We start from the raw sequence: 115,343 nt of genomic DNA on the forward strand, positions 1-115,343 counted from the left end.
TGGCGTTTGACGTCGTTGGGCACGATGCGCATGACGTGGTTCATGCCCTCGATCAGCGCCAGTTCGGCATCCGGTTTGGCCGCCTTGAGCAGCCTTGCGTCATTGACGCCGACCTGGATGTCGTTGCTGCCCTGGATGATCAGCGCCGGCATCTTCAGCCTGGCAAACGCTGCGGCCGGGTCCTGGCGGAACAGGGAAATCAGGTAAGGCTGCACGCTCGGGCGGAAAATCACCTGCAAGGGGGGCGGCACATTGTCGTCGGTTTTCCCGGCCTTGAGGCTGTCGAGCAGTTCATTGCTGCGCAGCATCAGCGGTGGCGGCAGGCGATTGCCCAGTTGCTCGCGAATGACTTGATCCACCGGCCTTGCGCTACCCGAGACAGAAATCACCGCGTCGGCATCGATGTCCGGCGCAGCGAGGCTGGCGATCAAGGCGCCTTCGCTGTGACCCAGTACGATCAACTGGCCGAAACGCGGATCGGTCTTGAGCTTGCGGCCCCAGGCTTGGGCGTCGGCCACGTAGGCTTCCACCGTCAGATTGCGTTCATCCGGGGTCGCCGCCAGGCTTGCGGCCACGCCGCGCTTGTCGTAACGCACGCTGGCGATGTTGTGTTTGGCCAGCACCCAGGCCAGGCGCTTGAGGCTGTCATTGCGCCCGCCATCGGTGTTGTTTCCGTCACGATCCGTAGGACCGGAGCCGGAAATGAACAGCACAACCGGCACTCGATTGTCGGATTTTGGCAGCAACAGCGAGCCGAAAAGCTCGCCGGTGCCGGTATCCAATGTGATCGGTCGTTGCAGGACAGTCGCCTGGGCGAAGCCGGAAATCAGGGTAAGGCTCAAGGCTAGAACTCGCAGCATCATCGCGCCATCATCAAGAAGATGCCGGTTGGACTCACGGGCACCCATAAGGTTCGAGGATGAACTACTTGGGTAGCCTGCGTATACTGGCGCGCATTACGTATTCAGGTTCATTTCACGGAGCGTCCTGCATGTCCGGCAATACCTACGGCAAGCTGTTCACTGTCACCACCGCGGGCGAAAGCCATGGCCCGGCGTTGGTCGCCATTGTCGATGGCTGCCCGCCGGGGCTGGAGATATCCCTGGAGGATCTGCAGCGTGACCTGGACCGCCGCAAGCCCGGCACCAGCCGCCACACCACCCAACGCCAGGAAGCCGACGAAGTCGAAATCCTCTCCGGCGTGTTCGAAGGCCGCACCACCGGTTGCGCCATCGGCCTGCTGATCCGCAACACCGACCAGAAGTCCAAGGACTACTCGGCGATCAAGGATCTGTTCCGCCCGGCCCACGCCGACTACACCTACCACCACAAGTACGGTGAGCGCGATTATCGCGGCGGCGGTCGCAGCTCGGCCCGGGAAACCGCGATGCGCGTCGCGGCCGGTGCGATTGCAAAAAAATACCTGGCCAGCCAGGGCATCGTCATTCGCGGCTACATGAGCCAGCTGGGGCCGATTGAAATCCCGTTCAAGACCTGGGAATCGGTCGAGCAGAATGCCTTCTTCAGCCCGGACCCGGACAAGGTGCCGGAACTGGAAGCCTACATGGACCAGCTGCGCCGCGACCAGGATTCGGTTGGCGCGAAAATCACCGTGGTCGCCGAAGGCGTGATGCCGGGCCTGGGCGAGCCGATCTTCGACCGCCTCGACGCCGAACTGGCCCATGCGCTGATGAGCATCAACGCGGTCAAGGGTGTGGAAATCGGCGCCGGTTTCGCCAGCGTTGCCCAGCGTGGCACCGAACACCGCGATGAAATGACTCCGGAAGGTTTCCTCAGCAACAACGCAGGCGGCATTCTCGGCGGCATTTCGTCCGGTCAGCCCATCGTTGCGCACCTGGCGCTGAAGCCGACGTCGAGCATCACCACGCCGGGCCGTTCCATCGACATCCATGGCAACCCGGTGGAAGTGATCACCAAGGGCCGTCACGATCCGTGCGTGGGCATCCGCGCCACGCCGATTGCCGAGGCGATGATGGCCATCGTGCTGATGGATCACCTGCTGCGCCACCGTGGGCAGAACGCCGATGTGCGTGTGAGCACGCCGGTGCTGGGTCAGCTGTAAATGGCTGACTTCATGGTCGCTGCCGTCTGATGGCGGCAGCGGCGCTCCCGTACTGGCGGCTCTCCAGTTTCTATCTGTTCTATTTCGCCTTGCTCGGTTCGACAGCGCCGTTTCTGGCGCTGTACTTCGATCACCTGGGTTTCAGTGCCGCGCGCATCGGCGAGTTGGTGGCGATCCCGATGCTGATGCGCTGCGTAGCGCCGAACATCTGGGGCTGGCTGGGCGACTACACCGGTCGGCGGCTGGCCATCGTGCGCTTTGGTGCGGTGTGCACACTGCTGACCTTTTCGCTGATTTTCGTCAGCAAGACTTACGCCTGGCTGGCGATGGTCATGGCCTTGCATGCGTTCTTCTGGCATGCGGTGTTGCCGCAGTTCGAAGTCATCACCCTGGCGCACTTGCAGGGCCAGACCTCACGCTACAGCCAGATTCGCCTGTGGGGCTCGATCGGTTTCATCATCACCGTGGTTGCGCTGGGCCGTTTGTTCGAATGGCTGAGCCTGGACATCTACCCGGCGGCGCTGGTGCTGATCCTGGCCGGCATCGTGGTCAGCAGTTTGTGGGTGCCTAACGCGCAACCGATTCAGGGTGAACGGTTGACCGGGGAGGGATTTCTCCAGCAACTGCGCAACCCCGGTGTGTTGGTGTTTTACGGCTGCGTGGCGCTGATGCAGATGAGCCACGGGCCGTATTACACGTTCCTGACCTTGCACCTTGAGCACCTGGGTTACAGCCGGGGCGTGATCGGCATGCTTTGGGCGGTCGGCGTGGTCGCTGAAGTTTTGATGTTCTTGGCCATGAGCAAGATCCTCGCGCGGTTTTCCCTGCGCCGGGTGCTGATGGCGAGTTTTCTGCTGGCGGCGCTGCGCTGGTTACTGCTCGGGTCGTTGGCCGAATTCCTTTGGGTATTGCTGTTTGCCCAGGTGTTGCACGCGGCGACGTTCGGCAGCTTTCACGCCGCTGCCATTTCATTCGTGCAACGTAGCTTCGGTGCGCGCCAGCAAGGCCAGGGCCAGGCGCTGTATGCCGCGTTGGCCGGCACCGGCGGTGCGTTGGGCGCGTTGTATTCCGGCTACAGCTGGAATGCCCTAGGCGCGGCATGGACATTTAGCATTGCCAGTCTCGCAGCCGTCGCGGCTGCCGTTATCATTGCCACACGTATGCAAGAGGACAGGCCATGAGCCTTACCCGTGAACAACTCGCCCAGGAAATCATCGACGCCGGGCGCTTTCTGTATGGCCGCGGCTGGTCGCCGGCCACCAGCAGCAATTACTCGACCCGCCTGTCGCCGACCGAAGCCTTGCTGACCGTGTCCGGCAAGCACAAGGGGCAACTGGGCATGGACGACGTGTTGGCCACCGACCTGTCGGGCAACAGCCTGGAACCGGGCAAAAAGCCGTCCGCCGAAACCCTGCTGCACACCCAGCTCTACAGCTGGCGCCCGGAGATCGGTGCGGTGCTGCACACCCACTCGGTGAACGCCACCGTGCTGTCGCGCCTGACGTCGCAGGACTTCATCGAGTTCGAAGACTACGAACTGCAAAAGGCCTTCAGCGGTGTGACGACCCACGAATCCCGGGTGCGCGTGCCGATTTTCGACAACGACCAGGACATTGCGCGCCTGGCCGCCAAGGTGCAGCCTTGGCTGGACGCCCATCCCGATTGCGTCGGCTACCTGATCCGTGGTCATGGCCTGTACACCTGGGGCGCGCGCATGAGCGATGCCCTGCGGCAGATCGAGGCCTTTGAATTTTTGTTCGAGTGCGAGTTGAAGATGCGCTCGCTCTTTAAAGCATGAACCGTTAAGGAGTTGCCCTGATGAGCAGCCTGTCCGTCTATCACGTCTCCAGCCCTGAAATCCCCAACAAGGTGCTGACCCATTTCGAAGACATCGCCTCGACCCTGGCCGAGCAGGGTGTGCGTTTCGACCGTTGGCAAGCGGCGGCGAAGATCCAGCCGGGCGCCAGTCAGGATGAAGTGATTGCCGCCTACCAGGAGCAGATCGACCAGCTGATGACCGAGCGCGGTTACGTCACTGTCGACGTGATCAGCCTCAACAGCGATCACCCGCAAAAAGCCGAACTGCGTGCCAAGTTCCTCGACGAACATTGCCACGGCGAAGATGAAGTACGATTTTTCGTCGCCGGCCGTGGCCTGTTTACCCTGCACATTGACGATTACGTCTACGCGGTCCTGTGCGAGAAGAACGACCTGATCTCGGTGCCGGCCGGCACCAAGCACTGGTTCGACATGGGCGAACATCCGCATTTCGTCGCGATCCGCCTGTTCAACAACCCGGAAGGCTGGGTCGCCAACTTCACCGGCGAAGACATCGCCAACCAATTCCCGCGCCTGGAGGACTGAGTCGATGCCGATCAAAGCGATTCTCACCGACATCGAAGGCACCACCAGCGCGGTGAGTTTTGTGTTCGACGTGCTGTTCCCCTATGCCGCCAAACACTTGCCGGCGTTTGTCCGTCAGCACGCCGAACGCGCCGATGTGGCGGAGCAACTGGCTGCCGTGCGCCGCGACAGCAACGAACCGAACGCCGACGTCGAACGGGTCATCGAGATCCTGTTGGGCTGGATCGCTGAAGACCGCAAGGCCACGCCGTTGAAAGCGTTGCAGGGCATGGTCTGGGAGCAGGGTTATCAGGCCGGGCAGTTGAAGGGGCACGTGTACCCGGACGCCGTTGAAGCGCTCAAGCGCTGGCATCAGGACGGCTTTCAGCTGTTTGTTTACTCGTCCGGTTCGATCCAGGCCCAGCGGTTGATCTTCGGCTGCTCGGAGGCGGGGGATTTGACGCCACTGTTCAAGGGTTATTTCGATACCACTTCGGGCCCCAAGCGCGAGGCGCAGTCCTACGCCAACATCAGCCAGGCGATCAACCTTGAGGCGGGGCAGATTCTGTTTCTGTCGGACATCGTCGAAGAACTCGACGCGGCGCGCATGGCGGGGATGGCTACGTGCGGGCTCGCTCGCGAGGGTGGGGAACTGGCAGGGCATGTCACCGTGGACAGCTTTGCGCGGATCGATCCTTCAGCGTTCTAAACACCGGACAACCTGTGGGAGCGGCGGTGCGGCGATCCGACTTGCTCGCGAAGAGGGAGTGTCAGTCAACATCAACGTTGAATGACACACCGCCTTCGCGAGCAAGTCGGATCGCCGCACCGCCGCTCCCACATTTTTTACAGCGAGTAATAGGTCGGCAGCGCAAACCGTTGCTGGCTCTGCAGCATGGAAATCTGCGGCAATTCACTGGCTTGTTCGGCGAGGTCGCGGCGAATCGCACTGATCACCCACGTCAGTTGGTCGCCATTGTGCAATTGCTGGTAGGAAATCGAGCGCTTGAACACTTTGCCTTCGCCACCGTTCAGGGTCAGCAGGATCCCACCGTCAGGACGGGCCTGGGTGGTGACTTCGAAGTTGGAGAACAGGGACGAAAATTTTTCCTGAATCAGGTTCATGTCTTTCAGCTCCGTTGGCTCTTGAATGGCAAGCATACGGAGAGGGTTGCAGTGATTGTGCCAGCCTCGGTTACTTATAAATAACCTTATAAAACAACAAGTTGGTATCTGTGATGATTTTTGCTTTCGTGCATTCTGCATGAATGCTCATCGTGCATCCTGCATTTTGCGAGGTCGCTCGGCGATTCGATGGAACCATTGCGTGTGCGAGGGTTCACGATTGGCCTTGTATCAATCGCGAATCAGATCGCGGATCAAGATCGTAGATCAAGATCGCGGATACAAAACATTTCAAAAACCGCGTGTACAGCTCAAGAACCGTTGACGTATTTTCGGGCTCAGTCATCGCAGCCCGACAATAAAAAGATCGAACGGGAGCATCATGAGTCGCACGTCGAACGACACGATTACCTGGGGCATGATGCTCCGCAAGCTGCCTTCCATCGCCAAGGCCATCCCCCGGGTGGTGAAAGGCATGAAGGCCGCCAACGTCAAGGACCCGACCCAAGCGTGTGGTTTGGGCTGGAGTTTCGAGCAAGCCTCGTTGCGCAACCCGGATGGCCCGGCGCTGTTGCAAGGCGACGTAACGCTCAGTTACTCCGAGGTCAACCAATGGGCCAATCGCATCGCCCATCACCTGATCGGCCAAGGCATCGGCAAGGGTGATGTGGTGGCGGTCTTCATCGAGAACCGCCCGGAACTGCTGGTGACGATTCTGGCGGTGGCCAAGGTCGGCGCGATCAGTGCGCTGCTCAATACCTCGCAGACCCGCGACACCCTGGTGCACAGTGTGAATCTGGTGGCGCCGGTGGCGATCATTGTCGGCGAGGAGTTGGTCCCGGCATACCTGGCGGTGCGTGATCGGGTGTCGATCAAGGCTCACCGAACCTGGTTCGTCGCCGATCAGGACACCTCTCGCCAACCGGGTATCGCGCCTGAAGGTTTCATCAACCTGATGACCGCCAGTCTCGACGACGCCAGCGACAACCCGGCCAGCAGCCAGCAGGTTTTCTTCGACGATCCCTGTTTTTATATCTACACCTCGGGCACCACGGGGCTGCCCAAGGCTGGCGTGTTCAAGCACGGACGCTGGATGCGCAGCTCGGCGAGCTTCGGCATGATCGCCCTGGACATGCGCCCCGACGATGTCGTCTATTGCACCCTGCCGCTGTACCACGCCACGGGCCTTTGCGTGTGCTGGGGGTCGGCCGTCAGTGGTGCCAGCGGGTTCGCCATCCGACGCAAATTCAGCGCCAGTCAGTTCTGGAACGACGCGCGCAAGTACCGGGCGACCACCATCGGTTATGTCGGCGAACTGTGCCGCTACCTGGTCGATCAACCGCCCAGCGCCGACGACAGCCGGCACGATGTGAAGAAAATGATCGGCAACGGCTTGCGTCCCGGCGCCTGGAACGAGTTCAAGACGCGCTTTGTGGTGAATCACATCTGCGAGCTGTACGCCGCCAGCGACGGCAATATCGGTTTCACCAACATTCTCAATTTCGACAACACCATCGGTTTTTCCCTGATGTCCTGGGAGCTGGTCGCGTACGACCATGACAGCGGCGCGCCGATTCGTCAGGCCAATGGCCTGATGCGCAAGGTAGCCAAGGGCGAGCAGGGCTTGTTGCTGGCAAAAATCGACGACAAGGCACCACTGGACGGCTACACCGATCCGCAGAAAACCGCCAAGGTCGTGCTTGAGGATGTGTTCGAAAAGGGCGACCGCTACTTCAACACCGGCGACCTGTTGCGCAACATCGGCTTTGGGCATGCGCAGTTTGTCGACCGCCTGGGCGATACCTATCGCTGGAAGGGCGAAAACGTCTCGACCACGGAGGTTGAAAACATCCTCCTGCAACACCCGCTTATTTCCGAAGCCGTGGCCTATGGCGTGGAAATCCGCAACACCAATGGCCGGGCCGGGATGGCAGCGATCACTCCCGCCGAATCCCTGGCAACCCTGGACTTCAGTGAGCTGCTGGCCTTCGCCCGCGAGCAAATGCCGGCCTATGCGGTGCCGCTGTTCCTGCGGGTGAAAGTGAAAATGGAAACCACCGGGACGTTCAAATATCAGAAGACCCGACTCAAGGACGAGGCCTTCGACCCGGGTAAAACCGGAGATGATCCGATCTATGCCTGGCTGCCGGGGACACAGACTTACGTGCAGGTCACGGAACAGTTGTTGTCCGACATTCACGGCGGCAAGTACCGCTATTGAATCTGGCTATGGCGGCCCATGAGAAAAAACAAGTGACAGTGTCGGGGGCGCTCGGGAAACTGTCGGCTTTTACGAATGACAGAAAAGAGAGTGCCGAATGTCAGACAAAAGCCGCCAGATGACCCCCGAAGAAGCCGCCGAATTCACCGAACAGGTATTCAACAAGGCACGGGAGGGCGATGCGGCGATGATGGCCGCGCTGCTGACCAAGGGTTTGCCGCCGAACCTGCGTAACCACAAGGGCGATACCTTGCTGATGCTGGCCGCGTATCACGGTCATGTGGACACGGTAAAAGTCCTGCTGGAGCACAAGGCCGACCCGGAGATCCGCAACGACAACGGCCAGAGCCCGATTGCCGGCGCCGCCTTCAAGGGCGACCTGGCAGTGATCATGGCCTTGGTCGACGGCGGCGCCCAGGTTGAAGGCTCGTCCTTCGATGGCCGCACGGCGCTGATGATGGCAGCGATGTTCAACCGCGTCGAAGTGGTCGATTACCTGATCAGCAAGGGCGCCGACCCGAAAGCCAAGGACGCCAATGGCATCACCGCGCTGGAGGCGGCGAAGACCATGGGCGCTTCCGATACCGTTGCTCAGCTGGAAAAACTGCTGGGCTGACGTTGAACCCTGTGGTGAGGGATTGCATCGCCACAGGTCCGCATTTCCCTCATTAATGCGCTATCCTTCGCGCCCTCAAAATTCACCTCGCTACAGGATCCTCCCCCATGAAAGCCGCACTCGTCGAACTCATCAGCAAAATCAGCTCCGGGTGCATGGGCGAAGACGAAATCCTCAAGGTCGCGGGCGAAGCGGCCCAGGCCTACGCCGATCCCGAGGCTTTCCTGACCGCCAATCCGGACATCAACTACGACGAAACCTTCCCGATCCCGCTGGGTGAGTGGGTGGTGGTCGGCAGCCTGCCGGAAACGGTGCTGTTCCAGGCTGACACCTACATGGACCTGTTCGCGCAGATCGTCGCCTCGTTCGGCCCGGGGGTGGAGTTCAATCTCAAGCCCAAGCAACTGACCAAGACCGAAGCCCTGACCGCGCTCAACCGCATCCAGGTGCAGATGAGCAGCATGAACAAGGAAAACGGTGGCTACACGCTGATGAATTTCAGCCAGTTGCTCGATGACGAGCTGCAGGTGGTCCTGGTCTACGGCAATGACGTGCCACGGGTGCTGGAATTGTGCGCAGAAGTCGGCATCGCAGCCGCGCCATCCCTGGAAGCCCTGAAAGTGGCGATCCACGTCTGATAGCAAAATACTGTCAATAAAAGGGAACCCTCGCGACGACCGTCTATCCTGAGGGGGCATATCACTCTTTGGGAGCGTCACCATGGGTTCCACGTTCAACAGCCTGGTTGCCTTGATCATTTTTGTCCTGGACATCTGGGCCATCATCAACGTGTTCAAAAGTAGCGCCGAGACCGGGATGAAAATCCTCTGGGTGTTGTTGATCGCGCTGTTGCCGGTGCTGGGACTGATCATCTGGGCCATCGCCGGGCCGCGGGGCAATGTGCGGATCTGACCGATTTCCTACAAACAACACCGAAACTGTGGGAGCGAGCTTGCTCGCGATAGCGGTCTGTCAGGCACATTGATGGTGAATCTGCCGCCGCCATCGCGAGCAAGCTCGCTCCCACATTCGACCTGTCATGTTCCGCGACGTAGAATGCGCGCCTTTCCCGGTCAATCGAGACGCTCGATTGGCCATCATGGGCGGGTAACCGTCCGTTGCCACCCGCATTCATCGGAGCACTTCCCATGAGCAACACCCCGACCAGCGACTACCTGGAAACCCTCTACGAAGGCTACGGCCAGCGTTTTCGCATGGAAAAACTGCTGCACGAAGTGCGCACCGAACACCAGCACCTGGTGATCTTCGAAAACCCGCGCATGGGCCGCGTGATGGCGCTGGACGGCGTGATCCAGACCACCGAAGCCGACGAATTCATTTACCACGAAATGCTCACCCACGTGCCGATCCTGGCGCACGGTGCTGCCAAACGCGTGCTGATCATCGGCGGCGGTGACGGCGGCATGTTGCGTGAAGTGGCCAAGCACCGCAGTGTCGAGCACATCACCATGGTCGAGATCGACGGCACCGTGGTCGACATGTGCAAGGAATTCCTGCCGAACCACTCCAAGGGCGCGTTCGATGATCCACGCCTGAACCTGGTGATCGACGACGGCATGCGTTTCGTCGCCACCACCACTGAAAAATTCGACGTGATCATTTCCGATTCCACCGACCCGATCGGGCCGGGCGAAGTGCTGTTCTCGGAAAACTTCTACCAGGCCTGCCACCGCTGCCTGAACGAAGGCGGCATCCTGGTGACCCAGAACGGCACGCCGTTCATGCAGATCGAAGAAGTGAAGACCACCGCCGGTCGCCTGCGCAGCCTGTTCCCGGACTGGCACTTCTACCAGGCCGCCGTGCCGACCTACATCGGCGGTTCGATGACCTTCGCCTGGGGCGCCACCAATACCGCTTATCGCAAGTTGTCCCGCGAAACCCTGCAACAGCGCTTCACGGGCAGCGGCATCATCACCCGCTACTACAATCCTGAAATCCACATCGGCGCCTTCGCATTGCCGCAATACGTATTGCAGGCAGTGAACAAGCCAAGTAACGACTGATGGGTTGAAACACAAAACCTGTGGGAGCGGGCTTGCTCGCGAAAGCGGTGTATCAGTCAGCAATTCTGTCAACTGACACACCCTCTTCGCGAGCAAGTCGGACCGCCGCACCGCCGCCCCCACAGTGAATTGCGGCGGAGCAAGGCGGAACAATTAGCCAGCTAACAAGGTCGAGATAGAGGTAAGCCCATTCATGGGTTTTATCGAGGAGGCACCAATGCAAAAGTGGAAAGTCACTTTCGTGGATGATCATGGCGAAACCATCGACGAAGTCTTTGAGTGCACCGAGCGCCCGGACTACGAGCGTGCCGCCAAACTCATCAAGGCCCGGCTTCTTCCTGTTGCCGCCGAACTGGATCTGAACGATCTGGAAGGGCGGACCGCCGATGCGTGCGTCAAAGAGCTCAAGTCCCAGAACAGCATTCAAATCCTCGGCATTACTCCAGTCTGAGCAACACCTCTCGCATTCACATCCAGGCCTTGGCAGAGGCTCTATCTTGAGGCTACTCTGCAAGCGAGATCAGCGAACGGATCGCTAAGGTCTGGTCTTGTCAGCTCCATGCTTGTTTCCCGCCGGCACATCGGTTGCCGTCGCTCGCGCTGTTCGGTTGCGGGTGAGGGAGTACGGAAAGTCTATCCATCGTTTTGAGGAGGACGTTTCATGAGCACAGCCTATCAAGAAGACATCAGCAGCAGCGTTCTGCGCCGCATGAAAGAAGGCGGTTTTGACTTTTCACGGTTTCATCCTATCGAGTTCTACGCCATTTTCCCGGACGAGGAGCGGGCACGCAGGGCGGCAGGTCATTTCCACCGTGGTGAATCCCTGAATGCGCAAGTCAGTGTGCGTGACGATGGCGCCTGGGCGCTGGAGTTGTGCAAGGTCATGTATGCCACCTACGACGATATCGGCGACTTCGAACAAGGTTTCGAAGCAGTGGTCGAGCCGTTGGGCGGCATCATCGAAGGCTGGGGTGTGAAACAGGAGGTACGAGGGCGACTCGCATAACCTTATGAACAGTGACAACCAGCAATGACGGCTGACCTTCGGGTTGGCCGTTTTCATTTTCGGTCATTGAACTTCGGCAAAAAAAAGCCGCCTGGGCAGACGGCTAAAAGGGAAGTTCGGTGAGCTTTTCAGCGAATGCATGGATTATCCGCAGCCATTGCCAGGCAGTGAAATCAACTCTGACTATGCTGGTGATAGGCGATCACAGCGCCTTGCAATGAAGCGGGGGCAATCAGGTTGGGGCATTTGTCGCACAGGATTGGTGCGGTGTGTGCGTCTTGATTATCCAACCGATTGAAATCTAAGCGTTTATGCCGATGGCACGGGCCTTGCGAAGGTCTGGACGTCCGAGTGACAAGGAGTACGGCATGATCCGCACCTATTTTGATGAGATGTACGATGCCGGCGGCCAGGTCCGCCCGCATTATCGGGAGTTTGCCCGTTGGCTGGCCGAGACGCCTGACGAGCTTCTGGCACAACGGCGACGCGAGGCCGATCTGTTGTTTCATCGCGCCGGGATTACTTTCACGCTCTACGGTGATGAGCAAGGGACAGAGCGCCTGATTCCCTTCGACACCATCCCCCGCAGTATCCCCGCCAGCGAATGGCGGATAGTCGAGCGCGGCTGCATCCAGCGGGTCAAGGCGTTGAACATGTTCCTCGCCGACCTTTACCACGAGCAGCGCATCATCAGGGCCGGCATCATTCCGGCCGAGCAGGTGTTGGCCAACGAGCAGTACCAGTTGGCGATGCAGGGCCTGGATCTGCACCGCGATATCTATTCGCACATCTCCGGCGTCGACCTGGTGCGAGACGGCGACGGCACCTACTACGTGCTCGAAGACAATCTTCGAACACCGAGCGGCGTCAGCTACATGCTCGAAGACCGCAAGATGATGATGCGCTTGTTCCCCGAGCTGTTCGCGGCGCAACGCATTGCCCCCATCGACCATTACCCGAACCTGTTGCTCGATACCCTGAAAAGCTCCAGCCCGATCGACAACCCGAGCGTGGTGGTGCTGACGCCGGGGCGCTTCAACAGCGCGTTCTTCGAGCATGCATTCCTGGCGCGGGAAATGGGTGTGGAGCTAGTGGAAGGCGCGGACCTGTTCGTGCGTGACGACAAGGTCTACATGCGCACCACCGACGGGCCGAAAGCGGTCGACGTGATTTATCGTCGCCTCGACGACGCCTTCCTCGATCCCCTGGCCTTCAACCCGGAATCGATGCTCGGTGTGCCGGGGCTGCTGTCGTCCTACCGTTCCGGCAACGTGGTGCTGGCCAATGCCATCGGCACGGGGGTGGCGGACGACAAATCGGTGTATCCGTTCGTTACCGACATGATCCGTTTCTATCTCGATGAAGAGCCGATCCTGAAGAACGTGCCGACCTGGCAATGCCGTAATCCGTCTGAGCTTTCCCACGTGCTGGCCAATCTTCCAGAACTGGTGGTCAAGGAAACCCAAGGCTCCGGCGGGTACGGAATGCTGGTGGGGCCGGCGGCGACGGCGGCGGAAATCGAAGCCTTCCGCGCGCGGATCATCGCCAAGCCCCATGCGTATATCGCGCAACCGACGTTGTCGCTGTCGACCTGTCCGACCTTTGTCGAAAACGGCATTGCGCCACGCCACATCGACTTGCGGCCGTTTGTTCTGTCGGGTCGTGAAACCCGGGTCGTGCCCGGCGGCTTGACCCGCGTCGCCCTGCGCGAAGGCTCCCTGGTGGTCAATTCCTCCCAGGGCGGCGGAACCAAGGACACCTGGGTGGTCGAGGATTAAAGGAAGCCTGTCATGTTAAGTAGAACTGCCTCGGATTTGTATTGGATGTCGCGTTACCTGGAGCGGGCGGAAAACCTCGCACGGATGCTCGACATCAGCTATTCGCTGTCGCTGATGCCGCAAGACGGTCGCGGCGACGGTTTGCACGAACTGGCCATGCCGCTGTTGATCACCGGCACCCTGGACGATTACCTGGAGCGCCATGGCGAACTGCATGCCGAACGGCTGCTGCATTTCTTCGCCCTGGATGCGGCCAACCCGGCGAGCATCTACAGCTGCCTCGGTGCCGCACGGGCCAGCGCCCATGCGGTGCGTGGGCGCATCACCGCCGACATGTGGGAAAACATCAACGCCACCTGGCTGGAAATTCGCGGCATCGCCGAACAGGGCCTCAGTCGCTACGGCATGAGCCGTTTCTGCGAGTGGATCAAGGAACGTTCCCATCTGTTCCGGGGCGCGTCCTACGGCACCATCATGCGTAACGATGCGTTTCGCTTCATTCGTCTGGGGACCTTTATCGAACGGGCGGACAACACCTTGCGCCTGCTCGATGCCCGCTACGAAATGGCCGGCGATCAGGCCGAAGCGGTCAGCGATGGCACCGCTCACGCGTATTACCAATGGAGCGCATTGTTGCGGGCGTTGTCGTCGTTCGAGGCCTACACGGAAATCTACCGCGACGCCCCCGGCGCCCGGCATGTCGCCGAATTGCTGTTGCTGCGGGCCGATGTACCGCGATCCCTGCGCGCCTGCACCGAAGAAATCGACCTGATCCTCGCGCAATTGCCGGGGGCCAATGGTCGTCCCGCACAACGCCTGGCGGCAGAAATGGACGCACGCCTGCGCTACACCGGCATCCATGAAATTCTCGAAGAAGGCCTGCACGCCTGGCTCACCGAGTTCATCCCGCTGGTGCGCCAGTTGGGTAACGCGATTCACAGTTCTTATCTGGAGGCCGCATGAGACTTTCCATTAGCCACGAGACCACCTATCACTACGAAGACAAGGTGCGGGCGAGCATCCAGTATCTGCGCCTGACTCCCCACGACAGCGAGCGCCAGCACGTGCTCAGTTGGCAGCTCGACTTGCCGCGTCCGGTGCGGGCGCAGCTCGATCCGTTCGGCAACATCCTGCATGTGCTGACCATGGACGAGCCCCACGAGGCGATCATCATCGGCGCCCGCGGCCAGGTCGATATCGACGAATGGCGTGAGGCCGAACACGAGAGCCAGTCGGCATTGCCGTTTCTGCGCTTCACCCGTTTGACCGAAGCCGACGCCGCCCTGCGGGCGTTCGCCGAGAAGGAATGCAAGCAACGCCGCGATCGCACGGCGCTGATCGATCTGATGCATGGCCTCAACCAGCATATGACCTACACGCCGGGATCCACGGAAGTGGACACCAGCGCGGCCCAGGCCTTTGCCGGACGCTCTGGCGTGTGTCAGGACCACACCCACGCGTTTCTCGCCTGCACCCGCAGCCTGGGCATTCCAGCGCGTTATGTGTCGGGCTATCTGTACAGCGAAAACAGCGAACACCTGGCCAGTCACGCTTGGGCGGAAGCCTGGCTTGATGACGCCTGGTACAGCTTCGACGTGACCAATGAACTGGCCCGGCCGGAACGCCATCTGAAACTGGCGGTGGGCCTGGATTACCTGGATGCCTGCCCGGTGCGCGGGATGCGCCGGGGCGGCGGGTGTGAGCAGATGCACGCCAAGGTGCTGGTTTCACCGACGCCAGCGCCGGTGATTTCGGTGCAGCAGCAGTAACAGGCAGATGTGATCCCTGTGGGAGCGAGCTTGCTCGCGATAGCGGAGTGTCAGTCACAAAAGTACTAACTGAAATAACGCCATCGCGAGCAAGCTCGCTCCCACAGGTACGATGTTGTTACGGCTTCACCTTGCGCCCAACCATATGCTGCAAATACCCCACCAGCATCTGCAGATCCCCATCCGGCAACACCTCGGCCGAGAACCCGGGCATTTTCGCCTGCGGCCACTGACGCAAACTCTGTGGATCGCGAATGTAACGCTTGAGGAAGTCCGCACCGAAGTACTCGGTCGGGTTGTACGGAATATTCAGGTCCGGCCCGAACTGCGCATCCCCGGCGCCATTGAGTCGGTGGCAGGCCAGGCAGTTCTTCTGGAACATCGCAAATCCCTTGTTCACCGGATCATCAGCCTTCAACGCCGGATCGGGCAGCAGGGCAGGGAAGCGCTCGACTACGGGCGCCAGGCGTTTGATGCTCGCCACCTGGAACGGCCATTGTTCGGGGCTGATATTGCCGGCCTGCGGATTGCTCCAGACCAGATAGAACGGCCCGGCGCCTGGCTTGCCTTCCGATAGCGGTGGCCAGGGTTTGGCCGGGTCTTCAATCGCCAGCCACGCCTGTGCCCCTTGGGTATTGAGCAACGGCGCCGCGGTCATTTCGGCGGCAAAACCATCCAGGGCCACGGCTTGCAGGTGGTCCTCAGGCTTGATGCCGGTCAGCAGCGCGGACAGCGGCACGGCGCGGTAACTCATGTCCCGCTTGTAGGAAACGTCGTTGCTGATGTCGATGGTTTGAACCTGAGGATGCTTGAGCAATTGCTCGGTCTGCCAGGTGCGACTGTTCGCGCCCAGCTCCAGGTTCAGCTGTGCGGCATACAGGGGCGAGCCGAACAGCATGGCCCCGAACAGAATGAGTATTTTCAAGTGATCGCCGTCCATGTCGTGCAAGTGCCGCAAAGATTGGCACAGCCACGCTGGCCCGGGTAGCGGGCCAGTCACATTTTGAGAGTGGCAATTCAAAAACTGTGACGCCGTATCTTTTAGACGCGACTAGCCGATGACCTTGGTCAGGTTCGGCAATATCAACAACAGCGTGGTGGCGAAAAGGATGAGCCCGGCTTGACGTACTTTCGATTGTTTGAACATGGCTTGACCGCCTTTTTTGTTATTTCCTGATGCCTGCCCGCATAGCTCCATGATGGCAGCGCGTTGCACTTCCTGTAGTGACGAGTGCCTCGGCAAAACCCGACGACAACTTCGTACAAGTTCACCTTAGAGCCCGCGTTAAGCTTGGCTTAGATCCATTTCGTATGGATATCTTACGATTTGCTTTAAAAAAGGCATGAGGCCTATTGCCAGCTTCTTTGGCGCCCGTTGGCTAGACAGCTTGGTGTCCTGAACGGTAGCTTACTACCGTCCGTCTGAGCGTGAGCGTCAACGTCTGTGAGCGCTGCGGTCATTGAATCAAACGCGGCTCGGGCCAAGAGTGGGCACTCGGTATTTACCCACCTGCACTGCGGTTCGAGGATGTCATGACCCAAGCATTGATTTTCGACGCGTTACGCACGCCCCGTGGCAAAGGCAAGGCCGATGGCGCCTTGCACAGCGTCAAACCGGTGAACCTGGTTGCCGGTTTGCTCACCGCGCTGCAACAGCGCACGGCGCTGGACACCAGCCAGGTCGATGATGTGGTGCTCGGCTGCGTGACACCGATTGGCGATCAAGGTTCCGACATCGCCAAGACCGCCGCTCAGGTGGCCGATTGGGATGTCAGCGTGGCGGGAGTCCAGATCAACCGTTTCTGTGCTTCGGGGCTGGAGGCCGTGAACCTCGGCGCGATGAAAGTGCGTTCCGGTTTCGAAGACCTGGTGGTGGTCGGTGGTGTCGAGTCGATGTCCCGGGTGCCGATGGGCAGCGATGGCGGGGCCTGGGCGCTGGACCCGGCGACCAACCTGCACAGTCAATTCACGCCACAGGGCGTGGGTGCCGATCTGATCGCCACCCTTGAAGGCTTCAGCCGTCAGGACGTCGATGCCTATGCGCTGCACTCTCAGCAAAAGGCTGCGCGGGCGCGAGCCGACGGTTCGTTCAACAAGTCGCTGGTGCCGGTGCAGGACCAGAACGGCATCATCCTGCTCGATCACGATGAGTTCATCCGTGCCGATTCGACCCTGGAAGGCCTGGGCAAGCTCAAGCCGAGTTTCGAGATGATGGGGCAGATGGGCTTCGATGCCACCGCGCTGCGGGTCTACAGCCATGTCGAGCGGATCAACCATGTGCACACCCCCGGCAACAGTTCCGGGATAGTCGATGGCGCGGCTTTGATGCTCATCGGCTCCGAAGCCAAGGGCCGGGCACTGGGCTTGCAACCACGGGCGCGGATTGTCGCCACGGCAGTCACCAGCACCGATCCGACCATCATGCTCACCGGCCCCGCGCCGGCGACCCGCAAGGCGCTGGCCAAGGCCGGGCTGCGGGTCGAAGACATCGATCTGTTCGAGGTCAACGAGGCGTTCGCGTCGGTGGTGTTGAAATTCATCAAGGACATGGCCGTCGATCCGGACAAGGTCAATGTCAACGGCGGCTCAATCGCCATGGGCCACCCGCTGGGCGCCACCGGTTGCGCCATTCTCGGCACGCTGCTCGATGAACTGGAGGCCCGACGCCTGCGTTATGGCCTCGCGACCCTGTGTGTCGGCGGCGGCATGGGCATTGCCACCATCATCGAACGCCTCTGAGCCCGGACTTCAAGGAGCCCCGTTATGAACGAAGCCATTCGTTACGAAAAAGGCCAGGACCAGATCGTCGTCCTGACCATCGACATGCCCGGCCAGAGCGCCAACACCATGAACGCGGTGTACCGCGAAGCCATGGCTGACTGCGTTGCGCGCCTGGTGGCCGACAAGGACAGCATCGCCGGTGTGATCATCACCTCGGCCAAGAAGACTTTCTTCGCGGGCGGCGACCTCAATGAACTGATCAAGGTCGACAAACCCCAGGCCAAGGCCTTCTACGACATGGTGCTGAGCCTCAAGGGCCAGTTGCGCACCCTGGAAACCCTCGGTAAGCCAGTGGTCGCGGCGATCAATGGCGCTGCATTGGGCGGCGGCTGGGAAATCTGCCTGGCCTGCCATCACCGTGTGGCGCTGGACAACCCGTCGGTGCAACTCGGCCTGCCGGAAGTCACCCTCGGCCTGCTGCCGGGCGGCGGAGGCGTGGTGCGCATGGTGCGCATGCTCGGCCTGGAAAAAGCCCTGCCTTATTTGCTTGAAGGCAAGAAGGTGCGGCCACAACAGGCGTTGCAGGCAGGATTGATCGACGCGCTGGCGAGCGATCACGAAGACCTGTTGGCCAAGGCGCGGGCGTGGATTCTGGCCAATCCGGCGGCGGTGCAGCGCTGGGACGTGAAGGGCTACCAGATACCGGGCGGCACACCGTCTAACCCGAAAGTTGCGCAGATGCTGGCGATTGCACCGTCGATCCTGCGCAGCAAAACCCAGGGCACGATGCCCGCGCCGGAGAAAATCCTCTGCGCGGCGGTCGAAGGCGCCCAAGTGGATTTCGATACGGCGCACCTGATCGAAACCCGCTACTTCACTGAACTGACCACTGGCCAGATCTCGAAAAACCTGATCGGCACCTTCTGGTTCCAGCTCAACGAAATCAATGCCGGTGGCTCGCGGCCTCAAGGTTTTGCGCCATATGTCACCCGCAAGGTCGGCGTACTCGGCGCCGGGATGATGGGCGCCGGTATCGCGTTTGTCAGCGCGTCGGCGGGGATCGAGGTAGTGCTCAAGGACATCAGCCTTGCGGCGGCGGAGAAGGGCAAGGCGCATTCGGCGGCGTTGCTGGACAAGAAAGTCGCTCGCGGACAAATGAGCATCGAGCAACGCGACACCGTTCTGTCACGCATACAAACCAGCGAAAGCGATGCCGACCTGGCCGGTTGCGAGCTGATCATCGAGGCCGTGTTCGAGGATCGGGATTTGAAGGCCAAAGTCTCATTGGCGGCGCAGAAGGTTGTCGGCGCGGACGCGGTGATCGCCTCCAACACCTCGACCTTGCCAATCAGCGGCCTGGCGTGCGCCGTGCCCGATCAGAGCAAGTTCATCGGCATGCACTTTTTCAGCCCCGTGGAAAAAATGCCGCTGGTGGAAATCATCAAGGGCGCCAATACCAGCGACGAAACCCTGGCCCGCGGTTTCGATTACGTCCTGCAAATCAGGAAAACCCCGATTGTGGTCAACGACAGCCGCGGTTTCTTCACGTCGCGGGTGTTCGGCACCTTCACCAATGAAGGCATTGCCATGCTGGGCGAGGGCGTGAGCGCGGCGATGATCGAGACTGAGGCGCGCAAGGCCGGCATGCCGGTAGGACCGCTGGCGATCTCTGACGAAGTGTCCCTCAGCCTGATGAACCATATCCGTCTGCAAACCGCCAAAGACCTGCAAGCAGAAGGCAAACCGCTGACAGAACACCCGGCATTTGCCGTGATTGACTTGCTGCTCAATGAGTTCAAGCGTCCGGGCAAGGCTGGCGGTGGAGGTTTCTACGAGTATCCGGCGGGCGGCCAGAAACACCTGTGGCCTGAGTTGAAAACCCGCTTCGAGAAAGCCGACGGGCAGATCTCGCCGAAAGACGTGCGTGATCGCCTGCTGTTCGTGCAAGCCATCGAAACCGTGCGCTGTGTGGAGGAGGGCGTGTTGACCTCGACGGCGGATGCCAACGTTGGCTCGATCTTCGGCATCGGTTTCGCCGCCTGGACCGGCGGTGCACTGCAGTTCATCAACCAGTACGGCGTGCAGGACTTTGTGGCCCGCGCCCAGTATCTGGCCAAGCAGTATGGCGAGCGGTTCGCGCCACCCGCCTTGCTGCTGGAAAAAGCAGCCAAAGGGGAGGCGTTCTAAGGGAGAGATGATGCATTTCGGGGCTTGCCTTGTCACAGCGTTTCAAGGCAGGCTCTGGGGTGTGCATTATTCCCATCACGTGTCAGGTATTTTTTATGTCGTTACGCATCTGCATTCTGGAAACCGACCACCTGCGTCCGGAATTGGTTGACCAATATCAGGGCTACGGGCAGATGTTCAAACACCTGTTTTCGCAGCAACCGATTGCCGCCGAGTTCATGGTCTACAACGTGGTGCAGGGCGAATACCCAAGCGACGACCTGGCGTTTGACGCCTACCTGGTGACGGGCAGCAAGGCCGACTCCTTCGGCACCGACCCGTGGATCGAAACCCTCAAGACCTATCTGCTGACCCGCTATGAGCGCGGCGACAAGTTGCTGGGCGTCTGCTTCGGTCATCAGTTGCTGGCACTGCTGCTCGGTGGCAAGAGCGAGCGTGCGACCCAGGGCTGGGGGGTCGGCACCCACAACTACAAATTGGCTGCCAAGGCGCCCTGGATGAACCCGGTGCGCGAAGAACTGACGTTGCTGATCAGTCACCAGGACCAGGTCACGTCGCTGCCGGAGAACGCCACGGTCATCGCTTCCAGCGATTTCTGCCCGTATGCGGCCTACCACATCAACGATCAGGTGCTGTGCTTCCAGGGGCATCCGGAATTCATCCACGACTACTCCCGCGCCCTGCTTGAGATTCGCCAGCAGGCACTGGGTGAGCAGGTCTACTCCAAAGGTATCGCGAGCCTGGAACAGGAACACCACGGCACTACGGTGGCCGAGTGGATGATGCGGTTTGTCGCGCACAAGCCAGCAGCCAAAGCGGTTTAAAAGCTAGAAGCTTCGCGAGCAAGTCGGATCGCCGCACCGCCGCTCCCACATTGAAATGCGATCAACATGTGGGAGCGGGCTTGCTCGCGAATGGGGCAACCGGTTTTCACTGTGGGTACACGTCCTACAGCCAACCGGACTTCTTGAAACTCGCCCACAACCCCACACATCCCACCGTAATGAACCCCAGCACTCCGAAATACCCGTAGTGCCAGCTCAACTCCGGCATGTTCTGGAAGTTCATCCCGTAGATCCCCGCCACTGCCGTCGGGAAGGCCAGGATCGCCGCCCAGGCCGCAAACTTGCGTTGCACTACGCTCTGGCGTGAGGCCTCCAGCAGCACCCCGACCTCAATCGTCTGGCTGGCAATATCCGCCAGCGTCGTCAGGTCTTCCATCTGCCGCGTTACATGAATCTGCACATCGCGAAAGTACGGGCGCATGTTCTTGTCGATGAACGGGAAGCTCAGTCTCTGCAGTTCCTCTCCTATCTCGATCATCGGGGCCACATAACGACGCAAGCGCAAAACATCACGACGCAGGCCATGTAGCTTCTGGATGTCGTAATCATTCAGCGAGCCACATAACACATTGCCCTCCAGCACATCGATTTCCGCGTGAATGGCTTCGCCCATCGGCTGGTAGTTTTCGATCACGAAATCGAGGATGGCATAGAGTACGAAATCTTCCCCGTGCTCAAGCAATAGCGGACGCGCCTCACAGCGCTGTCGGACATGGGCGTAGGACGCCGAGTGACCGTTGCGCGCAGTAATGATGTAGCCATTGCCGGCAAAGATGTGCGTCTCGATGAACTTGAGTTTGCCTTCATCCCGGATGGGCGAATACGTCACGATGAACAGCGCATCGCCGAAGGTTTCCAGCTTCGGTCGGCTGTGCTTTTCCAGGGCGTCTTCAATCGCCAGTTCGTGCAGGTTGAACTGGCGTTGCAGGTTGTAGAGTTCCTCGGCGTTCGGCTCTTCGAGGCCGATCCAGACAAAGTGCCCGGGTTTTGCAGCCCAGGCTGCGCCTTCGTCGAGGGTGATATTGGTGACTCTCTTACCGGCGCTATAAACCGCTGAAGCAACAACTCTACCCATGATGGTGATTCACTTCTTTTGGCAGCTTTCAATTGGCAACAAATGCAATGGCAGTGTTGATCAGCTTAGCCTTGCAGTGTTTGAGAGTCAGTTAAATCTGCCGAGTTCTGGGTAAAGACTCGCAGGCAAAAGAAAACCCGCACCAGGCGGGTTTCTTTTTCAGGCGGCTTGCAGTTGCCGGTCCATCGATTCGATGCATTCACGCATCTGCTCGCGGCACTGGGCGATCAGCATGGGCATGTCGTCCAGGCTCAATCCGGCGGTGGGAATCGCCGGCAACGAACGAATCAGAATTTTCCCACTGCGCCAGCGGTTCAATCGCATGTGTTTGACGTAACTGCTGACACACACCGGGACGATCGGCACCCCGGCGGCAATGGCCATCTGGAAGGCGCCTTTCTTGAAGGGCAGCAAGTCCTCACCCAGGTTGCGTGTGCCTTCCGGGAAAACCCAGATCGAGGTGTCTTTGTTTTGCAGGGTGTGAGTGGTGGTCAGCATCGACTTTCGCGCCTTTTGCGCATTGCCACGGTCGATCAGCACATTGCCGGCCAGCCAGAACAATTGCCCGAACAGCGGCACCCATTTCAGGCTCTTTTTGCCGATGCACACGGTACGGCGGGGCACCACATTGCCAAACACAAACAGGTCGTAGTTGGACTGGTGATTGGCGATGATCACGCAGCTGTCAGGTTTATCCATCAACGGCCCGACTTCGGCCTTCACCCGCAAACGCAAAATACACATGGCCGGCCATGCGTACAGGCGTGCGCACAGACGGCTATTGTCCGGATTGAATGGCCGACACAGGCCGAGAATCACCCCCAGTACACCCGCCACGATAAAGTGCAGGCCCATCAATGACATACGGAACAAAAACAGCATTTACAGGCCCCACCGGGACAAAAGGTGGCGCAGTGTACGGATGTACACTGTTTTCGGCAATTACTGCCAGGGAGGTGGGAGATGGCTGATGTTTGAGCTGATGTTTCCGACTAATGGGTCAGATGCGGTCTAGAGCGATTACAGACGTTTAACACAGACATGTATGAAAAAGCCCGACACGACGGTCGGGCTTTTCTTTGCAGCAGATCCGGGCTTAACCCAGATGTTCCTGGTCCTGGATGATCGCGTTGTCCAGGGCCTCCAGCAGCGCTTTGCGCACTTTCAGTTTGGTGTTCTTGTGCGCGGTCATGTTGATCTTCTTCAACTGACGAGCCGCGGCCAGTGCCGCGCCTTGCAGTTCTTCAGGCGAGACCACGACATCAAGGAAGCCGGCCGCCACGGCGCCTTGTGGATTGAACATCTCACCGTTGACCACCGAACGCTGCAACGCCACTTTGTTCAAGCGGTCACGGGCAATCTCGATGCCCGCGTGGTGCATGGTCATGCCGATCTGCACTTCGTTCAGGCCAATGCTGAACGCACCTTCTACGCCGATGCGATAGTCGGCCGACAACAGCAGGAACGCGCCCTTGGCCACCGCATGTCCCGGGCATGCCACGATCACCGGGAAGGGGTGCGACAGCAGGCGGCGGGCCAGGGTCGAGCCGGAGGTCACCAGTGCCACGGCTTCTCTAGGGCCGGCCGTCATCACCTTCAGGTCATAACCACCAGAGAGAATGCCCGGCTGGCCGGTAATGATCACCACCGCACGATCAGTCACGGCCTGATCCAGCGCAGCGTTGAACGCGGCAATCACATCCGGGGAGATGGCATTGACCTTGCCATTGCTCAAGGTCAGGGTCGCGATACCGTCTTCGAGATGGTAGGAAATCAACTCACTCATGACGCTATTCCTTTCAATAAAGTTGGGCAGACGTTACCCACCGCCGCAGGCCAGGTAAAGCGCTGTGACTGACCCGCCAGTCACCCTTTGCCCGCCCGCCAAGCGTAGCCCGCCGTGCCTGCCGCGCATTCCCCTCTATATAGAAGAGGGCACGAAGCCGGAGATTGGCCGGTTTGCCATGGCCCGGAGCGACCGGAAACGCTGAATCGCGTTAACCGCATGAAAATTCTGAAAAAAATGTTTGCCATCGGAAAAGCTTTCGACTACATTAGCGCGCCTCGACAGACAGAACTTGTTTGAAGAGATACGGTGAAGTGTCCGAGTGGCTTAAGGAGCACGCCTGGAAAGTGTGTATACAGGAAACTGTATCGAGAGTTCGAATCTCTCCTTCACCGCCACATTTATACGAAAAAGCCCTGATTATTCAGGGCTTTTTCGTTTCTGCGTTTCTGAAAAAACTCCAGCCCGGCAAATCATTCCATCAGGGATGAAATGGATTGTCGCCCCGTGCCCAATATTTGCCTCACATCCTGGTAGCGATCCGCGAGAATGTTTACCCTGGCATTGCCCAGGATTGCAGCGTGTAGCCCTCCTGGCTCAACTCGGCGCGTACCTCTTCCAGCAGGCTTTCCAGCTGTGCCGGGTCGGAATAGGTACTGGTTGGAATCTGTTTGCGACAAATGTGAGTGCTGGCCCGGTCGATGACAGTCAGACTCAGTTCACCATTACCGCCTTGCGCAGCCCAGGCGACGCATTGAAAAGGTTCGAATGCGTGGCCGGCAATCAAAAGTGCTTCGTTGATGCGCAACGCGGTGCTCATGGGGCCTCTCTCCTTGTACCGAAACAAATGATCCGCAGTTGACCTGCTGCATGAAGTCATGCAGCAGGGAATTTCAGGCTTTCATTGCTTTACATAACTGCCTGGCGCCGGCTCCAGAGGCGGGAATTTGTCATTCCCTATGTGCGCAACCGCTGGTTGGCGCTCGCCGGAGTGTCCCGCCAGCCAGTTGAACCAATCATTCCACCAGCTACCGGGTTGCTGCTCAGCATTCTTGAACCAGGTCTCCGGGTTTTTCGTGACCCGATTATTGGTCCAGTAATGGCGCTTCTGCTTGGCCGGTGGATTGATGACGCCGGCGATATGCCCTGAAGCTCCTAATACAAAACGCTTGGCCCCGGAGAGCAGGTTGGTGCTGGCGTAGGCGCTTTTCCAGGGCACGATGTGATCGTCATGGGTGGCGAGGATGTAAGCGGGAGCGTCAATTGCACGCAAATCAAGCTTGACCCCACAGCACTCCAGCTCGCCAGATTTCAAATCGTTCTGCAGATAGGTGTGGCGCAGATACCAGCAGTACATCGGCCCCGGAAGGTTGGTGCTGTCGTTGTTCCAGAACAGCAGATCAAGCGGGATCGGCTTCTGCCCCTTGAGGTATTTGTCGACGTTGTAGTTCCACCACAGTTCGTTGGGGCGCAGTAGGGAAAAGGTATTGCCCATGTCCTCACCACGAAACAGACCGATGGGACCCTTCATGCCGCCGATGGTGCGTTCTCGATAGGCCACCAGTTCTTCGTCGACGAATATGTCGATGGGGCCGGTATCCAGGTAGTCAAGGAACGTGGTGAACAGGCTCACGCTGGCGATTTCCCTGTCGCCGCGTGCAGCAAGTACTGCCAGCGCCGTGCTCAGCAGGGTGCCGCCGATGCAGAAGCCCACGCAATTGAGTCGCTGCTCGCCACTGATATTGCGGGTCACCTGCAAGGCGTCGATTACCCCGTGCTCAATCAGGTCATCCCAGGTAGTGCCAGCGTGTTCCTCGTCAAAGTTGCGCCAGGACATCAGGAATACGGGATGTCCCTGTTCCAGCAGGTGGCGGACCATCGAGTTGTCCGGGCGCAGATCAAGGATGTAGTACTTGTTGATCGATGGAGGTACGACGAATACCGGGTGTCGGTACTGGGTTTCGCTTTGCGGGTAGTACTGAATTAGCTGGAATAGGTGATTCTCAAAGACGATTTCGCCGGGGGTGTTAGCCAGATCGACGCCAACCTTGAAGGCGTCGCTATCACACTGGCGCATTTTGCCTTCGTTCATGTCGCTGGCCAGATGCTGCATACCTGTGAGCAGGCTGGCACCTTGAGTCTCAACCACACGCTGGAGCGCATCAGGGTTACTGACCAGGAAATTGCTTGGCGCACTGGCGGCAATGGCTTGCTCCACCAGATAGCGCAGGCGTTGGCGCGGTTTTTTTTCGTCGATCAGCAGCTTGTCGAGCAGTTTCAGGAGAAAGCTTGCGTTGAGCAGGTAAAACGCAGCGAGGGAGCCGAACAGTGGCTCGCTCCAGTTGCCGCTGGAGAAGCGTCGATCATCGAAGCTGAAGGGTTGGCCGGTCAGCAGTTTTTGGCCGAGTTGGCCCCATTGAACCTGGTAGTCCGCTTGAAGGCTGTCCAGGGTTTCGCGAGGTAACTCGAACCAGGCGCCGTGCTCATGCCCGGAAAACCACGGATTAGTGCTGACCCATAGACGTAATTGTTGCACTGCAAAGGAAGCGATGAACGGAACCTGGCCTGACCAATAGGTTTTGAATGTATGCGCGTTGTTGTCCATAAAGTTCCTTGCCCATACAGATGAGCCGGGCAGAAAAAAACCGCGCTTTGCCGGACTCCGGCGTAGCGACGGCAGGCATGCGGTAGCGTTGTCTGACGCCAATCTGATGCGCGGAACAAGGATCCCAAGTCCGCGCATGGGCTACTCAGATGCTGTGGGTTAGCGCTCGATAGCCAGGCCGACGCCTTGTCCGCCACCGATGCACAAAGTGGCCAGTCCCTTCTTGCCGTCGCGACGGATCAGCTCGTGCACCAGCGACACCAAAATCCGTGCCCCCGACGCGCCGATCGGATGGCCAAGGGCGATCGCGCCGCCGTTGACGTTGACTTTGCTGGTGTCCCAACCCAACTCTTTGCCAACCGCCAGTGCCTGGGCGGCGAAGGCTTCGTTGGCTTCGATCAGGTCCAGGTCCTCGACGCTCCAGCCGGCCTTTTGCAGGGTCAGGCGTGTAGCCGGGACAGGGCCGATGCCCATGATCGACGGGTCTACACCGGCGCTGGCATAGGCTTTGATCCGTGCCAGTACCGGAAGGCCGAGCGCTTGTGCTTTAGCGGCGCTGGCCAGCAACAGTACGGCAGCACCATCGTTGAGGGTCGAAGCGTTACCGGCGGTCACGCTGCCGTCTTTCTGGAATGCCGGTTTGAGTTTCGCCAAGGCTTGGGCAGTACTGTCGACACGCGGCTGTTCGTCGGTGTCGAAGACCAGTGGTTCGCCCTTGCGCTGAGGAATCAGGATCGGGGTGATTTCGCTCTGGAAGCGCCCGCCCTCAATGGCTGCTGCGGCTTTCTGTTGCGAGGCGGCAGCGAAGGTATCCTGTGCTTCACGAGAGATCTCGTACTTCTGCGCCAGATTCTCAGCGGTGATACCCATGTGGTAGTCGTTGAAGGCGTCCCACAGGCCATCCTGGATCATGCTGTCTTGCAGTTGCGCATGGCCCATACGCAAGCCGGTGCGTGCCTTGGGCAGAACGTAGGGGGCCAGACTCATATTTTCCTGACCGCCAGCGATTACCAGTTCCGCGTCGCCGCAACGGATTGCCTGGACGGCAAGATGGACCGCCTTGAGACCGGAGCCGCAGACCTTGTTCAAGGTCAGGGCAGGGGTGGTGTGTGGCAAGCCAGCCTTGATCGCTGTCTGGCGTGCCGGGTTCTGCCCAGCGCCGGCAGTGAGTACCTGGCCGAGGATCACTTCATCAATTTGAGCAGCATCGATACCCGTCTGCTCCAGCAAGCGGCGAATCACTGCGGCACCCAGTTCGGTCGCGGGAATTGCAGACAAAGCACCCTGGAAACTGCCAATGGCGGTACGAGTAGCGGCAACGATTACGACTTCGTTCATGCGTGACCTCATGGAAAAGACAAAATTCGTCGAGCAAACCAGGGCATTCATGCCCTGGTCAGGGTTACTGCATGTTCATGCCGCCGTTTACCGAGAAATCGGCACCGGTGCTGTAGGCGGACTCATCGGATGCCAGCCAGGCCACGATTGAGGCGATCTCTTCGGGTTGGCCAAGGCGACCAACCGGAGTTGCTGCGATCATGCCTTCGAGAATGTCCGGGCGAATTGCCGCGGTCATGGAGGTCTGGATGTAGCCTGGGGATACGGTATTGACGGTCACGCCCTTGCCGGAGACTTCCCGGGCCAGTGCCATGGTGAAACCATGGATGCCAGCCTTGGCGGCGGAGTAGTTGGTCTGGCCGAACTGGCCACGCTGACCGTTGATCGAGGAGATATTGATGATCCGCCCCCAGCCTTTGGACAACATGCCTTCAATGACCTGCTTGGTGGTGTTGAACAAGCCCGTCAGGTTGGTCCCGATCACGCTGTTCCAGTCTTCCGGGGTGAGCTTGCGAAAAGACGCGTCGCGGGTGATGCCGGCGTTGTTGACCAGCACATCGATCGGGCCGAATTGTTCACGAGCCATCTCGAAAGCCTTGCGGGTTGACTCCCAATCGGTGACGTCGCCATAGATGAATTCGAACTCGTAACCCGCCTCCAGTTGGCTGGCGCGCCAGTCGTTCTTGCGGCTGGAATCGGAGCTGCAGCCTACGATTACCTTGAATCCTTCCTTGTATAGACGTTGGCTGATTGCCGTACCGATACCGCCCATACCACCCGTTACCAAAGCAATGCGACTACGCGATTCCATACATCTACTCCATTTTTTTGCGCTGCAGGAGAGAAGATTGTTCGATATCGACGGGCCGTGCGGAAGTGTTTGAAGGTGACGTTCTCCTGTCCATCGGTGCCACGCGGGTGTTTTGGCCTGCTGGCAAAAAAATGAGAAGTACCCATACTTGGATCAACTCTTAAAACTCAATGGATAGTTAATATTCCTGAAACACTGTTGAAATATGTTCAGTGCATGTCAGTATCGGCTCCGGACAGGACGTTCGGTTCCATTGGTCAATGAGGACGCCATGTATAGAATGAGTTCGGGTTATGCCAGCATGCTGGCGAATACGTTTTTGGCCCAAGGACTGGATCTTGCTGGTCTGTGCCGCGAGGCGGGACTGGATGTCGGGTTCGTGGGTAGACCAGGAGCATTCTGCGAGCGAAGCATTATCTATCGTCTTTGGGACTTGGCTGCTCAGGCTTCGGATGATCTGAATATCGGTTTGAAAGCCTACGGGGAATTCCATCCCAGTAGTTTTCAGATCGTGGGCTACACGATGATGTCCAGTTCGAATCTGAAAAGAGCGCTTGAACGTCTGGTTCGTTTCAGCCCGTTGATTGGTACCGGATTCAGCCTTTTCCTTGTCAAGGAGCAGCAGCATTACCGATTGGCCAGTCTCGATCATCAGCAACATGGCTCGGTCAAACCCCGGCAATACACGGATGCAGCCTTGGCTTCGCTGCTGGGTTTCTGCCATTGGCTGGCAGGTGGCAAGTCACCGCAACCGTTGAGTGTGGAGTTCACTTATCCCGAACCTGAAGACACGTCGGAGCATCAGCGGCTTTTTGGCTGTCCGCTGAGTTTCGGGGCGGCTTATGACAGCATCTTGTTCGATGGCCAGGAGCTTCTGAGTCCATTGAGCATGGCCAACGAGGCGTTGGCCACACTCCATGACAGTTTTGCCGAGGCTCAATTGGACCTGTTGTCCGGTTACTCTATGGTTGGCAGGATTCGCGCGCTGATTACCGAGCGCTTGAGCCAGGGGCAAGGCCAAGGGCAATGTGATATGGAATCGATTGCGGCGGCACTGAATATCAGCAAGCGAACGCTTCAACGCGGCCTTGAGAAGGATGGCACGCAATTCAAGGACGTCCTGAACGATGTGCGTCGGCAGATGGCTGACTTCTATTTGCGCCATTCTCATTTCAACATGAAGCATGTGACTTACCTGCTCGGCTTTCATGATCACAGCAGCTTCCATAAGGCATGCACCCGTTGGTTCGGTATGACCCCCGGTCAGTATCGAACCGACGAGTTGTCGCCTGTGGTCGAAAAAGTCGCGCGGGTCCGATCCATGAACCTCATCGGTCTGTCCAGAGATCATAAGGTCGCAGGCTTCACCGAACGGATTCACCGCTAATCCCTTGTGAGGGGTCATTGAGGCTTGGGGCCTGTTGTACCTTTGCTCGCTTTGCGCTTCGGGGCTTTAACTACGATGGCGGGAGCGGGCAGTGGTGTAATCTGCGGCGCCGCAGGTGGCTGCGAAGGGGGCTCCTGCGCGATGACAACTGTTTCACCGGGTGGTTGGGTCAGGCTGAAACCTGGCAGGGGGACTTCGAGCAGCACGTGCAGTTCACGCCAGAATTCGCCTTCAGCTCCAACGGTCGCCAGCAGTTCAGGCATCAATTGCCCAACGGCTGTCAGGACCTGTTGGCGTTCCTTTGCCTCAGGTAGCAACAAGGGCAAGCTGCGCAAGCTTTCTTGCGGGTGGGCGAAAACCAGCAGGTTCTGCAATCGGATGGCTTCGCGCAGGGCCGTGGGCTCATTGCTGTAGTCCTGGACCAGCAGGTGCACCTGCTGGATCAGCTTCTCGATGCTTTCCTTGCCCGCCTTGTCGCTGTCGCGGCCCAGCAAAAACAGAATCCGCACCAATGCTTCCAGGGGGCCGCCATGAGGCAGAGCATCCTGCAAGCGTTCGATCAGGGCCTGGTCCAGCTGGTCGGCATGTGCCTGGAGATTTCGCACAGGCTTGTTGCTGGTGAGGGCACTCAGTGCGCCGTAAATACCGTAAAAACACAGCTCCTGAGTGGCGTCACGCACATCGCGATAAGCATTCAGAGCGTCTTGCATCTGGTTGGAAAACAACGCTTGCCAGGCCAGCAACGGGTTGTCTTTGCGTGCAGGATGACGATCATTGCTCACTTGGGAGGCGGTCCCGGCTAACCACCACAGCGCCGGATTCAGGCTGCTCCATAGCACTTGCTGCTGATGGAAGGGGTGCGCCCTGCGCAACAGTTCGGCAATTGGCTCGTTGACGATCTGACGCAGCCACGGACGTATGAACCCGTCGTAAAACGCGCTGTTGATTTCAGAGGCGCGCTCCACCAGAGAGAATTCGCGATCGTCATCACGGGCCGGCTCGACGTCATCATGGATATCGGCGATTCGCCTTGATTCGAAACGCACTCGGTATTGCATGTCATCGCTGCCTGAGGAGGTTGGCAGATCGTCAATCAACATTTCATACAGTCCCGCCGGCAGCGCCTTGATGGTTTCGACCGCGCCGAGCATCCCACGGTGTTCGCGCCGCGCCACTTTGCCGGAAACAAAAATCCCCAAATGGCCGATGCTGGCGTGCCGCAGGTAGACGATGGTGCGTCCTGCGTCATGCAAAGCGAGATCGCTGGGATAAACATCGGCGATCCAGTTCAATGCCTGCTGGGGAGGGGTGATGTTGTCTCCGTAGGAACAGAACACCACCACCGGTACTTCGATCCGTTTCAGGTCAATGCCACTGTTCTTGCGGCCGAGACCGCCGGACAATTGGTTGCCGATGAAAAGGTCATCGACAATCCTCTCAATCTCTTCGCCATTGAGCAGGGTCGGGCTGCCCCACCAGCGTTCGAAGTCGAGGAAGCGCGTAGCCTCGCTGTCGACCTGGCTGAACAACTGGTAGTACTTGGCCCAATAGGTGTTGGCCGGGTCCAGGTTTTCGAAATTGCTGACCAGCCAGGTACCGTCAAAGCGGCCATTGCCCAAGTCGCTGCCCAGGCGAGCCATCCAGCCGCCACCCAGCAGGCCTCCGGTATAGCGCATCGGATTGCGTCCATTGACACCGGCCCAGTATGACAAGGGGGCACCATTGATAATGATCAATCCCGGCAGTTCCGGTCGTGTTGCAGCCAGTCCCATCAACGCCCAGCCCGCCTGGCAGTTACCGATGATGATCGGCTCGCTGTTGGTCGGGTGACGGGCGCTGATGACTTCGATGAACCGGGCCTGGGCTTCGACGATATCGGCCAGGGTTTGCCCAGGCTGTGGCGAGTGACTGAAAGAGATGAAATAGGTGGGGTGGCCGGCTCTGAGGCTTTCACCTAATACCGAATCCTGTTTGAAGCCGCCGATTCCCGAGCCGTGGCCGCCGCGTGGGTCAATGATGATCACCGGCTGGCCATTGCTGTCGATTCTTTGCTCTGGTCCGGGGAGGATTCGCAACAGTGAATAGTTGACCGGGCGTGGGAGGTCGGAGCCGGCGACCAGGGTTTCATGATCGAACTTGAGCAGCAGAGGATACCCGGCGCGTTCATGGGCCAGCGTATTGTCGCCGCGCTGGCGCAGGGTGTCCCAGAACAGCAGGCTGCGTTGGCCGAGGTCGGTGAAGTATTCCTGCCAGTCAGTGGGCGTGGGTTGTCTGAGTTGACCCCGCTTCAGGGGCGCGAGGGTTTTTTCCTGGCGCTGGCGCAAAGCATCAAGGACGTTCAGGGTGTTGAGGTGCTGCAGATGACTCAGGTGTTCGAACAGGCCGCGTTGAGAGGAGGGTTTTTCATATTGCGATGCAATAATATCTTCCTGGCCCATGGTGATCTCCTGGCGTTATGCATGAGAAGCAGCTGCCTGCGCCTCTTTAGTAAAGAGGGCTTGGCTGGCTGTTCGATGTTAGGAGTCTATAGCGAATGGAGGCAGGAGAAGAAATATTTTTGTGCGCTGCACAAAAAGTCATTGCCAAACGAATTTGTGCGCTGCAATATTAAGGCTAACGCGATGACCGGCAGGATCGCTATCGCGTCCTCAGGCCCATGTCGGCTTTTCAGAATCAGGAGATTCAAGCATGTCTTTTTTCAACTCGGAAAAATTGCAAGACGCTCAGAAAGCCAACCTCGACCTCCTGCAGCAAATCAGTGGCAAAGTCTTCGCCAGCGTTGAACAGCTCACCCAATTGCAGTTCAAGACTCTGCAGGCCTCCACCGAGGAGCAGTTCGACGGCATTCGCAAGCTGCTGGCAGTCCGTGATCTACAAGGGCTCGCTGAGCTCCAGACTTCTTTCACCCAGCCAAATGTGCAAGCCGAACGCCTGGCTGAGTTCAATCGCCAAGTGCAAGCGTTGATTGTCGGCACTCACTCGGAAATCGCCAAACTGACCTCGCGTCAGGTCGAAGTGGGCACCCAGCAGGTGCAAGAGTTCGTTGAAGTGATCAGCAAGAATGCACCGGCTGGCTCCGAGCCTGTTGTGGCCGCGTTCAAGTCGTCGCTGGCGAATGCCGGTACCGTTTTTGAAAGCGCACAGAACGCCGTAAAACAGGCTGCTGACGTTGCCCAGAGCGGTTTTGACGCAGCGACCGCCGCAGCCGGCAAAACCGCTCCTGGTGCCAAGGCTACAAGCGGTAACAAGTAAGTCACATTAGGGCGGTTACACTGATGGCGATGGGTTTACTCCCCATCGCCATTTTTTTTCGGCCCGCCACCGGCACCTGGCTTGCCTGGTGGCATGCCGCCGAACAGGCCGAAGAGGTTCTGAGTGTTCAGGTAGAGGTTTTTTGACTGGTCGACATACTGGCGCATCAAATCCTGCATGACCGGTGCTTGCTGGTGCATGAACTTGCTCCAGGCTTCAGAGGACTGAGCGCCGGTCTGGGACTGGATGTCGATGACCGTCTGGATGCTTTTATCCAGGTAGCTGCCGAGGACGCTCTGGTAGGGACCGTAGAACTGGATAATCCCCATGAGCATCTCGCTGGAGAATATCGGCTCACCGCCACTTTCGGCTTCCAGAATGACCTGCAGCAAAATACTTCGGGTCAGATCCTCGCCAGTCTTGGCGTCGACCACCTCGAACGGAATTTTATCGACGACCAATTGGCGTATATCCGCAAGGGTCAAATGACTGCTGGTGTGCGTGTCATACAGACGGCGATTCGGGTACTTCTTGATCAGACGGGTGGTGTTCCGACTGTTATCTGTCATGCGGGGCTACTCACAGCAAATCTGATTTGCAGGCATCTTATCTTACTCTGACCACTGCCACTCCAATGCGTCGCCTCACGCGGCACGCGCTGGGTGGTCAGCGTAAGAGCTTTCTCCATCTTTTGAGTGCTGAGCTTGCGAGGCTGGCCACTTCGAGGCAGGGCCGTTCAATCTCTCAAGTGGATAAGCGGCGTTTTTTTACGCACGCGTTAGAGGCTTCTCCCGCGCATCAGCGATGTCATTCGCGGTTGCTAAATCTTGTACGGTATCATGATGTAATACCGCTAATAATAAACAACTCAGCACCCTCAAAGCCTTATTTCCAAGACCCACCCCGGCCACCTTGGAGTGGTCCCGCATTGAATCCTTGTTCAGCGCTGCAGGGGCCATAACCATCGAAGGTAATGGATCGCGGGTACGTTTTGAACTGAACGGAGTGGTCGCCACCTTCCACCGGCCCCACCCCGACAAAGAAGCCAAGCCCTATCAGATGCGTGACGCCCGGGCTTTCCTTGAGCAAGCAGGAGTTACCCCGTGAACGTAATGAACTACAACGGCTATTCAGCCCGGATCGAGTACAGCGACGAAGACGGCCTGTTCGTCGGCCACATTGCGGGCATCAAGGATGTTGTCGGGTTTCACGGCGAGTCAGTCAAAGAACTTCGCAACGCATTCGAAGAGGCCGTCACCGATTATCTGGAGACTTGCGCCAAACTCGGCCGCACCCCACAGAAACCCTATTCAGGCCATCTCAGTCTGCGCCTGGCCCCAGCCCTTCACGCGACGGTTGCTGTGAAAGCTCAGTTAGCCCACAAAAGTATCAATCAGTGGGTTGCGGATGTTCTTGATCGCGAGGCGCATGCTTAAGCAGTGAACAAGCCGATCCGGCTGTAGACTGCCCAATTTCTTCGAACGGAATCGACATCATGCTCCATCCTCGCGCCAGCTTTCGCGGCGCAGCCAAGCTCATCACGGCTGTGTCGATAGTTGCCACGTCATCACTGGCCCTCGCATCCGCCCCTGCAACTTTTCCCGACGCTGAAGCCAGTGACCCCGCCAAACTCGGCTGGATGGTCGGTTCGCCACCCCCTGCTGATCGCACCGTGCGATTTGAAGACGGCAGCTATTTCCAGTTCCCGGCAATGCGCTGGAGTGTTGCGAATTTCCGGCAATTGATGCCGACGATCAACGTTTCACGCGGCCTGGGTGCTCCGGTTCCTCTGGAGATAGCACTACGCAAGGATATCGACGGGATCAGTTTCGTCCCCCTTGGCGCCAGGGCGCCGATGACCTGGGAGCAATCCCTCGCGGCCACTTACACCGATGGCATTGTGGTGATGCACCGCGGGAAAGTTGTCTACGAACGTTACTTCGGCGTGTTGAAGCCGGACGGCCAGCACGCTGCGATGTCCGTGACCAAGTCTGTGATCGGCACGCTGGGCGCCATGTTGGTGGCGCAGGGGCGCATCGATGCTGGCAAGCAGGTCGCCGAATATGTGCCGGAGCTGACGGATTCTGCGTTTGGCAGCGCCACGGTACGGCAGGTGCTCGACATGACCACGGGCCTCAAATACAGCGAGGACTACGCGGACCCGGATGCCGAGGTCTGGGCCCATGCCAGGGCAGGCAACCCGTTGCCCAAACCCAAGGGTTATGGGGGCCCTCGCAGTTACTACGAATTTTTGCAGACGGTGCAACCGCAAGGTGAGCACGGCAAGGCGTTCGCCTACAAAACCGTCAACACCGACGTGTTGGGCTGGGTCATTGCCCGTGCCACCGGTCGCAATGTTGCACAACTGCTGTCGGAGAACATCTGGAGCCGGTTGGGTGCCGAACAGGACGCCTGGTTCACCGTGGACTCCATCGGCACGCCGTTCGCCGGTGGTGGCCTGAATACGGGGTTGAGGGATCTGGCGCGTTTTGGCGAGATGCTGCGTAACGGCGGTCGGTTCAACGGTCAGCAGATCGTGCCAGAGGCAGTGATCAACGATATCCGTGGCGGCGGTGATAGGCAGGCTTTCGCCAAGGCGGGGTACACATTGCTCAAAGACTGGAGTTACCGGTCGATGTGGTGGGTGACGGACAAGGAGGGCGGGGCATTCATGGCGCGTGGGGTCCATGGGCAGCGCATCTATGTCGACCCGAAGGCCGAGATGGTCATCGTCCGCTACGCATCCCATCCGGTGGCCGGCAACTCGGCCAATGATCCCGTCACTTTGCCGGCGTTCGATGCGTTGGCTGAATATCTGAACAGGAAGGAGCACCCATGATCATCACCACGACCCACTCTATCGAAGGCCGGCAAATTACCGCCTATCTGGACATCGTCAGCGCCGAGTCGGTGCAAGGGATCAACGTTGTTCGAGACGTATTTGCCGGCATGCGCGACTTTTTCGGTGGGCGCTCCCAGACACTGGAACGAGCGTTGAAAGAAGCACGCATTCAGGCCACCGATGAGATCAAGGAGCGGGCGCAGGCGCTTCAGGCGGACGCGGTGGTCGGGCTTGATTATGAGATCAGCATGCCGGCCGGCAGGGGCGGGATGGTCGTGGTGTTTGTGACCGGGACTGCGGTCAAGTTGAGGTGAAAGCTGAGAAGCCATTCGTCGGTCACGGAGAAAGCCGAACGGCAGGTCCGTTAGTGACCGGCTAGTCTCAAAAACCTTGGCGATCGATATTACTTCAGGCAAAGGGCTTGCCGATGTCGATCGCGCTTTTTGAAAGGGGTGAAGAGATGGCTGATCCGTATATCGAGGACGATGGCGCAGAATTTCCGATCAACAATTCCGTGCGGTGTGGTCAGACCCAGTATGTGGCCAGTTTCGGCGAGGACCAGACTGAGGTCGACAAGATCAAGACCAGGGCGTGCCGGGTATTGAAGGGCAAATTTTTACCCAAGGTGACAGCGCCGGTCAGGAAGTAACCGAGCGTCAGGCAGACCCCGTTATAGAGCGGGGTTTTTCATGCCTGAAAAGTTTTATGACAATTTTTTTGAAAAGGGTGATTTTTCACAAACTTTTCACAGCTCCCTCCTTAATCTCGACTCATCCGTTAGAAAGCAACACCTGGCCCGTTTCCCCAGCGGGCTTTTTTTTGTCCGTCATAAAACCTTTTTCAAAAATGCTGTCCAACCGTCGCCAATCGCGAAGTTGGACCGGCGTGCTGGACTTTATCCGCGCAAAAGCATTCAATCTCGCCCCCTTTTTTGTGTACCCCTATTTTTTGAGGTTTTTGTCATGCGTTTAACACTGCCTGCTCTGGTTCTGGGGCTTCTGGTTGCTCAAGGTGCAATGGCTGGTGACGGCACTGCCGCGCTGGGCGGTGGCTTGGGCGGCGCGTTGGGTAACGTGGTCGGCCAGAAAATGGGCGGCAGCACTGGCGCAGCGATTGGTGCGGGCGTTGCTGGCGCGGCGGGCAGTGCAGTTGCCGCCAAAAAAGGTCATCGCACCAGCGCTGCTATCGGTGGCGGTGTTGGCGCGGCCGGTGGTTCGGTGATCGGCAATAGCCTTGGCGGCAAGTCCGGTGCCACCATCGGTGCAGGCCTGGGCGGTGCGTTGGGCGGCGGCGTAGGCAGCAACCTGGCCAATGGTCACAAGCGTCACTGATCCTGATTCGGATTTGAACAAAGCCCGGCTTGATGCCGGGCTTTTTCATTTATGAACGTTTCACGCCGCAGCAACTCAAATCTTCCATACCCTGGAAGAATGCGAGGCGTGCCATGAACCCGAAAGCCAACGGCAAAAAAAAAGGAAGCCTGAATGCTCGACTATTGATGGTGCCTGCGATTGTTTTTGGATTGCTGGTCTCTCAGGTGGCGCTGGCGGGAGGTAATGGAGATGCCGCGGTAGGCGGTGGTCTTGGTGGGGTGCTGGGCAACGTTGTCGGTGGCCAGGTGGGAGGCAGTACGGGCGCAGCGATTGGTGCAGGTGTCGGCGGAGCGGCCGGTAGTGCCATTGCCGCGCCCAAGCGCAGTCGCACCGAGGCGGCGGTAGGCGGTGGTTTGGGCGCGGCGGGTGGATCGGTGGTCGGCAACAGTCTTGGCGGCTCGACCGGATCGGCCATCGGGGCCGGTATTGGCGGTGCAGCCGGCGGTGCGGTCGGCAATGATCTGGGGAGTGACAGTGGCCATTCCCATCCCGGTAAAGGTTATAAACACTCGAACAAGCACCACAAAAAGCATCACTAGTTGAGCGAGGCATCCCATGACTGCAAAAAGTGAAGGCAAGGAAGAAAAGGGCCCGAGCGGACTGCCATCCATCAACGATCCCGGCAATGAAGATCCGGGATCGTTGATGGATGATGCGACGGTGCCGCTTAACGATGCTGATGATTTGGGCGATGTGGGGAATATCGAGTTTGAAGATGAGGAAGAGGACGAAGATTGATCGAGACGTGCTGGCGGATTGACCGGTTGTCCAGTCCTCGCCAGGTCGTGGCCTGCAATTCAGGTCACACGAGAGGTGCGATATGAAGATTGACCGGAACGTCCCCGACGTTGATGAAACACCGGAGTATCCGCTGCCGTCGCCTACCGACTCCTTGAGCCGCGACCAACGACCGCCGGACGATGATGATGCAGGTGTGGAGCTGGTTCCGAGCGACGAGGATATTGAGGCCGATCCAGAAGAACGGGACGATGGCGCGGGTGAGTCAGCCATTACGAAGCGACAGTGAGCAAGCCCGGGTCCCGATGACTTCTTTAAGGTGTCGATCCGAGGGATTCAAAACCGGTTCAAAAAAATCCCGGGGCTCCCGTGAGTTTCCGCGATACACGTATTTATTTGACGGTGTTGGGGAGGGCACATCAGGCTCCCCCTCATCAACCTTTGCCCCTCCCTCTCCATACGGCGCCGAGCATCCCGGCTGGTTCGCGTGCGGGCAATTCCCGCTCGACCCCAACGGATCCACCCACCCCGTTGGGTTTCGGGTGTACCGATACGGGTTCAACCCTCCGGCCAACTTGACCGGATCCGGCGTCAGATAACGACCGATGTCCGGATGGTAGTAGCGATGCCGGTTGTAGTGCAGGCCGCTCTCCGCGTCGAAGTATTGCCCCTGAAACCGTAGCGGCTGTTCGAGTCGTTCGCCGTCGCCGTGGCTCACTTCGCGGAGTTTGCCGTGGGCGGTGTACTTGGCCGACCAGACGATAGCACCGCCGTAGCTGGTCAGGTCCTGCGGGGTGCCGAGGTGGTCGAGTTGGAAGTAGAACGGGCAGGCGTCTGCCCGGCCTTTGCCGTCGAGCAGCGCCAGCGGGCGGAAGCAGCCGGGTTCGTAAACGTAACTGCGGTAGTGCCGGGGAGCGCTTTCGGAGATGAGCTGGTCGCCTTGCCAGAAGAATTGCGTGGTCTGGCCGTCGACGGTTTTGCGGATGCGTCGGCCGAAGGCGTCGTAGCGGTAGCTGACACTTTTACCGTCCGGGTTGCGGACGCCGATCAGGCGGTGCTGGCTGTCGTAGGAGTATTCGGTGACCTGGGTCGGCGTACCGCGGCGTTCGCGGACCAGGTTGCCGAAGGCGTCGTAGTCATAGTGGCTTTCGTAGCGGCAGCGCAGTCGGTTGCCCTGGAGCACGCACGGGCCCGGGCGGTCGTGAATCAGCAGGTTGCCGGCCGGGTCGTGGGTGAAGTTCTCCGCGAACTGGTCGCGGGGGTGGCGTACGCCGGTCAGGCGGTCGAGCGCATCGTATTGATAGTGGCGTTGGCCGTGACGGCTGTCGGCAATCTGCAGGAGATTGCCCTTGGCGCTGTAGGCATACTCGCGGCGGTACAGCGGTCGTTGCTTTTGGCTGACGGTATGGGCTTGCAAACGGCCCTGCTCGTCGTAGGCATAATCGCTGAGCAGCAGGCCCTGTTGGCGTTGCTGTTCGCGCCCGCCGACAAAACGATGGCTGGTCAGACGCGTACCGTTGAGGTCGATGGCAGTCAGGGCGCCGCCCCGGGCACGGTGGTAATCGAGCACACAGCCGTCCGGCAGGCGCAGGCGCTTGAGCCGACCGCAGGTGTCGTAGCCATAACGCAGGGTGCTCCAGCCCTGATGCTCGGTGATCAGCCGGTCCAGGCGGTCGTATTCGAACTCCAGCGGATGGTCCTGGCCGTCGTCGACGCTGACCAGCCGCCCGAGGCTGTCGTAGCGGTACTCGACCTTGATCCCGTCGGGCAGGGTCTTGAGCAATAAACGTCCGGCGCTGTCGCGTTGGTACTGCGTGACGAGTTGCGCACCGTCGTCGCCGAACTCGGTTTTCTCCAGCAACTGGCCATTGCGGTCATAGGCATACGCGGTACGACGGCCATCGAAGCCGGTTTCCTGTCGGATCAATCCGCCCGGCGTGTAGTCCAGCCGATAGGTGTCGCCGACCTCGTTTTCGATCTCGGTGAGCAACAATTGCGCATGGTCGTAGCGGTACTTCAGCGCGCTGCCTTCGGGGTTGATCCGGCGGCTGACCAAGTGCAGGTCGTCGGCGTATTCGTAACGGGTCACCCGTCCCAGTTCGTCGGTTTCGGCGGTGACCTGGCCGTAGGCGTTGTAGCGATAGGCGCGTCGGGCGCCGGTGGGCAGCGTGATCCGGCTCAGTCGGCCCACCGCGTCCCACTCATAGCCGGTGACGGTGCCGTGTTCGTCTTGCCGGGTAATCCGCCGGCCCAAGGCATCGTAGGAAAAAGTGCGCTGAGCACCGTCCGGCAGGATCTCCTCCAGCAATAGCCCCAAGGCATTCCAGACAAACCGGTGACCGCTCTGGTCGGGGAAGCGGATCGTCAGCAAGCGCCCCTGCGGGTCGTAGATATAGCGAGTGATTTGCCCGTCTGGACCGGTGATGGCAGTGATGTCTCCTTGGGCATTGCGCTGGCAGGTCCACGTCGCCTGACCCTGGGTGCGGGTGTGCAGCAAACCGTGGCGATACTCGTAGGACGTGGGCGCCGCATCCGTTGCAAGCAGCGCTATCGGCCGACCGACTTCGTCATAATGGTATTCGGTGACGGCGCCGAGGGCGTCCTGCTCGGCGATCAGATGGCCCTTATCGTCATAGGCCTTGTGCTGCTCACCGCCGTCCAGTCCAACCTGGCGCACCAGTCGCGCGCGGTCGTCATGAACGTAAACCTCTTCGCTACCGTCGGCGTTGTTCACCGTCACGCAGCCTTGATCGTCCCAGACGCAATGCGCCTCCATCTGCGCAAACGAAGCCCAGTGACGAATGCAGCGGGCGGCTTTGCCGGAGCGTTCCCACGCCCAGAAAAAACTCGCGCCGCCGGCCAATTGCCGTTGCAGGATGACGTGTTGCCCGTCGTAGTCGTAACGCTCGCTTTCACCCGCCGCATTGGTTGCCTCGATCAAACGCTGGCGGGCGTCGTAGCGGTAGCTGGCCAGTGTCTGCTCGGTGCGCCAGGTGGACGCCTCGGGGTCACTGTGCTGAAACACCTGATAGTCGATGGCCACCAGGTGCTTGAGGTCGTAACGCAGCAACATGGCGCGGTGGGCGCCATTGTCCAGGCGTTGGATCCGGTCAAAGCGGTCCCGCTGCACCGTCAGGCGGTTGCCGTAGGCGTCGCTGATCGCGCTGAGCCGGCCGTCATGAAAGTGGTAGAACCGCGCGCGGTCGCCGGCCAGGGAGAGGATCAGTTCGTCCGGCTCCTCGCCGAGGTAAATCGCCGCCCGCGACAGGTTGTTGTGGATCATCGGGCGCTCCGCCGTCGGCCGTGGAAACGGCGTGCGGCGGTTTTCGGGGTCGATCCACAGCACCCGCTCGCCGTGGAGTTCCAGGTGCTGGGACAGCGAATGGCTCCAGCCAAAACCGAGGCCGCTGTCGAGCTCGACGGCACTGGTGCGATAGACGCGGGTGAAGTCGAACGGCAGGATCCCGTCGAGGGTGCCGTCGGTGAGGGTCAGCAGTTCTTCGCCGGTTACCATCGACACCGAGCAGTTGTGGGTGGCAGTGCGCTCGACGGTGTCAGCACTGTCGCCGTTGGGGTTTTTCGCCTGTCTGGAGGCGTCGTCGTGGTGTTCATGCTTGCCGGTGCGACGTGTCAGAGGGCCGCTCGCGGGGCATGCCAATACCTTTTGGGGATCGAACATCTGCAGTCTTTCGCTTGGCGGAATGTGGAGCGCGAAACTCTGCTGGGGATCGGCAAGGAAAGAAGTCGGGAAAGGTGGCGCTTACTGTAGGGCGATTCGCTAAATCACGGAGGGCCATTCGGCGTCGATCGGGATTTCCTCATTGCTCTAAGCCAGCGGCGCTCGCTATGCTGCTGAACCCTTTAATCCATTCGGGCATCGGCCGTACCTGCGCTGCCCGGGATGCCTTGGAAAACGGATCAGATGCGATGAATGCACCACTGAAAGCATTCGGCCCGATCAAGGCCGTGATTTTCGATATGGACGGCTTGTTGCTGGATACAGAGGGCATCTACACCGAAGTCACGTCCATCATTGCCGCGCGTTACGGCCGGACGTTCGACTGGAGCATCAAACAGAACATCATTGGCCGGGGCGCGGGCGATCTGGCGAGCTATGTGGTTCAAGCGCTGGACTTGCCGATCACGGCGCAAGAGTTTCTGGTGATCCGTGAGCCGCTGATGCGCGAGCGCTTTCCTGCCGCGCAGGCAATGCCCGGCGCACAGGAGCTGGTACGGCATCTGAAGGCCAACAACATTCCCATTGCAGTGGGCACCAGTTCTTCGAGCCAGTCGTTCGGCCAGAAAACCACCTTGCATCGCGACTGGTTCGCCTTGTTCGACTTCATCGTCACCGCCGATGACCCCGAAGTGGGCGCGGCCAAGCCGGCACCGGATATTTTCCTGACGGCGGCGCGACGTCTGGGTGTTGCACCGGAAGATTGCCTGGTGTTCGAGGATTCGCCCTTCGGTGTGACCGCGGCGAAAGCGGCGGGGATGACGGCGATTGCGATCCCGGATGCGGCAATGGCCGACGCCAGGTACGCACACGCCGATGGCATTCTTCGTACGTTGAAGGCGTTCGAGCCAAGTGCTTTTGGTTTGCCGACGCTTGAGTGGACCTAGCTGAAAAGACGGGTCGACTCTGGCAAATGTGGGAGCGGCGGTGCGGCGATCCCACATTTATTGCAGTTGGCTGACACGCATCAGGCGCCAAAACCACCGTCGATGGTCAGGCTGGCTCCCGTGATGTAGCCGGCTTCAGGGCTGACGAGGTAGGCGACGAAGCTGGCGATCTCTTCGGCCTTGCCGTAACGGCCCACGGCCATCAACGGGATCAGGCTTTCCGCAAAGTCACCCTCGGCCGGGTTCATGTCGGTGTCGACCGGGCCTGGTTGCACGTTATTGATGGTGATGCCTTGCGGGCCGAGATCACGGGCCAGGCCTTTGGTCAGGCCGACCAGCGCCGACTTGCTCATGGCGTAGGGGCCGCCACCGGCGAAGGGCATGCGATCGGCGTTGGTGCTGCCGATGTTGATGATGCGACCGCCTTCGGTCATGTGCCGGGCGGCGGCCTGGGTGGCGATGAACACGCTGCGTACGTTGATGGCCAGGGTCTGGTCGAAGTCTTCGAGTTTGAACTCGGCCAGCGGTGCGACGGCCAGTACGCCAGCGTTGTTGACCAGGATATCCAGGCGACCGAAGGCTTCTACCGTGGCGGACACGGCACCGCGGATGGCGTCGGCGTCGGCGCTGTCGGCCTTGATGGCCAAGGCCTTTCCGCCCTTGGCGGTGATGCTGTCTTGCAGTTCTTCGGCCTTGACCGTGGAGCTGACGTAAGTGAAGGCAACGGTCGCGCCTTCAGCAGCCAGGCGCTTGACGATGGCGGCGCCGATACCGCGGGAGCCACCTTGAATCAATGCCACTTTGCCGCTGAGGTTCTGAGTAGTCATGTCGATCTCCAAGTCCCGAGGCGAGATGTCCCGGTTGATGGAGCCTAGTATCGATTCAGGATTACCTGCTGTGTAGACCATAATTGCGATAGTCTGTGTAAACCAAAAGTTTATAGTGGCGCCTATGGAAACCTTCAGCAGTATCGAATGCTTTGTGCGCAGCGCCGAGGTCGGCAGCTTTGCCGAAGCCGCGCGGCGCCTGAGCCTGACACCGGCGGCGGTGGGCAAGAGCGTTGCCAAGCTCGAGGCGCGCCTGGGTGTCAGATTGTTCCAGCGCAGCACTCGCAGCCTGACGCTGACGGAGGCCGGTCAGTTGTTTCTCGGCGAAGTCAGCGCCAGCCTGCACACGATCCAGAATGCCGTGGCCAATCTCGCCAGCGCCGGAGGGCAGCCGGCGGGCACCCTGAAAGTCAGCATGGGGACGGTATTCGGCTGCCTGTACATTGTGCCGATGCTCGGCGAGTTTCTGCGGCGATTCCCGGCGATCAACCCGGACTGGCACTTCGACAACCGCCAGGTCGATCTGATCGGGCAGGGTTTCGACGCGGCAATCGGCGGTGGCTTCGAATTACCCCAGGGCGTGGTTGCACGCCGACTGAGTCCGGCACATCGGGTGTTGGTGGCTGCGCAGGACTACCTGGAGACACATGCAGCGATCAGCGAGCCGGACGATCTCAAGCACCATGACGGGATTCTGATCCGCTCGCCGCAGACTGGTCGGGTGCGCTCCTGGCAGTTGACCCATCGCAATCAGCAACACAGCCCGTTGACGCTCAAGGTGCGGATGACCATGAGCGATTCCGAGGCCGCCTGCGCCACGGCCGCGCAGGGTCTGGGCATTGCGCTGGTGAGCATGCCGTTTGCTGCGGGCTATCTGGAAACGGGAAGGTTGCAGCGGGTGCTGCCGGACTGGTACATCGATGACGGCTACACCTCCATCTATTACGCCGATCACAAACTGCTGCCGGGCAAGACCCGGGCGTTTGTCGATTTCATCATTGAGCAGTTTGCCGAGCGGGGGTTGGGGCAGAGGTTCAGTGCGGTTTGAGTCTGGCTCAGGACCGAGGTGCTGCCTTTGCGAGCAAGTCGGATCGCCGCACCGCCGCTCCCACACTGGATCTCCGTTGAATACAGATATTGTGTTCACAACAGATCCATTGTGGGAGCGGGCTTGCTCGCGAAGGGGGCAACTCGGTCAACAGTTGCGAACTTAACGGGCAAACCGCGCCGGCCAGCCAATGATGTTTTTCGGCCGCGGAGTTGCGTAAGTCCGCACTTTCGACGTCGACAGCCCCAGGCGCACCAATGATTCGGCAATGGTCACCGCCGCCGTCACCCCATCCACCACCGGTACCCCGGTACGCCGGCGAATCTGCTCGTCCAGTCCGGCCATGCCGCCGCAGCCCAGGCAAATCACTTCGGCCTTGTCCTGGGTCACCGCCAGTTCGGCCTGATGCACGATGGCCTCCAGTGCGCGCTGCGGTTCGTGCTCCAGTTCCAGCACGGCCAAACCACTGGCCCGTACCGAGGCGCAACGGTCCCAGAGGCCGGAGAGTTTGAGGCGATCTTCGATCAGCGGCACGGTGCGGTCGAGAGTGGTGACCACGGAATAGGCGTGACCAAGGAACATCGCCGTGCTGGCGGCGGCATCGGTGATGTCCACCACTGGCACGTTGAGCAATTCCTGCAAGCCTTCACGGCCGTGTTCGCCGTAGCCGGCCTGGATCACGGCGTCGAACGGCTGGTCGTAGGACATCACCCGGTCCATGACCGCGATGGCCGCCAGGTAACTCTCGAAATTGCCTTCAATGGAGTCGGCGCCGAAGTGCGGGGTGAGGCCGACGATTTTCGTGCCGGGCGACGCGACGGCTTGCGCCGAGCGGGCGATGGCCTGGGTGATGGATTCGGTGGTGTTGACGTTGACCACGAGAATGCGCATGGAAAGTCCTTATTGCGGATGGTTCTGCGGCCCGACATTGCCGGGCCGCCATGGAGTTAATGGCTGACGTTGTCGACCGCGATGGCTTCGCCGCTGACATCGGCGTAGTGCGGTTGGCGCTTGGCGATGATCAGGTAGAGCATCCCGGCGATGCCGGCACCAATCAGCCAGGAGAACGGCGATACGCTGTGGAACCCCGGCACCAGGGCCAGGACGATGGCGATCAGGGCGGCGGGAATGAACGCCGCCACGGCGCGCAAATTGACCCCGCGGCTGTAGTAATAAGGGCCGTTCGGGTCTTCGCTGTACAACTGCGGCACATTGACCTGGCCTTTTCGAACCAGCCAGTAGTCGACCATGATCACCCCGTACAACGGGCCGAGCAGGGCACCGAGGCCGGACAGGAAATACACGATCACCAGCGGACTGTTGTAGAGGTTCCACGGCAGGATCAGCACGGCGATGGTCGCGCTGATCAGGCCGGCGCGGCGGAAGGTCAGGTACTTGGGCGCCAGGTTGCTGAGCACGAACGCCGGGGCGACGAAGTTGGCCATGATATTCACCGCCACGGTGACGATCAGGAACGCCAGGCAGCCGAGCACCAGGAAGAAGGTGTTGGGGATCGAGGCGATGATTTCGGTCGGGCTTTCGATGATCCGGCCATTGATCTGAAATTGCGCACCGCACAGCAGGACCGTGATGCTGGCGAACACCAGGATATTCACCGGCAAGCCCCAGAAATTTCCGACCTTGATGGTTTTACGGCACGGCGAAGAGCGGGCGAAGTCGCAGAAGTTGAGGATCAAGGTGCCGTAGATCGCCAGCCACAATGCGCCACCGGCAAAGATGTTGCGCCACATCTCACCGCCAGTCAGCGGCTCACGGATCGACCAGGCGATGGTCGCATCGGCCTGGGTGTACATCCACGCGGCGAGGGCGGCGACGGTCAGCAGAATCACCGGGCCGGCAAATGCCTCGTAGCGCCGCACCATCTCCATGCCATAGGCAAGGATCGCCAGTTGCACGAACCAGATCGCGACGAAACACACCCAGCCCAGGGTCGACAGACCGAGGATCGAGTCGTGGTCGTAGTCGGCGAACCCGGGATGGACCGCCGTCAACAACACGCGAAAGACCACGGACGCAAGGTACGTCTGAATGCCGAACCAGGCGATGGCGATCACGGCGCGGATCAATGCAGGGATCTGCGCACCGTGTATGCCGAAACTGATCCGGCTGATGACCGGAAACGGCACCCCGGTTTTCTGGCCCATGTAGCCAGACAGGTTCATGAAGAAATAAACCAGCGCCGCGCCGATCCCCAGGGACAACAGGATCTGCCAGCCACCCAGGCCCAGGGCATACAGGCCGATGGCAAACGAGTAGTTGGCAATGTTGTGAACGTCGTTGGTCCACAGGGCAAAGATACTGTAGCGGCCCCAGCGCCTGCCTTCGGACTTGGTCGGTGCCAGGTCCTTGTTGTGCAGTCGGGGGCTGAGCACCACGGGGGCTTGATGCGCCTGATTGTCGGCGGTGTGGGTGGAATGGGAGGAGGGTAGATCCAGCGCGATGTTGTTATTGGAGAGACTAGTACGCATTCCGGCAGGCTCCTGATGCTCGACGCCGCGATGACTGTGCATGAGCGTTGGCTCGACAAATCTTCGTCGCGGGTGGCGAATATCATTGGTTACGGGGCATCTGCAGCCTGTACGGGATAGGGCGCTTCAGGCTTGCGGATCTAAAGTGTGTGTATGTTTTGATTTGATTGTATACAAAACATGTATGCACTTAAGCCAGATCTGTGCCAGTCGCGATTCTATAAAAACCAGTGCTCATTTCATTTTGTTATAGAAAACGAATAACTGACTGAAAAATAGAAGATTTAAACTGACCGATTGAACAGGTATTTATTTTTTGAGAGTGGATGCAGGCGAGGTGATGGGAAAAGAGATGTAACTTTTTGGGGCGCTGAAACTAAAAGTGCACACACAAATGGCACCGATGGTGACATTTGTGTGTACACATTTTTTGTGGGCTGACACATGAGCAATGTGGGAGCGGGCTTGCTCGCGAAGGCGTCGTGTCAGTCGATGTATTTACTGACTGATACACCGCCTTCGCGAGCAAGCCCGCTCCCACAGGGGGGATTTCACAAGGCTTGGGATCAGTCTTTCGACTTGCTGATGATATTCCCCGCATGCAGCCCGCATTCCTTCTGCGTCGCTTCTTCCCACCACCAACGGCCTTCACGCTCATGCTGGTTCGGCAGAACCGGGCGGGTGCAGGGTTCGCAGCCGATGCTGATGAAGCCGCGTTCGTGCAGGCTGTTGTACGGCAGTTCCAGCATGCGGATGTAGCCCCAGATCTCTTCGCTGGTCATTTGTGCCAGCGGGTTGAACTTGTACAAGGTGCGTTCCGGGGTGGAGAACGCGGTGTCGATTTCCATCACCGCGACGGTGCTGCGGGTGCCGGGGCTCTGGTCCCGGCGCTGGCCGGTGGCCCAGGCTTTCACGCCGGACAGCTTGCGGCGCAGTGGCTCGATCTTGCGGATGCCGCAGCATTCGCCATGACCGTCCTTGTAGAAACTGAACAGGCCTTTTTCCTTCACGAACGGTTCGAGTTTGGTGTGGTCCGGCGACACCAGTTCGATGTCGATCTTGTAGTGCTCGCGCACCTGATCGATGAAGCGGTAGGTCTCGGGGTGCAGGCGGCCGGTGTCGAGGCTGAACACCTTGACGTTCTTGTTCAGCTTCCAGGCCATGTCCACCAGCACCACATCCTCGGCGCCGCTGAAAGATATCCACAGGTCATCGCCGAACTCGGCAAAAGCGAGTTTCAGAATGTCCTGGGCGGATTTGTTGGCATAGGTCGTGGCGAGTTCCACGACGTCGAACGTTGGGCTCATCAGGGCGGCTTCCTACAGGTCGGTGGCGCTGGGCGCTCTATATGGGGTCGATGGTAACAAAAAGCTGCACGGGCCGGGGCATCCTCTGCGTTGCGCAGGCAGGCCCGAGTCGCTAGAGTTCGGCAGTCTTTTTGCTCGCTCGACTCAATAATCAATACAAATGGGAGTGTCTTGTGGAAATTGCCTGTCTGGATCTTGAAGGTGTGCTGGTTCCGGAAATCTGGATCGCCTTCGCCGAAAAAACCGGGATCGAATCCCTCAGGGCCACCACCCGGGACATTCCCGACTACGACGTGCTGATGAAGCAGCGCCTGCGGATTCTGGACGAACACGGCCTGAAGCTCTCCGACATTCAGGAAGTGATCGCCACGCTCAAGCCGCTGGACGGCGCCATCGAGTTCGTCGACTGGCTGCGCGAACGCTTCCAGGTGGTGATCCTGTCGGACACTTTCTATGAGTTCTCCCAGCCGCTGATGCGCCAGCTGGGCTTCCCGACCTTGCTCTGCCATCGTCTGATTACTGACGACAGCGGGCGAGTCACTGACTATCAACTGCGTCAGAAAGATCCAAAACGTCAGTCGGTCCTGGCCTTCAAGAGCCTCTACTACCGCGTGATCGCGGCGGGTGATTCCTACAACGACACCACGATGCTGGGCGAGGCCGATGCCGGGATTCTGTTCCATGCGCCGGACAACGTGATTGCGCAGTTCCCGCAGTTCCCGGCGGTGCATACGTTTGAAGCGTTGAAGCAGGAGTTCATCAAGGCTTCGAACCGGACTCTGAGTGTGTAGTCGTCTGATCTGACGCCTTCGCGGGCAAGCCCGCTCCCACAGGGATCGGTGATCACCTGTGGGAGCGGGCTTGCTCCGGGCGGCGATCCGACGAAGCTTTTAAAGGTTTTGCAGTGTATCGAGCAACACCTTCACCTTGGTAATCGATTCCTGATACTCAGCCTGCCACTCCGAGTCCGCAACAATCCCGCCACCGCCCCAACAACACACCTGCCCGTCCTTGACCAGCAAACTACGGATGGCGATGGAGCTGTCCATCTCGCCGCGCACGTCCAGGTAGACCAACGAACCGCAATACAGTCCGCGCCGGGTCGGTTCCAGCTCATCGATGATCTGCATGGCGCGAATCTTTGGCGCACCGGTAATCGAGCCGCCCGGGAAGCTGCCAGCGATCAGGTCCAGGGCATCGCGGTCATCCGCCAGTTCACCGGTGACGCTGCTCACCAGGTGGTGCACGTTCGGATAGCTTTCCAGGCTGAACAATTCCGGCACCCGTACCGAACCCGTGCGGCAGGTACGACCGAGGTCATTGCGTAGCAGGTCGACGATCATCAGGTTTTCCGCGCGGTCCTTGGGGCTGGCCAGCAGTTCGGCGGCGTTCGCGGTGTCTTGCTCAGGCGTCAGGCCCCGCGGGCGGGTGCCCTTGATCGGGCGGGTTTCCACATGGCCCTGGCTGACTTTGACGAAGCGTTCCGGCGACAGGCTGAGTACGGCATCGCCGTCAGGCAAACTCTGGAAGCCGGAAAAAGGCGTCGGGCATGCTGCGCGCAGTGCGCAGTAAGCGACCCACGGATCACCCTGGCAGGGTGCGCGAAACCGTTGGGCGAAATTGACCTGATAACAGTCGCCGGCCTGAATGTACTGCTGGATGCGCTCGATGGCCTGTTGATACTCATCGATGCTCAACTCGGCAGTCATCGGGGTAAGCAGCTTGAAGGGCGCGACCACTTCTGGCGCTGACTGGCTGAACAGCTCGATCAGGCGCTGACGCTCGCTGTCGGGCAGAGTCGGGTGGAACACCAATTGACTGGTCTGCGAAAAGTGATCGCTGATCAATGCCCAGCCGTACAAGCCGAAACGTGCGTCCGGCAGATGCAGGTCGTCACGGGCCTGGCTCGGCAGGCGCTCCAGATGTCGGCCGAAGTCGTAACTCAGGTAGCCGATCAATCCACCGGCAAACGGCAACTCATAAGATGCCGGTAGAGTGGCTTCACCCAAGCGTGTCAGGTTATCGCGCAGGCGTTGCAGGAAAGCGTCGCCACTTTCGTCGGGCGATACCGTCAGTTGCTCCAGCGGCCAGGCGCTGAGCAGGTCATAGCGACCGCGGTCGGCGCTGGGGCGCCCACTGTCGAGCAGGACGGCGCCGGGGGCATGGCGAATCGCCGCGAAGTATTCGGCGGGGTTGGCGCGATAGGGCAACGGGTGTACGGAACAGGTCAACATGGGCGGGGGAGATCAGCCATTGAGGCGGGGTGGCGATTGTAGTCCTCTCGGGGATTTGCTCCTAGAGGGGATGTCTGGGATTGGCAGATTGGGGGTGGGATTGAGGGTTGCGGTGACTGTGAAACCGCTATCGCGAGCAAGCTCGCTCCCACAGGGGATGGCGCCGTCCTTGTGGGAGCGAGCTTGCTCGCGATAGGCGCAACTCTGTTTCGGATCAGCCTTCGACCGCAGGAATATGCCCAAACATCTCCTGCACAAACGCCACGCGCTCTTCGACCGATTCAGTCACGCCACGAGCCTTGAGGTCTTCCAGCCGCGCCTCGACCGCATGAGTACGCAGCGTCAGGCCGCAGTCATTGGCAATCTGGATATTCAGCCCCGGCCGTGCATTGAGCTCCAGGATCAGCGGGCCTTTTTCCTGGTCCAGGACCATGTCGACACCGATATAGCCCAAGCCACACAACTCATGACAGCCAGCGGCGAGTTTCATGAAACCGTCCCAGTAGGGCAGTTGCACGCCATCCACTGCGTTCGTGGTGTCCGGGTGTTTGTTGATGATGTTGTTCAGCCAGGTGCCGCGCAGGGTCAGGCCGGTGGCCAGGTCCACGCCGACACCGATGGCGCCCTGGTGCAGGTTGGCCTTGCCGTTGGACTGGCGCGTCGGCAGGCGCAACATGGCCATCACCGGGTAGCCCATCAACACAATGATGCGAATGTCCGGCACGCCTTCATAGCTGATGCTCTTGAAGATCTGGTCCGGAATCACCCGGTATTCGATCAGCGCCCGGTCGCGGTGACCGCCCAGGGAGTACAGGCCGGTCAGGATACTGGAAACCTGATGCTCGATTTCTTCATGGCTGATGATCCGGCCGGACACTGTGCGATAACGCCCCTCAAAGCGGTCGGCGATGACCAGGATGCCATCACCGCCAGCGCCCTGGGCCGGTTTGATCACGAAGTCACTGCGTGCGCCGATGATCTCTTCGAGATTGTCGATTTCCTTCTCGGTGGAGATCACGCCATACAGCTCCGGCACATGGATGCCGGCGGCGATGGCACGCTCCTTGGTGATGATCTTGTCATCGACGATCGGGTACAGGCTGCGCTTGTTGTACTTGAGCACGTAGTCTGCGTTGCGCCGATTGATCCCCATGATGCCCCGGGCTTCCAGGGCCTTCCAGGTCTTCCAGTAGCCGAACATCAGGCGTCAGCCTTTTTCAGGAAGGCCTTGAAACGCACCAGCTCGGTCAGGCGATAACCGCGATAACGACCCATGGCCAGCATGAAGCCCACCAGGATCAGCAGGATCGCCGGGAAAGTGAACACGAAGTACACCAGTTCCGGCACGCTCATGATCAAGTGCGCCAGGGACGCGGCAAATAGCGTGCCGATGGCCACTTTCATGGCATGGCCACCGCCGCGTTCTTCCCAGGTGATCGACAGGCGTTCGATGGTCATGGTCAGGATCACCATCGGGAACAGCGCCACCGACAAGCCACGTTCCAGGCCGAGCTTATGGCTGAGCAGGCTGATCGCCGCAATCAGCACCACCACGAACGTCAGCACCACCGACAGCCTCGGTAGCATTTGCAGTTTCAGGTGTTCGAGATAGGAGCGCAGCGACAGGCCCAGCGTCGTGATGATGGTAAACAGCACGATACCGAAACCGAGCTGGGTTTCGCGGAAGGCCAGGGCGATCAGTACCGGGGTGAAGGTGCCCAGGGTCTGGATGCCGATCAGGTTGCGCAGGATCAGGATCACCAGCACGCCGATCGGGATCATCACCATGATCATGAAGGTCTGCTGGGTCTGCAGCGGCAGGCCGTACAGCGAATATTCGAGGAAGTTGGCGTCGGTGTTTTCGTCGGTCAGCTTGGCCAGGCGAATGGCGTTCATTTCGCTGTTGTTCAGGCTGAAGGTCACGTTGGCTTTCTTGCCGCCATCGACGGTGATCAGGTTTTCATCGCCGCTCCACCACAGTAGGCGGTCGGTCGGCAGGCCCTGTTCACCGGATTCCGGGTTGAAGTACAGCCAGTCGGTGCCATTGAAACTGCGCAGCCACAGTTCCGGTATTTGCGGCTGGTCGGCCACCAGGCGGATGGTGTGGACCTTCTCGATCGGTACGTGGGCGATGGACAGCAGCAACTCGACGATTTTCGCCTTGTGCGCCGCAGATGGATCACCGGCCAGCAGCAGTTTCACGTTGTCGTCGTTGAGGTTGTTGACCCGCTTGATGGCTTCGCCGACGAAGGTTTCGACGTCGGCCGAGTGTTGGCGAATCGGTGCGAGCAGGGCTTCGGCGGCGATTTTTTCCGGGCCTTCGATAGTCATGCTGTCGCGAAAGGTCGGGCCTTTGATCTTGGCTTTCTCGCCGGAATAACGCTTGGTCAGCACCAGGCGGTAATACAGCGTCTGATTGCCTTTGGCCCGACGTGCCGACCAGGTGACCTTGCGGTTGCCGTCGACCCGGTTCACGGCCACGCCGTAGTTGTTGGAGATGAAGCTCTCGTTGAGGCTGACGAAGTCGCGGCTCAGCGGCGGCACGAACATCTGGATCTTGACCGGATCCTTGGCACTGGCGACGAACTCGACCTTGGCGTCGATGTTCCACAGGTCGTCGGTGGCGTCTTCGGTCACCGGGATGCCCAGGACGAAGATCTGATAGGCCGTAACTGAAATGCCCAGCACCACCAGGATGGCGATCAGCAGTTTCAGGTGAAGGGTAAGAGAGCGCATTTGAATTACTCGGCGGTATGAGCGTCGGTGGTGCAGGCGGGCTTGCCGGCAGCATATTTAAGGCTGGGGTCAACCAGTGCATCGAAGCGCTTGAGTGCTTCGGAGCCAATCAGGAGCGGATATTGGAACGCGCTGCGGTCAGTCAGGTTCACTTCGATGCTGCGCAGGGCCGAGCCCATGCAGATGTCCAGTTCGATCACCGGGCGGGCGGTGTACTTCTTGCCTTCCTCCGGGTCGTAGTCGCCGGCCCGGCGCTTGATCTTGCTGACACGGGCCAGCGGGCGTTCGATCGGGTGCGAATGGGCGGCGTCGATGGCCAGGTAAAAACGTACCCACGACTCGCCGTTGCGTTTGAAGCGTTTGATATCCCGTGCACTCAGGGAAGCGGTTTTCGCCCCGGTGTCGAGTTTGGCCGCCACTTCCAGATCGATGCCATTGAGCGATGCGTACTCATTGAGGCCATACACGGTCTTTTCCCCGGCCATTGCGAAGCCGGGCAGGCAAAGGAAATAAAGGAAGGTGGGGAGGGGCTTGAGTCTCATAAATCCTGGTGCGCAGCGGTCCGACTTGATTCAAGGCCCTGGCATCGCTGCGCAAGCTCCCTCGTATGCCTGTCAGGGTTTTATGACAGGCAGTGCAGATGTGACAAACAAATGCGGGCGGCATTCTAGCACGGTGGTTTGATGGCGCCAGCGCTGGCCGGTGGCTATAAATAGACGGGTTGCTTCGTTATGGTGCAACCGGTTATCAGAAGATTGTCGACAATATCTATTTATCCTTTGACTGATGCGCCTGTATTCGTTAGTTTTTACGGCATTGGCTCACAAGGTGTCGACAATATGCTGGATCAACTCGATCCCCCGGTTTCAACGCAAGACGATTCGGAGACGCTTTCCGAGAATGTCTTCCGACGCATTCAGGCGGCTATCGTCAAAGGCGATATCGCGCCGGGCAGCAAAATCTCCGAACCGGAACTGGCGCGCACCTACGGCATCAGCCGTGGCCCGCTGCGCGAGGCCATCCACCGTCTGGAAGGCCAGCGCCTGCTGGTTCGCGTGCCGCATGTCGGCGCACGGGTGGTGTCGCTCAATCACGCCGAACTGATTGAACTATACGAAATCCGCGAATCCCTGGAGGGCATGGCCTGCCGCCTGGCCGCCGAGCGCATGAGCCTTGAAGAAATCGACGAACTGCGTCGGGTCCTGGAAACCCACGAGCGCGATGAGGCGTTTCAGGCCGGGAGAGGCTACTACCAGCAGGAAGGCGATTTCGACTTCCATTACCGAATCATCCAGGGCAGCGGCAACCGCACGCTGACCCAAATGCTCTGCGGCGAGCTGTATCAACTGGTGCGCATGTACCGCATCCAGTTTTCCACCACGCCCAATCGCCCGCACCAGGCGTTCGCCGAGCACCACCGAATTCTCGATGCCATTGCCGACCGTGACGGTGAACTGGCCGAGTTGTTGATGCGCCGTCACATCGGCGCCTCCAAACGCAACATCGCCCGTCATTACCAGGACGGCGCTAACCCGACAGCCAAACGAGGTGAGTCATGAGTTTGAACAAGAGCACTCCAGGCCAGCGTTTCCGCGATGCGGTCGCCAGCGAGCATCCATTGCAAGTGGTCGGCGCGATCAACGCCAACCATGCGCTGCTGGCCAAGCGCGCCGGTTTCAAGGCGATCTACCTGTCGGGTGGCGGGGTGGCTGCCGGCTCCCTCGGCGTGCCGGACCTGGGCATCACCGGCCTGGATGACGTGCTGACCGACGTGCGCCGTATCACCGATGTTTGCGACCTGCCGCTGCTGGTGGACGTGGACACCGGTTTCGGTTCCTCGGCGTTCAACGTCGCTCGCACCGTCAAGTCGATGATCAAGTTTGGCGCCGCAGCGATTCACATCGAAGACCAGGTCGGCGCCAAGCGCTGCGGTCACCGTCCTAACAAGGAAATCGTGACCCAGCAGGAAATGGTCGACCGCATCAAGGCCGCCGTCGATGCCCGTACCGATGACAGCTTCGTGATCATGGCCCGTACCGACGCCCTGGCGGTGGAAGGCCTGGAGTCTGCCCTGGATCGCGCTGCCGCGTGCATCGAGGCCGGCGCCGACATGGTGTTCCCGGAAGCCATCACCGAACTGGATATGTACAAACTGTTCGCCAGCCGCGTGAAAGCGCCGATCCTGGCCAACATCACCGAGTTCGGCGCGACGCCGCTATACACCACCGAACAGCTGGCCGCTGCCGACGTATCCCTGGTGCTGTACCCGCTGTCGGCGTTCCGCGCCATGAACAAGGCTGCGGAAAACGTCTACACCGCGATCCGTCGCGATGGCACGCAACAGAACGTCATCGACACCATGCAGACCCGCATGGAGCTTTACGATCGCATCGACTACCACACCTTCGAGCAGAAGCTCGATGCGTTGTTCGCCGCGAAGAAGTAAGTCGAATAACTCCCTAATAAATTCAAGAAATTGGAGGCAAAAATGGCCGAAGCAAAAGTACTCAGTGGCGCCGGGCTCCGTGGCCAGGTTGCCGGGCAAACCGCACTGTCCACCGTGGGCCAGTCGGGTGCCGGTCTGACCTATCGTGGTTATGACGTTCGTGAACTGGCGGCAGACGCGCAGTTCGAAGAAGTTGCCTACCTGCTGCTGTACGGCGAGCTGCCGAGCAAAGCGCAACTTGCAGCCTACATCGCCAAGCTGAGCAAGCTGCGTGACCTGCCGCAAGCGCTGAAAGAAGTGCTGGAACGCATCCCCGCCGACGTCCACCCGATGGACGTGATGCGCACCGGCTGCTCGTTCCTGGGTAACCTGGAGCCGGAGAACAACTTCTCCGAGCAACACGACAAGACCGACCGCCTGCTGGCCGCGTTCCCGGCGATCATGACCTACTGGTATCGCTTCAGCCACGAAGGCAAGCGCATCGATTGCGTGAGCGACGAGCCGTCCATTGGCGGCCACTTCCTGCACCTGCTGCACGGCAAGAAGCCGAGCGAGTTGCACGTGAAGGTGATGAACGTTTCGCTGATCCTCTACGCGGAGCACGAGTTCAACGCGTCGACCTTCACCGCACGTGTTTGCGCGTCGACCCTGTCCGACCTGTATTCGTGCATCACCGCGGCCATCGGATCGCTGCGCGGCCCGCTGCACGGCGGCGCCAACGAAGCGGCGATGGAAATGATCGAGCGCTTCTCGTCGCCGGAAGACGCGATCAAGGGCACCCTCGGCATGCTCGAGCGCAAGGACAAGATCATGGGCTTCGGCCACGCGATCTATAAGGACAACGATCCGCGCAACGAGGTGATCAAGGGCTGGTCGAAAAAGCTTGCTGACGAAGTGGGCGACAAGGTGTTGTTTCCGGTGTCCGAAGCCATCGACAAGACCATGTGGGAACAGAAGAAACTGTTCCCGAACGCCGACTTCTACCATGCCTCGGCGTACCACTTCATGGGCATCCCGACCAAGTTGTTCACACCGATCTTCGTCTGCTCGCGCCTGACCGGCTGGGCCGCCCACGTGTACGAACAACGTGCCAACAACCGCATCATCCGTCCAAGCGCCGAGTACACCGGCGTTGAACAGCGCAAGTTCGTACCAATCGAACAACGCTGAATGGTGGAGGTCGGCACCGGGATCTGAAATCAACGCAGATCCCTGTGGGAGCGAGCTTGCTCGCGATGACGGGCTGACATTCAACATCAATGTCGCCAGTTACATCGCTATCGCGAGCAAGCTCGCTCCCACAGTGGATTGTGTTCAATTCAAGTCTGGTACCAGGCCCCACCTTTTGTAACTACCGTGACCGAGTCCTGACGATGAACACTGAATTCCGCAAATCGCTGCCCGGCAGCCACCTGGATTACTTCGACGTCCGCGCGGCAGTCGAGGCGATCCAGCCTGGCGCCTACGACACCCTGCCGTACACCTCCCGTGTGCTGGCGGAAAACCTTGTGCGTCGCTGCGACCCGGCCACGCTCACCGAATCCCTGAAGCAATTCATCGAGCGCAAACGCGACCTCGACTTCCCGTGGTTCCCGGCCCGCGTGGTGTGCCACGACATTCTCGGCCAGACCGCGCTGGTCGATCTCGCCGGCCTGCGTGACGCCATCGCCCTGCAAGGCGGCGATCCTGCGCAAGTCAACCCGGTGGTGCCGACGCAACTGATCGTCGACCACTCCCTGGCCGTCGAGCGCGGTGGTTTCGATCCAGAGGCGTTCGAGAAGAACCGCGCCATCGAAGACCGTCGCAACGAAGACCGTTTCCACTTCATCAACTGGACCAAGAAGGCGTTCAAGAACGTCGACGTGATCCCGCCGGGCAACGGCATCATGCACCAGATCAACCTGGAGAAAATGTCTCCGGTGATCCAGGTGCGTGACGGCGTGGCCTTCCCTGATACCTGCGTCGGCACCGACAGCCACACCCCGCACGTCGATGCGTTGGGCGTGATCGCCATCGGTGTCGGTGGTCTCGAAGCCGAAAGCGTGATGCTCGGCCGCGCATCGTGGATGCGTCTGCCGGAAAGCGTTGGCGTCGAACTGACTGGCAAGCTGCAACCGGGCATCACCGCCACCGACATGGTGCTGGCGCTGACCGAGTTCCTGCGCAAGCAAAAAGTGGTTGGCGCATGGCTGGAATTCTTCGGCGAAGGCGCGTCAAAGCTGACCCTGGGCGACCGCGCAACCATTTCCAACATGGCTCCGGAATACGGCGCCACCGCGGCGATGTTCTACATCGACCAGCAAACCATCGACTACCTCAAGCTCACCGGCCGTGAAGACGAGCAGGTGCAGTTGGTCGAGAATTACGCCAAACAGGTTGGCCTGTGGGCGGACAGCCTCAAAGGCGCGCAATACGAGCGCGGCCTGACCTTCGACCTGTCCTCGGTTGTGCGCAACATGGCCGGCCCGAGCAACCCGCACGCTCGTGTCGCGGTGTCGGATCTGGCAGCCAAAGGCATCTCCGGCCAATGGGAAGACGTGCCTGGCCAGATGCCGGACGGCGCGGTGATCATCGCCGCCATCACCAGTTGCACCAACACCAGCAACCCGCGCAACGTGATTGCTGCCGGCTTGCTGGCGCGCAACGCCAACAAGCTCGGCCTGACCCGCAAGCCATGGGTCAAGTCGTCCCTGGCACCGGGTTCGAAAACCGTGGCGCTGTATCTCGATGAAGCCGGTTTGACTAAAGAACTGGACCAGCTCGGTTTCGGCGTCGTGGCTTTCGCCTGCACCACTTGCAACGGCATGTCCGGTGCACTGGACCCGGTGATCCAGCAAGAGATCATTGATCGCGACCTGTACGCCACGGCGGTGCTGTCCGGTAACCGTAACTTCGACGGGCGGATTCACCCGTACGCCAAGCAGGCGTTCCTCGCGTCGCCGCCATTGGTCGTTGCTTACGCCATCGCCGGTACCATCCGTTTCGACATCGAAAAAGATGTGCTGGGCGTGGTGGAAGGCAAGGAAATCCGCCTGAAAGACATCTGGCCGAGCGACGAAGAAATCGACGCAGTGGTCAAGGCGTCGGTCAAGCCTGAGCAGTTCCGTCAGGTCTACATTCCGATGTTCGCCATCCACGAAGACACCGGCCCGAAAGTTACGCCGCTGTACGAGTGGCGCGAGATGAGTACCTACATCCGCCGTCCGCCGTACTGGGAAGGTGCATTGGCCGGTGCCCGTCCGCTCAAGGGCATGCGTCCGCTGGCCGTGTTGCCGGACAACATCACCACCGATCACCTGTCACCATCCAACGCCATCATGCTCGACAGCGCCGCCGGCGAATACCTGGCGAAAATGGGCCTGCCGGAAGAGGACTTCAACTCTTACGCGACTCACCGTGGTGACCACCTGACCGCGCAGCGCGCGACCTTCGCCAACCCGAAACTGTTCAACGAAATGGTTCAGGAAAACGGCAAGGTCAAGCAGGGCTCGTTGGCCCGTGTCGAGCCGGAAGGCAAAGTGATGCGCATGTGGGAAGCCATCGAGACCTACATGGATCGCAAGCAGCCGCTGATCATCATCGCGGGTCAAGACTACGGCCAGGGTTCGTCCCGCGACTGGGCGGCCAAGGGCGTGCGTCTGGCCGGTGTGGAGGCGATTGCCGCCGAAGGTTTCGAGCGCATTCACCGCACTAACCTGGTGGGCATGGGCGTGTTGCCGCTGGAATTCAAACCAGGCACCAACCGCCACACCCTGGCCATCGACGGCAGCGAAACCTACGATGTGATTGGCGACCGCACTCCACGTGCCGACCTTACGCTGGTGATCCATCGCAAGAACGGCGAACGCGTCGATGTGCCGGTGACCTGCCGCCTCGACACCGCTGAAGAAGTGTCGATCTACGAAGCCGGTGGCGTGCTGCAACGCTTCGCTCAGGACTTCCTCGAAGAATCGGCGGTTGCCGTTTAACACACGCTTTGCAGACACGGGACTTTGAGTCCCGTGTCTGTTTTCAGATCAGGAGTAACGAGCACCATGGCTCACGTAGCTACTTTTCCAAAGCAAATAAGGATACCCGCCACCTACATGCGCGGCGGCACCAGCAAAGGCGTGTTTTTCAGCCTGAAGGATTTGCCTGAAGCGGCACAGGTCCCGGGCCCGGCCCGCGACGCTTTGCTGTTGCGCGTGATCGGCAGCCCCGATCCGTACGACAAACAAATCGACGGCATGGGCGGCGCGACCTCCAGCACCAGCAAAACCGTGATCCTGTCGAAAAGCATCAAGGCCGATCACGATGTCGATTACCTGTTCGGTCAGGTGTCCATCGACAAGCCCTTCGTGGACTGGAGCGGTAACTGCGGCAACCTGTCGGCGGCGGTCGGTTCGTTCGCCGTCAGCAATGGCCTGGTGGATGCCAGCCGCATCCCGCACAACGGCGTGGCGGTGGTTCGCGTGTGGCAGGCCAACATCGGCAAGACCATCATCGCTCACGTACCGATCACCAATGGTGAAGTGCAGGAAACCGGTGATTTCGAACTCGACGGCGTGACCTTCCCTGCGGCCGAAGTGCAGATCGAGTTCCTCGATCCGGCGGCGGACGAGGAGGACGGCGGCGGTTCGATGTTCCCTACCGGCAACCTCGTGGATGACCTGGAAGTGCCCGGCGTCGGTACCTTCAAGGCGACCATGATCAACGCTGGCATCCCGACGATTTTCGTCAATGCCGAAGACATCGGCTACAAGGGCACCGAGTTGCAGGGTGCGATCAATGGCGACCCGAAAGCCTTGCTGATGTTCGAAACCATCCGCGCTTACGGCGCATTGCGCATGGGCCTGATTTCCAGCATCGACGAAGCGGCGAAACGCCAACACACGCCAAAAGTGGCCTTCGTGGCCAAGCCGGCGGACTACGTGGCGTCCAGCGGCAAGGCGATTGCCGCAGGCGATGTCGACCTGCTGGTGCGTGCACTGTCCATGGGCAAGTTGCACCACGCGATGATGGGCACGGCGGCAGTGGCGATCGGTACGGCGGCAGCGATTTCCGGCACTCTGGTGAACATCGCGGCAGGCGGTATCGAACGCAACGCGGTGCGCTTCGGCCATCCGTCCGGCACCTTGCGCGTCGGCGCCGAGGCCAGCCAGGTCAACGGCGAATGGACCGTGAACAAGGCGATCATGAGCCGCAGTGCGCGGGTGTTGATGGAAGGGTTTGTGCGTGTGCCGGGTGACTCCTTCTAACCCAGACACGGGACCAATGTGGGAGCGGGCTTGCTCGCGAAGGCGGTGAATCAGGCAATATTGATGTCGACTGACACACCGTCTTCGCGAGCAAGCCCGCTCCCACATTTTGAATGCAATACCAAAACAAGAAAGTAGTAACCCGCTGAGAATGCCCTGAACCGAGGTCCCATCAACGACCCACTTCATAGAGTGAATCGAACATGAGCGCCAACGTCGACCTGAACAACCGACCCGACTACGACCAGGTCCTGCAGGATATTGCCGACTACGTTCTGAACTACAAGATTGAGTCCGCGCAAGCGCTGGACACCGCGCGCAACTGCCTGATCGATACCTTGGGTTGCGGCTTGCTGGCCCTGCGTTTTCCCGAGTGCACCAAGCATTTGGGGCCCGTGGTAGAAGGTACTGTCGTGCCGTTCGGCGCCCGGGTACCGGGGACCAGTTACCGACTCGATCCGGTGAAGGCGGCGTGGGACATCGGCTGCATTGTGCGCTGGCTCGACTACAACGACACCTGGCTCGCGGCCGAGTGGGGGCATCCGTCGGACAACCTCGGCGGTATTCTCGCGGTAGCCGACCATTTATCACAAAAGCACCTGGCTAATGGCGTGGCACCGCTGACCGTGCGTACAGTGCTTGAAGCGATGATCATGGCCCATGAGATTCAGGGCGTGATCGCGCTGGAAAACTCGTTCAATCGTGTCGGCCTCGATCACGTCATCCTGGTGAAGGTCGCCTCGACTGCGATCACCGCCAAACTGATGGGCGCCAATCGCGAGCAGTTGTTGTCGGCGTTGTCCCACGCTTTTGCTGACGGTCAGGCGTTGCGCACGTATCGGCATGCGCCGAATGCCGGATCGCGAAAGTCCTGGGCAGCAGGTGATGCATCCAGCCGTGGCGTGCGCCTGGCTGACATCGCGATGCGCGGCGAGATGGGCATCCCCGGCGTATTGAGTGCCAAGCAGTGGGGTTTTTACGACGTACTGTTCAGCCACACTAATAGCGATCTGGCACTCAAGCCTGAAGACAAGCGCGGGTTCAGTTTCTCGCGGCCGTACGGCAGTTATGTGATGGAAAATGTGCTGTTCAAGATCAGTTTCCCGGCCGAGTTTCACGCGCAAACCGCGTGTGAAGCGGCGGTGATCCTGCATCCGCAAGTGCGCAATCGTCTGCACGAAATCGACCGGATCGTCATCACCACTCATGAGTCAGCGATTCGCATCATTTCCAAGGTCGGTCCGCTGGCCAATGCCGCCGACCGCGATCACTGCATCCAGTACATGACCGCCGTGCCGCTGGCCTTCGGCAACCTGGTTGCGGAGTACTACGAAGACGATTTTCACCAGGCGCATCCGATCATCGATGTGCTGCGCGAGAAAATGGTCATCGTCGAAGAGCCGCGCTACACCCGTGAATATCTGGAGGCCGACAAGCGCTCGATTGCCAATGCGGTGCAGGTGTTTTTCAAGGACGGTTCGAGCACGGAAAACGTCGTCGTGGAATACCCGATTGGGCATCGTAGGCGTCGGGCTGAAGGTATTCCGTTGCTGGAGGAGAAATTCAGGGCGAACTTGCTGACACGATTCGCGGGTCAGCGCAGCGAGGAGATTTTCGCGCTGTGCAAGGATCAGCAAAAACTTGAGGCGACACCGGTGAACCGGTTTGTGGATTTGTTTGTTATCTAGGAGACCGCGTTATCGTTCTTCGCGAGCAAGTCGGATCGCCGCACCGCCGCTCCCACATTGGATCTACAGTGCGCACAAAATTTGTGTACGGCGCAAATCCAGTGTGGGAGCGGGCTTGCTCGCGAAAGCGGTAGCTCAGGCACCGAAAAACTATTTGAACCGCCGCTCCACACCTTTCTCCACGAGAATCTTCGCGGAGATTTCTTCCACGGAAAAATGCGTGGAGTTGATGTGCGGGATGTTTGCGCGGCGGAACAGGTTCTCGACCTCGCGCACTTCGAACTCGCACTGGGCGTAGCTCGAATAGCGGCTGTTGGGTTTGCGCTCGTTGCGGATCGCGGTGAGGCGGTCCGGGTCGATGGTCAGGCCGAACAGCTTGTGCTGGTGGGCGCGCAGGGCGGACGGCAGTTGCAGGCGTTCCATGTCGTCTTCGGTCAGCGGGTAGTTGGCTGCGCGGATACCGAATTGCATGGCCATGTACAGGCACGTCGGCGTCTTACCACATCGCGACACGCCCACTAGTATCAGGTCGGCCTTGTCGTAATAGTGCGTGCGGGCGCCGTCGTCGTTGTCGAGGGCGAAGTTCACCGCTTCGATACGCTCCATGTAATTGGTGTTGGAGCCGATGGAGTGGGATTTGCCCACGGTGTAGGAAGAATGCTCGGTCAGTTCCTGTTCAAGCGGTGCCAGGAACGTCGAGAAAATGTCGATCATGAAACCATTCGAGGTTGCGAGAATCTCACGAATGTCCTGATTGACGATGGTGTCGAAGATAATCGGACGGAAGCCGTCTGTTTCGGCGGCTTTGTTGATTTGTTGTACCATGGCCCGCGCTTTGTCCACGTTGTCGATGTACGGCCGCGTGACTTTGCTGAAGGTAATGTTTTCGAACTGCGCCAAAAGGCTTTGACCCAGGGTTTCGGCGGTAATGCCGGTACCATCGGAGATAAAGAAAGCAGATCGTTTCATTTGCACCTTGGGCCTTAAGCTAGTGACGAATCTTGGATATGATAGGCGCGGTTTGCCGGCCGCCATTGGCCCGCATTCTCACTTATTTTCCAGGTCCAGGCCATATAGCCGGTAAACGCTCCCCCGAGCAGCCGGTTTTGAGCTTTTCCAACACAGTTAGTGGAGAGATCACCTTGGTAGAGTACGTAGTTTCCCTCGATAAGCTCGGCGTCCATGATGTAGAGCATGTGGGGGGCAAGAACGCATCCCTCGGCGAGATGATCAGCAATCTGGCAGGCGCCGGTGTATCGGTGCCCGGTGGCTTCGCCACGACCGCTCAGGCTTATCGTGATTTCCTGGAGTTGAGCGGCCTGAACCAGCAGATTCATGACGCACTCGATGCCCTGGACGTCGATGACGTGAATGCCCTGGCCAAGACCGGTGCCCAGATCCGCCAATGGATCATGGAAGCCGAGTTCCCTGAAAAACTGAATGCCGAAATTCGTACCGCGTTCGCCACGCTGTCCGCCGGCAACCCTGACATGGCCGTGGCCGTGCGTTCTTCGGCCACCGCCGAAGACTTGCCGGACGCATCCTTTGCCGGCCAGCAGGAAACCTTCCTGAACATCCGTGGTGTCGAAAACGTCATTCGCGCCGCCAAAGAGGTGTTCGCCTCGCTGTTCAACGACCGCGCCATTTCCTATCGCGTGCACCAGGGCTTCGACCACAAGCTGGTTGCCCTGTCTGCTGGCGTGCAGCGCATGGTTCGTTCCGAAACCGGCACCGCCGGCGTGATGTTCACCCTCGATACCGAGTCGGGCTTCCGTGACGTGGTGTTCATCACCGGCGCCTACGGCCTGGGTGAAACCGTCGTGCAAGGCGCGGTGAACCCGGATGAGTTCTACGTCCACAAGGGCACGCTGGCTGCCGGTCGTCCGGCCATCCTGCGTCGCAACCTGGGCAGCAAGGCCATCAAGATGATCTACGGCGACGAAGCCAAGGCCGGTCGTTCGGTGAAGACCGTCGACGTGGACAAGGCTGAGCGCGCGCGTTTCTGCCTGAGCGACGCCGAAGTCAGCGAGCTGGCCAAGCAGGCGATGATCATCGAGAAGCACTACAAGTGCCCGATGGACATCGAGTGGGCCAAGGACGGTGACGACGGCAAGCTGTACATCGTGCAGGCCCGTCCGGAAACCGTGAAGAGCCGCACCCAGGCCAACGTCATGGAACGTTACCTGCTGAAGGAAACCGGCACCGTGCTGGTGGAAGGCCGCGCCATCGGCCAGCGCATCGGCGCCGGCAAGGTCCGCATCATCAAGGACGTGTCCGAGATGGACAAGGTCCAGCCAGGCGACGTACTGGTTTCCGACATGACCGACCCGGACTGGGAACCGGTCATGAAGCGCGCCAGCGCGATCGTCACCAACCGTGGCGGCCGTACTTGCCACGCGGCGATCATCGCCCGTGAGCTGGGTATTCCAGCGGTAGTAGGTTGTGGCAACGCCACCCAACTGTTGAAAGACGGCCAGGGCGTGACCGTTTCCTGCGCTGAAGGCGACACCGGTTTCATCTTCGAAGGCGAACTGGGCTTCGACATCAAGAAGAACTCCGTGGACGCCATGCCGGAGCTGCCGTTCAAGATCATGATGAACGTCGGCAACCCGGATCGCGCCTTCGACTTCGCGCAGCTGCCGAACGCCGGTGTGGGCTTGGCCCGTCTGGAGTTCATCATCAACCGCATGATTGGCGTGCACCCCAAGGCACTGCTGAACTACGACGGTCTGCCACTGGACATCAAGGAAAGCGTCGACAAGCGTATCGCCGGTTACGACGATCCGGTCGGCTTCTATGTCGAGAAACTGGTCGAAGGCATCAGCACCCTGGCTGCAGCTTTCTGGCCGAAGAAAGTCATCGTGCGCCTGTCGGACTTCAAGTCCAACGAATACGCCAACCTGATCGGCGGCAAGCTGTACGAGCCGGAAGAAGAGAACCCGATGCTGGGCTTCCGCGGTGCGTCGCGTTACATCAGCGAATCGTTCCGCGACTGCTTCGAACTCGAATGCCGTGCTCTGAAGCGTGTGCGCAACGAGATGGGCCTGACCAACGTCGAAATCATGGTGCCGTTCGTCCGTACCCTGGGCGAAGCGAGCCAAGTGGTCGATCTGCTGGCGGAAAACGGCCTGGCCCGTGGCCAGAACGGTCTGCGCGTGATCATGATGTGCGAACTGCCGTCCAACGCCATCCTGGCTGAAGAATTCCTCGAGTTCTTCGACGGTTTCTCCATCGGCTCCAACGACCTGACCCAGCTGACCCTGGGCCTGGACCGTGACTCCGGGATCATTGCGCACCTGTTCGACGAGCGTAATCCGGCGGTGAAGAAGCTGTTGGCCAATGCCATTGCCGCGTGCAACAAGGCCGGCAAATACATCGGCATCTGCGGTCAGGGTCCTTCGGACCACCCGGACCTGGCCAAGTGGCTGATGGAGCAGGGCATTGAAAGCGTTTCGTTGAACCCGGACTCCGTACTGGAAACCTGGTTCTTCCTGGCGGAAGGTCAAGCTTCGGCCTGATCCGGTGTAAACGGGCCGTGCCTTTGTAGGAGCGAGCTTGCTCGCGATGGACGCCAACGATAACGCGTTTATGCTGGATAAACGTGGTGTCCTGAAGTTCTTCGCGAGCAGGGCTCGCTCCTGCAGGGAGCGGTCTTTGAGATTCAAGCAGGGCGGGCTCCATCCGGATGCCGCCCTTTTTTGTGCAAGAGATTATGCAAAGCAGCAGCAACCTATTTCCTGTCGCTTTGATCAGCGCCGAACGACGCGGCGATCTGAGCGAAGATGTGTATCGTTTGAAACCCGGTAACAGCCCCGACTTCACCGTCGAACTGGCTGTGACACGCCTTGGTATGGCCGATGAGTCGTCCTCCCGTGGCGTGCCGGTGATCCTGCTGCACGGCAGCTTTTCCAATCGACGGTTCTGGTTTTCCCCCAAGGGCCTGGGATTGGGCGCTTACCTGGCCCGCCTGGGATTCGACGTCTGGATTCCGGAAATGCGCGGTCACGGCCTGTCCCAGCGTAACCACGACTACCGCAAGAACCGTGTCGCCGACTACGCACGCTATGACCTGCCGGCCATTGGCGCGTTCGTGCGTGAACAGAGCGGGCAGGTGCCGCACTGGATCGGTCACTCGCTGGGTGGTACTACACTGGCCGCAGCGCTGGGTGGCGAGTACATCGGTGAGCAGGTCGTGGCCTCGGCGGCGTTTTTCGGTACACAAGTCAGCCGCACCTACTGGCCATTGAAGATTCCGCCGGTGGAGTGGAGCGGCCGCTTTATTCTCAAGCGTTTTGCCCAGTTGTCCGGCTCAAGGCTCAAGCGCGGCCCGGAGGACGAACCGATTGGCCTGGCCCTGGAAAGCATGCGCTGGTTTGGCTTGTTCGGGCGCTTCGGCGATGCCGACAAGGACTGGTGGGCAGGCCTGGCCGAGGTCAAGTTGCCCGTACTGGCGGTCAGTGCCGCGGGTGATCATCAGGACCCGGCCTGGGCGTGTCGCAAGTTGTTCGATCAGGTCGGTTCGCAGCACAAGCAATTCATCAATCTGGGGCGCGAGCAGGGCTTCGGCGACAATTTCGGTCACGTGGAAATGCTCGTCAGCAAGGCAGCCCAGGCTGAAGTCTGGCCATTGGTGACTCGCTGGTTGGCCGATCAGCAGACGCCTTTGCCGGGAGCGCAACAGGATTTTGCCGCGGCAATCTGAACCTGACGCTCTAACAAGGGCATTTCGCTCTGATCGGCTTGCGGCTAAGATATGACGCATTGAGCTGTTCCGGTCACTTTCCGTGACTGAGTCATCACTGATGTTCGTGCTGTCTTCCTCTTTACAGGAGTTTCTCGATGATCCATTACCTCACGCCTGACCTGTGCGACGCCTATCCGGAACTGGTGCAGGTGCTGGAACCGATGTTCAGCAATTTCGGCGGCCGTGATTCGTTCGGTGGCGAAATCGTGACCATCAAGTGCTTCGAAGACAACTCGCGGGTCAAGGAGCAAGTCGAGCTCAAGGGGAATGGCAAAGTGCTGGTGGTAGACGGTGGCGGTTCCCTGCGTCATGCGTTGCTGGGTGACATGCTGGCCGAGAAAGCCGCGAAAAACGGTTGGGAAGGGCTGGTGATCTACGGTTGCATCCGTGACGTCGATATCATCGCACAGACCGATCTGGGCGTTCAGGCCCTCGCCAGCCACCCGAGAAAATCCGACAGGCGCGGGCTCGGCGATCTCAACGTTGCCGTGACCTTCGCCGGCGTGACCTTCCAACCGGGCCATTACATCTATGCGGACAACAATGGCGTAATCATCTCGCCCAGCCCGCTGAAAATGCCTGAATAAAGCGCTGATCGACTAAAGGAGTGCGGATGTTCGAGGAAGAAAACGCGCAATGGGGGCTGGTGCATGCCCTGGTGCTGGACGGTAGAGGCGGCGCGCGTTCGATTGCCCGGACTGAACTCGATGACTTGCAGCTGCAGGCCCATGAGAGCCTGTGGCTGCACTGGGATCGCAGTCATCCGCAAACCCGGACCTGGTTACGCAAATCCAGCGGTCTGAGCGAGTTCAGCTGTGACCTGTTACTCGAAGAAAACACCCGTCCGCGACTTTTGCAGCTTTCGGACAGCGAACTGCTGCTATTTTTGCGCGGGGTCAATCTGAACCCCGGTGCCGAACCGGAAGACATGGTGTCGGTGCGGATCTTCGGCTCTGCCCAACGTGTCATTTCCCTGCGTTTGCGTCCGTTGCGTGCCACTGAAGAGTTGCTGGTGCAACTGTCCGAAGGCAAGGGACCGAAAACAGCCTCCGAACTCATCCTTTGCATGGCGCAGTACCTCACCAACAAGGTGCAGGATCTGGTCAGTGACCTCTCGGAAGTGGTCGATGAGGAAGAAGAAAAGCTGGATGCCGACGAACGGTATACTCCTGAGCACGGATCGGTTTTGCAGATTCGTCGCCGGGCGGCTGCGTTGAAGCGTTTTCTCGCTCCGCAGCGGGACATTTTCGGTCAACTGACGCGGATCAAATTGCCCTGGTTTGTCGAGGACGATGGCGATTACTGGAACGAATTGAACAATAGCCTGACCCGTTATCTCGAAGAGCTCGAGTTGACCCGGGAGCGCGTGGGGCTTGTGCTGGAGGCGGAAGACCGGCGATTGAGCCTGCGCATGAGTCGCACGATGTATCGCTTCGGTGTCATCACCGGGATCTTTTTGCCAATGAGTTTTCTGACCGGGCTTTTGGGGATCAACGTCGGTGGCATTCCATTCTCTGCGAGCCCGTATGGTTTCCTGATCGCTTGCCTTTTGGTGGTCTCGGTGGCGTTGGGGCAGTGGTGGTTGTACCGACGTTTGCGCTGGGTCTGACGGACAGTCATGTGACCCGACCAATTTTCACCGCGTCTTTCACAGACATCACGAGAGGTGCGTATGCACGATCCGTTTGAACAGTCTTTACGCGACATGCTCAAGGCCTCACCGTCCACCCGGGACGACGATGCGTGCCTTGGGCGCGTGCTGAAAACCGCCAACCGTCAGGTCGGCGCCGGTGATTTGTTCAGCCTGCTGGGGCGCTGGCTGCCCGCACTGATGATCGCCCTGAATAACGGATCGGCCCATGTCGCGCCGGTATCCCGTCTTCGTAAACCTGCTGCCCGCACTGCTGATAAGGCTGATTGAATATGGAACTTGATCTCTGGACTCAGAGCCTCGTCACTGCAATGACTGCGTTGTGGACCAAGGTTGCGAACTTCATTCCGAACCTGTTCGGCGCACTGGTTGTGCTGCTGCTGGGTTTTGTCGTGGCCAAGCTGCTCGACACCTTGCTCTCCAAGTTGCTCGCCAAACTGGGCCTTGACCGCTTGATGGGGGGCACCGGCCTGACCAAATTGCTGTCCCGTGCTGGATTGCAAGTTCCTATTTCGACCCTGATCGGCAAGATCGTCTATTGGTTCGTTCTGCTCATTTTTCTGGTTTCTGCCGCAGAATCCCTTGGACTTGAGCGAGTTTCAGCTACGCTGGATATGCTTGCGTTGTATTTGCCGAAGGTATTCGGCGCGGCGCTGGTGTTGCTGGTAGGTGTCTTGCTGGCGCAACTGGCCAACGGGCTGGTGCGGGGAGCGGCAGAAGGCGTAGGTCTGGACTATGCTTCTGGGCTTGGACGAATTGCCCAGGGCCTGGTGATCATCATCAGTATTTCGGTTGCGATCAGCCAGTTGGAGGTCAAGACTGACTTGCTGAACCATGTGATCGTGATTGTGTTGATAACCGTTGGTCTGGCGGTAGCGCTGGCCATGGGGTTGGGAAGCCGGGAAATTGCCGGCCAGATTCTTGCGGGAATCTACGTGCGTGAGCTGTACCAGGTTGGGCAACAAGTGCGTGTTGGCGAGGTCGAAGGCCAGATCGAAGAGATCGGCACGGTTAAAACCACATTGCTGACCGATGAAGGTGAGCTAGTCTCTCTTTCCAATCGGATCCTCCTTGAGCAGCATGTGAGTAGCCGCTAACCCGGCAAACCCTGCTAATGTATGCCGCCGCAAAATGCCTGCTGAAGCTGGCTGCGGCGGACATTGACCTGACTGTCGGCCCGACTTGTTTTGAATAAAGCCCAATCGCTATCCATGCGCTACGACCCCCGCGAGCTCTCTGATGAGGAGTTGGTCGCGCGCTCGCATTCCGAGCTGTTTCACGTAACACGCGCCTATGAAGAACTGATGCGGCGTTACCAGCGGACATTATTTAATGTGTGTGCACGATATCTCGGGAACGATCGCGACGCAGACGATGTCTGTCAGGAGGTCATGTTAAAGGTGCTGTATGGCCTGAAGAACTTCGAAGGTAAATCGAAGTTCAAGACATGGCTATATAGCATCACGTACAACGAGTGCATCACACAGTATCGCAAGGAACGGCGAAAGCGTCGCTTGATGGACGCTTTGAGTCTTGACCCCCTCGAGGAAGCGTCCGAAGAAAAGACGCCGAAACCTGAGGAAAAGGGCGGACTTGATCGCTGGTTGGTGTATGTGAACCCGATTGACCGTGAAATTCTGGTGCTACGATTTGTCGCAGAGCTGGAGTTTCAGGAAATCGCAGACATCATGCATATGGGTTTGAGTGCAACAAAAATGCGGTACAAACGCGCTCTAGATAAATTGCGTGAGAAATTTGCAGGCATTGCTGAAACTTAGTTCAGCGCAAATATCTCTTACGTGTAGGCAAGTTCTGTTAGACTTGCCGCCGAGTTGTCCCCCGGTTTGCGGGACTGCTTCACAATCACCAGATGGGGATTTAACGGATGAAACTGAAAAACACCTTGGGCTTGGCCATTGGTACTCTTATTGCCGCTACTTCGTTCGGCGCATTGGCACAGGGCCAAGGCGCAGTTGAAATCGAAGGCTACGCAAAGAAGCAATATTTCGATAGCGACCGTAACTTCAAGAACGACGGCATCCTGCCGGGTGGTTCTATCGGTTACTTCCTGACTGACGACGTTGAACTGCGTCTGGCCTATGACGAAGTGCACAACGCCGTTACCAACGACGGCAAGAACGTAAAGGGCGCGAACACCGCTCTGGACGCTCTGTACCACTTCAACAACCCAGGTGACATGCTGCGTCCTTACGTCTCGGGCGGTTTCTCCGACCAGAGCATCGACCAGTTCGGTTCGAACAGCCGTGACCGTTCCACCTTCGCCAACGTTGGCGGCGGTGCCAAGCTGTACTTCACCGACAACTTCTACGCCCGTGCTGGCGTTGAAGCTCAGTACAACATCGACCAGGGCAACACCGAGTGGGCTCCTAGCGTCGGTGTCGGTGTAAACTTCGGCGGCGGCAGCAAGCCGGTTGCTCCAGCTCCAGTACCAGAAGTTTGCTCCGACAGCGACAACGATGGCGTTTGCGACAACGTTGACAAGTGCCCGGACACCCCGGCCAACGTAACTGTTGACGCTGATGGCTGCCCAGCTGTTGCTGAAGTCGTTCGTGTAGAGCTGGACGTGAAGTTCGACTTCGACAAGTCGGTAGTCAAGCCAAACAGCTACGGCGACATCAAGAACCTGGCTGACTTCATGACGCAGTATCCATCCACCACCACTACTGTTGAAGGTCACACTGACTCCGTCGGTCCTGACGCTTACAACCAGAAACTGTCCGAGCGTCGTGCAAACGCCGTTAAGCAAGTTCTGACCAACCAGTACGGTGTTGAGTCGTCCCGCGTTCAGTCCGTTGGCTACGGCGAATCCCGCCCAGTTGCTGACAACAAAACTGAAGCTGGTCGCGCTGTTAACCGTCGCGTAGAAGCGCAGGTTGAAGCTCAAGCTAAGTAATTAGCTCGCAGCTCTGAAAAGCCCGGCTCAGGCCGGGCTTTTCTTTGTCTGCGATTTGGTGAAACAGCTGAAACTACGCTGACTGATCTGCCGCCATCGCAGGTAAATCACGCTCCCAAAGGGATTGAGTTGCACAGGCTGCCACTGCACCGATCACCATTATGGCAGGGCTTTTCAGTTGGAATCTGTAGGCAGCTTCATCCATGTCTGTGAGAGTGCTCCGACATTCCCGTTGATGGGGTAAGGAGGCGTTTTCAATCATGGCCACGGGCGTATCCGTCGCCATGCCGCCGGCCAACAGCTGCTCACGGATTTCACCGAGCTTGGCCACTCCCATGTAAATCACCAACGTCGTTCCGCCTTGGGCCAGTGCCTGCCAATTCAATTGGCTGTCGTCCTGGGTGTGTGCGGTGACCAGCGTGACACCACGGGCGACACCGCGCAAAGTCAGCGGAATATCGCATTGCGTTGCCCCCGCCAGCCCGGCAGTGATGCCGTTGACCAACTCGGCTTCGACCCCGCGCTCACGCAGCCACTGCGCCTCTTCACCACCTCGGCCGAAAATGCACGGATCGCCGCCCTTGAGCCGCGCCACGCATTTGCCCTGCCGGGCATAACGAAGCATCAGGCGATGGATGAACGCTTGCGGGGTGGAGCGGCAGCCGCCGCGCTTGCCCACCGGGATGATCCGCGCCCCAGGGCAATGCTCGAGTACCGCGACATTGACCAGGTCATCGATCAGCACCACATCAGCCTCGCGCAAGGCGCGTACCGCTTTCAACGTGAGCAACTCCGGATCACCCGGGCCCGCACCTACCAGCCAGACTTTTGCACTCATAGTGTTTTCCTCACGAGAAGACGGTGACTGGTTGCGCCGTGGCAGCCAGCAGACGTTTGATTTCCGGAACGCAGGACCCGCATTGCGTGCCGCAACCCAGTTCTTGCTTGAGTCCCTGCAAGTCCAGGCCACGGCTGATGCCGGCGCAGATCGCGTTCTGGCCGACGTTCTTGCAATTGCACAGGATCTTGTTCGCGTTGACGGGCGCGTCCAGGTTGCCCGGTGGTGCGCTCAGCGGCGCAAGCAGCCAGCGCCGCAGTTGCTGGTCCGCGCGACCTTCGAGCCACAGCCCCTGCAACCAGTGCTGGGCAAGGGTTTCACCGGCCAATCGAATGGCAGTGATCCGGCCATTTTCGATTCGCACGCGCTTGCCAATGGCCCGTCGAGGGTCGTCGTAAGCCAGCACCGGGCCGTCATCGAGCGCCAGGTTTTTATCGATTTCGCTTAGCAGCTCTGCCGAAGGTGCTGAAGTATTGGCAGCCCGTACAAGCAGGGCAGGGCGCTCGCGACCAACAAGGCTGAGGCTGACGTAGGAAAACGCCTCACAGAGCGGCCGTAGCACCTCAAAATGCCGTTGAACATCGCCCTCGATCAGTGCGAACAGTTTCCAGGGCAAATCCACAGGATCCAGGCGAACACCGCTGTGTTTAAGTTCGGGCTGTTTCGACAAAGGATCGAATGCGGGCAGGGTGAGACTGTTCACCCCGCCCTTGAGAAAACGGTCACCCCAATGCATCGGCAAAAAGGCCTGGCCCGGGCGCACGCTGTCATCGCTGGTAACCGCGACGACGACCGCGCCGCGCCGGCTTTTCAGGCTGACCAGATCCCCCGGCTGCAGGCGATGGCGACGCAGTTCGTCCGGGTGCAGGCTCAACTCCGCTTCGCTGACATGGCCGAACAACTGCGCGGCGGTGCCGGTGCGGCTCATGCCGTGCCATTGATCGCGCAGGCGACCGGTGATCAGGGTCAGCGGGAAGCGTGCATCGCGTTGCTCTTTGGCGGCGCGGTATGGATCGGCCACGAACTGTGCGCGCCCATTGGCAGTGGCAAATTTCCCGTCGACGTAAAGCCGTGCCGTGCCTTCAACGGCACCCGCCGGGAAGGGCCACTGCTGCGGGCCGAGATGATCGATCAGCGCATGGCTGATACCGGACAGATCCAGGTCGCGACCGTGAGTCAGGTGTTTGTATTCGTCAAAGACCTGAGCGGGATTATCAAATTCAAACAGGCTGGTTTGGCCGGGACGCAGGTGTTTTTCCAGGCGTTGTGCGAAATCTACGGTGATTACCCAGTCCGGCCGCGCCTCACCCGGTGCGACGATTGCCTGGCGTACGTGGGAAATGCGCCGCTCGGAGTTGGTCACGCAACCTTCCTTTTCCCCCCAGCTGGCGGCGGGCAGCAGAAGGTCGGCGAACTTCGCGGTTTCAGTGGTGCTGAAGGCTTCCTGCAACACCACGAACGGGCAGGCTTGCAGGGCTTCGCGCACGGCCGTCTGGTCCGGCATGGATTGCGCGGGGTTGGTACAGGCGATCCACAACGCCTTGATCTTGCCGTTGCGCACTTGCTCGAACAGTTCGATCGCGCTGAGCCCGGGATTTTCCGGTAGTTGCTCGACGCCCCAGTAGGACGCCACTTGCTCACGGTGTTGCGGATTGGCGGCGTCACGGTGGCCGGGCAGCAGGTTGGACAAACTGCCGGTTTCCCGCCCGCCCATGGCATTTGGCTGACCGGTGAGGGAGAAAGGTCCGGCGCCGGGACGACCGATCTGCCCGGTGGCCAGGTGCAGGTTGATCAGTGCACTGTTTTTCGAGCTGCCGGCGGTGGACTGGTTAAGCCCCATGCACCACAGCGACAGAAAGCTCGGTGACGTGCCGATCCACTCGGCACATTGCTGCAATTGCCCGAGGCTGATTCCGCAGAGCTGCGAAACCATTTGCGGCGTGTAGTCACGCACCAGGTTTTTCAGCTCGGCCAGGCCTTCGGTGTGGTCCCGGATGAAGTCACGATCGATCCAGTCTTCCCACAGCAGCAGATGCAAAATCCCATGGAACAAGGCGACATCGGTGCCAGGCAAGATCGCCAGGTGCAGGTCAGCCAGATCGCAGGTATCTGTGCGACGTGGGTCAATGACGATGACCTTCATCTGCGGCCGGCGGGATTTGGCGGCTTCCAGCCGGCGAAACAGCACCGGGTGGGCGTAGGCCATGTTGCTGCCGACGATCATCATGCAATCGCTCAGCTCCAGGTCTTCGTAGCTGCAGGGCGGGGCGTCGGCACCCAGGCTGCGCTTGTAGCCGACTACTGCCGAGGACATGCACAGGCGCGAATTGCTGTCGATGTTGTTGGTGCCTACCAGGGCACGTGCCAGCTTGTTGAAGGCGTAGTAGTCCTCGGTCAACAGTTGCCCGGAAATGTAGAACGCGACGCTGTCCGGGCCATGTTCGGCAATGGTCGCGGCAAACACGCTGGTAGCGTGATCGAGGGCGGTATCCCAGTCGGTACGGTGGCGGGCCAGGCCTTTACCAAGGCGCAGTTCGGGGTAGAGCGCCCGTGCCGTCAAGTCGCCGGTCAGGTGCAGGGTCGAGCCCTTGCTGCACAGTTTGCCGAAATTGGCCGGGTGCGTCGGATCGCCGCTGACGCCGAGGATGCGCGAGCCGTCGTGCTCGATCAGCACGCCGCAGCCGACCCCGCAGTAACAGCAGGTGGATGCAGTGATCTGGCGGTCCATCAGCCTGCATCCCGCAGGGCCAGCATCACCCGGCCATTTTCCACCCGGGCGAGATGGTGATGGGCACAGCCGATGTCCGGGGCCAGGGCTTCGCCGCTTTCCAGGTCGATTTGCCAGTTGTGCAACGGGCAGGCCACCCGCTTGCCGTAGACCAGGCCTTGGGACAACGGGCCGCCCTTGTGCGGGCAGCGGTCGTCAAGGGCGAACACTTCGTCGTCGCTGGTACGAAAAATCGCGATGTCTCCCTTTGGCCCGGCGATGATCCGCGAGCCCAGGGCATTGATCTCTTCCAGTGCGCAGATATCCAGCCAGTTCATGCCAGCACCTCCAGGTTTTTCACGGGGATGACATCGAATTCTTTTTTCAGCTGTGGCTGTTCCAGGCGTTCCTTCCACGGGTCCTGTTCGAACGACAGGGAGAATTGCAGGCGATCGTTGAGCGCCTTGCGCCGCTCCGGATCTTCCAGCACGGCTTTCTTGATGTGTTCCATGCCGACCCGTTGCAGGTAGTGCACGGTGCGTTCGAGGTAGAAGGCTTCTTCGCGATAGAGCTGCAGGAATGCACCGTTGTATTCGCGCACTTCTTCGGCGGTTTTCAGTTTGACGAAGAATTCCGCGACTTCGGTCTTGATCCCGCCGTTGCCACCGATGTACATCTCCCAACCGGAGTCCACACCGATAATTCCCACATCCTTGATACCGGCTTCCGAGCAGTTGCGCGGGCAACCGGAGACAGCCAGCTTCACCTTGTGCGGCGACCACATGTTGAACAGGTCATGTTCCAGCTCGATGCCAAGTTGTGTGGAGTTCTGGGTGCCAAAGCGGCAGAACTCGCTGCCGACGCAGGTTTTCACCGTGCGGATGGATTTGCCATAGGCGTGGCCGGACGGCATGTCCAGGTCTTTCCACACCCCCGGCAGGTCTTGCTTGCGAATGCCCAGCAAGTCGATGCGCTGGCCACCGGTGACCTTGACCATCGGCACGTTGTACTTGTCGGCGACGTCGGCAATGCGCCGCAGCTCTGAAGGATTGGTCACACCGCCCCACATCCGCGGGACTACCGAGTAGGTGCCGTCTTTCTGAATATTGGCGTGGGCGCGTTCGTTGATCAGGCGAGATTGCGGATCGTCCTTGGCTTCCCCTGGCCAGGTGGAAATCAGGTAGTAGTTGAGCGCCGGCCGGCAGGTGGCGCAGCCGTTGGGTGTGCGCCAGTTCAGGTAGCTCATGGTGCCGGCGATGGTCAGCAGGTGCTGCTCGCGGATGGCCTGGCGGATTTGCCCGTGGTTGAGGTCGCTGCAGCCGCAGATGGCCTTTTCGCTTTTCGGTTTGACGTCCGCCGCGCCGCCCACGGTGTTGATCAGGATCTGTTCGACGAGGCCGGCGCAGGAGCCGCAGGAGCTGGCAGCCTTGGTGTGTTTCTTGACGTCGTCGACACTGAACAGTCCGTGTTCCTGAATGGCCTTGACGATGGTGCCCTTGCACACACCGTTGCAGCCGCAGACTTCGGCGGTGTCGGCCATGCTCATGGCTTTGTCCTGGCCCTGATGTCCTACGTCACCAAGCGCATTTTCACCGAACATCAGGTGATCGCGAATTTCGCCGATGGCGTGATTCTCACGGATCTGCCGGAAATACCAGCCGCCGTCTGCCGTATCGCCGTACAGGCAGGCGCCGACCAGCACGTCATCCTTGATCACCAGTTTCTTGTAGACCCCGCCAATCGGGTCCGAGAGGGTGATGGTCTCGGTGCCTTCGCCGCCCATGAAGTCGCCGGCGGAGAACAGGTCGATGCCGGTAACCTTCAATTTGGTCGAGGTCACCGAACCCTTGTAGGTGGCAAAACCCAGTTGGGCGAGGTGGTTGGCGCAGACCTTGGCCTGTTCGAACAGCGGCGCCACCAAGCCATAGGCGATGCCGCGGTGGCTGGCACACTCGCCGATGGCATAGATCCGTGGGTCGTAGGTTTGCAGTGTGTCGTTGACCAGAATCCCGCGGCTGCACGGAATGCCGGATTTCTCCGCCAGTTCGGTATTGGGGCGAATGCCGGCGGCCATCACCACCAGGTCGGCGGGGATGATGTCGCCGTTCTTGAATTGCACCGAACCGACCCGGCCGTTGCCCGCGTCATGCAAGGCCTGGGTCTGCTCGCACAGGCGAAAGTGCAGGCCGCGAGATTCCAGCGCGCTTTGCAGCAGCTGGCCGCTGGTCTTGTCCAGTTGCCGTTCCAGCAGCCACTCGCCGATGTGCACCACGGTCACGTGCATGCCCCGCAGCATCAGGCCGTTGGCGGCTTCCAGGCCGAGCAGGCCGCCACCGATCACCACGGCGTGCCGATGGGTTTTCGCGGTGTCGATCATGGCCTGGGTGTCGGCGATGTCGCGGTAGCCGATCACGCCTTCAAGGGTGTTGCCGGGAATGGGCAGGATGAAAGGCGTCGAGCCGGTGGCGATCAGCAGGCGATCGTATTCGGCTTCGCTGCCGTCTTCGGCAATGACCCGGCGCTTGACCCGGTCGATCTCCACCACCTTGCGGTTGAGCAGCAGTTTGATGTTGTTTTCCAGGTACCAGTCCAGGTCGTTGAGCACGATCTCTTCGAAGGTCTGTTCGCCCGCCAGCACCGGCGACAACAGGATGCGGTTGTAGTTGGTGTGCGGTTCGGCGCCGAAGACCGTGATGTCGTACAGCTCAGTGCTCAGTTTGAGCAGCTCTTCCAGGGTCCGGACCCCGGCCATGCCGTTGCCGATCATCACCAGTTTTAGTTTTTTCATCAGGTTCTCCGGGGAGCTCAGGCCTGCCTCATCAGGGTTCAGGCCATGCTCGACAAATTTTGCGCAAACAAAAAAAGGCGTCCCGCTAGTTGCCTAGCGAGGACGCCTTTGTCCTGGTCCCGTTCTCTCGGGAAGTGCAACCTTCGTCGTTGAAGCCTGCGCTGTATGTCTGTTGCAAGAGGTAATGCAGCGGTTATGCCAAGTCGCTCAAATCCCGTGTTTGTTGGCTTTTTCCCCGTTCACAAGGGCAGAACCGTGAGGGAATGCACCGATTCAGGGCGCATTGCCCGCTAATGGAGCGCAATCACCAGCAGCACCAGATTGAGCAGCAACGATACCAACGCCAATGTCCGCCAGACCTTCAGCGGCTCGCGCTCCAGCAAGGGCTTGGGGCGCACGCTCAAGCTGCGGCGTTCGCCCTGTTCCATCAGCAGCAGCCATTCTTCCGCCGTTTCGAAACGCTGGTCGGGGGCCGCCGCCACGGCGCGCTCCAGGCTATGGGCGATCCAGTCCGGCAGGTCGGGCCGGTAACGGCTGGCGTTGACCGGGAGGCCAAACCTCGGGCGTTGGAACGCTTCGATTTCGCCATAGGGATAGTGCCCGGTGAGCAGGAAATACAATGTCACACCGACCGCGTACAAGTCCTGCCGTGGCGTCGGTACTTCGCCGCGAAAGGCTTCGGGCGCGATGTAACTGGGTGTGCCCGGCAGCGCCCAGGGCAGGTCTTGCGAGAGTCCGGGGCAGTAGGCCAGGCCGAAATCCAGCAGGCGCAACTCACCATCGTCTCCCAGCAACAGGTTTTCCGGTTTGATATCGCGATGCAGGATCTGCCGTCGATGCAACAGACCGACCGCTCGCAGCAGGCGCTCGGCGATGTCTTGCCACTGGGGCAGCGGTAAGGGTCCGCTTTGTTCATGCCGCTGGGCCAGGGTAGCGCCCGAATATTCACGCATCACGTAGTACAAATGCTGACGCTGACTGGCGGCATGGACTTCAGGAAAGTGTCGACCGGCCACGCGTTTGAGAAACCATTCTTCCGACAGTAACGCTTGCCCGGCCTGGTGATCGTCGTGCAGGCGACCGGGCAGGGTTTTCAGCAGCCAGGGTTGTTGCTGGCTGTCGCGAACGCGATAAAGCAGCGATTGCTGGCTCTGTGCGACGATTCCCTCGACCTGCCAGCCCTCGAACGCCTGGCCCGGTTTCAGGGCAGGCGGCAGTGGCCATTGCTGTAAGTGCATCAATGCATCGCCAATGCTCGCTTCGCCGAGGGCATCGACCCGCACTAGCAAGGCGCTGGCGTTGTCCTGGCTGCCCGCCAGGTGCGCGGCATTGACCAGGGTTTGCGCAGCGCTGTGCAAGTCCGGTTGATCGCGCAGGATCGCGGCAATGGCGGTATCGCCCAGGACGGCCCAGACGCCGTCGCTGAGCAGGACGAAGCTTTCACCGGGGCGCAACTCGCCGTCGAGAAAATCCAGCACCAGGTGTTGATCGAGCCCCAGCGCCCGTTTCAGCACGTGCTGCATGCCCGGCTGGTCCCAGACGTGATCCTCGCTGATTCGCTGCAATTGGTCGGCGTGCCAGCGATATACCCGGCAATCGCCGACATGGGCCAGGGTAAAACGCCGGCCACGCAGGACCAACGCACTGAGAGTGGTCAGCAGCGGTTGTCCGCCGCCATTGGCCTGCAACCAGCGGTTCTGCGCCAGCAGCAGACGATCGAGTGCCTGTGCGACGCTCCAGGTTTCCGGCGTGGCGTAGTAATCCAGCGCCAGGGCCTGCAACGTCGAACGAGCAGCCAGACCGCCATCGACGCACTGGCTGACACCGTCGGCGATGGCGAACAGATAACCCTTGCTTGCGGCCAGCGCCGGAGCCGGCGTGACCAGGCGCAGGGCATCCTGGTTTTCCTCGCGAGGACCGACGGCGCTGGCTTCGGCGAAACTCAGTTGCAGGCTCATAGAGGCGTCAGACCCGCGCAGCCGTCACGGCGGCCGAACCCCAGGTGGTTCTCCAACGACGTTTCACGCCGTGCAGACCGAACCAGGCCAGAACGCCGAGGCTGGCGAACAACCACAGCGCCAGTTGATAGCTGCCGGTGCTTTGCTTGATCGCGCCCATGCCGGCCGCGAGGGCAAACCCGCCGATGCCGCCGGCCATGCCGATCAGGCCGGTCATCACGCCGATTTCCCGGCGAAAACGCTGGGGCACCAACTGGAATACCGCGCCATTGCCTGCGCCCAGACCGAGCATGGTGCAGACGAAAAGTGCCAGTGCGGCGTAGGAGCTTGGCAGGTTGAAGCCGACCACGGCAATGCAGATCGCCGCGACGGTGTACATCGCCAACAGGGTCCGAATGCCGCCGAACCGGTCAGCCAGAGCACCACCCAAGGGGCGCATCAGGCTGCCGCCGAACACGCAGGCAGCGGTGTAGTAGCCAGCAGTCACCGGGTTCAGGCCGTACTGGTCGTTGAAATAACCGGGCAGGGCGCTGGCCAGGCCGATGAAGCCACCGAACGTCACGCTGTAGAAAAACATGAACCACCAGCTGTCACGATCACCCAGGGCCTTGAAGTAGTCGGCCATGGATTTGGCTTTTGGCCGCTCGGGGGCATTGCGGGCCAGCCAGGCGAAGACGATCAGGGTCAGGATCAGCGGAATCAGGGCAAACCCGAACACGTTGCTCCAGCCAAATGCTGCTGCCAGCACCGGGGCGATCAATGCGGCTAACACCGTGCCCGAGTTACCCGCGCCGGCGATGCCCATGGCCTTGCCTTGATGTTGCGGCGGATACCACTGCGAGGCCAGGGGCAGGGCGACGGCGAACGAAGCGCCGGCCATGCCGAGGAACAGGCCCAGCAGCAACGCCTGCTCGTAGCTGTGGATCCCGAGTTTCCAGGCACCGAACAGGGCGCAGATCACGATGACCTGGCCGATCAGGCCGGCGGTTTTTGGCGAAAGGCGATCAGCCAGCATCCCCATCACGAAGCGCAACACCGCCCCGGCCAGAATCGGCGTGGCGACCACCAGCCCCCGTTGCTGCGTCGTCAGGTGCAGGTCGGCGGCGATCTGTACCGCCAAAGGACCGAGCAGGTACCAGACCATGAAACTCAGGTCGAAATAGAGGAACGCTGCGAACAATGTGGGTGTATGGCCGGATTTCCAGAAGCTTGAATTCATTGCGCACCTCAGCTGTGAAGAGTCTCGAAAGGAGTCATGAGCTTGCAGGTGGGGCGCCGATACGGCCGCACCACCGGCCCCGTGCTGTGGGGCCAAAACGAAAAAACGCCGCCACCCGATCCGCCAAGGGCAAATGAGGTGCGCGACGTCTTTGTCGTAGGTGGGGCAACCGCCGTTGGTTACCTGTATCGATTACATAGCGAGATTTGTGCCAACAACCGAAATCGAGTCGCTGCCATTCGCGAGCAAGCCCGCTCCCACAAGGGAATGGCGTCGAACACAAATCACCTGTGGGAGCGGGCTTGCTCGCGAAGGCGATAGAACATTCACCACTGGGTTTCAGCCGAGCAACTCGCTCATGGCAATAATCTGCTCCGCCACTTGAATCAGCTTCTGCTGGCGGCTCATCGCCTGGCGGCGCATCAGTGTGTAGGCCTCTTCCTCGTTACAGTCCTTCATTTTCATCAGCAGTCCCTTGGCCAGTTCGATGCGCTTGCGCTCGGCCAATTGCTGGTCGCGGGCATGCAACTGGGCACGCAAGGCCTGGTCGCTCTCGAAGCGTGCCATGGCTACATCGAGAATCGGCTGCAGGCGTTGTGCGTGAATGCCTTCGACGATGTAGGCGCTGACCCCGGACTTGATCGCCTGGCGCATCACATCGGGGTCGTGTTCGTCCGTGAACATCACAATCGGTCGTGGCTGGTCGCGCGTCACCAGCACCACTTGTTCCATGACATCGCGCCCCGGTGACTCGGTATCGATCAGAATTACATCCGGACGCACCGTTTCGACGCGTTCGGGCAAGTCAATGGTCAGGCCGGATTCATCGATCACTTCGAATCCGGCCTCGGTCAGGGCAGCCTTCAGGCGTCCGACTTTTTTGGCGGTGTCGTTGATCAGCAGGATACGCAGCATGTTCGTGGTCTCCTGTCAGCGGCTGGCGGATCGGTGCGAGCTGTCGCTCATGGCGTGCAGTTTGAAACTGCGGGCATAACCGGCCGGGTCCGAGCCGTCCCAGATTTTGCCGTCGATCAATTGACTGCTGCGCATTTGCTCGGCTGATGAAGCGACGCCGACGGCACGGGCGGCTTCACGGTAGAGGTCCAGTTGCTGGACCTGCCGGGCCACCGCGAGATAGTCCGGGTCATCGCGCAACAAGCCCCAGCGGCGGAACTGGGTCATGAACCACATGCCGTCCGACAGGTACGGCAGGTTGACCTCGCCATCCCCGTGCAAGCGCAGCGCGTGCGGGTCTTGCCAGCGGTGGCCAAGGCCGTCGGCGTATTCGCCCAGCAGGCGTGGTTCGATGCAGTCCAGTGGCGCGTCAAGGTACTGCGCGGCACTGAGCAATTGTGCGGTACTGCGGCGATTCTCGGTGCTTTCTTCGATGAAGCGGCTGGCTTCCAGAACCGCCATTACCAACACCCGGGCGGTATTGGGGTATTGCTCGACGAACGCACGGGTGCAGCCGAGGACCTTTTCCGGATGATCGGGCCAGATGGTCTGAGTCGTGGCCAGGGTGAAGCCGAGGTCCTGTTGCACGGCACTGGCGGACCAGGGTTCGCCGACACAGAAGCCGTCGATGCGCCCGGCCCGCAGGTGCGCGACCATTTGCGGTGGCGGCACCACCACGCTGTCGACATCCAGCAGCGGGTGAATGCCCTGGCTGGCGAGCCAGTAATACAACCACATGGCGTGGGTGCCGGTGGGAAACGTCTGGGCGAAGGTGAGTTTTGAGCGAGTTTGGTGCACATGCCGATCCAGTGCTTCAGGACTGGTCACTCCAAGCGCCTGCAAGCCGCGGGACAGGTTGATGCTCTGGCCGTTCTGATTCAGGCCCATCAGCACGGCCATGTCGGTCGCGGCCACGCCACCGATACCCAGGTGAACGGCGTAAATCAGGCCATAGAGGCTGTGGGCGGCATCGAGTTCGCCGCTGACCAGTTTGTCCCGCAGGTTGGCCCAGGACGATTGACGCTTGAGGTTCAGGGTCAAGCCGTGGGGCTGGGCGAAGCCCTGAGTGGCGGCGACAACCACCGAGGCGCAGTCGCTCAGGGCCATGAAGCCGAGATTGATTTCGGTTTTTTCCGGGGCATCGCTGCCATTGACCCAGGCCAGGGGGCCGGCTGACGGTTCGTTCATCGCGTGTTCACCTTGCAAAAAAAACGTCGTCCGGGTTCTTGCATGAGCAGGCCGGGGACGACGCCATTGTCTTTGCACACATTCGGTCGTTGGCATGGGTGCTGGTGTCCAGAGTGGTGCAAGGCATATGCCATTATCCGTTGATTTGATCACGCGCCTCGCTTGCCACCCCGTTGCCCGGCTATAATCGCCCCCTCAATTCGCCGCCAATCGAGTCAAATCCGCCCATGTACACCCTGGCCCGTCAGCTGTTGTTCAAACTCTCCCCGGAAACCTCCCACGATCTGTCCCTGGACCTGATCGGCGCGGGCGGGCGTCTTGGGCTCAACGGCTTGCTGTGCAAGGCCCCGGCGAAGGTGCCGGTGAATGTCATGGGCCTGGACTTCCCGAATCCGGTGGGGCTGGCCGCCGGCCTGGACAAGAACGGCGCGGCCATCGATGGTTTTGCCCAACTGGGTTTCGGTTTTGTCGAAATCGGCACCATCACGCCGCGTCCGCAGCCGGGCAACCCGAAGCCACGCCTGTTCCGTTTGCCGGAAGCCGAGGCGATCATCAACCGCATGGGTTTCAACAACCTCGGCGTCGATCACCTGCTGGCCCGCGTGGCGGCGGCCAAGTACAAAGGCGTGCTGGGCATCAACATCGGCAAGAACTTCGATACGCCGGTCGAGCGTGCCGTGGACGACTACCTGATCTGCCTGGACAAGGTCTACGCCCACGCCAGCTATGTGACGGTCAACGTCAGTTCGCCGAACACGCCGGGCCTGCGCAGCCTGCAATTCGGTGACTCGCTCAAGCAGTTGCTGGCCGATCTGGCCGAGCGCCGCGCGGAACTGGCATTGCGTCATGGCAAGCATGTACCGCTGGCGATCAAGATCGCGCCGGACATGAGCGACGAAGAAACCGCACAAGTTGCACAAGCACTGATCGAAACCGGGATGGATGCCGTCATCGCCACCAACACCACCCTGAGCCGCGTAGGCGTCGAAGGCATGGAGCACGGCGAAGAAGCCGGCGGTCTGTCTGGCGCGCCGGTTCGTGACAAGAGCACCCACACCGTGAAAGTGCTGGCATCGGAGCTGGGCGGGCGTTTGCCGATCATTGCGGCGGGCGGCATTACCGAAGGCAAGCACGCGGCGGAGAAAATCGCCGCAGGCGCGAGCCTGGTGCAGATCTATTCGGGCTTCATCTACAAAGGCCCGGCGCTGATTCGTGAGTCTGTGGACGCGATTGCAGCGCTACGCTGATCCCCTTGTAGGAGCGAGCTCGCTCGCGATGGTCGATAACGATAACGCGTGCTTTCTGGATGCACGCGGTGCTCTCGGTTCCATCGCGAGCAATCGAGCGTCGACCGGCTGCTCCTACAGGGGATTGTTTGGACCAGCGAGCAGGCATAAAAAAGGGCTCCATGAAGGAGCCCCTGGGCCGTAGCCCGCCGTCCGGATGGGACGTGCGTGGTTAATTCAGTACAAATCAGATTGTCGTGTCGGAGTGTAGTGCCCTGTAATTAGCCGACGGCGTGAAGTTCGTTGAGTCTGTGGATTCCTGCAGTGCCGGTCATACCGTCCCAGTTGTCGCCGCGTCCTTCTCGCCAGCCGTTGATCCAGGCTTGACGTACCGACGGTAGAGTAAATGGGCAAAGCTCACGGGATTTACCACCAACGCCATATTGATATCCGCGCAAAAATGCTCTTTCCAACGGATCACGCTTAAGTCTTCTCATAGGGTGTTGCCCTCACTTGTTGACTGTATTTATCGCGTCGACCTCTATTGAGGTCTGGCAGAAAAACTCTGCCGTTGGCGGCTCGTTGCCGGCGTGACGAGCCAAGGTGTTGGCGTCATTGCGGCGCCAACCTGTATTGAGTTCTAACCAATGCGTCACATCGAGGGAATGATCGTTTTGTCATAAGGACGTAACTATTTATGTGCTAAGGCCATAAGTAACAGCGCGTTTTTAGCGTATTTATTGGCCAAACCCCGGTATGATCGGCCCTGCGCTGGATGATGGGCTTAATCCTTTAGTGAGAATGGCTCCCGTTGCCGGGAAGCACTATTCGACGAAGGGTCGACTTATGACATTTTGTTGCATCAACTTTTTTATCTGCCCTTGCATCTAAGCTCATTTAACCCGGGCAGCAAGGGTGGAACGGCACGCCTTCGTGCCACGCGGGCGCTCTTCGAGAAAAGCGCCTGATTGAAAACCGGACCGGCAATGCGTTGCCCGGTCACTCAGCTAAAGGTTCTGGAATTCCCATGTCCGATCGTTTCGAACTCTTCCTCACTTGCCCAAAAGGCCTTGAAGGCCTGCTCATCGAGGAAGCCGTCGGGCTTGGCCTTGAGGAAGCGCGGGAACACACCTCTGCCGTACGCGGCATGGCCACCATGGAAACCGCTTATCGCCTGTGCCTGTGGTCGCGCCTGGCCAACCGCGTGCTGCTGGTGCTCAAGCGTTTCCCGATGAAGGACGCCGAAGACCTGTACCACGGCGTGCTGGACATCGAGTGGCAAGACCACATGCTCAATGATGGCACCCTGGCCGTCGAATTCAGCGGCCATGGCTCGGGTATCGACAACACCCACTTCGGCGCGCTGAAGGTCAAGGACGCCATCGTCGACAAACTGCGCACCCCGCAAGGCGACCGTCCTTCCATCGACAAGCTCAACCCGGACCTGCGCATTCACCTGCGCCTGGACCGTGGCGAAGCCATTCTTTCCCTCGACCTGTCGGGCCACAGCCTGCACCAGCGCGGCTATCGCCTGCAGCAAGGTGCGGCACCGCTGAAGGAAAACCTCGCGGCCGCCATCCTGATCCGTTCCGGCTGGCCACGTATCGCGGCCGAAGGCGGCGCACTGGCCGACCCGATGTGCGGTGTCGGCACCTTCCTGGTCGAAGCGGCGATGATCGCCGCCGACATCGCGCCGAACCTGCGTCGCGAGCAGTGGGGCTTCACCGCCTGGCTCGGTCACGTCCCGGCGCTGTGGAAAAAACTGCACGAAGAAGCCTCCGAACGCGCCGCTGCCGGCCTGGCCAAAACACCGTTGTGGATTCGCGGTTACGAAGCCGATCCACGGCTGATTCAACCGGGCCGCAACAACGTCGAGCGTGCCGGCCTGAGCGAATGGATCAAGATCTATCAGGGCGAAGTCGCGACTTTCGAGCCGCGTCCGGACCAGAACCAGAAAGGCCTGGTGATCTGCAACCCTCCGTACGGCGAGCGTCTGGGCGATGAGGCGAGCCTGCTCTACCTCTACCAGAACCTCGGCGAGCGTCTGCGTCAGGCCTGCTTGAACTGGGAGGCGGCGGTGTTCACCGGCGCGCCGGACCTGGGCAAGCGCATGGGTATCCGCAGCCACAAGCAGTATTCGTTCTGGAACGGCGCCTTGCCGTGCAAGCTGTTGCTGATCAAGGTGCTGCCGGATCAGTTCGTCACCGGCGAGCGTCGTACTCCGGAACAGCGTCAGGCCGAGCGAGAGCAAGCGGCCTACGATGAAGCGCCGAGCGAGCCGCAAGAGCGCAAATACAACAAAAACGGCAATCCGATCAAACCGGTTCCAGCCCCGGCCCCGGTGATCGAGCAGCCGCGCCTGAGCGAAGGCGGGCAGATGTTTGCCAACCGCCTGCAAAAGAACCTCAAGGCCCTCGGCAAGTGGGTCAAGCGTGAAGGCATCGACTGCTACCGCGTGTATGACGCCGACATGCCGGAATACTCCATGGCCATCGACCTGTATCACGATTGGGTCCACGTCCAGGAATACGCCGCGCCGAAATCCATCGATCCGGAAAAGGCCTCGGCGCGCATGTTCGATGCCCTGGCTGCGATTCCGCAGGCGTTGAACATCGACAAGAGCCGCGTGGTGGTCAAGCGCCGCGAGCGTCAGAGCGGCACCAAGCAGTACGAGCGCCAGGCGGCACAGGGCAAGTTCGTCGAGGTCAATGAAGGCGGGATCAAGCTGCTGGTGAACCTCACCGACTACCTCGACACCGGTCTGTTCCTCGACCATCGTCCGATGCGCATGCGTATCCAGAAAGAGGCGGCCGGCAAGCGCTTCCTCAATCTGTATTGCTACACCGCGACCGCCAGCGTGCACGCGGCCAAGGGCGGCGCGCGCAGCACCACCAGTGTCGACTTGTCGAAAACCTACCTGGACTGGGCGCGTCGCAACCTGTCGCTGAACGGTTTTTCCGACAAGAACCGCCTGGAGCAGGGTGACGTGATGGCGTGGCTCGAAGCCAGTCGTGACGAGTACGACCTGATCTTCATCGACCCGCCGACGTTCTCTAACTCCAAGCGTATGGAAGGTGTCTTCGACGTGCAGCGCGACCAGGTGCAACTGATCGACCTGGCCATGGCGCGACTGGCGCCCGGCGGCGTGTTGTACTTCTCCAACAACTTCCGCAAGTTCGAACTGGAGGCCAATCTCGGCGAGCGTTATGTGGTCGAGGAGATCACCGCCCAGACCATCGATGCGGATTTTTCCCGCAACGCCAAGATCCATCGCGCCTGGAAAATCACGGCTCGCTAAATAGCTGCGCTGATTCACTGTAGGAGCGAGCTTGCTCGCGATGGTCGATAACGATAACGCGTGCCTTCTGGAGTCACGCGGTACTCTTGCTACCATCGCGAGCAGGCTCGCTCCTACAGGATCCCATCAGTGCTGGTCAAATTAGTGGCTAATAGCTATAACTCAACTCACGGCCAAAGGGCTTCTCCGCACCTGGCGTTTTGAGTTTGCGTTCTATGTCGTTGCACGCCGTGCGCCCCAGGATCCTGGGATTTATCAGCGAAGATGCCTCGGCCTGGCTGGTCGCGCTGCTGGTATTGCTGGTCGGCGGGGTGCTCACCGGGTTGCTGGCGTGGTCGACACTGAACCTGTTTCACCATCAATTGCGGCAACGTTTCCAACTGTTGGCCAGTGAACGTTACAGCCGTATCGAAGAGCGTTTCGAAGATCAGGAGCAGCGCCTCGACGGCCTGCGCCGGTTTTTCGCCAATTCCGATTCGGTGTCCCGAGCGGAATTCGATGGCTACACCCAACCTTTGCTGCTGCGAACCCAGGCGTATTCCTATGCCCATCGGGTCACTCGTGATGAGCGGGCGGCGTTCGAGCGTCGGGTGCGTGACGAAGGCTTGAGCAACTTCGCCCTGAGAGAGCTCAACGCCGACGGCCAATTGCAACCGGCCGGCGAGCGAGATGAGTACGTAGCGGTGCTGTATAGCCAGACTCAAAGCAAACTCGGCGCTCCCCTCGGTTACGACTTGCTGGCCCAGCCGCTGCGGCGTGCCACGCTCGACCGGGCCGATCAAAATGGCGCCATGGCGGTGTCGCAACCGATGCATCTGGTGAGTATCGAGCCGGCTTATGCGCGCGGCGTGCTGCTGGTCGCGCCGGTCATGCAGCGCAACAGTCAGGCCCACAAAACCACGAAGCCCTACGGTTATGTCATGGCCGTGATCAGCATGCGCCAGTTGCTGGCGGACGGACTGCCGGACGCGAGTCGTGACTATCTCTCGGTGCGCATCCTCGATTTGTCGATCGACGACCAGCACGAAGTGCTGTTCGAGTCGCCCAACCCGCCGGCCATCAGCGAGCTGTCCGCCACGCGCCTGTTGCGCATGGCTGATCATGACTACCAAGTCGATATCCAGCCCAGCGACGCGTTCGTGCAGGCCAACCATTCCTCCGTGACCAGTGTGGTGGTGTTGGGTGGGTTGCTCAGCTTGATGCTCAGTGCCTTGCTGTATGTGTTGGTCAGTCAGCGGCAGCGGGCGTTGAAACTGGTCGAGCAACGCACCCGGGAGCTGCGCGATCGAGAGCAGGAACTGCGCGGCACCCATGGTCAGTTGCGTGGCGTGCTGAATGCCGCCACCCAGGTCGCGATCATCGCCACTGACCTGCGCGGCGTCATCAGCACCTTCAACGCGGGTGCCGAGCAGATGCTTGGCTATACCAGTGCCGAAGTGGTCGGTCATATGACCCTGGAGAACCTGCACCTGCCCCGGGAACTGGTCGCTCGCTCGGCAGAGTTGAGCGCGCGCTATGGCAAACCGGTGCCGACCTGCCAGGCGATGCTGGTCGAAGGCGACGTGGAGGGCGGCCACGAGGCGCGGGAGTGGACGCTGGTGCGCGGCGATGGCAGCCATTTGATGGTCAACATGCTCGCCACGCCGGTGCTCGACGAGCAAGGCTTGTGGGTCGGGCACCTGGCGGTGTGCATCGACATCACCGAACGCAAACGGGTCCATGAAGCGCTCGCGGCGCGGGACCTGCTGTTGAAGAAACTCAGCGCCCACGTGCCCGGTGGCATCTACCAGTTCAAGATGGAATTCGACGGACGCTTCAGCGTGATCTATGCCAGCGACGGCATTCGCGATATCTACGAGCTGGAACCTGACGTGCTGCTGCTCAATGCCGAAGCGATCTTCACCCGGATTCACCCTCAGGACACCACCCGTGTCCGCGCCTCGATCCGCGCCTCGGCCGACACCCTCAGCCCCTGGCGCGAGGAATACCGTGTGCAATTGCCGCAACGCGGTCTGCGTTGGGTGCGTGGCGAGGCCACGCCGGAGGAACTGCCGGGTGGCGGCGTGCTGTGGCATGGCTACATCTCGGACATTTCCGATATGAAGCGGGTGGAGGAGGAATTGCGCGCGCTGTCGGTCACCGATTCGCTGACAGGTATCCACAACCGGCGTTATTTCCAGGAGCGCCTGACCACCGAAATGGCCCGGGTGGAGCGCGGCGGTGGGGATCTGTCGGTGATCATGCTCGATATCGACCATTTCAAGCGCATCAATGACCTGCATGGCCATGCCATCGGTGATCGGGTGTTGCAGGCCGTGTGCCAACGGATCGGCCACCGGCTGCGTCGCACCGATGTGTTCTGCCGCCTGGGCGGTGAGGAGTTCATGGTGCTGTGCCCGGATATCAGCGGCGAACATGCCTATATGTTGGCCCAGCAATTGTGGCAAGGCTTGCGCAGTTCACCCATTGAAGGTGTCGGTACGGTCACCGCCAGTTTCGGGATTGCCAGTTGGCGGGTCGGGGAGGGCGCCGATGCCTTGCTGTTGCGCGCGGATTCGGGAGTCTATGCGGCGAAGCAGGCGGGAAGGGATCGGGTAGAAGGGGAGATGAATTAGCCCGGGTTGCACGCTGACCCTGTGGGAGCGGGCTTGCTCGCGAAAGCGGTTTGCCTGTCACATCGATGTTGGATGTGCCGCCGTCTTCGCGAGCAAGCCCGCTCCCACAGTGGATCTCTGTAGTTCTCAGGGGCCGGGTTACAACACCGAAGCCGTCTGCGGCAGTTTCGGTTGGCGGTACAGGTCCAGCAGCACCTGATCGAGCACCGAGGAGGCGCCGAACGGGGCCTTGTCGTTGAGGATCGCCACCACCGCCCAAGTGTTGCCGTTGACGTCGCGACTGAAACCGGCAATCGCCCGCACGGTGTTCAGGGTGCCGGTCTTGACGTGGGCTTCACCGCGCATGGCAGTGGTCTTCAGGCGTTTGCGCATGGTGCCGTCGGTGCCGGCAATCGGCATCGAACTGATGTATTCGGCGGAATACGGGCTGTGCCAGGCCGCTTCGAGCATCGAGGCCATTTCCCGGGCGCTGACACGCTCGGCACGGGACAGGCCGGAGCCGTTCTCCATCACCAGGTGCGGCGCGGTGATGCCCTTTTTCGCCAGCCACTGACGCACGACACGCTGGGCGGCCTTGGCGTCGTCACCATCGGCATCGGTGCGGAAGCGTTGGCCGAGGCTCAGGAACAACTGCTGGGCCATGGTGTTGTTACTGTACTTGTTGATGTCGCGGATGATTTCCGCCAGGTCCGGCGAGAACGCCCGGGCCAGGACCTTGGCGTCTTTCGGTGTTGGCGCCAGCACATCCCTGCCCTGAATGCTGCCACCCAGCTCCTTCCAGATTGCGCGGACGGCGCCGGCGGTGTAGGTCGCGTGGTCGAGCAGCGACAGGTAAGTCTGCGAGCTGCAGCCTTCGCCAAGCTGACCGCCGACCGTCACGGTCACGCTGCCGTCGGCCTGTGGCACCGGGTTGTAGCGCACGCCACCGGTGCATTGCTTGGAGTTGAGGGCCTTGACCTGGTTGTCGATGCGGATGCTCGCAATCGGCGGCTCCACGGAGACCAGCACCTTGCCCGAGTCATTGCGCGCGACGAAGCGCAGCGCCTTGAGGTTGACCAGCAGCGAGTCGGGCTTGACCAGGAACGGCTTGTTATCGTCGTTGCCGTCGTCATTGAACTCCGGCAATTGCGATTGCACGAAGAAGGTTTTATCCAGCACCAGGTCGCCGGTGACCTGGGTGACGCCGTTGGCACGCAGGTCGCGCATCAGCAGCCAGAGTTTTTCCATGTTCAGCTTCGGATCGCCGCCACCCTTGAGGTAGAGGTTGCCGTTGAGAATGCCGCCACTCAAGGTGCCGTCGGTGTAGAACTCGGTTTTCCACTGGTGGTTCGGGCCGAGCATTTCCAGCGCCGCGTAGGTGGTTACCAGTTTCATGGTCGACGCCGGGTTGACCGACACGTCGGCGTTGAACACCGTCGCGGTGCCGGGGCCGGTGAGCGGGATCATCACCAGCGACAGGGCGTTGTCCTGCAACTTGCTGGCTTTCAGGGCTTTTTCAACGTTGGGCGACAACGCGGTATTGATTGGAGCGGCGCAAACGGGAAGGGCCAGGGGGAGAAGAAAACCGGCCAACAGCAATGGACGCAAAGATTTGATCATCTGAAATAAAACCCTACAGCCGAGGGGAAATAAGATGAGGGCATGGAGATAAATTCCCTCAATGGTCATGAAAGTGTCGGCATTATGCCCCAAGGTGTCACGGCTTGTGCCGTGCGCGGGCATTCTGATCGGCTATTTTTTTACCGACGGTAGGCGTGGTGGCCCAGAGAGTCAGGCAATCGGCGGCTTAAGCTGCTAAAGTGCCGCCCGTTATTACTTAAGAGGATTGTTCCAATGGCGACTAACCGTTCCCAGCGTCTGCGCAAAAAACTGTGCGTCGATGAATTTCAAGAGCTGGGTTTCGAACTGAACCTGGATTTCAAAGAAGATTTGGCTGATGAAGCCATTGATGCTTTCCTCGATGCGTTCCTCAAAGAAGCCATGGAAACCAACGGTCTGGGCTATGTTGGCGGCGACGACTACGGTCTGGTTTGCCTGCAGAAGCGTGGCTCGGTCAGCGCTGAACAGCGCGCTGCCGTTGAAGCCTGGCTCAAAGGCCGCACCGAGCTGACCAGCGTTGAAGTCAGCCCGCTGCTGGACGTCTGGTACCCGGAAAAGCCGATCAATCCGGTAGCTTGATGTTCTAAAAAAACGGCGACCCAAGGGTCGCCGTTTTTTTATGCCGATGGTTTTTGGTTTCAGGCCTTGCGCCAGTTCAGAATCACCAGCGTCAATACCCCCGCGACAATCCCCCAGAACGCCGAACCGATGGAAAACAGCGTCAGCCCCGATGCCGTGACCATGAAGGTGATCAGCGCAGCTTCACGTTCCTTCACTTCGCTCATGGCGATGCTCAAGCCGTTGATGATCGAGCCGAACAGCGCCAGCGCCGCAATCGACAGCACCAGTTCCTTGGGCAGCGCGGCAAACAATGCCGCGAGCGTCGCGCCGAACACGCCGGCGATCCCGTAGAAAATCCCGCACCAGACGGCTGCGGTGTAGCGCTTGTTGCGATCCTCATGGGCGTGCGGTCCGGTGCAGATCGCTGCGCTGATCGCCGCCAGGTTGATCCCGTGGGAGCCGAATGGTGCCAACAGCAAACTGGCGATGCCGGTGGTGGTGATCAGCGGCGAGGCTGGCACCGTGTAACCATCGGCGCGCAATACGGCGATGCCGGGCATGTTTTGTGAGGTCATGGCGACGACAAACAGCGGGATGCCGATGCTGATGGTCGCCGCCAGGGAGAAGTGCGGCGTGGTCCAGACCGGCGTGGCCACTTCCAGATGGAAACCGCTGAAGTCCAGCAGCCCCATGAAGCCTGACAATGCCGTGCCGATCAGCAATGCCGCCAACACCGCGTAGCGCGGCGACAGGCGCTTGACCACCAGATAAGTGACAAACATCCCCAGGACCAGGGCGGTGCGGTGTTGCGCCGCGACGAAAATCTCGCTGCCGATCTTGAACAGGATCCCCGCCAGCAGGGCGGCGGCCAGGGATGCCGGAATCTTTTTCATCAGTCGTTCGAAGCTGCCGGTCAGCCCGCAAATCGTCACCAGCACCGCGCAGGTGATGTAGGCGCCGATGGCTTCGCCGTAGCTCACGCCGCCCAGGCTGGTGATCAGCAGCGCGGCGCCGGGGGTCGACCAGGCAATGGTGATCGGCGTGCGATAGCGCAGGGACAGGCCAATGGAGCACACGGCCATGCCGATCGAGATGGCCCAGATCCACGACGAAATCTGCCCGCTGCTCAGGCCCGCCGCTTGCCCGGCCTGGAACATCAGCACCAGGGAGCTGGTGTAGCCGGTCATCATGGCGATGAAGCCGGCAACGATGGCCGAGGGCGAGGTGTCGGCCAACGGGCGGATTTGCGTGTGGGTGGCGTCGTTCATGACGGTGGTGTTCCTTTTACAGATGAAGATGTCCGCTGCAACGCTGAATCCTGTGGGAGCGGGCTTGCTCGCGAAGAGGGCGTGTCAGTCGACATTGATTTAGCTGACAGACCGCATTCGCGAGCAAGCCCGCTCCCACAGGGATTGCGTTACAAAGGCGGATTCTGCGAACAAGCCTAAACTCAAAAGTAATCAGGCGTTGCGATACAGCCGAGGCAACATTCAGCCGTACAGTCGTGTTGCCACCCTCCATTGTGTACAATCGCAGTGTTTTTTACGCGATACTTGCCAGCGACCCACTGTGCCGTATTACAGTCGCGGTCAATTCGCCGCAGTTCTTCCGACTCGAGTGCCCATGAACGAACAGTTGCAACCCCTAAAGAAACAACCGCGAGCAGGCAAAGCCGGCCGCAGCGGTACCCAGGACGATATTGTCTACGCGCATATCTTCGAGGCCATCCTCGAGCAGCGCCTGGCGCCCGGCACCAAGTTGAGCGAAGAAGCGCTGGGGGAAATTTTCGGGGTCAGCCGCACCATCATTCGCCGCGCCTTGTCGCGCCTGGCCCATGAAGGCGTGGTGTTGCTGCGTCCGAATCGCGGCGCCGTGGTCGCCAGCCCGAGCGTCGAAGAAGCCCGCCAGGTGTTCATGGCCCGCCGTCTGGTGGAGCGAGCGATCACTGAACTGGCGGTTCAGCACGCGACCGCCGAACAGATTGCCGAATTGCGCCAGATGGTCAACGACGAACGCGACAGCTTTTCCCGTGGCGATCGTGGTGCCGGCATCCGCCTGTCGGGTGAATTCCACCTGAAGCTGGCCGAAGCTGCGAAAAACGCGCCGCTGATCAGCTTCCAGCGCAGCCTGGTGTCCCAGACGTCGCTGATCATCGCCCAGTACGAAAGCGGCAACCGTTCCCACTGCTCCTACGACGAGCACACCCAGTTGATCGACGCCATCGAGAAGCGCGATGCTGAACTGGCGGTGAACCTGATGATGCATCACATGGATCACATCGATAGCAAGCTCAACCTCGACGAGGAAAGTGCTTCGGATGATCTGCATGCGGTGTTCTCGCATTTGCTGCAGACCAAGAAGCCTGGGCGGTCGCCGGCGAAAATCTGATCGACCGCGTCGCCTGATTCGCGAGCAAGCCCGCTCCCACAGGGGATTTGTGAGCGGCACAGACCAAATGTGGGAGCGGGCTTGCTCGCGAAGGCGGCCTCAAAGATACAAAAATCCCCCGGAATCTAACGATTGCGGGGGATTTTTTATGCCCGGAAAACCTTAGCGCTGATGCACCAGATTCCCCGCCGCATAGGTCTGCAGCACAGTCCGGTCATCCCCCAGGGTCATCAACACAAACAACGTCTCGGCGATGTTATTGGCCTGCTTCAGGCGATAGCCCAGCAGCGGCGTGGCGTTGTAGTCCAGCACCAGGAAGTCGGCGTCGGTGCCCGGTTGCAGGGTGCCGATCTTGTCTTCCAGGCGCAGTGCGCGGGCGCCGCCGAGGGTGGCCAGGTACAGCGACTTGAACGGGCTCAGGCGTGCACCCTGCAGCTGCATGACCTTGTAGGCTTCGTTGAGGGTTTGCAGCAGCGAGAAACTGGTGCCGCCGCCCACATCGGTGCCGATGCCGACATTGAGTTTGTGCTTCTCGGCCATCGGCAGGTTGAACAGGCCGCTGCCGAGGAAGAAGTTCGAGGTCGGGCAGAACGAGATGGCCGAACCGGTTTCTGCCAGTCGCGCGCACTCGTCATCGCACAGGTGCACACCGTGGGCGAACACCGAGCGCTCGCCGAGCAACTGGTAGTGGTCGTAGACGTCCAGGTAACCCTTGCGCTCCGGGAACAGTTCCTTGACCCACTCGATTTCCTTGAGGTTTTCGCTGATGTGGGTCTGCATGTACAGATCCGGGTATTCGGTCAGCAACTGGCCGGCCAGGGTCAACTGTTCCGGGGTGCTGGTCGGTGCGAAGCGTGGGGTGACCGCGTAGTGCAGGCGACCCTTGCCGTGCCAGCGCTCGATCAGCGCCTTGCTTTCGACGTAGCTGGATTCGGCGGTGTCGGTCAGGTAGTCCGGGGCGTTGCGGTCCATCATCACCTTGCCGGCGATCATCCGCAGGTCAAGCTGCTCGGCGGCTTCGAAGAACGAGTTCACCGATTGCGGATGCACGCTGCCGAACACCAGCGCAGTGGTGGTGCCGTTGCGCAGCAGTTCCTTGATGAAAATGTCCGCGACCTGGTCGGCGTGGGCCTTGTCGGCGAACTGGCTTTCGCACGGGAAGGTGTAGGTGTTGAGCCAGTCCAGCAATTGCTCGCCATAGGCGCCGACCATGCCGGTTTGCGGCAGGTGGATGTGGGTGTCGATGAAGCCGGGAGTGATCAGTGCGTCCTGATAGCGGGTGATTTCGACGTCAGCCGGCAGGGTCGGCAGCAGTTCGCTGGCGTGGCCCAGGGCGCTGATCTGGCCGTTATCCACAACCAGCAAGCCGTCTTCGAAATACTCGTAGGAAGCTTCGATGCCCACGACGGCTGGGTCGGCGATGCTGTGCAGGATGGCGGCGCGGTAAGCTTTGCGAGTCAAAGGCATGTGAGTTCTCAATTGGAGGCTTGACTGCGGCGTGACGCAGGCAGCAGTTTGGCAATCGATCCGGCGCTGACGGTGTGTTGGCCGAAGTTCGCGTTATAGGTGGCGATGATTTCGCCGGCGATGGAGATGGCGATTTCCACAGGCAGCTTGCCTTTGACTTCGCCGATGCCCATCGGGCAGCGCATGCGTTGCACGACGCTGTTATCGAAACCACGGTCGCGCAGGCGATGTTCGAACTTCACCCGTTTGGTCTTCGAACCGATCAGGCCGAAGTAGGCGAAGTCGTTGCGCTTGAGGATCGCAGCGGTCAGTTCGAGGTCGAGCTGGTGGTTGTGGGTCATCACGATGCAATAGCTGCCGGCCGGCAGGTCATCGATTTCATCCACCGGTTCTTCGCTGACGATCTTGCGCACGCCATGGGGGATCTGCTCGGGAAATTCATCTTCCCGCGAATCGATCCAGCGTACCCGGCAGGGCAGGCTGGCCAGCAGCGGCACCAGGGCGCGGCCGACGTGGCCGGCACCGAACACGGCGATCTGCGCCTGTACCTGGCCCATCGGTTCGAACAGCAAAACGGTTGCACCACCGCAGCACTGGCCCAGGCTGGCACCGAGGCTGAAACGCTCCAGATGGGTGTCCTGCTTGCCGCTGGCGAGCATCTCGCGGGCGATCTTCATGGCCTTGTATTCCAGGTGCCCGCCACCGATGGTGTCGAAGCTCTGGTTCGCGCTGATGACCATCTTCGAGCCAGCGTTGCGCGGCGTCGAGCCGAGCTCTTCGATGATGGTCACCAGCACGCAGGGCTCACCCCGGTTTTGCAGGTCGGCGAGGGCGTCGATCCAGTTGTACATGTTTCACCTCAACATCTCTGTTGTTTGTACCGGCCTCTTCGCGAGCAAGCCCGCTCCCATATTTTGATCTCTGTCATTCACAAAATTTGTGCCCACTGGAGATCCATTGTGGGAGCGGGCTTGCTCGCGAAGGCCGCACCTCGTTCTTAGAGCGAAGCCAACTCGGTCTCAGCCTCGACAGCCTTCGCCGCCTTCAGCTGACGCATCTGCTCACAGCCCCACAACACCCGCTCCGGAGTCGCCGGGGCGTCGATTTTCGGTTGATGCCGGTAATCGCCCAGGCTCGCCACGGCGTCCTTGATCGCACACCACGAGGCGATGCCGAGCATGAACGGCGGCTCGCCCACGGCCTTGGAATGGAACACCGTGTCTTCCGGGTTCTTGCGGTTCTCCACCAGCTTCACCCGCAGGTCCAGCGGCATGTCCGCCACGGCCGGGATCTTGTAGCTGGCCGGGCCGTTGGTCATCAGCTTGCCCTTGTTGTTCCACACCAGCTCTTCCATGGTCAGCCAGCCCATGCCCTGGATGAACCCGCCCTCGACCTGACCGATGTCGATGGCCGGGTTCAGCGAGGCGCCGACGTCGTGGAGGATGTCGGTGCGCAGCATCTTGTATTCGCCGGTCAGGGTGTCGACCAGCACTTCACAGCACGCCGCGCCAAAGGCGAAGTAGTAGAACGGACGGCCGCGAGCCTGGCTGCGGTCGTAGTAGATTTTCGGGGTCTTGTAGAAACCGGTGCTCGACAGCGACACCTGGGCGAAATACGCCTGCTGGATCAGTGCTTCGAAGGTCAGGATGTGATCGCGGACCCGCACGTGGCCGTTGTGGAATTCCACGTCTTCTTCGCTGACCTTGTATTGGCGAGCCGCGAATTCCACCAGGCGTTGCTTGATGGTTTCGGCGGCGTTCTGCGCGGCCTTGCCGTTCAGGTCGGCACCGCTGGAAGCGGCGGTCGGCGAGGTGTTCGGCACCTTGTCGGTGTTGGTCGCGGTGATCTGCACGCGGTCCATTTCCACCTGGAACACTTCGGCCACGACCTGCGCGACCTTGGTGTTCAGGCCCTGGCCCATTTCGGTGCCGCCGTGGTTGAGGTGGATGCTGCCGTCGGTGTAGACGTGCACCAGGGCACCGGCCTGGTTGAGGAAGCTGGCGGTGAAGGAAATACCGAATTTCACCGGGGTCAGCGCCAGGCCTTTTTTCAGGATCGGGCTGTTGGCGTTGTAACGACGGATCGCTTCGCGACGCTCGGCGTACTGGCTGCTTTCTTCCAGTTCCGCAGTCATCTCTTCGAGCATGTTGTGCTCGACGGTCTGGTAGTAGTGGGTGACGTTGCGCTCGGTCTTGCCGTAGTAGTTGGCCTTGCGCACGGCCAAAGGATCCAGGACCAGATGGCGAGAGATGGCGTCCATCACTTCTTCGATGGCGACCATGCCTTGCGGGCCACCGAAACCACGGTAGGCGGTGTTCGACGCGGTGTTGGTCTTGCAGCGGTGACCGTTGATGGTCGCATCGCCCAGGTAGTACGAGTTGTCCGAGTGGAACATCGCCCGGTCGACGATCGACGCCGACAGGTCAGGCGAGCAACCGCAGTTGCCGGCCAGTTCCAGGTTGATGCCGTGCAGGCGTCCGGTGCTGTCGAAACCGACGTCGTACTCGACATAGAACGGGTGACGCTTGCCGGTCATCAGCATGTCTTCGACCCGGGGCAGACGCATCTTGGTCGGCTGGCCGGTGAGGTGCGCGATCACCGCACACAGGCACGCCGGGCTAGCCGCCTGGGTTTCCTTGCCGCCGAATCCACCGCCCATGCGGCGCATGTCGACGACGATCTTGTTCATCGACACGTCCAGCACTTCGGCCACCAGTTTCTGCACTTCGGTGGGGTTTTGCGTGGAGCAGTAGACGATCATGCCGCCGTCTTCGGTCGGCATCACCGAAGAGATCTGGGTTTCCAGGTAGAAGTGTTCCTGGCCGCCGATGTGCAGGGTGCCTTGAATGCGGTGCTCAGCGGTGGCCAGCGCGGTGGCTGAATCGCCACGTTTGTGGGTGTGGCTGTCGAGTACGAAGTGGCGTTTGCGCAGGGCTTCGACCACGTCCAGCACAGGTTCCAGGTCTTCGTATTCGATAATCGCGGCCATCGCCGCCTTGCGCGCGGTTTCCAGGTCCTTCGCCGCCACGGCGATCACCGGTTGACCGACGAATTGCACGGTGTCGATGGCTAGCAGCGGATCGCCCGGCAGCAACGGACCGATGTCTTTCAAGCCCGGCACGTCTTCGTGGGTGATGGCGATGCGCACGCCTTCAAAGGCGTAGCAGGGCGAAGTATCGATGCTGATGATCCGCGCGTGGGCACGGTCCGACATGCGCGCATAAACGTGCAACTGGTTCGGAAACTCCAGGCGATCGTCGATGTACTGCGCTTCACCGGCCACATGCTTGGCGGCGCTGTCGTGCTTGACGCTGCGGCCGACACCGGTGGTCAGGTCCTTGGCGAACAGTTCAGCCAATTCGGCCTGGGTCTTCTCTACGGCGTGATGATTAGACATAAGCGGTCACCCGAGTCTCGATGTGCGGTGTTTGCAGTTCGATGAAGTATTTGCGCAGCAGGTTCTGCGCGCTGAGCAGGCGGTATTCCTTGCTGGCGCGGAAGTCCGAGAGCGGCGTGAAGTCTTCGGCCAGAGCAGCGCAGGCGCGTTCGACAGTGGCGTTGTTGAACGGCGAGCCGAGCAACGCGACTTCGCAGGCAGCGGCGCGTTTCGGGATGGCGGCCATGCCGCCGAAGGCGACGCGGGCTTCAGCGACTACGCCATTTTCCAGGCGAATGTTGAAGGCGGCGCACACGGCAGAAATGTCATCGTCCAGGCGCTTGGAGATCTTGTAGGCGCGGAACAGTTTTTCGACGCTGGCGCGGGGCACGATGATTTTCTCGATGAACTCGCTTTCCTGGCGCGCAGTGACGCGGTAATCGATGAAGTAGTCTTCCAGCGCCAGGGTGCGTCGGGTTTCGCCTTTGCACAGCACGATTTGCGCGCCGAGGGCGATCAGCAGGGGCGGCGAGTCACCAATTGGCGAGGCGTTGCCGATGTTGCCGCCCAGGGTGCCCTGGTTGCGGATCTGCAAGGACGCGAAGCGGTGCAGCAATTCACCGAAGTCCGGATACTCGGCGTTCAAGGCCTCGTAGCAATCGGAAAGGGACGTGGCGGCGCCGATTTCCAGGCGATCGTCAAAACGCTCGATGCGTTTCATCTCGGCGACGTTGCCGACGTAAATCATCACCGGCAGGGTGCGGTGGAACTGCGTGACTTCCAGCGCCAGGTCGGTACCGCCGGCCAGCAGGCGGGCCTGTGGATAAGCGTCGTAGAGGTCGGCCAGGTCGGCCACGGTCAGTGGCACCAGGCAGCGTTTGTCGCCGCTGTTGAGTTCGCCGATATCGGTCGGGGCAATGGCTTTCAGGCGGGCGATGGTGTCGGCCTCGCGGGCGTCGAACTGGTCCGGCTGCTTGGCGCAGCAGGACTGTTCGGCGGCTTCGAGGATCGGCCGGTAGCCGGTGCAACGGCAGAGATTGCCGGCCAGTGCTTCGTGGGCCTTGGCATGATCCGGTGCATCGCTGTTCTTTTGCAGGGCAAACAGCGACATCACGAAACCGGGGGTACAGAAGCCGCATTGCGAGCCGTGGCACTCGACCATGGCTTTCTGCACGCTGTGCAGTTCACCCTTGTGCTTGAGGTCTTCGACGCTGATCAGTTGTTTGCCGTGCAGGGACGACACGAAGGTCAGGCACGAGTTGAGGCTGCGATAGCGAATGTGTTCGCGGCCGTCATCCTCGGTCTGCAATTCGCCGACCACCACGGTGCAGGCGCCGCAGTCACCGCTGGCGCAGCCTTCTTTGGTGCCGGGCTTGCCCACATGGTCGCGCAGATAATTGAGCACGGTCAGGTTCGGGTCCAGGGCGTGCTCGCTACGGAGTTCCTGGTTTAGTAAAAACTGGATCACGGAAGGCCTCGCAGACTCATTATTGTTGTTAACCGATAGGAACTGAATTTAGCAGGTCTGACTTTTCGGTCAATGATTTTCTGACTTAAAGGTCAGGAAATTGCAATTTGTCGATTAACCACCTGTTCCTTAATTATTGTCGTTGCTTTGATAGCCTGCCTTTTTGCTTGAATTTGCTTGAATCGTGCCAAAAACCTCCGGGCGGGCACTCCGCCCTGACGCAGCAATTGCGCTACACTGCGCCGCTTGTACAGTTCAAAGAGTTTGAAGGACAACCATGACGTTCAAGGCGCCGGACAGCCTCGCCGAGCAAATCGCTCACCACCTCGCCGAACGCATCATTCGCGGCGAAATGAAGCCAGGGGAGCGCATCCAGGAACAGAAGGTCACGCTGGCCCTCAACGTCAGCCGTGGTTCGGTCCGCGAGGCCTTGCTGATCCTCGAGCGTCGGCACCTGATCGCGATCCTGCCGCGACGGGGCGCCCACGTCACCGAGCTCACGCCGCACAAGGTGCAGAGCCTGTGCACGCTGATGAGCGAGCTCTATATCCTGCTCGGCAACTCGGTGGCCAGCGGCTGGAAAACCCAGGCCGACATGGCGCCGTTCGTGCAGATCCAGCAACGCCTGACGGCCAGCTACGAGCGTCAGGACATCCGCACTTTCGTCGACGACAGCTTCAATGTGATGCGCGCCGCGTACCCGTTCGCCAACAACCCGTACTTGCAGGAAACCGTCGAGAATCTGCAGCCGGCCATGAGCCGTGCGTATTTCCTCGCGCTGGACCAGCGCAAGGCGTCGATGAGCGAGTTCCTCGAGCTGTTCGAACGCTTGCTCGCTGCCGTGCTGGCCCGTGACTTTGCGCAGATTCGCGTGGTGCTGACGGCTTACGCCCAGCGCAGTTGCGATCTGGTGATCTCTGCCCTGACGGACGCCTGAGGGTGCGGCTCAAGTGCATCAAGCTGGCGGGGTTCAAGTCCTTCGTCGACCCGACCACGGTGAACTTCCCCAGTAACATGGCGGCGGTGGTCGGGCCCAATGGTTGCGGCAAGTCGAACATCATCGACGCCGTACGCTGGGTGATGGGCGAGAGTTCGGCGAAGAACCTGCGCGGCGAATCGATGACCGACGTCATCTTCAACGGCTCCACCAGCCGCAAACCGGTGAGCCAGGCGAGCATCGAACTGGTGTTCGATAACTCCGATGGCACCTTGCTCGGTGAATACGCCGCCTACGCGGAAATTTCCATCCGCCGCAAAGTGACCCGCGACAGCCAGACCACCTACTACCTCAACGGCACCAAATGCCGGCGCCGCGACATCACCGACATTTTCCTTGGCACCGGCCTTGGCCCGCGCAGCTACTCGATCATCGAGCAGGGGATGATCTCCAAGCTGATCGAGTCCAAGCCGGAAGACCTGCGCAACTTCATCGAAGAAGCCGCGGGCATCTCCAAGTACAAGGAGCGCCGGCGCGAGACCGAAAACCGCATCCGCCGCACCCACGAGAACCTTGAGCGCCTGACCGACCTGCGCGAAGAGCTTGAGCGTCAGCTCGAGCGCTTGCACCGCCAGGCCGAGGCCGCCAAGAAGTATCAGGAATTCAAGGGTGAGGAGCGTCAGCTCAAGGCCCAGCTGTCGGCCCTGCGCTGGCAGGCGCTGAACGATCAGGTCGGCCAGCGTGAAGCGATCATCGGCAACCAGGAAGTTTCTTTCGAAGCCCTGGTGGCCGAACAGCGCAATGCCGACGCAAGCATCGAGCGCCTGCGTGACGGACACCACGACCTGTCGGAGCGCTTCAATCTGGTGCAGGGGCGCTTCTACTCGGTTGGCGGCGACATTGCCCGGGTCGAGCAGAGCATTCAGCACGGCCAGCAGCGTTTGCGCCAGTTGCAGGAAGACCTGAAAGAGGCCGAGCGCGCACGCCTGGAAACCGAATCGCACCTGGGCCACGACCGCACGCTGCTGCTGACCCTCGGCGAAGAGCTGGACATGCTCACCCCGGAGCAGGAAGTCACCAGCGCCGCCGCCGAAGAGGCCGCTGCCGCGCTGGAAGAATCCGAAACCACCATGCACGGCTGGCAAGAGCAGTGGGATACGTTCAACCTCACCGCCGCCGAGCCGCGCCGTCAGGCCGAAGTGCAGCAATCGCGGATCCAGCAACTGGAAACCAGCCTGGAGCGCCTGGCCGATCGCCAGAAGCGACTTGGCGAAGAGCGCGCCTTGCTCTCGGCGGACCCGGAAGACGCGGCGATCATGGAGCTCAGTGAGCAGCTCGCTGAATCCGAAGCGACCCTTGAGGATTTGCAGACCAGCGAAGAAGCGCAGGTCGAAAAGCTTGAGCAGTTGCGTCAGGAGCTGCAGCAGGCGTTGTCGGCGCAACAGCAGGCCCAGGGCGATTTGCAGCGCCTCAACGGTCGGCTGGCTTCGCTCGAAGCCTTGCAGCAAGCCGCGCTCGATCCGGGCACTGGCACCGCCGAATGGCTGCGCGAACAGAATCTTGCGAATCGCCCGCGCCTGGCCGAAGGCCTGAAAGTTGAGGCCGGTTGGGAGCTGGCGGTGGAAACCGTGCTCGGTGCCGACCTGCAAGCGGTGCTGGTGGACGACTTCAACGATTTCGATCTGTCGGGCTTTGCCCAGGGCGACTTGCGTTTGCTCAGCCCGTCCAGCGATGGCGTACGAGTGCCGGGCAGCTTGCTGGACAAGGTCGAGGCGCAGCTCGACCTGTCGCCATGGCTGGGGCAGGTCAAGCCGGTCGACAGCCTCGAACAGGCCTTGGCCATGCGGGGCCAATTGGCTGCCGGGCAGAGCCTGATCAGCCGTGATGGTTACTGGGTCGGTCGGCATTTTCTGCGTGTGCGTCGGGCCAGTGAAGCGGAAAGTGGCGTGCTCGCCCGGGGTCAGGAAATCCAGCAACTGGGCCTGGAGCGTGAAGAGCGCGAAGCCGCTGTCGAAACCCTGGAAACCCGACTGCAGAATCTCAGGGCACAGCAGCGTCAGCAAGAAAACGGTCGCGAACATTTGCGCCGTTTGCTGCAGGACGAAGCGCGTCAGCAAGGTGAGTTAAAGGCTCAATTGTCCGCCGGCAAAGCCAAGGCCGAACAATTGACCCTGCGCCGTACGCGCCTCGACGACGAACTGGTCGAACTGGACGAACAGCGCGCCCTGGAGCACGAAAACATCGGTGAAGCGCGCCTGCAATTGCAGGAGGCCCTCGACAGCATGGCGCTGGACACCGAGCAGCGTGAGTTGCTGCTGGCCCAGCGCGACAGCCTGCGCGAACGCCTGGACCGGGTGCGCCAGGAAGCCCGGCAGCACAAGGATCACGCCCATCAGTTGGCGGTGCGCCTGGGCTCGCTCAAGGCCCAGCACGATTCAACGCGTCAGGCGCTGGAACGTCTGGAGATGCAGTCCGAGCGGCTGACCGAAAAACGCGAGCAACTGAGCCTCAATCTGGAGGAGGGCGAAGCACCGCTGGAAGAGCTGCGTTTGAAGCTCGAGGAGTTGCTCGACAAGCGCATGACCGTCGACGAAGAACTCAAGACTGCGCAGATCGCCCTCGAAGACGCCGACCGCGAACTGCGCGACGCCGAGAAGCGCCGCAGCCAGGCCGAACAACAATCCCAGTTGATTCGCAGTCAGCTCGAAACCCAGCGCATGGAATGGCAAGCCCTGACCGTGCGCCGCAAGACCTTGCAGGACCAATTGCTGGAAGACGGCTACGATCTCCACGGCGTACTCGCGACCTTGACAGCGGAGGCCAGCGAGAAGGATGCCGAGGAAGAACTCGAGCGCATCGCTGCGAGGATCCAGCGTCTGGGCGCGATCAACCTGGCGGCCATCGATGAGTACCAGCAGCAATCGGAACGTAAACGTTATCTGGATGCGCAGAACGACGATCTGGTGGAAGCGCTCGATACCCTTGAGAACGTGATTCGCAAGATCGACAAGGAAACCCGTAACCGTTTCAAGGATACCTTTGATCAGATCAATGGCGGTTTACAGGCGCTTTTCCCAAAAGTTTTCGGTGGTGGCCGCGCATATTTGGAACTGACGGGCGAAGATTTACTCGATACAGGGGTAACAATCATGGCGCAGCCGCCAGGAAAGAAGAACAGCACCATCCATTTGCTCTCCGGCGGCGAAAAAGCCCTGACCGCATTGGCCCTGGTTTTTGCGATCTTCAAATTGAACCCGGCGCCGTTCTGCATGCTCGATGAGGTTGACGCGCCACTGGATGACGCTAACGTTGGACGCTACGCGCGATTGGTAAAAGAGATGTCACAGACAGTGCAGTTCATCTATATCACCCACAACAAGATCGCCATGGAAATGGCCGAACAACTGATGGGTGTGACGATGCACGAACCCGGTTGTTCACGTCTGGTGGCAGTGGATGTCGAGGAGGCGATGGCGATGGTGGACGCCTGAGTCGTGGTTGTAGAAAAGGTGGCTTACGGTGTGTAGGGCTCTTTTCCTGGCTTCGACTTGCTGGCCAATCGACATATTCGCGCTAGCCAACGTGGTAGACGGTGTAAAGTTGCCTTTGGTCGTGCTAGTTTAATGTCAATTTTTCGTATACGTGGGCAAAACGCCTGTCAGAACATAGAGTTGGCGCCACGTTTTAAAGCGGTTTGCAGGTTGTAAACCCCTTATTTTTCAGCATTTTTTATAGAGGCACGGGATTACATGGAAATCGGTCTGCGCGAGTGGCTGATCGTCATCGGCATTATTGTCATTGCCGGTATTCTTTTCGATGGCTGGCGCCGTATGCGCGGCGGCAAGGGAAAACTGAAGTTCCGTCTTGATCGAAGTCTGTCCAATCTGCCGGACGAGGACAGCAGCACCAGCGCCGAGCTGCTGGGCCCGCCGCGCGTGCTGGACACGCATAGAGAGCCGCAACTGGACGAGCACGATCTGCCGTCGGTGAGCATGCCGGCCCGCGAGCCTCGCGAGTCGGGCTCCAAGCGCGGCAAGCGTGGCCACGGCGAGCCTTCCCAGGGCGACATGAACCTCAGCCTGGATCTGGACGGCGGCCCGAGCTTCAGCAGTCGCGACGACGACTTCCCGGATGACACCAAGGCTTCGCCAGCGGTCAACGACAAAGAACAACCGCAAGCTGAAGAAGTGCTGGTGATCAGCGTGATCTGCCGCGACGCTGCCGGCTTCAAGGGCCCGGCGCTGTTGCAGAACATTCTGGAAAGCGGTCTGCGTTTCGGCGAGATGGATATTTTCCACCGTCACGAAAGCATGGCCGGCAACGGTGAAGTGCTGTTCTCCATGGCCAACGCCGTCAAGCCTGGCGTATTCGACCTGGACGACATCGACCACTTCAGCACTCCGGCGGTGAGCTTCTTCCTGGGGCTGCCAGGCCCTCGCCATCCGAAACAGGCTTTCGACGTCATGGTAGCGGCAGCGCGCAAACTGTCCCAGGAACTGAACGGCGAACTGAAGGACGACCAGCGCAGCGTACTGACTGCCCAGACGATCGAGCACTACCGTCAGCGCATCGTGGAATTTGAACGCCGCGCCCTGACCCAGAAACGTTGATTGAAATGGTTATTCCCGCGCGGTGCGCGGGATAATCGGCAAAACAGATTGAGCAGCCTCGGCTGCTCTTTTGCTTTATGAGAGAACACCCATGACCGCCGCCAAGAACCGTATTTTAGAGCTGCGCGCTGAGCTGGATCAGCACAACTATCGTTACCACGTGCTCGACGAGCCGAGCATTCCGGACGCCGAATACGACCGCTTGTTCAACGAGCTCAAGGCTCTGGAAGCGGCCAATCCCGAACTGATCACCAGCGACTCGCCAACCCAGCGAGTGGGCAGCGCGGCGCTGTCGGCGTTTACCCAGGTGCGTCACGAAGTGCCGATGCTCAGCCTCGGCAACGCCTTCGAAGAAACCGACATGCGTGAGTTCGACCGCCGGGTGACCGAAGGCCTGGACCTGCCAGCCGGAGATCTGTTCGGTGGCGGCGCAACCGTTGAATACAGCTGTGAGCCCAAGCTCGATGGCGGCGCAACCGTTGAATACAGCTGTGAGCCCAAGCTCGATGGCCTGGCCGTCAGCCTGCTGTATCAGGATGGCATCTTGGTGCGCGGCGCGACCCGCGGCGACGGCACCACTGGCGAAGACATCAGCGTCAACGTGCGCACCGTACGCAACATCCCGCTCAAGCTGCACGGTACCGGCTGGCCGGCGACCCTGGAAGTGCGCGGTGAAGTGTTCATGTCCAAGGCCGGTTTCGAACGGCTCAACGCCACGCAACTGGAAGTCGGCGGCAAGACCTTCGCCAACCCGCGCAACGCGGCGGCAGGCAGTTTGCGCCAGCTGGACTCGAAGATCACCGCCAACCGTCCGCTGGAATTCTGCTGCTACGGCATCGGCCAGGTGTCGGCGGACATCGCCGATACGCACATCGGCAATTTGCAGCAACTCCAGGCCTGGGGCATGCCGATCAGTCATGAGCTGAAACTGGCGCACGGTATCGCCGAGTGCCTGGATTACTACCGCGACATCGGTGAGCGTCGCAACGCGCTGCCGTATGAAATCGACGGCGTGGTGTTCAAGGTCAACAGCATTGCCTCCCAGCGCGAACTGGGTTTTCGCGCCCGTGAGCCGCGTTGGGCCATCGCCCACAAATTCCCGGCGATGGAAGAGCTCACCGAACTGCTCGATGTGGAGTTCCAGGTAGGCCGCACCGGGGCGGTGACGCCGGTGGCGCGACTGAAACCGGTCAAGGTCGCCGGTGTCACGGTGGCCAACGCCACCCTGCATAACATGGACGAAGTCGCGCGCCTGGGTCTGATGATCGGCGATACGGTGATCATTCGCCGCGCCGGTGACGTGATTCCGCAGGTGGTGCAAGTGGTCATGGAACGCCGTCCGGAAAACGCCCGGCCGGTGCAGATTCCCGAGCAGTGCCCGGTGTGCGGTTCCCATGTCGAGCGCACGCAGCTGATCAAGCGCAGCAAGGGCCGCGAGACGATCAGCGAAGGCGCAGTGTATCGCTGCGTCGGTCGTCTGGCCTGCGGTGCGCAGCTCAAGCAGGCGATCATTCACTTCGTTTCCCGTCGCGCCATGGACATCGAAGGCCTGGGAGAGAAGAGCGTTGAGCAACTGGTCGACGAAGGCCTGGTGAGCTCACCGGCCGATCTGTACGCCCTGACCTTCGAGCAGATCGTCGATCTGGAAGGCTTTGCCGAACTGTCGAGCAAGAACCTGCTCGGCGCCATCGAAGACAGCAAGAAGCCGGGCCTGGCGCGGTTCATCTACGCCCTCGGGATTCCCGATGTCGGTGAGGAGACGGCCAAGGTTCTGGCGCGTTCCCTGGGTTCGCTGGAGCGGGTGCAGCAGGCCTTGCCGCAGGTGCTGACGTACTTGCCGGATGTTGGCCTGGAAGTCGCGCACGAGATCCACAGCTTCTTCGAGGATGCGCATAACCAGCAGGTGATCGCTGATTTGCTCAGGCATGGCCTGCAGATCCAGGATCAGGGCGAGTTGGGTGCCGAGTTTTCGGCGAGCACCACACTGGGTGGTTTCCTCGACAAGCTGCATATCCCGTTGGTCGGGCCGGGCGGGGCGCAGAAACTGGCGGACAAGTTTGGCTCGCTGCAGGCGGTGATCGGCGCGGATTGGCTGGATATGCGCCAGGCGCTGCCGGAGAAACAGGCCAATTCGGTGCGCGAGTTCTTTGCGGTCGAAGAAAATCGTCAATTGGCCGAAGCGGCGGAGAAGCAACTGGCCGATTTCGGTATGCACTGGCAGAGCGAGAAGAAGGTCGTCGAAGGCTTGCCGCTGGCCGGGCAGACCTGGGTGCTGACCGGCTCGCTGGAGCTGATGAGTCGCGATATCGCCAAGGACAAACTTGAAAGCCTCGGCGCCAAGGTAGCGGGCTCGGTGTCGGCCAAGACCCATTGCGTGGTGGCAGGGCCGGGTGCCGGTTCGAAGCTGACCAAAGCCAACGAACTGGGGTTGAAGGTGCTGGATGAAGAGGCGTTTGTCGAGTTTCTGCGCAAGCACGATATTTCGGTGTGAAGCCATTCGTCGGAACGCCGCCCGGAGCAAACCCGCTCCCACATTTAACCGAGTTCTTCCTGTAAGAAATCGATCGAATGTGGGAGCGGGCTTGCTCGCGAAGGCGATTTCAACAGCCCCGCAGAAAACGGGAACGATCACCTCTCGGGAATGATCTAGTCTTGGCAGTCCCCAGGGAGAGATCGCCATGTACCCTTTCTTCGAGCAGCTCAGCTCGCGCATCGCCGCGCCGTTCATGGCTGAAAATTCGCGCAACAGCAAGGTCTGGTCCTGTCGTTGCGGGCAGTCGCTGTTCTTTCGCAACAGCCAGTGCCTGGCCTGTTCGGCGGCGTTGGGTTATCAGCCGGAGCAGAGTCGCTTGTCTGCGCTGCAACCGGGTGTGCAAGCGGGCACCTGGCTGCTTGATGCCGATCCCGGGGCTGGCCTGTTTCGACGCTGCGCCAACCTCGACTCCCCGGCCGCCTGTAATTGGTTGCTGCCTGCCAATGACCATGACGTCTTGTGCATTGCCTGCAGCCTCAATCGCACCATTCCTGATCTGTCGATAGCCGACAACCACGAGCGCTGGCGCAAGGTGGAAACCGCCAAGCGGCGTCTGGTCGCGCAACTGCTCAGCCTGGGGTTGCAGGTGATTCCCAGAACCGTCGATGAAGAGACCGGCCTTGCCTTCGATTTCATCGGCGTGGACCTCGAAGGCAAACCGCCTACCACCGGACACGCCAATGGCCTGGTCACCCTCGATATCAAGGAAGCCGACGATGCCCACCGCGAACAAGTGCGGGTGCAAATGCTCGAACCCTATCGCACGCTGCTCGGGCATTTTCGTCACGAAGTCGGCCATTACTACTGGGACCAATTGATCGCCAATAGCCAGTGGCTTGAGCCTTTTCGAGGGTTGTTCGGCGATGAACGCGCCAGCTATGCCGAAGCCCTCGAACGGCATTATCAGCACGGCGCACCGCTCGACTGGCAGCAGCACTGCGTCAGCGCCTACGCCACCATGCACCCGTGGGAAGACTGGGCCGAAACCTGGGCGCATTACCTGCACATGATGGATGCAGTGGATACCGCGCTGGGCTTTGGCATGAGTGCCCGGGAAATGGACTTCGACTATCAGCCGTTTCCGCCCGAAACCCTCTACGATCCACAGCATCCCGGCGGCGCGGCGTTCCTGTCGTTCGTCAATGCGTGGATCGAACTGGCCGGCATGCTCAACGAATTGTCACGCAGCATGGGGCAGCCGGATTTCTATCCGTTCGTCCTGCCGCCAGCGGTCATTGCCAAGCTGCACTTTATCCATCTGGTGATTCAGCAGGAGGGCGGCAGGGCGGATGAGGTGCTTGAGGCGCAATAGCAAGTGCTTGAACCCCCTCATATTTTTAATCCGAAACCAACGGTTGTAACTTCGCCTCAGATAGGTACAATGGCGCGGCTCGCCGACAGGTGAGCGTCGTTATGGTGACCCCATCGGTCCCCCCGCAACGATCAACCGTGAACCCGGTCAGGCCTGGAAGGGAGCAGCCGCAGCGGTGACATTGTGTGCCGGGGTGTGGCTGGTGGGGTTACCACCTTAACGCCACGCGAGTGTTCTCTTGCGTTATCTTTCTGAAAACAGACTTTCGCTAGCTGCCAGGATCTTGTCCAGGGCGGTTTTTCGCCGTTTGCGGTTTATCCACAGCCGCAGGTTCGCCACCGATATACAGCCGGACAATTTCATCGATCTCCCCGGACATCTTCATCCGAAACAGGGTGCGCAGAATGCGCTGCACCGGCACTTGCGGGGCGTTGCGCACGGCGGCGCATGCCGGGTGATCAACACGTCAGGTTGAGTGAAGAGCGGGATGCTCCAGAGATAATCGCCAGGCTGATCGGGCAGCCACGATTGCGCAGCCACGCTGTCCAGGCTGATCAACAGCAATGCCCCCAAGGCCAGCCGCATAAACACTCCGTTAATAGCCCCCGATGTGCAGCTTGGCCACAATACACGAGCGCACCGGATGCAATTTGTCCCTTGCTCCGCTAGCATTAGCCGCTTCTGCTTCCTTCGCTGCGACGGTTTTCGATGAGTTATCAGGTTCTTGCACGTAAATGGCGTCCGCGCTCGTTCCGCGAAATGGTCGGCCAGACCCATGTGCTCAAGGCTCTGATCAATGCCTTGGACAGCCAGCGGCTGCACCACGCCTACCTCTTCACCGGTACCCGTGGGGTCGGCAAGACCACCATCGCGCGGATCATTGCCAAATGCCTTAACTGCGAAACAGGTATCACTTCGACCCCCTGTGGCGAGTGTTCGGTGTGTCGCGAAATCGACGAAGGGCGCTTTGTCGACCTGATCGAGATCGACGCCGCGAGCCGCACCAAGGTCGAAGATACCCGCGAATTGCTCGACAACGTGCAGTACGCCCCGAGCCGCGGGCGCTTCAAGGTCTACCTGATCGACGAAGTGCACATGCTCTCCAGCCATTCCTTCAACGCACTGCTCAAAACCCTTGAAGAGCCGCCTCCCTACGTCAAGTTCATCCTGGCGACCACTGATCCGCAGAAACTTCCTGCAACGATTCTGTCGCGGTGCCTGCAGTTCTCCCTGAAGAACATGACGCCGGAGCGGGTGGTCGAACATTTGACCCACGTGCTGGGTGTCGAGAACGTGCCGTTCGAAGACGACGCGTTGTGGCTGCTGGGCCGAGCCGCCGACGGGTCGATGCGTGACGCCATGAGCCTGACCGACCAGGCGATTGCCTTCGGTGAAGGCAAGGTCATGGCCGCCGACGTGCGGGCGATGCTTGGGACTCTCGATCACGGGCAGGTCTACGACGTCCTGCATGCCCTGATCGAAGGCGATGCCAAGGCGTTGCTCGAAGCCGTCCGCCACCTGGCCGAACAAGGCCCGGACTGGAACGGTGTGCTCTCGGAAATTCTCAATGTGCTGCACCGTGTTGCCATCGCCCAGGCCTTGCCGGAAGGTGTCGATAACGGTCACGGCGACCGTGATCGCGTGCTGGCACTGGCCCAGGCGTTGCCGGCCGAAGATGTGCAGTTCTACTACCAGATGGGCCTGATCGGCCGCCGCGACCTGCCGCTGGCGCCGGATCCCCGGGGCGGTTTTGAAATGGTGTTGCTGCGGATGCTGGCGTTCCGGCCCGCAGACACCGCGGATGCCCCGAGGCAACCGCTAAAGCCAGTGGGGATCAGCCAGGCCACAGTTGATTCCGCAAACTCAGTGGCTGCCGCGCCGGTTGTTGCGCCGGTAGTCGCTGCGGCCGTTGCACCGATAGCGGCTGCGCCAGTGGCGGCTCCAGCGCCTGCACCTGCACCGGAACCGGTTGCGCAGGTTGTTGTGCCTGTACCTGTACCTGTACCTGCGCCTGTGGTTGAAGCGGCCGTGGTCGAAGAGGTGGTCGACCTGCCGTGGAATGACCCGGTCGAGCCAGCCCCCGTTCAGCAACCGGCGGTGGAGCCGCTGCTGGAAACCGCCAGCGAACAACCCGAATTACCGCCGATGCCGTTGCCGACGCCGGACAGCGTGGTGCCGGACGCCCCGGAGTGGGCCGCCGCGCCGATCCCGGAACCATCGGTGACCGCCGTCGATGCCGCGACGCCGGGCATGGACCTGGATGACGAGCCGCCGCTGGATGAGGACTACATCGAGCCGGACATGGATTCGGCCTATAGTTACCTCGACGAACTGGCCAGCGAGCATGCCGCCGACCCGGCTCCGGAGCCCGAGCCTGAGCCCGCGGCAATGCCCGCTACCGGCCTGGCCCTGCAATGGCTGGAGCTGTTCCCGAAATTGCCGATCTCCGGCATGACCGGCAGCATCGCCGCCAACTGCACGCTGATCGCGGTCGATGGCGACAATTGGCTGATGCACCTGGACCCGGCCCACAGTGCCTTGTTCAACGCCACTCAACAGCGTCGCCTCAACGATGCGCTGAACCAGTATCACCAGCGCACGCTGACCCTGAGCATCGAGCTGATCAAGCCCGAGCAGGAAACCCCGGCACAAGCGGCTTCGCGCCGCCGCGCCAACCGTCAGCGCGAGGCGGAGGAATCGATCCATGGTGATCCGTTCATCCAGCAAATGATGCAGCAGTTCGGTGCGGTGGTCCGTAACGATACTATTGAACCTGTCGACGCCCTGGTCACTCAGGGCTAATAACGCAAGGCGCCCGGCCGCATGGGCCGAGTGCTGTTTTAATCCAAGTACTTTTGAGGTGATTACCATGATGAAAGGTGGCATGGCCGGCCTGATGAAGCAGGCGCAGCAGATGCAGGAAAAAATGGCCAAGATGCAGGAAGAACTGGCCAACGCCGAAGTCACCGGTAAGGCCGGTGGCGATATGGTCACCGTGGTGATGACCGGTCGTCATGACGTCAAGAGCGTGACCATCGACCCAAGCCTGGTTGAAGGCATGAGCGAAGACGACAAGGAAATGCTGGAAGCGGTCATCGCATCCGCGGTCAACGATGCCGTTCGCAAGATCGAAGCCAACAGCCAGGACAAAATGGGCAGCATGACTGCCGGCATGCAACTGCCGCCGGGCATGAAACTGCCATTCTGATTCGCCTTCAGGCGGCAGATGAGTTACAAAAATGCCAGGCATAGCGCCTGGCATTTTTGTTTCTGCCTGTTAGGTATGTGTCGCCCGTGACGCCGCCTTCGCGAGCAGGCTCGCTCCCACAGGGATTACTTTCCAAATGTGGGAGCGGGCTTGCTCGCGAAGAATTCACCCCGGTGCAACTGAATAAACATCGAACGCCATACCGCCACAAAGGTCTGCTCCCTATATCACTGAACCTCATCGATCACAGGAGACGCTGCCATGTCCGACCCCATGACCCTCAATCAACGCATTGTCCTGGCTTCTCGCCCGGTGGGTGCGCCAACGCCGGAAAACTTCCGCATGGAACGGGTGGCGCTGCCGGACCTGGCCGACGGTCAGGTGCTGCTCAAGACCGTTTTCCTGTCGCTGGATCCCTACATGCGCGGACGCATGAGTGACGCACCTTCCTACGCCGCACCGGTGGAAATCGGCGAAGTGATGACCGGGGGTGCTGTCAGCCGGGTCGAGCGCTCGCTCAATCCGAAGTTTCAGGAGGGTGATCTGGTGGTCGGTGCCACTGGTTGGCAAAGCCACAGCATCAATGACGGTCGCAGCATCATTCCGATTCCCGCGCTGCCAAGCCCTTCGATGGCCCTTGGGGTGCTGGGGATGCCGGGCATGACCGCGTACATGGGCCTGATGGACATCGGCCAGCCCAAACCTGGCGAAACCCTGGTGGTGGCGGCCGCGTCCGGGGCGGTGGGTTCGGTGGTCGGCCAGGTGGCGAAGATCAAGGGGCTGCGCGTGGTTGGTGTGGCGGGTGGTGCGAAAAAGTGCCGTTATGTGGTCGACGAGTTAGGCTTCGACGCCTGCATCGATCACAGGAGCCCGGATTTTGCTGAGGAACTGGCGCAAGCCTGTCCCAAGGGCATCGATATTTATTATGAAAATGTCGGCGGCAAAGTGTTCGACGCCGTGGTGCCGTTGCTCAATCCCAAGGCGCGGATTCCACTCTGCGGCCTGATTGCCTCTTATAACGCCCATGAAGCGCCGAGCGGCCCGGATCGCCTGCCACTGTTGCAGCGCACCCTGTTGACCAAGCGGGTGCGCATCCAGGGCTTCATCGTGTTCGATGACTATGGCGATCGTCAGCCGGAATTCCTCAGCGCCATGGCGCCCTGGGTGCGCGATGGCAAGGTGAAGTTCCGCGAAGACGTGGTCGATGGCCTGGAACAGGCGCCC

General features: G+C 60.1%; 96 protein-coding genes, 1 tRNA gene, 1 other RNA gene and 1 pseudogene (2 of these 99 cut by a window edge). 61 read left to right on the forward strand and 38 right to left on the reverse strand.

The features are described 5' to 3' along the window. Positions 1 to 908, reverse strand: partial view of an alpha/beta hydrolase gene (locus AC3IT6_RS08495; RefSeq protein ID WP_489354879.1) — the 5' portion only. 91 nt of this gene lie to the left of the window's left edge; only the first 908 of its 999 coding nucleotides appear in the window; the start codon lies at positions 906 to 908; its stop codon lies off the left edge, out of view. Positions 909 to 991: 83 nt separating this feature from the next. On the opposite strand from AC3IT6_RS08495, the gene aroC reads away from it, so the two are divergent. The 5 genes from aroC to mtnC are packed head-to-tail and all read left to right on the forward strand — an operon-like array spanning position 992 to position 5,135. Beyond that, positions 992 to 2,083: a chorismate synthase gene (aroC, locus tag AC3IT6_RS08500; RefSeq protein WP_007974902.1), complete on the forward strand. Its 1,092-nt coding sequence runs from the start codon at positions 992 to 994 to the stop codon at positions 2,081 to 2,083. Positions 2,084 to 2,112: 29 nt separating this feature from the next. Then, entirely contained in the window at positions 2,113 to 3,264 is a 1,152-nt protein-coding gene (locus AC3IT6_RS08505; RefSeq protein ID WP_489354880.1) for an MFS transporter, read from the forward strand. After that, positions 3,261 to 3,881, forward strand: coding sequence for a methylthioribulose 1-phosphate dehydratase (locus AC3IT6_RS08510; protein ID WP_056721832.1), 621 nt, complete (start codon positions 3,261 to 3,263; stop codon positions 3,879 to 3,881). Before AC3IT6_RS08505 ends, AC3IT6_RS08510 begins: the two co-directional genes overlap by 4 nt. 20 nt (positions 3,882 to 3,901) lie before the next feature. Beyond that, positions 3,902 to 4,447, forward strand: coding sequence for a 1,2-dihydroxy-3-keto-5-methylthiopentene dioxygenase (locus tag AC3IT6_RS08515; RefSeq protein ID WP_489354881.1), 546 nt, complete (start codon positions 3,902 to 3,904; stop codon positions 4,445 to 4,447). 4 nt (positions 4,448 to 4,451) lie between these two features. Next, positions 4,452 to 5,135 carry an acireductone synthase gene (gene mtnC / locus AC3IT6_RS08520; RefSeq protein ID WP_489354882.1) on the forward strand — a complete coding sequence of 228 codons (684 nt, stop codon included), beginning with the start codon at positions 4,452 to 4,454 and terminating at the stop codon, positions 5,133 to 5,135. A 137-nt stretch (positions 5,136 to 5,272) separates the two neighbouring features. Here mtnC and AC3IT6_RS08525 read toward each other — a convergent pair whose 3' ends face one another. Further along, positions 5,273 to 5,551 (reverse strand): DUF3509 domain-containing protein, encoded by a 279-nt coding sequence (locus tag AC3IT6_RS08525; protein WP_489354883.1) that lies wholly within the window; start codon positions 5,549 to 5,551, stop codon positions 5,273 to 5,275. Between the two features lie 382 nt (positions 5,552 to 5,933). On the opposite strand from AC3IT6_RS08525, the gene AC3IT6_RS08530 reads away from it, so the two are divergent. The 10 genes from AC3IT6_RS08530 (at position 5,934) to AC3IT6_RS08575 (ending at position 14,965) form a co-directional block, all read left to right on the forward strand. After that, entirely contained in the window at positions 5,934 to 7,772 is a 1,839-nt protein-coding gene (locus AC3IT6_RS08530; RefSeq protein ID WP_489354884.1) for a long-chain-acyl-CoA synthetase, read from the forward strand. Between the two features lie 97 nt (positions 7,773 to 7,869). Beyond that, positions 7,870 to 8,388, forward strand: a complete 519-nt coding sequence (locus AC3IT6_RS08535) for an ankyrin repeat domain-containing protein (RefSeq protein WP_489354885.1) — start codon at positions 7,870 to 7,872, stop codon at positions 8,386 to 8,388. Positions 8,389 to 8,495: 107 nt separating this feature from the next. Beyond that, positions 8,496 to 9,026: a hypothetical protein gene (locus tag AC3IT6_RS08540; protein WP_489354886.1), complete on the forward strand. Its 531-nt coding sequence runs from the start codon at positions 8,496 to 8,498 to the stop codon at positions 9,024 to 9,026. A gap of 82 nt (positions 9,027 to 9,108) precedes the next feature. Then, positions 9,109 to 9,300, forward strand: a complete 192-nt coding sequence (locus AC3IT6_RS08545) for a PLD nuclease N-terminal domain-containing protein (RefSeq protein WP_489354887.1) — start codon at positions 9,109 to 9,111, stop codon at positions 9,298 to 9,300. A 236-nt stretch (positions 9,301 to 9,536) separates the two neighbouring features. Continuing rightward, complete coding sequence (speE, locus tag AC3IT6_RS08550) at positions 9,537 to 10,412, forward strand: polyamine aminopropyltransferase (RefSeq protein WP_046042939.1); 876 nt, start codon at positions 9,537 to 9,539, stop codon at positions 10,410 to 10,412. Positions 10,413 to 10,629: 217 nt separating this feature from the next. Continuing rightward, positions 10,630 to 10,863, forward strand: a complete 234-nt coding sequence (locus AC3IT6_RS08555; RefSeq protein ID WP_223447031.1) for a hypothetical protein — start codon at positions 10,630 to 10,632, stop codon at positions 10,861 to 10,863. A 210-nt stretch (positions 10,864 to 11,073) separates the two neighbouring features. Continuing rightward, the gene (locus tag AC3IT6_RS08560) at positions 11,074 to 11,418 is read left to right on the forward strand and encodes a ribonuclease E inhibitor RraB (protein ID WP_108218961.1); all 345 of its coding nucleotides are present in this window, start codon (positions 11,074 to 11,076) and stop codon (positions 11,416 to 11,418) included. 368 nt (positions 11,419 to 11,786) lie between these two features. Beyond that, positions 11,787 to 13,196 (forward strand): circularly permuted type 2 ATP-grasp protein, encoded by a 1,410-nt coding sequence (locus tag AC3IT6_RS08565; RefSeq protein WP_056721849.1) that lies wholly within the window; start codon positions 11,787 to 11,789, stop codon positions 13,194 to 13,196. A gap of 12 nt (positions 13,197 to 13,208) precedes the next feature. Next, positions 13,209 to 14,159, forward strand: a complete 951-nt coding sequence (locus tag AC3IT6_RS08570) for an alpha-E domain-containing protein (protein ID WP_150724614.1) — start codon at positions 13,209 to 13,211, stop codon at positions 14,157 to 14,159. After that, the gene (locus AC3IT6_RS08575) at positions 14,156 to 14,965 is read left to right on the forward strand and encodes a transglutaminase family protein (protein ID WP_150758897.1); all 810 of its coding nucleotides are present in this window, start codon (positions 14,156 to 14,158) and stop codon (positions 14,963 to 14,965) included. Before AC3IT6_RS08570 ends, AC3IT6_RS08575 begins: the two co-directional genes overlap by 4 nt. A 118-nt stretch (positions 14,966 to 15,083) precedes the next feature. Here AC3IT6_RS08575 and AC3IT6_RS08580 read toward each other — a convergent pair whose 3' ends face one another. Next, complete coding sequence (locus tag AC3IT6_RS08580; RefSeq protein ID WP_489354888.1) at positions 15,084 to 15,905, reverse strand: c-type cytochrome; 822 nt, start codon at positions 15,903 to 15,905, stop codon at positions 15,084 to 15,086. A gap of 593 nt (positions 15,906 to 16,498) precedes the next feature. Between AC3IT6_RS08580 and AC3IT6_RS08585 the strand changes: the two genes are divergently transcribed. The 3 genes from AC3IT6_RS08585 (at position 16,499) to AC3IT6_RS08595 (ending at position 20,697) form a co-directional block, all read left to right on the forward strand. Then, positions 16,499 to 17,704 carry an acetyl-CoA C-acetyltransferase gene (locus tag AC3IT6_RS08585; RefSeq protein ID WP_223459058.1) on the forward strand — a complete coding sequence of 402 codons (1,206 nt, stop codon included), beginning with the start codon at positions 16,499 to 16,501 and terminating at the stop codon, positions 17,702 to 17,704. A gap of 24 nt (positions 17,705 to 17,728) precedes the next feature. Continuing rightward, positions 17,729 to 19,873 carry a 3-hydroxyacyl-CoA dehydrogenase NAD-binding domain-containing protein gene (locus AC3IT6_RS08590; RefSeq protein WP_489354889.1) on the forward strand — a complete coding sequence of 715 codons (2,145 nt, stop codon included), beginning with the start codon at positions 17,729 to 17,731 and terminating at the stop codon, positions 19,871 to 19,873. Positions 19,874 to 19,968: 95 nt separating this feature from the next. Then, positions 19,969 to 20,697: an amidotransferase gene (locus AC3IT6_RS08595; RefSeq protein WP_489354890.1), complete on the forward strand. Its 729-nt coding sequence runs from the start codon at positions 19,969 to 19,971 to the stop codon at positions 20,695 to 20,697. A gap of 124 nt (positions 20,698 to 20,821) precedes the next feature. Here the strand turns inward: AC3IT6_RS08595 and AC3IT6_RS08600 are convergent, their stop codons facing one another. The 3 genes from AC3IT6_RS08600 to AC3IT6_RS08610 form a co-directional block, all read right to left on the reverse strand. Next, positions 20,822 to 21,793, reverse strand: a complete 972-nt coding sequence (locus AC3IT6_RS08600) for a magnesium and cobalt transport protein CorA (RefSeq protein ID WP_489354891.1) — start codon at positions 21,791 to 21,793, stop codon at positions 20,822 to 20,824. Positions 21,794 to 21,952: 159 nt separating this feature from the next. Continuing rightward, on the reverse strand, positions 21,953 to 22,675 hold the full coding sequence (locus AC3IT6_RS08605) for a lysophospholipid acyltransferase family protein (protein ID WP_489354892.1): 723 nt from the start codon (positions 22,673 to 22,675) through the stop codon (positions 21,953 to 21,955). A 214-nt stretch (positions 22,676 to 22,889) separates the two neighbouring features. Then, positions 22,890 to 23,579 (reverse strand): crotonase/enoyl-CoA hydratase family protein, encoded by a 690-nt coding sequence (locus AC3IT6_RS08610; protein ID WP_150724622.1) that lies wholly within the window; start codon positions 23,577 to 23,579, stop codon positions 22,890 to 22,892. Between the two features lie 308 nt (positions 23,580 to 23,887). Between AC3IT6_RS08610 and AC3IT6_RS08615 the strand changes: the two genes are divergently transcribed. Continuing rightward, a tRNA-Ser gene (locus tag AC3IT6_RS08615) sits at positions 23,888 to 23,977 on the forward strand. A gap of 155 nt (positions 23,978 to 24,132) precedes the next feature. Here AC3IT6_RS08615 and AC3IT6_RS08620 read toward each other — a convergent pair. From AC3IT6_RS08620 to phbB, 4 genes are all read right to left on the reverse strand, one after another. Next, positions 24,133 to 24,399 (reverse strand): DUF1652 domain-containing protein, encoded by a 267-nt coding sequence (locus AC3IT6_RS08620; protein ID WP_218431337.1) that lies wholly within the window; start codon positions 24,397 to 24,399, stop codon positions 24,133 to 24,135. A gap of 81 nt (positions 24,400 to 24,480) precedes the next feature. Further along, positions 24,481 to 26,184 (reverse strand): class I poly(R)-hydroxyalkanoic acid synthase, encoded by a 1,704-nt coding sequence (phaC, locus tag AC3IT6_RS08625; RefSeq protein WP_489354893.1) that lies wholly within the window; start codon positions 26,182 to 26,184, stop codon positions 24,481 to 24,483. A 159-nt stretch (positions 26,185 to 26,343) separates the two neighbouring features. Further along, positions 26,344 to 27,522: an acetyl-CoA C-acetyltransferase gene (locus AC3IT6_RS08630; protein ID WP_150724624.1), complete on the reverse strand. Its 1,179-nt coding sequence runs from the start codon at positions 27,520 to 27,522 to the stop codon at positions 26,344 to 26,346. Positions 27,523 to 27,586: 64 nt separating this feature from the next. Beyond that, on the reverse strand, positions 27,587 to 28,333 hold the full coding sequence (phbB, locus tag AC3IT6_RS08635; RefSeq protein ID WP_007988010.1) for an acetoacetyl-CoA reductase: 747 nt from the start codon (positions 28,331 to 28,333) through the stop codon (positions 27,587 to 27,589). A 271-nt stretch (positions 28,334 to 28,604) separates the two neighbouring features. Here phbB and AC3IT6_RS08640 point away from each other — a divergent pair, with 271 nt between their 5' ends. Then, complete coding sequence (locus AC3IT6_RS08640) at positions 28,605 to 29,720, forward strand: AraC family transcriptional regulator (RefSeq protein WP_489354894.1); 1,116 nt, start codon at positions 28,605 to 28,607, stop codon at positions 29,718 to 29,720. A 14-nt stretch (positions 29,721 to 29,734) separates the two neighbouring features. Here the strand turns inward: AC3IT6_RS08640 and AC3IT6_RS08645 are convergent, their stop codons facing one another. Next, positions 29,735 to 32,158, reverse strand: a complete 2,424-nt coding sequence (locus AC3IT6_RS08645; protein WP_489354895.1) for a DUF3141 domain-containing protein — start codon at positions 32,156 to 32,158, stop codon at positions 29,735 to 29,737. A 250-nt stretch (positions 32,159 to 32,408) separates the two neighbouring features. Here AC3IT6_RS08645 and phaP point away from each other — a divergent pair, with 250 nt between their 5' ends. Beyond that, positions 32,409 to 32,972, forward strand: coding sequence for a TIGR01841 family phasin (gene phaP, locus AC3IT6_RS08650; protein ID WP_007988015.1), 564 nt, complete (start codon positions 32,409 to 32,411; stop codon positions 32,970 to 32,972). A 35-nt stretch (positions 32,973 to 33,007) separates the two neighbouring features. Here the strand turns inward: phaP and phaR are convergent, their stop codons facing one another. After that, the gene (phaR, locus tag AC3IT6_RS08655) at positions 33,008 to 33,541 is read right to left on the reverse strand and encodes a polyhydroxyalkanoate synthesis repressor PhaR (RefSeq protein WP_116265289.1); all 534 of its coding nucleotides are present in this window, start codon (positions 33,539 to 33,541) and stop codon (positions 33,008 to 33,010) included. A gap of 343 nt (positions 33,542 to 33,884) precedes the next feature. Here phaR and AC3IT6_RS08660 point away from each other — a divergent pair, with 343 nt between their 5' ends. The 9 genes from AC3IT6_RS08660 (at position 33,885) to AC3IT6_RS08700 (ending at position 38,214) form a co-directional block, all read left to right on the forward strand. Continuing rightward, positions 33,885 to 34,079 (forward strand): type II toxin-antitoxin system HicA family toxin, encoded by a 195-nt coding sequence (locus AC3IT6_RS08660; protein ID WP_489354896.1) that lies wholly within the window; start codon positions 33,885 to 33,887, stop codon positions 34,077 to 34,079. Continuing rightward, positions 34,076 to 34,408: a type II toxin-antitoxin system HicB family antitoxin gene (locus AC3IT6_RS08665; protein ID WP_489354897.1), complete on the forward strand. Its 333-nt coding sequence runs from the start codon at positions 34,076 to 34,078 to the stop codon at positions 34,406 to 34,408. Before AC3IT6_RS08660 ends, AC3IT6_RS08665 begins: the two co-directional genes overlap by 4 nt. A 59-nt stretch (positions 34,409 to 34,467) precedes the next feature. Then, a complete protein-coding gene (locus AC3IT6_RS08670) occupies positions 34,468 to 35,811 on the forward strand; it encodes a serine hydrolase domain-containing protein (RefSeq protein ID WP_489354898.1) in 1,344 nt (447 codons plus the stop codon). Next, positions 35,808 to 36,128, forward strand: coding sequence for a YbjQ family protein (locus AC3IT6_RS08675; RefSeq protein WP_151213304.1), 321 nt, complete (start codon positions 35,808 to 35,810; stop codon positions 36,126 to 36,128). Before AC3IT6_RS08670 ends, AC3IT6_RS08675 begins: the two co-directional genes overlap by 4 nt. A gap of 146 nt (positions 36,129 to 36,274) precedes the next feature. Next, on the forward strand, positions 36,275 to 36,463 hold the full coding sequence (locus AC3IT6_RS08680) for a hypothetical protein (RefSeq protein WP_032829518.1): 189 nt from the start codon (positions 36,275 to 36,277) through the stop codon (positions 36,461 to 36,463). Positions 36,464 to 36,776: 313 nt separating this feature from the next. Then, positions 36,777 to 37,145: a hypothetical protein gene (locus tag AC3IT6_RS08685; protein WP_007988063.1), complete on the forward strand. Its 369-nt coding sequence runs from the start codon at positions 36,777 to 36,779 to the stop codon at positions 37,143 to 37,145. A 167-nt stretch (positions 37,146 to 37,312) separates the two neighbouring features. Then, positions 37,313 to 37,726, forward strand: a complete 414-nt coding sequence (locus AC3IT6_RS08690; RefSeq protein ID WP_489356501.1) for a glycine zipper domain-containing protein — start codon at positions 37,313 to 37,315, stop codon at positions 37,724 to 37,726. Positions 37,727 to 37,742: 16 nt separating this feature from the next. Further along, complete coding sequence (locus tag AC3IT6_RS08695) at positions 37,743 to 37,925, forward strand: hypothetical protein (RefSeq protein ID WP_442100922.1); 183 nt, start codon at positions 37,743 to 37,745, stop codon at positions 37,923 to 37,925. 82 nt (positions 37,926 to 38,007) lie between these two features. After that, the gene (locus tag AC3IT6_RS08700; RefSeq protein WP_489354899.1) at positions 38,008 to 38,214 is read left to right on the forward strand and encodes a hypothetical protein; all 207 of its coding nucleotides are present in this window, start codon (positions 38,008 to 38,010) and stop codon (positions 38,212 to 38,214) included. Here the strand turns inward: AC3IT6_RS08700 and AC3IT6_RS08705 are convergent. Then, positions 38,191 to 41,439, reverse strand: a complete 3,249-nt coding sequence (locus tag AC3IT6_RS08705; protein ID WP_489356503.1) for an RHS repeat-associated core domain-containing protein — start codon at positions 41,437 to 41,439, stop codon at positions 38,191 to 38,193. The two genes, AC3IT6_RS08700 and AC3IT6_RS08705, sit on opposite strands and share 24 nt — an antisense overlap. A gap of 413 nt (positions 41,440 to 41,852) precedes the next feature. Here AC3IT6_RS08705 and AC3IT6_RS08710 point away from each other — a divergent pair, with 413 nt between their 5' ends. After that, positions 41,853 to 42,548 carry an HAD-IA family hydrolase gene (locus AC3IT6_RS08710; RefSeq protein ID WP_489354900.1) on the forward strand — a complete coding sequence of 232 codons (696 nt, stop codon included), beginning with the start codon at positions 41,853 to 41,855 and terminating at the stop codon, positions 42,546 to 42,548. 80 nt (positions 42,549 to 42,628) lie between these two features. Here AC3IT6_RS08710 and AC3IT6_RS08715 read toward each other — a convergent pair whose 3' ends face one another. Next, a complete protein-coding gene (locus AC3IT6_RS08715; protein ID WP_489354901.1) occupies positions 42,629 to 43,375 on the reverse strand; it encodes a 3-oxoacyl-ACP reductase family protein in 747 nt (248 codons plus the stop codon). Positions 43,376 to 43,499: 124 nt separating this feature from the next. Here AC3IT6_RS08715 and AC3IT6_RS08720 point away from each other — a divergent pair, with 124 nt between their 5' ends. Further along, positions 43,500 to 44,423, forward strand: a complete 924-nt coding sequence (locus tag AC3IT6_RS08720) for a LysR family transcriptional regulator (protein ID WP_489354902.1) — start codon at positions 43,500 to 43,502, stop codon at positions 44,421 to 44,423. A gap of 162 nt (positions 44,424 to 44,585) precedes the next feature. Here the strand turns inward: AC3IT6_RS08720 and AC3IT6_RS08725 are convergent, their stop codons facing one another. From AC3IT6_RS08725 to AC3IT6_RS08735, 3 genes are all read right to left on the reverse strand, one after another. Continuing rightward, a complete protein-coding gene (locus tag AC3IT6_RS08725) occupies positions 44,586 to 45,314 on the reverse strand; it encodes an aspartate/glutamate racemase family protein (RefSeq protein WP_489354903.1) in 729 nt (242 codons plus the stop codon). Between the two features lie 56 nt (positions 45,315 to 45,370). Next, positions 45,371 to 46,912 carry an NCS1 family nucleobase:cation symporter-1 gene (locus AC3IT6_RS08730; RefSeq protein WP_223447071.1) on the reverse strand — a complete coding sequence of 514 codons (1,542 nt, stop codon included), beginning with the start codon at positions 46,910 to 46,912 and terminating at the stop codon, positions 45,371 to 45,373. A gap of 566 nt (positions 46,913 to 47,478) precedes the next feature. Continuing rightward, positions 47,479 to 48,219: a phosphoadenylyl-sulfate reductase gene (locus tag AC3IT6_RS08735; protein ID WP_489354904.1), complete on the reverse strand. Its 741-nt coding sequence runs from the start codon at positions 48,217 to 48,219 to the stop codon at positions 47,479 to 47,481. 173 nt (positions 48,220 to 48,392) lie between these two features. Here AC3IT6_RS08735 and thrH point away from each other — a divergent pair, with 173 nt between their 5' ends. Continuing rightward, positions 48,393 to 49,010 carry a bifunctional phosphoserine phosphatase/homoserine phosphotransferase ThrH gene (gene thrH / locus AC3IT6_RS08740; RefSeq protein ID WP_353742410.1) on the forward strand — a complete coding sequence of 206 codons (618 nt, stop codon included), beginning with the start codon at positions 48,393 to 48,395 and terminating at the stop codon, positions 49,008 to 49,010. A 99-nt stretch (positions 49,011 to 49,109) separates the two neighbouring features. Here the strand turns inward: thrH and pabB are convergent, their stop codons facing one another. The 4 genes from pabB to rloA form a co-directional block, all read right to left on the reverse strand. Next, positions 49,110 to 50,453, reverse strand: coding sequence for an aminodeoxychorismate synthase component I (gene pabB, locus AC3IT6_RS08745; protein WP_489354905.1), 1,344 nt, complete (start codon positions 50,451 to 50,453; stop codon positions 49,110 to 49,112). Between the two features lie 214 nt (positions 50,454 to 50,667). Continuing rightward, positions 50,668 to 51,654: an alpha-L-glutamate ligase-like protein gene (locus AC3IT6_RS08750; RefSeq protein ID WP_489354906.1), complete on the reverse strand. Its 987-nt coding sequence runs from the start codon at positions 51,652 to 51,654 to the stop codon at positions 50,668 to 50,670. After that, entirely contained in the window at positions 51,654 to 53,189 is a 1,536-nt protein-coding gene (gene rloB, locus AC3IT6_RS08755) for an osmotic stress tolerance membrane protein RloB (RefSeq protein WP_489354907.1), read from the reverse strand. The genes AC3IT6_RS08750 and rloB overlap by 1 nt, the downstream gene beginning before the upstream one ends. Before the next feature lie 5 nt (positions 53,190 to 53,194). Beyond that, on the reverse strand, positions 53,195 to 53,731 hold the full coding sequence (rloA, locus tag AC3IT6_RS08760; protein ID WP_489354908.1) for a retropepsin-like aspartic peptidase RloA: 537 nt from the start codon (positions 53,729 to 53,731) through the stop codon (positions 53,195 to 53,197). 297 nt (positions 53,732 to 54,028) lie between these two features. Between rloA and AC3IT6_RS08765 the strand changes: the two genes are divergently transcribed. The 6 genes from AC3IT6_RS08765 (at position 54,029) to prpD (ending at position 62,560) form a co-directional block, all read left to right on the forward strand. Then, positions 54,029 to 54,748, forward strand: coding sequence for a GntR family transcriptional regulator (locus AC3IT6_RS08765; RefSeq protein WP_489354909.1), 720 nt, complete (start codon positions 54,029 to 54,031; stop codon positions 54,746 to 54,748). Beyond that, positions 54,745 to 55,635 (forward strand): methylisocitrate lyase, encoded by an 891-nt coding sequence (gene prpB / locus AC3IT6_RS08770; protein WP_223462940.1) that lies wholly within the window; start codon positions 54,745 to 54,747, stop codon positions 55,633 to 55,635. The genes AC3IT6_RS08765 and prpB overlap by 4 nt, the downstream gene beginning before the upstream one ends. A 42-nt stretch (positions 55,636 to 55,677) precedes the next feature. Next, a complete protein-coding gene (gene prpC / locus AC3IT6_RS08775; RefSeq protein WP_489354910.1) occupies positions 55,678 to 56,805 on the forward strand; it encodes a bifunctional 2-methylcitrate synthase/citrate synthase in 1,128 nt (375 codons plus the stop codon). Positions 56,806 to 57,008: 203 nt separating this feature from the next. Beyond that, on the forward strand, positions 57,009 to 59,603 hold the full coding sequence (gene acnD, locus AC3IT6_RS08780) for a Fe/S-dependent 2-methylisocitrate dehydratase AcnD (RefSeq protein WP_489354911.1): 2,595 nt from the start codon (positions 57,009 to 57,011) through the stop codon (positions 59,601 to 59,603). A gap of 66 nt (positions 59,604 to 59,669) precedes the next feature. Beyond that, a complete protein-coding gene (prpF, locus tag AC3IT6_RS08785; protein WP_489354912.1) occupies positions 59,670 to 60,872 on the forward strand; it encodes a 2-methylaconitate cis-trans isomerase PrpF in 1,203 nt (400 codons plus the stop codon). 203 nt (positions 60,873 to 61,075) lie between these two features. Beyond that, the gene (gene prpD, locus AC3IT6_RS08790; RefSeq protein ID WP_489354913.1) at positions 61,076 to 62,560 is read left to right on the forward strand and encodes a 2-methylcitrate dehydratase; all 1,485 of its coding nucleotides are present in this window, start codon (positions 61,076 to 61,078) and stop codon (positions 62,558 to 62,560) included. A gap of 150 nt (positions 62,561 to 62,710) precedes the next feature. On the opposite strand, the gene ppsR is transcribed toward prpD, so the two are convergent. Further along, complete coding sequence (ppsR, locus tag AC3IT6_RS08795) at positions 62,711 to 63,529, reverse strand: posphoenolpyruvate synthetase regulatory kinase/phosphorylase PpsR (RefSeq protein WP_150724649.1); 819 nt, start codon at positions 63,527 to 63,529, stop codon at positions 62,711 to 62,713. Positions 63,530 to 63,702: 173 nt separating this feature from the next. On the opposite strand from ppsR, the gene ppsA reads away from it, so the two are divergent. From ppsA to AC3IT6_RS08835, 8 genes are all read left to right on the forward strand, one after another. Continuing rightward, positions 63,703 to 66,078 (forward strand): phosphoenolpyruvate synthase, encoded by a 2,376-nt coding sequence (gene ppsA, locus AC3IT6_RS08800; protein ID WP_223448265.1) that lies wholly within the window; start codon positions 63,703 to 63,705, stop codon positions 66,076 to 66,078. Between the two features lie 194 nt (positions 66,079 to 66,272). Then, entirely contained in the window at positions 66,273 to 67,262 is a 990-nt protein-coding gene (locus AC3IT6_RS08805) for an alpha/beta fold hydrolase (RefSeq protein ID WP_489354914.1), read from the forward strand. 140 nt (positions 67,263 to 67,402) lie between these two features. Beyond that, entirely contained in the window at positions 67,403 to 67,891 is a 489-nt protein-coding gene (rraA, locus tag AC3IT6_RS08810) for a ribonuclease E activity regulator RraA (protein ID WP_489356505.1), read from the forward strand. A gap of 26 nt (positions 67,892 to 67,917) precedes the next feature. Beyond that, a complete protein-coding gene (locus AC3IT6_RS08815; RefSeq protein ID WP_489354915.1) occupies positions 67,918 to 68,913 on the forward strand; it encodes a zinc transporter ZntB in 996 nt (331 codons plus the stop codon). A 63-nt stretch (positions 68,914 to 68,976) separates the two neighbouring features. Next, positions 68,977 to 69,225 carry a hypothetical protein gene (locus AC3IT6_RS08820; RefSeq protein ID WP_007996720.1) on the forward strand — a complete coding sequence of 83 codons (249 nt, stop codon included), beginning with the start codon at positions 68,977 to 68,979 and terminating at the stop codon, positions 69,223 to 69,225. A 2-nt stretch (positions 69,226 to 69,227) separates the two neighbouring features. Next, the gene (locus AC3IT6_RS08825) at positions 69,228 to 70,052 is read left to right on the forward strand and encodes a mechanosensitive ion channel family protein (protein ID WP_008048604.1); all 825 of its coding nucleotides are present in this window, start codon (positions 69,228 to 69,230) and stop codon (positions 70,050 to 70,052) included. 90 nt (positions 70,053 to 70,142) lie between these two features. Then, the gene (gene sigX, locus AC3IT6_RS08830) at positions 70,143 to 70,733 is read left to right on the forward strand and encodes an RNA polymerase sigma factor SigX (protein ID WP_095945166.1); all 591 of its coding nucleotides are present in this window, start codon (positions 70,143 to 70,145) and stop codon (positions 70,731 to 70,733) included. Positions 70,734 to 70,840: 107 nt separating this feature from the next. Next, positions 70,841 to 71,869, forward strand: a complete 1,029-nt coding sequence (locus AC3IT6_RS08835; protein ID WP_150724654.1) for an OmpA family protein — start codon at positions 70,841 to 70,843, stop codon at positions 71,867 to 71,869. Between the two features lie 73 nt (positions 71,870 to 71,942). Here the strand turns inward: AC3IT6_RS08835 and cobA are convergent, their stop codons facing one another. From cobA to AC3IT6_RS08875, 8 genes are all read right to left on the reverse strand, one after another. Then, entirely contained in the window at positions 71,943 to 72,707 is a 765-nt protein-coding gene (gene cobA / locus AC3IT6_RS08840) for a uroporphyrinogen-III C-methyltransferase (RefSeq protein WP_489272707.1), read from the reverse strand. A 10-nt stretch (positions 72,708 to 72,717) separates the two neighbouring features. After that, positions 72,718 to 75,435: a nitrate reductase gene (locus AC3IT6_RS08845; RefSeq protein ID WP_489354916.1), complete on the reverse strand. Its 2,718-nt coding sequence runs from the start codon at positions 75,433 to 75,435 to the stop codon at positions 72,718 to 72,720. After that, complete coding sequence (nirD, locus tag AC3IT6_RS08850) at positions 75,435 to 75,752, reverse strand: nitrite reductase small subunit NirD (RefSeq protein ID WP_046042889.1); 318 nt, start codon at positions 75,750 to 75,752, stop codon at positions 75,435 to 75,437. The genes AC3IT6_RS08845 and nirD overlap by 1 nt, the downstream gene beginning before the upstream one ends. Continuing rightward, positions 75,749 to 78,202, reverse strand: coding sequence for a nitrite reductase large subunit NirB (gene nirB, locus AC3IT6_RS08855; protein WP_151213285.1), 2,454 nt, complete (start codon positions 78,200 to 78,202; stop codon positions 75,749 to 75,751). The genes nirD and nirB overlap by 4 nt, the downstream gene beginning before the upstream one ends. 290 nt (positions 78,203 to 78,492) lie before the next feature. Further along, complete coding sequence (locus AC3IT6_RS08860) at positions 78,493 to 80,160, reverse strand: bifunctional protein-serine/threonine kinase/phosphatase (RefSeq protein WP_489354917.1); 1,668 nt, start codon at positions 80,158 to 80,160, stop codon at positions 78,493 to 78,495. A gap of 7 nt (positions 80,161 to 80,167) precedes the next feature. Further along, positions 80,168 to 81,379: a nitrate/nitrite transporter gene (locus AC3IT6_RS08865; RefSeq protein WP_458370924.1), complete on the reverse strand. Its 1,212-nt coding sequence runs from the start codon at positions 81,377 to 81,379 to the stop codon at positions 80,168 to 80,170. Positions 81,380 to 81,718: 339 nt separating this feature from the next. Then, entirely contained in the window at positions 81,719 to 82,294 is a 576-nt protein-coding gene (locus AC3IT6_RS08870; RefSeq protein ID WP_008048624.1) for an ANTAR domain-containing response regulator, read from the reverse strand. A 15-nt stretch (positions 82,295 to 82,309) separates the two neighbouring features. Further along, a complete protein-coding gene (locus AC3IT6_RS08875; RefSeq protein WP_489354918.1) occupies positions 82,310 to 83,521 on the reverse strand; it encodes a CmpA/NrtA family ABC transporter substrate-binding protein in 1,212 nt (403 codons plus the stop codon). Between the two features lie 227 nt (positions 83,522 to 83,748). On the opposite strand from AC3IT6_RS08875, the gene AC3IT6_RS08880 reads away from it, so the two are divergent. After that, on the forward strand, positions 83,749 to 84,768 hold the full coding sequence (locus AC3IT6_RS08880) for a quinone-dependent dihydroorotate dehydrogenase (RefSeq protein ID WP_458370926.1): 1,020 nt from the start codon (positions 83,749 to 83,751) through the stop codon (positions 84,766 to 84,768). 260 nt (positions 84,769 to 85,028) lie between these two features. On the opposite strand, the gene rmf is transcribed toward AC3IT6_RS08880, so the two are convergent. After that, entirely contained in the window at positions 85,029 to 85,244 is a 216-nt protein-coding gene (gene rmf, locus AC3IT6_RS08885) for a ribosome modulation factor (protein WP_003223300.1), read from the reverse strand. Positions 85,245 to 85,774: 530 nt separating this feature from the next. Here rmf and rlmKL point away from each other — a divergent pair. Continuing rightward, entirely contained in the window at positions 85,775 to 88,045 is a 2,271-nt protein-coding gene (gene rlmKL, locus AC3IT6_RS08890) for a bifunctional 23S rRNA (guanine(2069)-N(7))-methyltransferase RlmK/23S rRNA (guanine(2445)-N(2))-methyltransferase RlmL (protein ID WP_489354919.1), read from the forward strand. 215 nt (positions 88,046 to 88,260) lie between these two features. Then, positions 88,261 to 90,660 (forward strand): sensor domain-containing diguanylate cyclase, encoded by a 2,400-nt coding sequence (locus AC3IT6_RS08895; RefSeq protein ID WP_489354920.1) that lies wholly within the window; start codon positions 88,261 to 88,263, stop codon positions 90,658 to 90,660. A gap of 138 nt (positions 90,661 to 90,798) precedes the next feature. Here the strand turns inward: AC3IT6_RS08895 and dacB are convergent, their stop codons facing one another. After that, entirely contained in the window at positions 90,799 to 92,259 is a 1,461-nt protein-coding gene (gene dacB / locus AC3IT6_RS08900; protein WP_458370928.1) for a D-alanyl-D-alanine carboxypeptidase/D-alanyl-D-alanine endopeptidase, read from the reverse strand. A gap of 234 nt (positions 92,260 to 92,493) precedes the next feature. Between dacB and AC3IT6_RS08905 the strand changes: the two genes are divergently transcribed. Continuing rightward, positions 92,494 to 92,838 carry a YggL family protein gene (locus tag AC3IT6_RS08905; RefSeq protein WP_489354921.1) on the forward strand — a complete coding sequence of 115 codons (345 nt, stop codon included), beginning with the start codon at positions 92,494 to 92,496 and terminating at the stop codon, positions 92,836 to 92,838. Between the two features lie 59 nt (positions 92,839 to 92,897). Here the strand turns inward: AC3IT6_RS08905 and AC3IT6_RS08910 are convergent, their stop codons facing one another. Further along, positions 92,898 to 94,088 (reverse strand): benzoate/H(+) symporter BenE family transporter, encoded by a 1,191-nt coding sequence (locus AC3IT6_RS08910; protein WP_489354922.1) that lies wholly within the window; start codon positions 94,086 to 94,088, stop codon positions 92,898 to 92,900. A gap of 355 nt (positions 94,089 to 94,443) precedes the next feature. Here AC3IT6_RS08910 and AC3IT6_RS08915 point away from each other — a divergent pair, with 355 nt between their 5' ends. Next, a complete protein-coding gene (locus tag AC3IT6_RS08915; protein WP_007971481.1) occupies positions 94,444 to 95,208 on the forward strand; it encodes a GntR family transcriptional regulator in 765 nt (254 codons plus the stop codon). A 162-nt stretch (positions 95,209 to 95,370) separates the two neighbouring features. Here the strand turns inward: AC3IT6_RS08915 and guaD are convergent, their stop codons facing one another. From guaD to xdhA, 4 genes are all read right to left on the reverse strand, one after another. After that, on the reverse strand, positions 95,371 to 96,675 hold the full coding sequence (gene guaD, locus AC3IT6_RS08920) for a guanine deaminase (protein ID WP_489354923.1): 1,305 nt from the start codon (positions 96,673 to 96,675) through the stop codon (positions 95,371 to 95,373). Between the two features lie 8 nt (positions 96,676 to 96,683). Then, positions 96,684 to 97,526: a xanthine dehydrogenase accessory protein XdhC gene (gene xdhC / locus AC3IT6_RS08925; RefSeq protein WP_223446095.1), complete on the reverse strand. Its 843-nt coding sequence runs from the start codon at positions 97,524 to 97,526 to the stop codon at positions 96,684 to 96,686. 146 nt (positions 97,527 to 97,672) lie between these two features. Then, the gene (gene xdhB / locus AC3IT6_RS08930; protein ID WP_489354924.1) at positions 97,673 to 100,072 is read right to left on the reverse strand and encodes a xanthine dehydrogenase molybdopterin binding subunit; all 2,400 of its coding nucleotides are present in this window, start codon (positions 100,070 to 100,072) and stop codon (positions 97,673 to 97,675) included. Further along, on the reverse strand, positions 100,065 to 101,519 hold the full coding sequence (gene xdhA / locus AC3IT6_RS08935) for a xanthine dehydrogenase small subunit (RefSeq protein ID WP_489354925.1): 1,455 nt from the start codon (positions 101,517 to 101,519) through the stop codon (positions 100,065 to 100,067). The genes xdhB and xdhA overlap by 8 nt, the downstream gene beginning before the upstream one ends. A gap of 277 nt (positions 101,520 to 101,796) precedes the next feature. Between xdhA and AC3IT6_RS08940 the strand changes: the two genes are divergently transcribed. The 6 genes from AC3IT6_RS08940 (at position 101,797) to ffs (ending at position 111,119) form a co-directional block, all read left to right on the forward strand. Beyond that, positions 101,797 to 102,456, forward strand: coding sequence for a GntR family transcriptional regulator (locus tag AC3IT6_RS08940; RefSeq protein WP_046042869.1), 660 nt, complete (start codon positions 101,797 to 101,799; stop codon positions 102,454 to 102,456). A 2-nt stretch (positions 102,457 to 102,458) separates the two neighbouring features. Continuing rightward, the gene (smc, locus tag AC3IT6_RS08945; RefSeq protein ID WP_489354926.1) at positions 102,459 to 105,947 is read left to right on the forward strand and encodes a chromosome segregation protein SMC; all 3,489 of its coding nucleotides are present in this window, start codon (positions 102,459 to 102,461) and stop codon (positions 105,945 to 105,947) included. A gap of 258 nt (positions 105,948 to 106,205) precedes the next feature. Beyond that, positions 106,206 to 107,066, forward strand: coding sequence for a cell division protein ZipA (zipA, locus tag AC3IT6_RS08950; protein WP_489354927.1), 861 nt, complete (start codon positions 106,206 to 106,208; stop codon positions 107,064 to 107,066). 91 nt (positions 107,067 to 107,157) lie between these two features. Continuing rightward, positions 107,158 to 109,557 carry an NAD-dependent DNA ligase LigA gene (gene ligA, locus AC3IT6_RS08955; RefSeq protein ID WP_489354928.1) on the forward strand — a complete coding sequence of 800 codons (2,400 nt, stop codon included), beginning with the start codon at positions 107,158 to 107,160 and terminating at the stop codon, positions 109,555 to 109,557. A gap of 187 nt (positions 109,558 to 109,744) precedes the next feature. Further along, positions 109,745 to 110,911: a zinc-binding metallopeptidase family protein gene (locus AC3IT6_RS08960; RefSeq protein WP_489354929.1), complete on the forward strand. Its 1,167-nt coding sequence runs from the start codon at positions 109,745 to 109,747 to the stop codon at positions 110,909 to 110,911. A 111-nt stretch (positions 110,912 to 111,022) separates the two neighbouring features. Further along, positions 111,023 to 111,119: signal recognition particle sRNA small type (gene ffs, locus AC3IT6_RS08965), an RNA gene on the forward strand. A 60-nt stretch (positions 111,120 to 111,179) separates the two neighbouring features. On the opposite strand, the pseudogene AC3IT6_RS08970 reads toward ffs, so the two are convergent. Further along, positions 111,180 to 111,448 (reverse strand): annotated as a pseudogene (locus AC3IT6_RS08970) (amino acid ABC transporter substrate-binding protein); the annotation flags it as partial. A 171-nt stretch (positions 111,449 to 111,619) separates the two neighbouring features. Here AC3IT6_RS08970 and dnaX point away from each other — a divergent pair. The 3 genes from dnaX to AC3IT6_RS08985 form a co-directional block, all read left to right on the forward strand. Continuing rightward, positions 111,620 to 113,713: a DNA polymerase III subunit gamma/tau gene (gene dnaX, locus AC3IT6_RS08975; RefSeq protein WP_489354930.1), complete on the forward strand. Its 2,094-nt coding sequence runs from the start codon at positions 111,620 to 111,622 to the stop codon at positions 113,711 to 113,713. A 67-nt stretch (positions 113,714 to 113,780) separates the two neighbouring features. Further along, positions 113,781 to 114,119 (forward strand): YbaB/EbfC family nucleoid-associated protein, encoded by a 339-nt coding sequence (locus AC3IT6_RS08980; RefSeq protein ID WP_007971455.1) that lies wholly within the window; start codon positions 113,781 to 113,783, stop codon positions 114,117 to 114,119. A gap of 261 nt (positions 114,120 to 114,380) precedes the next feature. Then, positions 114,381 to 115,343, forward strand: the 5' portion of a protein-coding gene (locus AC3IT6_RS08985) for an NADP-dependent oxidoreductase (RefSeq protein ID WP_489354931.1). It continues 69 nt past the right edge of the window; 963 of the gene's 1,032 nt are visible here — the first part of the coding sequence; the start codon lies at positions 114,381 to 114,383; its stop codon lies beyond the right edge, outside the window.

This window comes from Pseudomonas sp. KH_017 (assembly GCF_057840285.1).

Coding starts and splice junctions, on each gene's coding strand:
- rmf (WP_003223300.1), bottom strand. CDS start 85,244: ATGAGAAGACTTAAGCGTGATCCGTTGGAAAGAGCATTTTTGCGCGGA.
- rlmKL (WP_489354919.1), top strand. CDS start 85,775: ATGTCCGATCGTTTCGAACTCTTCCTCACTTGCCCAAAAGGCCTTGAA.
- speE (WP_046042939.1), top strand. CDS start 9,537: ATGAGCAACACCCCGACCAGCGACTACCTGGAAACCCTCTACGAAGGC.
- AC3IT6_RS08680 (WP_032829518.1), top strand. CDS start 36,275: ATGGCTGATCCGTATATCGAGGACGATGGCGCAGAATTTCCGATCAAC.
- AC3IT6_RS08730 (WP_223447071.1), bottom strand. CDS start 46,912: ATGCGTACTAGTCTCTCCAATAACAACATCGCGCTGGATCTACCCTCC.
- ligA (WP_489354928.1), top strand. CDS start 107,158: ATGACCGCCGCCAAGAACCGTATTTTAGAGCTGCGCGCTGAGCTGGAT.
- AC3IT6_RS08715 (WP_489354901.1), bottom strand. CDS start 43,375: ATGACTACTCAGAACCTCAGCGGCAAAGTGGCATTGATTCAAGGTGGC.
- AC3IT6_RS08725 (WP_489354903.1), bottom strand. CDS start 45,314: ATGCGCATTCTCGTGGTCAACGTCAACACCACCGAATCCATCACCCAG.
- AC3IT6_RS08540 (WP_489354886.1), top strand. CDS start 8,496: ATGAAAGCCGCACTCGTCGAACTCATCAGCAAAATCAGCTCCGGGTGC.
- nirD (WP_046042889.1), bottom strand. CDS start 75,752: ATGAACTGGCTGGATATCTGCGCACTGGAAGAGATCAATGCCCTGGGC.
- AC3IT6_RS08980 (WP_007971455.1), top strand. CDS start 113,781: ATGATGAAAGGTGGCATGGCCGGCCTGATGAAGCAGGCGCAGCAGATG.
- AC3IT6_RS08815 (WP_489354915.1), top strand. CDS start 67,918: ATGTTCGAGGAAGAAAACGCGCAATGGGGGCTGGTGCATGCCCTGGTG.
- AC3IT6_RS08555 (WP_223447031.1), top strand. CDS start 10,630: ATGCAAAAGTGGAAAGTCACTTTCGTGGATGATCATGGCGAAACCATC.
- AC3IT6_RS08670 (WP_489354898.1), top strand. CDS start 34,468: ATGCTCCATCCTCGCGCCAGCTTTCGCGGCGCAGCCAAGCTCATCACG.
- AC3IT6_RS08735 (WP_489354904.1), bottom strand. CDS start 48,219: ATGAGCCCAACGTTCGACGTCGTGGAACTCGCCACGACCTATGCCAAC.
- AC3IT6_RS08545 (WP_489354887.1), top strand. CDS start 9,109: ATGGGTTCCACGTTCAACAGCCTGGTTGCCTTGATCATTTTTGTCCTG.
- AC3IT6_RS08600 (WP_489354891.1), bottom strand. CDS start 21,793: ATGGGTAGAGTTGTTGCTTCAGCGGTTTATAGCGCCGGTAAGAGAGTC.
- prpB (WP_223462940.1), top strand. CDS start 54,745: ATGAGTTTGAACAAGAGCACTCCAGGCCAGCGTTTCCGCGATGCGGTC.
- AC3IT6_RS08960 (WP_489354929.1), top strand. CDS start 109,745: ATGTACCCTTTCTTCGAGCAGCTCAGCTCGCGCATCGCCGCGCCGTTC.
- AC3IT6_RS08910 (WP_489354922.1), bottom strand. CDS start 94,088: ATGAACGACGCCACCCACACGCAAATCCGCCCGTTGGCCGACACCTCG.
- AC3IT6_RS08750 (WP_489354906.1), bottom strand. CDS start 51,654: ATGTTCGGCTACTGGAAGACCTGGAAGGCCCTGGAAGCCCGGGGCATC.
- AC3IT6_RS08765 (WP_489354909.1), top strand. CDS start 54,029: ATGCTGGATCAACTCGATCCCCCGGTTTCAACGCAAGACGATTCGGAG.
- AC3IT6_RS08645 (WP_489354895.1), bottom strand. CDS start 32,158: ATGGGCCAGGAAGATATTATTGCATCGCAATATGAAAAACCCTCCTCT.
- AC3IT6_RS08530 (WP_489354884.1), top strand. CDS start 5,934: ATGAGTCGCACGTCGAACGACACGATTACCTGGGGCATGATGCTCCGC.
- AC3IT6_RS08845 (WP_489354916.1), bottom strand. CDS start 75,435: ATGGACCGCCAGATCACTGCATCCACCTGCTGTTACTGCGGGGTCGGC.
- prpF (WP_489354912.1), top strand. CDS start 59,670: ATGGCTCACGTAGCTACTTTTCCAAAGCAAATAAGGATACCCGCCACC.
- aroC (WP_007974902.1), top strand. CDS start 992: ATGTCCGGCAATACCTACGGCAAGCTGTTCACTGTCACCACCGCGGGC.
- AC3IT6_RS08590 (WP_489354889.1), top strand. CDS start 17,729: ATGAACGAAGCCATTCGTTACGAAAAAGGCCAGGACCAGATCGTCGTC.
- AC3IT6_RS08685 (WP_007988063.1), top strand. CDS start 36,777: ATGCGTTTAACACTGCCTGCTCTGGTTCTGGGGCTTCTGGTTGCTCAA.
- dnaX (WP_489354930.1), top strand. CDS start 111,620: ATGAGTTATCAGGTTCTTGCACGTAAATGGCGTCCGCGCTCGTTCCGC.
- AC3IT6_RS08535 (WP_489354885.1), top strand. CDS start 7,870: ATGTCAGACAAAAGCCGCCAGATGACCCCCGAAGAAGCCGCCGAATTC.
- xdhC (WP_223446095.1), bottom strand. CDS start 97,526: ATGTACAACTGGATCGACGCCCTCGCCGACCTGCAAAACCGGGGTGAG.
- AC3IT6_RS08630 (WP_150724624.1), bottom strand. CDS start 27,522: ATGAACGAAGTCGTAATCGTTGCCGCTACTCGTACCGCCATTGGCAGT.
- AC3IT6_RS08510 (WP_056721832.1), top strand. CDS start 3,261: ATGAGCCTTACCCGTGAACAACTCGCCCAGGAAATCATCGACGCCGGG.
- AC3IT6_RS08595 (WP_489354890.1), top strand. CDS start 19,969: ATGTCGTTACGCATCTGCATTCTGGAAACCGACCACCTGCGTCCGGAA.
- AC3IT6_RS08505 (WP_489354880.1), top strand. CDS start 2,113: ATGGCGGCAGCGGCGCTCCCGTACTGGCGGCTCTCCAGTTTCTATCTG.
- AC3IT6_RS08675 (WP_151213304.1), top strand. CDS start 35,808: ATGATCATCACCACGACCCACTCTATCGAAGGCCGGCAAATTACCGCC.
- cobA (WP_489272707.1), bottom strand. CDS start 72,707: ATGAGTGCAAAAGTCTGGCTGGTAGGTGCGGGCCCGGGTGATCCGGAG.
- phbB (WP_007988010.1), bottom strand. CDS start 28,333: ATGGAATCGCGTAGTCGCATTGCTTTGGTAACGGGTGGTATGGGCGGT.
- phaR (WP_116265289.1), bottom strand. CDS start 33,541: ATGACAGATAACAGTCGGAACACCACCCGTCTGATCAAGAAGTACCCG.
- AC3IT6_RS08880 (WP_458370926.1), top strand. CDS start 83,749: ATGTACACCCTGGCCCGTCAGCTGTTGTTCAAACTCTCCCCGGAAACC.
- phaP (WP_007988015.1), top strand. CDS start 32,409: ATGTCTTTTTTCAACTCGGAAAAATTGCAAGACGCTCAGAAAGCCAAC.
- AC3IT6_RS08585 (WP_223459058.1), top strand. CDS start 16,499: ATGACCCAAGCATTGATTTTCGACGCGTTACGCACGCCCCGTGGCAAA.
- AC3IT6_RS08710 (WP_489354900.1), top strand. CDS start 41,853: ATGAATGCACCACTGAAAGCATTCGGCCCGATCAAGGCCGTGATTTTC.
- AC3IT6_RS08905 (WP_489354921.1), top strand. CDS start 92,494: ATGGCGACTAACCGTTCCCAGCGTCTGCGCAAAAAACTGTGCGTCGAT.
- AC3IT6_RS08605 (WP_489354892.1), bottom strand. CDS start 22,675: ATGCTGTTTTTGTTCCGTATGTCATTGATGGGCCTGCACTTTATCGTG.
- prpC (WP_489354910.1), top strand. CDS start 55,678: ATGGCCGAAGCAAAAGTACTCAGTGGCGCCGGGCTCCGTGGCCAGGTT.
- AC3IT6_RS08705 (WP_489356503.1), bottom strand. CDS start 41,439: ATGGTAACCGGCGAAGAACTGCTGACCCTCACCGACGGCACCCTCGAC.
- AC3IT6_RS08695 (WP_442100922.1), top strand. CDS start 37,743: ATGACTGCAAAAAGTGAAGGCAAGGAAGAAAAGGGCCCGAGCGGACTG.
- AC3IT6_RS08620 (WP_218431337.1), bottom strand. CDS start 24,399: ATGAGCACCGCGTTGCGCATCAACGAAGCACTTTTGATTGCCGGCCAC.
- phaC (WP_489354893.1), bottom strand. CDS start 26,184: ATGGACAACAACGCGCATACATTCAAAACCTATTGGTCAGGCCAGGTT.
- mtnC (WP_489354882.1), top strand. CDS start 4,452: ATGCCGATCAAAGCGATTCTCACCGACATCGAAGGCACCACCAGCGCG.
- AC3IT6_RS08720 (WP_489354902.1), top strand. CDS start 43,500: ATGGAAACCTTCAGCAGTATCGAATGCTTTGTGCGCAGCGCCGAGGTC.
- rloA (WP_489354908.1), bottom strand. CDS start 53,731: ATGAGACTCAAGCCCCTCCCCACCTTCCTTTATTTCCTTTGCCTGCCC.
- AC3IT6_RS08825 (WP_008048604.1), top strand. CDS start 69,228: ATGGAACTTGATCTCTGGACTCAGAGCCTCGTCACTGCAATGACTGCG.
- rloB (WP_489354907.1), bottom strand. CDS start 53,189: ATGCGCTCTCTTACCCTTCACCTGAAACTGCTGATCGCCATCCTGGTG.
- AC3IT6_RS08610 (WP_150724622.1), bottom strand. CDS start 23,579: ATGAGTGAGTTGATTTCCTACCATCTCGAAGACGGTATCGCGACCCTG.
- prpD (WP_489354913.1), top strand. CDS start 61,076: ATGAGCGCCAACGTCGACCTGAACAACCGACCCGACTACGACCAGGTC.
- AC3IT6_RS08860 (WP_489354917.1), bottom strand. CDS start 80,160: ATGAGCCTGCAACTGAGTTTCGCCGAAGCCAGCGCCGTCGGTCCTCGC.
- AC3IT6_RS08560 (WP_108218961.1), top strand. CDS start 11,074: ATGAGCACAGCCTATCAAGAAGACATCAGCAGCAGCGTTCTGCGCCGC.
- ppsR (WP_150724649.1), bottom strand. CDS start 63,529: ATGAAACGATCTGCTTTCTTTATCTCCGATGGTACCGGCATTACCGCC.
- AC3IT6_RS08915 (WP_007971481.1), top strand. CDS start 94,444: ATGAACGAACAGTTGCAACCCCTAAAGAAACAACCGCGAGCAGGCAAA.
- AC3IT6_RS08865 (WP_458370924.1), bottom strand. CDS start 81,379: ATGAATTCAAGCTTCTGGAAATCCGGCCATACACCCACATTGTTCGCA.
- AC3IT6_RS08805 (WP_489354914.1), top strand. CDS start 66,273: ATGCAAAGCAGCAGCAACCTATTTCCTGTCGCTTTGATCAGCGCCGAA.
- AC3IT6_RS08565 (WP_056721849.1), top strand. CDS start 11,787: ATGATCCGCACCTATTTTGATGAGATGTACGATGCCGGCGGCCAGGTC.
- AC3IT6_RS08940 (WP_046042869.1), top strand. CDS start 101,797: ATGACGTTCAAGGCGCCGGACAGCCTCGCCGAGCAAATCGCTCACCAC.
- AC3IT6_RS08575 (WP_150758897.1), top strand. CDS start 14,156: ATGAGACTTTCCATTAGCCACGAGACCACCTATCACTACGAAGACAAG.
- acnD (WP_489354911.1), top strand. CDS start 57,009: ATGAACACTGAATTCCGCAAATCGCTGCCCGGCAGCCACCTGGATTAC.
- AC3IT6_RS08525 (WP_489354883.1), bottom strand. CDS start 5,551: ATGAACCTGATTCAGGAAAAATTTTCGTCCCTGTTCTCCAACTTCGAA.
- guaD (WP_489354923.1), bottom strand. CDS start 96,675: ATGCCTTTGACTCGCAAAGCTTACCGCGCCGCCATCCTGCACAGCATC.
- AC3IT6_RS08515 (WP_489354881.1), top strand. CDS start 3,902: ATGAGCAGCCTGTCCGTCTATCACGTCTCCAGCCCTGAAATCCCCAAC.
- AC3IT6_RS08640 (WP_489354894.1), top strand. CDS start 28,605: ATGTATAGAATGAGTTCGGGTTATGCCAGCATGCTGGCGAATACGTTT.
- AC3IT6_RS08875 (WP_489354918.1), bottom strand. CDS start 83,521: ATGAACGAACCGTCAGCCGGCCCCCTGGCCTGGGTCAATGGCAGCGAT.
- dacB (WP_458370928.1), bottom strand. CDS start 92,259: ATGATCAAATCTTTGCGTCCATTGCTGTTGGCCGGTTTTCTTCTCCCC.
- AC3IT6_RS08700 (WP_489354899.1), top strand. CDS start 38,008: ATGAAGATTGACCGGAACGTCCCCGACGTTGATGAAACACCGGAGTAT.
- pabB (WP_489354905.1), bottom strand. CDS start 50,453: ATGTTGACCTGTTCCGTACACCCGTTGCCCTATCGCGCCAACCCCGCC.
- nirB (WP_151213285.1), bottom strand. CDS start 78,202: ATGAAAAAACTAAAACTGGTGATGATCGGCAACGGCATGGCCGGGGTC.
- xdhB (WP_489354924.1), bottom strand. CDS start 100,072: ATGTCTAATCATCACGCCGTAGAGAAGACCCAGGCCGAATTGGCTGAA.
- AC3IT6_RS08570 (WP_150724614.1), top strand. CDS start 13,209: ATGTTAAGTAGAACTGCCTCGGATTTGTATTGGATGTCGCGTTACCTG.
- AC3IT6_RS08870 (WP_008048624.1), bottom strand. CDS start 82,294: ATGCTGCGTATCCTGCTGATCAACGACACCGCCAAAAAAGTCGGACGC.
- zipA (WP_489354927.1), top strand. CDS start 106,206: ATGGAAATCGGTCTGCGCGAGTGGCTGATCGTCATCGGCATTATTGTC.
- AC3IT6_RS08580 (WP_489354888.1), bottom strand. CDS start 15,905: ATGGACGGCGATCACTTGAAAATACTCATTCTGTTCGGGGCCATGCTG.
- AC3IT6_RS08895 (WP_489354920.1), top strand. CDS start 88,261: ATGTCGTTGCACGCCGTGCGCCCCAGGATCCTGGGATTTATCAGCGAA.
- AC3IT6_RS08820 (WP_007996720.1), top strand. CDS start 68,977: ATGCACGATCCGTTTGAACAGTCTTTACGCGACATGCTCAAGGCCTCA.
- AC3IT6_RS08835 (WP_150724654.1), top strand. CDS start 70,841: ATGAAACTGAAAAACACCTTGGGCTTGGCCATTGGTACTCTTATTGCC.
- AC3IT6_RS08690 (WP_489356501.1), top strand. CDS start 37,313: ATGGTGCCTGCGATTGTTTTTGGATTGCTGGTCTCTCAGGTGGCGCTG.